Origin of the sequence: Microbacterium sp. NPDC089320 (assembly GCF_040684875.1) — a bacterium.
In the GTDB taxonomy this organism is placed as follows: domain Bacteria; phylum Actinomycetota; class Actinomycetes; order Actinomycetales; family Microbacteriaceae; genus Microbacterium.
Window position 1 is genome coordinate 111457 of record NZ_JBFBGY010000003.1, and the last position, 114573, is coordinate 226029.

The window sequence follows — 114573 nt, forward strand, 5'->3', positions numbered from 1 at the left end:
TCATCTTCGCCCGATATGGCGAACCGGCCATCGCGATGCGCCACATCGATCAGGTCGCGGCGGCGACGCTGCTCGCCTCCTCCCCCAGTGTGGAGAAGCGCACGAGCGATGCGGCCGCCCGGTTCGCCGACATCGCCGCCGTGATGGACGCCTCCTCTCGCGAGCGCTTCTTCTCGCTCGTGAAGGCCGAGGGCTTCGCGCCCTGGTTCGCGACGGTCACCCCGATGGAGGAGATCGGCCTGCTCGCGCTCGGCTCCCGCCCGGCGCGACGCGGCCTGTCGGTCGAGTCGCTGGAAGACCTCCGCGCGATCCCGTGGGTCTTCGCCTGGACGCAGGCCCGCATCAACCTCGCCGGCTGGTTCGGACTCGGCACCGCCCTGGCCGCGGTGGGCGACGAGGCGCGTCTCATCGAGGCCTACCGCGACTGGCCTCTGCTGCGCACCATGATCGACAACGTCGCGATGAGCCTCGCGAAGACCGATGAGCGCATCGCCCGTCAGTATCTGGCGCTCGGCGACCGCGACGACCTCGCCCAGCTCGTGCTCGACGAGATGGTGCTCACGCGCGAGTGGGTCATCCGGCTCACCGGCGGCGTCGGCCTGCTCGAGAACAAGCCGATCCTGCAGCGCGCCGTGCAGCTGCGCACCCCGTACGTCGACGCTCTGTCGCTGCTGCAGCTGCGCGCCCTCCGCGCGCTGCGCGCTCCCGCCGAGGCGACCGGGTCGGGTGCCGAAGACGAGCAGAAGCGGCTTCTGCTGCTCTCCGTGAGCGGCGTCGCGGCCGGGCTGCAGAACACCGGGTGAGTGCCCGCCGTCGCGGCTGAGCGAGTGCATACCGGTGTGAAGGATCTCTCTTCGGCGTGCCCGCTAGAGTGAAAACTTCGCCGCATCCGGCGCACCCTCACGCGACACGATCGCACGCAGCACCATCCCCCGATCAGAAAGCTCATTTCGCGTGACCTCTCCGTCTTCCGCCGACTTCCATCCGCTCGCCGATGCCGTGCAGCCCGTGTTCGACACGGTGCTGGCCCGCAGCCCGCACGAGCCCGAGTTCCAGCAGGCCGTGCACGAGGTGCTGAACTCGATCGCGCCGGTGCTCGCCCGGAACCCGCATTTCGTCGACGGCGGCATCCTCGAACGTCTGGTGGAGCCCGAGCGGCAGATCCTGTTCCGAGTGCCCTGGGTCGACGATGCCGGACGCCTGCAGGTCAATCGCGGCTACCGCATCCAGTTCTCCTCGGTGCTCGGCCCCTACAAGGGCGGGCTGCGCTTCCACCCCTCCGTCAACCTGTCGATCATCAAGTTCCTCGGCTTCGAGCAGATCTTCAAGAACGCGCTGACCGGTCAGGGCATCGGCGGCGGCAAGGGAGGCTCGGACTTCGACCCGCACGGCCGATCGGATGCCGAGATCATGCGCTTCTGCCAGTCGTTCATGAATGAGCTGTACCGTCACCTCGGCGAGCACACCGACGTCCCCGCGGGTGACATCGGCGTCGGCGGCCGAGAGATCGGCTACCTGTTCGGCCAGTACCGCAAGATCACCAACCGCCACGAGTCGGGCATGTTCACCGGCAAGGGCACCGGATGGGGCGGCGCCGAGGTGCGCACGGAGGCGACCGGCTACGGAGCGGTGTTCTTCGCTCAGGAGATGCTCGGCGTGCACAGCGACTCGCTCGACGGCAAGCGCGTGGGCGTCTCGGGTTCGGGCAACGTCGCGATCTACGCGATCCAGAAGGCCTCCCAGCTCGGAGCCACCGCGGTCACCGCATCCGACTCGTCCGGGTATGTCGTCGACGACGCCGGTATCGACGTCGACCTGCTGCGTCAGATCAAGGAGGTCGAGCGCGCCCGCATCGTCGAGTACGCGAACCGCCGTCCCGGTGCGCGCTTCGTCGAAGGCGGCAGCGTGTGGGAGGTCCCGGTCGACATCGCCGTGCCGTCGGCGACGCAGAACGAGCTCGATCTCGACGCCGCCGAGGCCCTGATCGCCAACGGCGTGCGGGCCGTCTCGGAGGGCGCGAACATGCCCTGCGTCCCGGCCGCCGTCGATGCGTTCCAGCGTGCCGGCGTGCTCTTCGCGCCGGGCAAGGCCGCGAACGCGGGAGGCGTCGCGACCTCGGCTCTCGAGATGAGCCAGAACGCCTCCCGCCAGCGGTGGAGCTTCGACGCGAGCGAGAACAAGCTGCGTGAGATCATGGCCGACATCCACCGCGCCGCGTTCGATGCCGCCGAGCGCTACGACGTCGCGGGCGACTACGTCGCCGGTGCGAACATCGCAGGGTTCGAGCGCGTCGCCGGAGCGATGCTCGCGCAGGGCGTGATCTGACCCTCCGACCTCGTTTCGAATCGCGCACTTCGCAGATTTCGATCATCGATTCCTGCACAGTGCGCGATTCGAAAGAGGGTGAGCCTCGTCAGCGCTCGTCGACCGGCGCCTTCACGACCTTGTTGAACCCGGTCACGGCCTGGTTCTCGTCGAACGCGACCACCTTCTTGCGGAAGCCCCTGGTGATCACGGCGAGGTAGATCACGCCGAGAGCGGTCCAGGTCAGCCCGCCCACCAGCGCGTCCTGATGCAGGTTGGCCCACAGCAGACCGGTGAGGAGCATGCCGATTCCGGGCATGACGATGTAGTTCACGATGTCACGGGGTGTCTTGCGGCGTCCCTTGCGCACGGCGAACCAGGCGATCACCGAGATGTTGACGAAGGTGAACGCGATCAGGGCCCCGTAGTTGATCCAGGCCGCGATCAGCTCGAGCGTGAACGGGATCGCGAGCAGGGAGATCGCGCCGACCAGCACGATGTTGAAGGTCGGCGTGTGGGTGCGCGGGTTGATGTAGCCGAAGGCCTTCTGCGGAAGGACGTTGTTGCGTCCCATCACGAGCAGCATGCGCGAGACCGATGCGTGCGAGGCGAGACCCGAGGCGAGCGTCGCGCAGAAGCCGGCGGCGGTGAGCACGGCCATGAGCACGTTGCCCCCGACGAGGTTTCCGATGATCGGCAGCGTCGAGTCCTCGACGTACTGCATGTCGCCACCCGGTGCGAACTCGTTCCAGTCCGGGAAGCGCAGCTGAGTGACGTATGCGGCGACGAGGAAGATCGCGCCGCCGAGCAGCACGGTCAGCAGGATCGCCTTCGGCATCGTCTTGGGGTCCTTCGCCTCTTCGGCGTACATGGTCACGGCGTCGAACCCGATGAACGAGAAGCAGACGATGGTCGCGCCCATGAGCACGGCGCCGATCGTCGCGCCGTCGTGGATGAACGGCGCAGCGGATGCGATGGTGCCGGCTCCTTCGCCGCGCATCAGCTGCGCGACGACCATGACGACGAACACGACCATCACGACGATCGAGAACACGAGCAGGATCATGTTCATGTTCGAGGTGCCGCGCATGGTCATGTAGATGATGCCCGTGACGAGGACGCAGTACAGCACGACCCAGATCCATCCGGGGATGTCGGGGAACAGCGCCTCGAGGTAGCTGCGGATGATGAGGCAGTTGACCATCGGGAGCAGCACGTAGTCGATGAGCGAGGTCCAGCCGACCATGAAGCCGAGGTTCGGGTGGATCGACTCACGCACGTAGGTGTACGCGGACCCGGCACTCGGGATGGCGCGGGAGATCTTGCCGTAGCTGATCGCGGTGAAGACCATCACGACGAGGGCGACGAGATAGGCCGCCGGGACGACGTTGTCGGTGTCGCGAGCCACCATGCCGAACGTGTCGAACACGACGGTCGGCGTCATGTAGCCGAGTCCGAGGCCGACGATCGCCCAGAGGCCGAGGTTGCGACGAAGCGTCCCTCCGCCCTGCGCGAGCGGCTTCGTCTTGAGGGGCGTGACCATGAGTACTCCTTCGGGAACAGCGCATGGGTCGGATTTCGGGCGATCCGACACTGACGCTCAGTATGTACCCGAGATATTCGTCAGCGGAAGAGCGGATCTGATTCGAAATACGCATTTAACATGACGAGAACCGACTCGATTCGAAGACCCGGTGGATCACCAGCCTTCTGTGAGCACGCGATCGAGCATCGCGACGACATGGTCGGCGCTCCCGACCGACAGGCAGAGCGGCGGTTTGATCTTCAGCACGTTCGAGCGCTCCGAGGTGGTGAGCACGATCACCCCGAGTTCACGCAGCCTCTCGCAGATCGCGGCCGCCTCGGCCGCCGCCGGTTCCAGCGTCTCCGAGTCGCGCACGAGCTCGACCCCGAGATACAGGCCCTGCCCGTGCACAGGGCCGACGATCGGATGCCGCCGCGCGAGCGCCCGGAGCGCCTCCGCGAGATGCCGACCGACGTCGAGCGCGTTGCGTTGCAGGTCGTCCTCGACCATCGCGTCGAGGACCGCGAGGCCGACGCTGCAGCTGAGCGAGCTGCCGCCGCCCGACGAGAAGAACTGACCCTGATCGCTCAGTGCGTCAGCGATCCTCTTCGAGGTGATCACGCCGCCGATGGGGAAGCCGTTGCCCATCGGCTTGGCGATCGTGACGATGTCGGGCATCACCCCGGACTGCTCGAACCCCCAGAACGTGGACCCCATGCGGCCGAAGCCCACCTGCACCTCGTCGGCGATGCAGAGTCCGCCGCGTGAGCGCACGAGTTCGTACGCACCGGCCAGATAGCCGTCGGGCAGGATCACCCCGCCCGCGTTGCCGAGCACGGACTCGCACACGAACCCGGCCGGATCCCTGCCCTCGGCCGCAAGGCGGTCGAGGTCGGCGGCGAGGTCGGCGAGGTACCGCTGCGCCGTGTCCTGGCCGCGATACGTGCCGCGGAACGCGTTGGGCACATCGGCGACGTGCACCCAGTCGGGACGCGTCGCGAGCGCATCCGGATTGTCGTAGGCGCTGGTCGTGACCGCATCGCTCGCCATGGTCCACCCGTGATAGGCCTCCCGGAGCGCGACCACGGTTCGTCGTCCGGTGGCCGCCTGCGCGAGACGGATGCCGAGGTCGACCGCCTCCGAGCCGCTGTTCACGAGCAGCACGGTGTCGAGGCCGCTCCCCTCGGGCATGAGCGCGAGCAGTCGCTCGCTGTACTGCGCGAGGCCACGGAACAGGAATCTCGAGTTGGTGGCGAGCGTCTTCAGCTGACGGTCGGTCGCGGCTGCCACTCCCGGGTGCCCATGACCGAGGCCTGCGACGTTGTTGACCATGTCGATGTAGCTGCGACCGGTCGTGTCGACGAGGTGGTGCCGCCACCCTCGCTCGATCTGCGGTGGATGCTCGTAGTACCGCTCCTGCGCGGCCGCGAAGATGCGTTCCCTGCGCTCAAGCTCCTGTCCGGCGTCATCGCGCTGCGCGAAGGATCCGAGGCCGAGCAGCGGCGCGGGGTCGGCGGTGAAGCGGCGCCAGGCCGCGACGCGTTCAGGGGTGACGAGACGAGCCGCGATCGGCTCGTGCGGGAGCGGGGACGGAAGAGGCGGGGCATCCGCTCGTGTCACCCCGATGACCATCGTCCGGTTCTCGAACGACGCGGCGAGCCTGCCGATGCTCTCGCCCCTCTCGACGCGGCCGCTGCGATTCGGCTCGATGTCCATGCCGCGCAGCTCGAGTCGCCACCCGCCGTCGAGCTCGATGCGCACGCCGTCGTCGGTGGGCTTCAGGTCCCCTCCGACCGGTGCGGTCAGCCGCGACGACGGACCGGGGGCGACATGCACCTCGGTCTCGACGGGCCAGGTAGATGCAGCGCTCGCGGCGTCGACGGTCGTCCGGGTGAGCCGGAAGGCGCCGTAGGGAACCACGGCCGCACGCGCACCCTGCGCGTGAGCGTCGGCGATGAGGGTCGCCTCGGCGTCCGGACGGGACCAGCGACCGGCATCGAGCCCTTCGGCTTCCACCCGGGGGTCGACCACGAGGACTCGACCGTCGAGGTCGGGAAGCAGCATCGACAGTTCCCGACGGGCGGGCTCGGAAGCCTCCGTGGCGACCGAGTCGGCGACCGCATCGGCATCCGGAGTCTCGGCGTCCGGAGTCTCGGCATCCGGAGTCTCGGCGTCCGAGATCTCGAGCTCCGCTGACGCGAACCCCAACCGGGCGAGCACGTGCTCCGACATCTCCGCAAGCGGCAGGGCGGTCGCCGCGTCGAAGATCGCCTGCTCCCCCTCGATCCGCTCGCGGGCGTAAACGTTGTCTCCGTCGATCGCGAGCTGCCGCCAGCCGCTCGCGACGAGCAGAGCCGCCCTCAGCACGACCAGCGGCCACACCGCTGTCGCCTCGTCGCGGGTGAGCGGGGCATCGGCGTGGAACGCGGCGACGGTGTCGAGCGCACGAAGCGGGCGATCGGGCTCATGGTGCAGCATCGACGAGACACAGACAGCCAGTTCGGCGACCCGCCAGCCGAGACCCAGGTCGCCGAGATCGAGCACCGTGTGCGGATGCAGCCGCGAGTCGGCGCCGCGCACCCCCGTGACGTTGTCGTCGGTGAGGTCGCCGTGGATCGGCTGAACGGGCAGCCCGGCTGCGACGATCGAGACGGCGGCGTGCGCCTCGTCTGCTGCCGTGCGCACGCGCACACGCAGTGCGGCCTCGGTCACTGCGGGAGCCGATGCGATGATCTGCTCGTATGCGACGCGCATGTCCCACATCTGCTCGCGGTCGAGCCCGGGATGCACGAGACCCGCGAGTGCGTTCGCGGATGCTGCCGCGAGTGTGCCGAACTCCGCCATGACGACAGGAGCGAGATAGCCCGCGTCGACGATCGGCTCGCCCTCGGCGAACTCGCTGCGTCGCACGGCGAATCCTCGCCAGCGCTGGGTGAGCTCGCCGTCGCGCCCGGGAAGCACGGCGGGAACCGGAACGCCCGCCGCGCGGTACGCGTCGAGCGCGGCATGCTGGGCGGCCCGCGCATCGTCGCCGAACACCGGGTTGTCGATCCGCAGGACGCTGCGCGATCCGTCGGGTTCGACCAGCACGAAGTTGCGGTCCTGGTTGCTCCCGAGCTCGCGCGCTTCCGTCTCGATGCCGTAGCACTCTCGAGCGATCGCCGTTGCGTCGGCCGCAGTCACCTCGGGTCGGACGAGCCCCTCCCCCGCACTCACCCTCGGCCCGCCGCGCGGCCACCTGCGTCGAGTCGCACATCGTCGGCATGGCGGGCCAGCGAGCTGCCGTATCGCTCGGTCAGCTGGACCATCAGGTCGGGGGTGTCGCGATCCACGCCGAAGACGTGTCCCGGGAAGTCGAGCTCGGGCTGGGCGGCCGAGATCTCCTCCTCGCGGTCGGGAGAGAGGAGCTGCACGGGATCGCCGACCGCGACCCAGCCGATCGGCACGACCGTTCCGGACGGCAGCACCGCGCGTCGATGCACGATGGCGTTCACACGGACTTCGCACCGATCGCCGACCAGCGCGCCGTTGAAGATCCGGGCGCCCGACGCGAGGAAGACCTCTTCGCCGACGGTCGCGCCCGCGACGCTGGCGAGGGTCCCGACGAGCGTGTGCGAGCCGATGTGCACGGCGTTCGCAGCGGTCGCCCTGATGAGGGCGTTCTCCATCACGATCACGTGCTCACCGAGCGTGATGGGCCCGCCTTCGGCGGTGATGACGGCGCCGTGCAGAATCTGGCAGTTCGGCCCGATGGTGACGTCTCCGGAGATCACGGCGGTCGGAGCGACGACGGCGGTGTCATGGATCCGGGGCCGAGCCCCGAGGTGCTCGTACAACATGACGCCAGCGTAGTGGTGCACCGCACGCGGCGAGAAGGCCGAGGGGGTCGTCCTGCTACGCTGACGCCCATGCAATGCCGGTGACTCGATCCCTCCTCCGCCTTCGGCTGCCTCTCCGCACGCCCCGGCATCCTCGATCGAAAGGCACCGCCTCATGCACTCCACCGACCTTCCTCTGCTCGGGCGCACCGCGCTGGTGACCGGCGTCTCTCGCAGACGCGGCATCGGATTCGCGACCGCCACGACGCTCGCCTCCCTCGGCGCGAACGTCTTCATCCACCACTTCCGCCCGCATGATCTCGATCACCCGTGGGGCGGCGACGATCTCGACGCCGTCCGCGCCGGCATCCGGGACTCTCTCGCGTCGGGTGCGGTGATGGGCGACGCCGAGGCGGACCTCCGTGACCCCGACGGCATCGAATCGCTGCTCGATGCGGCGTCCTCGTTGTCGGGGCGACTCGACATCCTCGTCTGCAACCAGGCGATGAGCGGGGGCGACGGGACGATCTTCGACATGACGGCCGCCCGGCTCGATGCGCACTGGCAGGCCAACGCGCGCGCATCGCTGCTGCTCACGGCCGGTCTGGCGGGTCGGGTGCGGCATGGACTCGGCGGAGCGGAGTCCCCCGTCGCCCGACCCGGCGACAGCATCCCCTCGCTCGGCCCCTTCGAGAAGCCGACGGCGCGCGTGATCTGGATGACCTCCGGTCAGGGCCATGGGGCGATGCGCGGAGAGATCTCCTATGCCACGAGCAAGGCTGCGTTGGCGGGCATCACCCGGTCGACGGCCGCGGAGCTTCTCGATGTCGGAATCGTGCTCAACACCGTCAACCCCGGTCCGGTGAACACGGGCTACCTCGACGCGGACACCACCGATCGCGACCTCTCCGGCGTCGACGAATGGATCGCCGGCACGCCGTTCGGTCGCGTCGGCCGTCCCGACGACCCGGCCCGCCTGATCGGCTGGCTGTGCACCGACGCCGGCACGTGGGTGGTGGGTCAGGTGCTGACCACCGACGGCGGGTTCTCACTGTGACGCACCCGAGGCCGCAGCTCCGCGTCTAGGCGTCGACGGTCTTCTCGGCGGAGACGGGCTCAGGGAAGATCGCCGTGAACAGCTGCCCGACCCATTCGAGCAGCTGGGCCGCCTGCAGCGGCTCGAGTCCGACTCCCACAGCGGCGGGGACGGTGGGCATCGGCACGACGAGCGCTTCGCCCCCGGCGACCAGCTTGGCCTTGGGGTACAGCCGTTGCAGCCGCACCTTGATCGAATCCTCGAGTCGCGCGGGTGCGATGCGCAGGTTCGACCCCATGACGACGACGTCGGAGAGTCCTGCTCGGGCTGCGCGGCGGCGCAGTCGGGAGACGGCGATCAGACCCTCGACCTCCTCGGGCGGAGTGCCGTAGCGGTCTGTGAGCTCGTCGATGACGAGGTCGATCGCGTCGTCCTTCGCCGTGGCCGCCGACGCGGCCGAGAGCTTCTGGTAGGCCTCGAGACGGAGTCGTTCGCTGTCGATGTAGTGCTCGGGGATGCGCGCGTCCAGAGGGAGTTCGAGTCGCAGCTCCTGCCCCGACTCCACGTCTTCACCGCGGAAGGTCGCGACGGCCTCGCCGATCATCCGCAGGTAGAGGTCGAACCCGACGCCGGCGATGTGCCCGGCCTGCTCCCCGCCGAGCAGGTTTCCCGCGCCGCGCAGTTCGAGGTCCTTGAGTGCGACCTGCATGCCGGATCCGAGGTCGTTGTTCACGGCGATCGTCTGGAGGCGGTCGGCCGCCGTCTCGCTCAGCGGCTTCATCTCGTCGTAGAGGAAGTAGGCGTATGCGCGCTCGCGACCTCGCCCGACACGTCCGCGCAGCTGATGCAGCTGGCTGAGTCCGTACTTGTCGGCGCGGTCGATGATGATCGTGTTGGCGTTCGAGATGTCGAGGCCGGTCTCGATGATGGTCGTCGAGACGAGCACGTCGAACTTGCGCTCCCAGAAGTCGTCGACGACCTGCTCGAGCGCGTGCTCGCCCATCTGACCGTGCGCGACCGCGATGCGCGCCTCGGGCACGAGCTCGGCGAGCTGCGCTGCGACCCGCTGGATCGACTGCACGCGGTTGTGCACGAAGAACACCTGCCCCTCGCGCAGGATCTCGCGCCGGATCGCCGCGGCGATCTGCTTGTCGCTGCGCGGGCCGACGAAGGAGAGGATCGGATGCCGGTCCTCCGGCGGTGTGGCGAGGGTCGACATCTCTCGGATGCCGGTGACCGCCATCTCGAGCGTGCGCGGGATCGGCGTCGCGCTCATCGCGAGGATGTCGACGTTGGTCTTCATCTTCTTGAGCGCGTCCTTGTGCTCGACGCCGAAGCGCTGCTCCTCGTCGATGATCATCAGCCCGAGGTCCTTGAACATGACCTGATCCGTGAGGATGCGGTGGGTGCCGATCACCATGTCGACCGTTCCGTCGAGCAGGCCGTCGAGGGTGAGACGCGCCTCCTTGTCGGTCTGGAAGCGCGACAGCGGCCGCACCTTCACCGGGAATCCGGCGAACCGCTCGGTGAAGGTCTCGAGGTGCTGCTTCACGAGCAGGGTGGTCGGCACCAGCATCGCGACCTGCTTGCCGTCCTGGATGGCCTTGAACGCCGCGCGCACGGCGACCTCGGTCTTGCCGAAGCCGACGTCGCCCGAGAGCAGGCGGTCCATCGGGATCGGGCGCTCCATGTCGGCTTTGATCTCGTCGATGGTCTGCAGCTGGTCGAGGGTCTCGGCGAACGGGAACGCCTCTTCGAGCTCGCGCTGCCAGGGCGTGTCCGGCCCGAACGCGTGCCCCTTGGCGCTCATCCGCGCCGAATACAGCTTCACGAGCTCGACGGCGATGTCGCGCACGGCCTTGCGCGCCTTGCCCTTCGCCTGCGACCAGTCGCTGCCGCCCATCTTCGAGAGGGTCGGGCCCTCGCCGCCGACGTACTTCGAGAGCAGATCGAGCTGGTCGGTGGGCACGTAGAGCTTGTCGCCGGGATAGCCGCGCTTCGACGGCGCGTATTCGAGAACGAGGTAGTCGCGCACCGACTTGGTCGCATTGCGGCCTCCCGTCGACACCTCGCGCTGGGTCATCTCGACGAAGCGGCCGATGCCGTGGGTGTTGTGCACGACGAAGTCGCCCTGCTTGAGCTGCAGCGGGTCGACGACGTTCTTGCGCCGCGACGCGAGCTTCTTGACGACGCGCTGGTCGCCGCCGATCGTGCGGCCGTAGAACTCGTTGTCGGTGAGGACCGCGAGCTTCGCCTCGGCGATCTGGAACCCCGCCTCGACCGAGCCCGCGACGAGGGTCGCGACGCCCGTGTCAGGAGCCTCGATGAGCGCGGGCACGATGCGCGCGGCGATGCCGCGGTCGGAGAGCACGTCGCGGGCGCGATCGACGAGGCCGCCGCCGGTCGCGATGACCACCACGCGCCACCCGTCGGAGACTTTGGCGTCGACGAACGAGATGGCACCGTCGACATTGCCGTGGAACGACGGGATGACCTGGGCGTCGATGGTCTCGGCATCCTCGCCGCCCATCGCGAACGGGCTCAGCCGCCACCAGACGCCGCCGCGGTCGCGGACGACCTCGCGCAGTCGGGCGATGGTGAGGAAGTCGCCGGCGCCGAGATCGATGGGAGCCGATGCGCCAGAGGTCGCCGCGCTCCAGGCCGCATCGAGGAACTCGCGGTTCGTCTCGCCCAGGGTGATGGCGCGAGCGCTGGACCGCTCGGGATCGACGACCGCGGTCGCGCTGCCCTCGGGGAGATACTCCGCAAGCGACTTGAGCGGACCGGACACCGCAGGGAGCAGCGACTCCATGCCCTCGACGGGGATGCCCTCGGCCATCTTCTCGAGCATGCCGGCGATGGCAGGGAACCCGCCGATCAGCGCTCGCGCGCGGTCGCGCACATCGGGGGTCAGCAGCAGTTCGCGGCTCGGGGGCAGATCGACGCCGTCGACCTCGCCCGGGAGCGAGCGCTGGTCGGCTACGGAGAACGCACGGATCTGGTCGACCTCGTCGCCGAAGAACTCGACGCGGAAGGGATGCTCCGAGATCGCGGGGAAGACGTCGAGGATGCCACCGCGCACAGCGAACTCGCCGCGGCGCGACACCATGTCGACGCGCGAGTAGGCGCGCTCGACGAGCTGCTCGACCACGCGGTCGAGCTCGTGGCCGCGTGTTCCGGCGCGCAGCTCGAGCGGGGCGATCTCGCCGAGGTTGCCGGCGATGGGCTGTAGGGCTGCGCGCACGGACGCGACCACGACCAGCGGATGGTCGCCCGACCACTCCGCGATGCGACGGAGGGTCTGCAGACGCAGGCCGACCGTGTCGGGGCTCGGGCTGAGCCGCTCGTGCGGCAGCGTCTCCCACGCGGGGAAGGTCAGGACCTCGGCGTCGGGGATGTATGCGGCGAGCGCCGCCGCGAGACTCTCGGCTCGGCGGCCGGTGGGGACCACGGCCAGCAGCGCTGCCGGATGCCCCGCGGCGCGGCGCTTCTCGAGCAGACCGGCGAGCGCCGGCGCGTCGAGGCCGTCGACCAGCCCGAGGTCGGCATCGGTGTGCGCCCAGCCGAGGGCGTCACGAAAAAGAGAGGCCTCTTCCAAGGCGCGCAGAATCCCCGGCACAGTCACCGGACAAGCCTAGCCGCGCCCGCCGACACCGGGACCAGGAGTGGCCCGCGCCCGGGTTTTCCGAGCCGTAGGATTCCGGGATGGAACCGGTCACCCTCACCACGGATCGCCTCACGCTGCACGTGCCGGACGCGTCCGACGTCGACGCGATCGTCGCAGCCTGCCAGGATCCGGAGATCCCCCGATGGACCACCGTGCCGAGTCCATACCTGCGCACGGATGCCGAGGACTACGTGCGCCTGATCGGCGAGTGGTGGGCCGATGGCAGCCAGACGATCTGGTGCGCCTATCGCGACCAGGAGCTGGTCGCCTCGATCGGACTGCACCGCATCACGCCGCACCATACCGGCGGAGAGGCGGAGCTCGGATACTGGGTGGCTCCGGCCGCGCGCGGCAACGGCTATCTCGTCGAGGCCGCGCGCGCCGTCGTCGACTGGGGCTTCGACGAGCTCGGTCTGGCACGGCTGGGCTGGCGAGCGGTCGCGGGCAACATTCCCTCGGCACGGGCGGCGCGATCACTTGGATTCCGCTACGAGGGATTCGCGCGCCAGGCGCTCGCGAGCGAGCGCGGGCGAGATGACGGCTGGTTCGGCGGACTCCTCGCATCCGACGACCGCACGCCGGTCGACTGGCCCGTGCTCTAGTCCCCTGTCGGATGTCGGTGGCAGGATGAACGCATGCCGGAGATGCCGGAAGTCCAGGGCCTGACCACGTTCCTCACCCAGCGGGCGGTGGGACGCACGATCGTGCGCACCAGCGTGGGCGCGATCGCCGCGCTCAAGACCTACGACCCGCCGAACACCGCGCTGCACGGTCAGCGCATCACCGAGGCCTCCCGGCGCGGCAAGTTCATCGTGCTCTCGTGCGGTGCCGACCTGCACCTCGTCTTCCACCTCGCCAAGGCCGGCTGGCTGCGCTGGTACGAGACGCTGCCCACGACGCCGATCAAACCCGGCAAGTCGCCGATCGCCGTCCGCGTCGGCCTCGACGACGAGAGCGGATTCGACCTCACCGAGGCCGGAACGAAGAAGTCACTCGCCGTCTACGTGGTGCGTGACCCGCAGGACGTCCCCGGCATCGCCCGCCTCGGTCCCGATCCGCTCGACGAGTCGTTCACCCGCGACGTGTTCGCCGCCCTGCTCTACGGCCGACGCACGCAGATCAAGGGGCTCCTGCGCGATCAGGGCGTGATCGCCGGGATCGGCAACGCGTACTCCGACGAGATCCTGCACGCCGCGCGGATGTCGCCGTATGCGATCGCCGACAAGCTCGTCGACGACGAGATCGATCGCCTGTACGCGGCGATGCAGTCCACGCTGACGGATGCCGTGGCAGCGGCGTCGGGCAAGCCGCCCGCCGACCTCAAAGACGCCAAGCGTCGCGGGATGCAGGTGCACGCGCGTCGCGGCGAGGCGTGCCCCGTCTGCGGCGACACGGTGCGCAGCGTCTTCTTCGCGGACCGCTCGATGGAGTACTGCCCCACCTGCCAGACCGGCGGCAAGGTGCTCGCCGACCGACGACTCTCGCGGCTGCTCAAATAATCTCGAGCGCTGTCACCGCTTCCGCGGCGGGGCGACCGAGGCTCGCTCGACGAACCGCGTTCCCAGGGTGTGGCGACCGGCGGGTGCGGCTTCTCCGTCGATCACGGCGAAGAGGGCCTCCGCCGCGCGCACGCCGAGGGCGAGTGTGGGCTGCTCGATCATGGTGAGCGGGGGCTCCATCACCGCCGCCCAGGAGCTGTCATCGAATCCGATGAGGGATACGTCGTCGGCGACCCTGAGCCCCGCCGAGCGCAGTGCGCGCAGCGCACCCGTGACGGCATCGTTCTCGGTGCAGAAGAGCGCCGTGGGCGGGTCGTCGGTCGCGAGCATCCGCGAGACCTCTCGCACCGCGTTCTCCTCGGTCTTCTCCCCCACCATCACGAGGTCTGCGTCGAAGACGATGCCCTCGTCGTCGAGCGCATCGAGGTAGCCCTGCAGTCGCTCTCCATCCGTCCAGAGGTTGCGAGACGCGAGATCGATCAGGTCGCGGCGCCGCCGCGGGCGGTCGGCCACGGGCGGCCCCCAGACGAATCCGATCCTCCGATGGCCCGCGTCGATCAGGTGCGCCACCGCCTCACGAGAAGCCGTTCGATTGTCGACCACCACCGCATCGAGATCGACCCCCGGCACGGCACGGTCGACGAGCACGAGGGGGATGCCGTGCGACCGGGCCTGCTCGATGTGCCCCGCGGAGGCGGCGTCGAGGGCCGCGGATGCGACGACGATGCCGTCCACGCGCTTGTCGATGAGCACGTTGATGGCGGCGATCTCCTCGTCGAGGTCCTCGTGCGTGCTGAGCACGAGCGTGTCGAAGCCGCGCGCCCTCGACGCGTCCGAGATGCCGCGCACGACGCCGCCGAAGAACGGGTTCGCGATGTCGGCCACGATGACGCCCAGCGTCTGGCTGACACCGGTGGACATGCTCCGCGCGAGCGCGTTCGCGCGGTAGCCGAGGCGCTCGGCCGCGGCGAGCACCCGCTCGCGCAGCTCGGGGCTCACGTAGCCGTAGCCTCCCAGCGTGCGGGCCGCGGTGGACCGCCCCACGCCCGCGGCCTCGGCGACCTCGGAGATCGTGGGGGGCACGGAGTGATCGGAAGCCATCGACCTCGTCCCTTTCCGTGTCACAGGTTCACCACATGTTAGCCGCGACGGGAGCGCCGCTCCGGCGACCACGCGAGAAGGCCCCCTCGACGAGACACTGATCGCGTGCGGCATCCGCCCCCGCCGCCAGCGCGGCATCCAGGTCGTCCACGGACGGCGCGCTCGTGCGACGCCAGCCGGCACCGTGGAGGGAGACCAGGAAACCCGCCAGGTAGGCGTCGCCGCAGCCCATCGTGTCGACCAGCACCTCGTCGGAGATCAGTCTCGCCGGCGCCGTGAGCCGCGCGGTGCCGTCTGTCACGAGGGCCCCGCGCGTGCCCCTCGTGCCGAGGGCCAACGGAGCGCCGTGCGCCAGCGCCGCATCGAGAACCGCGAAGGCCTCCTCGTCGTCGAGACCGGCGCACGAGAGCAGCACGACGTCGACGAACGGGGCGACCCGCTCGAGGTAGGACGGGTCCCGGAACTCCGCTTCGCTCGAGAGGTCGAAACTCACCAGCGCGCCCAGCGCGTGCAGGCGGGGCAGCTGCGACTCGGTCCGTGAGTAGACGCTCGAATGCACGAGGTCGAAGCCTGCGGCATACTGCGAGCGCCCGTCGTCGAGGTCGATCGGCGCGCTGACCGTGACCCCTCCCCCGTTCCAGCCGAGGAACGTGCGATCGCCGTCGACGACCCGGAGCGTCGACACTCCCGATGCTCCGGGTCGCACGAGACTGCGGGTGGTGGGCACCCCGGCGTCTTCGATCGCCGAGCGGAGGAAGGCCCCCAGGTCGTCGTCGCCGAACACGCCGAGGTACTCGGCCTCGGCACCGAGACGATGCGCGTAGACCGCGACGTTGACGGCATTGCCCCCCGGGTAGTCGATCCCGCGATCGACGAAGCGGTCGACGATGTTGTCGCCGAAGCCGAGTACGCGCATCGTCCCCGAGCCTCTCAGTAGTCCATGACGCGGTAGTAGCGGCGCAGGTCCAGCGAGTGATCGCGCACGCGCTCGAGGTGCTTGCTCACCCGGCCCATCACCGTGTCGAGGACGATGGGCGCGATGAGCGCGCGGCTCTCGGCGCTGAAGCCCTCGAGGGCGTACTCCCTGGTGTCGAACACCGTGACATCGTGGGAGATCCTCTTCGCGAACGCCTCGGCGCGATCGGTGAGGGGTCGGGTGGAGTCCTCGCCCTGGAAGATGAGCACGGAGGTGTCCTCCTCGAGCAGTTCGAGCGACCCGTGGAAGAACTCCGCGCTGTGCACCCGGGTGGTGCGCAGCCACTGCATCTCCTCGAGGATGCACATCGAGTAGAGGTAGGCGAACGACCACAGGGGTCCGCCTCCGATCAGGAAGTAGTAGTCGGTCTCCGCGTGCGCATCCGCGAAGGCCGCCGCCATCGGCTCGGCCTGCTCCGCCGCGGCGACGAGGGCATCGGGGAGATGCACGAGTTCATCGGCGAGCGTGGCATACCCGTCGAACTCGCCGCGACGCTCGAGCAGGCGCCCGACAAGCAGCAGCAGCTGCATGTCGAAGGGCCAGGTCTTCGGTTCGGAGACGAGCGAGTGGTCGACGGAGGTCGCGATCGGCGACTCCGCATGGCCGGTGAACGCGATGGTCGTCGCCCCCGCCGCGGCGACGTACTCGATGGCCCGCACGACGTCTTCGGTGGTGCCCGTGACGGAGGTGAACACCGCCGCCGTGCGCTCCCCGAGCAGGGCGTCGCCGGCCACCACGAGCTCGGCGGCGATCGCCGAGCGCACCGAGAGGGTCGACCGCTCCCGCGCGAGCAGCTCGTACGGCCACATCTGACTGTACGTGCCGCCGGCGCCGATCAGCAGGACATTGTCGACGCCGCTCTCGATGAGCTGGTCGACCAGCTGCTCGATCTGCGGCCGGAGCGCCACGGCGCTCGCGATCTGGGTGCGGAAGGCGGTCTCATCGAAGCCGAGCATCATTGATCCTTTCAGTCGGCCGGCGCATGCCGATCGAGCAATGTGGTACCGGTGTCAGGTGCGAGTCATGCTTGCACACTTGGTTCTTGAACGTCAAACATCCGCGTTTTTTCAACACCTAGGGGGAGAAAACGAAATGAATCTCGAATTGAAGCTGGTACCGGTGTCAGGTTTTGGGTACACTCGCTCGACAAGGCACCCACCGAAGTTCCAATGGCGGATCGGTACCGCGCTCAGCGGTCGCCCTCCGCCCGTTCAGAGAGGCAGACCATGCGCACGACACGCACCCTCCCGATCGCCGGCGTCGTCGCGGCATCCGCGATGATCCTGGCGAGCTGCTCCGGTGGCTCGGCCGAGCCCGCGGCCGACGTCACGGACGAACCCGTCTTCGAAGGGACACTCTCGATCCTGACCAAGTTCGGCGGCGACCCGCTGGAGTCCTACTTCGAGGAGATCGCCGACGCGTACGAAGCCGAGCACCCGGATGTGACGATCGAGCTCATCCAGGAGACGGATCAGTCCGTCAAGGACAAGACGAAGACGCTCACGGCGTCACAGGCGCTGCCCGACATCTACTTCACGTGGGCCGGCGACTGGGCGCAGAACTTCGTCGAGGGCGGACTCGCGGCAGATCTCAGCGAGGTGATCGCGCCGGGCACCGAATGGGGCGACCGGTTCGGGGAGGCCTCGCTGTCGGCCTTCGAGTACGACGGCGGCTACTACGGCGTTCCGCTCTACAACAACGGCAAGTTCATGGGATACAGCCGGGCGGCGTTCGCCGCCGCGGGCATCGAGGTGCCGACCTCGTTCGAGGAGCTCATCGAGTCGTGCGGCCCGCTGCGCGACGCCGGCTACGAGCCGATCGCCTTCGGCAACAAGGACGGCTGGCCCGCGCTGCACTACCTGCAGCAGCTGTTCGCCTACAACGTCCCCACGGACGTGCTGCACGCGGACTTCGATCCCGAGACCGCGACCTGGGACGACCCCGGCTACATCGCCTCCCTCGAGCAGTTCGACGCGCTGGTCACCGAGTGCACGGACAGCGGTCAGGGCACCAACGGCGTTCTGTACACGACGGCCCAGGAGGCGCTCGCCGGCGGACGGGCAGCGATGTACTACCAGGAGATCCTCGAGTTCGACACGGTGACGGCGGAAGGGTCATCGCTCAGCACCGACGACTTCGGGATCTTCCCCCTTCCGACGCCCGACGGTGCCGCCGGCGACCCGGCCGCGATCGAGGGCTCGCCCGAGGGGTACCTCATCAACGCCCGCTCGCCCCGAGCGGCGCTGGCCGTCGACTTCATGAAGTTCGCCACCGAGGCCGACAACGCCGCCACGCTCTCCTCCCCTCCGTACGGACAGCCCAGCACGGTCGTGGGCGCCGTCACCGAGGAGACCTCCAGCACCCCGGTCTTCGAGGGGATCACCGCCGTCAACGACGCCTCGCAGCTGGTCATCTGGCTCGACACTGTGACCGTGCCGGAGGTCGCGGATGCCTGGCTCGCCGGAGGTGAGGCGATCATCAGTGGCAGCGCCACTCCCGAGGAGGTGCTGCAGAGTGTCCGCGCCGCAAACGACGCAGCGAAGTGACCCGTCGCGGTCGGGGGCCGGCTTCCGCCTGCCACCGACCGTCACCGAGGCCATCACCTCACCCCGCCGCCCGCGTGGACCGCGAACGCCCCTGTCGCGGGGCGCGCTGACCAGGGTCGCCGGCTACGCGTGGCTGCTGCCTGCCCTGGTGGTGCTTGCGGTGTTCGTCTACCTGCCCCTGGTGCAGAACATCGCCTTCTCGACGCAGGAGTGGGATATCTACTCGGGCGCCTCGGAGTTCGTCGGGCTCGAGAACTACGAGAAGCTGTTCGGCGACCCCGTCTTCTGGACGGCCCTCGGCAACAACGTGCTGTACTCGGCCCTGTCGATCGTGTTCCAGGTCGGCGCCGCACTGGTCCTCGCCGCCATGATCGAGAGCCTGCGCAGCATCCGCTGGCGCAAGGTGCTCCGGGCCATCTACTTCGTGCCCTCGGCGATCTCGCTCACGGTCGCGGGGCTGTTGTTCTACTTCATCTACGAGCCCAATCTCGGCATGCTCAATGAGCTCCTCGACACCCTCGGACTCGGATTCCTCGCGCAGCCGTGGCTCGGTCAGGAGTCCACTGCCATGGTGTCGATCATCTCGATGAGCCAGTGGCAGGGCTTCGGCTACTCGACGCTGCTGTTCGCCGTCGCCATCCAGCGGATCCCGGCGGAGCTGTACGAGGCGGCGTCGCTCGACGGCATCGGCCCGATCAGGCGGTTCCTCCATGTCACGGTCCCCCTCGTGCGCGAGATGACCGGACTCATGGTCATCGTCACGATCTCGGGCGCCTTCCAGGTGTTCAACGAGGTCATGGTGATGACGAGCGGCGGCCCCAACAACTCCACACAGGTGCTCGCAACGTGGCTGTACCGCAGCGGCTTCGTGCGCAACGACTTCGGATACGCCGCCGCGATCGCCACCGTCATCTTCGTCGTGACGCTCCTCATCGCCCTCGCACAGCTCTGGTACACACGACGCAGAAGGGTGGAGTTCTGATGACCCGCACCGGATTCCTCGCCGCGGTCATGCGCGTCTTCGTCTGGGCGTTCCTGCTCGCCCTGGTCGTCGTGGTCGTCTACCCGCTGCTGTGGATGGTCATGAACGGCTTCAAGACGAACGCCGAGCTGTTCGGCAACCCGTTCGCGCTTCCGCTGCAGCTGGATTGGGAGAACTACGCGGATGCCTGGAACCGGGGCGTCAGCGACTACGTCGCCGCGAGCGTGCTCGTCACGGTGACCTCGACGATCGCCACAGTGTTCATCAGCGCCTGGGCCGCGTACGGCCTGACCCGTGTGACGCTGCCTTTCGGACGGCTCGCGTCGGGCTTCATCCTCGGCGGGCTCATGCTCGCCCCCGCCGTGGCGCTCGTGCCCCTCGTCCGCATGTTCCAGTCGATGGGGCTTTACAACACCTTCTGGGCGCTCCTCATCCTCTACACCGCCTTCCGGATCCCGTTCACGACGTTCCTCATCCGCGCATACATGATCGATCTGCCCCGCGAGGTCGACGAGGCGGCCGAGATGGACGGGGCGAGCAGGTGGACGGCGTTCTGGCGCATCACTCTGCCGATGTGCAAGCCGATCATCATCTCGACGGTGATCCTGCACGTCCTCTTCGCGTGGAACGAATACCTGTTCGCGATGGTCTTCACCAGCGGGTCCGGAGTGCAGACGCTCCCGGTCGGGCTCACCAGCCTGATGAGCAAGCACGGCACCGACTATCCGGTCGTGTTCGCGGGGATGGTGGTCGCGGCGCTTCCCGTGATCGTCCTGTTCTTCGCCAGCCAGCGGTACTTCATCAAGGGCCTCTCCGAGGGCATCGGCAAATGACACCCGGCGATCGCGCTCTCCATGACGGTGCGCGACGCGGAATGAAATCTTCCCGATGGCGTTGAGTACACTCAGAGCAACAACGTGCTCCGGGGTCGGTGAGAATCCGAACCGGCGGTGACAGTCCGCGAGCGTCTCGGTTCTCCGAGGTGCCGATCCGGTGGAATTCCGGGACCGACGGTGATGCGAGACGCAGTCTCGCTAGTCCGGAAGGGAGGCAGCACGGTGGGCCGCCGCATGTGCATCCCACCCTGGTCCCCCTGTATTCCCGGACGCCCAGGGAGGATCACGGATGGCAGTGAACGAGGCGGAGCGCCGCGCGATGTCGCGCGCACTCGAGCTCGCGGCCCTCGGCCCGCGCGGAGTGAATCCGCAGGTCGGCGCCGTCATCCTCTCCCCCGAGGGCGACATCCTCGCCGAAGGGTGGCACCACGGCGCCGGCAGCCCCCACGCCGAGGTCGACGCTCTGTCGAAGCTCGACCCCGGCGCGGCACGGGGAGCCACCGCCGTCGTGACCCTCGAGCCCTGCAATCACACGGGGCGTACCGGTCCCTGCGCGGTCGCACTCCTGGAGGCCGGCGTCTCGCGGGTCGTCTACGCGCTCGACGATCCGGGAGCCGTCTCGGGCGGCGGTGCCGATCGCCTGCGCGCCGCCGGTGTGAGCGTCGATGCGGGTGAGCAGGCGGACAGCGCCCACGCCCTGATCCACGGCTGGCTCACCGCGCAGCGCCTCGGCCGTCCCCACGTCACCGTCAAGTGGGCGCAGTCGCTCGATGGCCGCGCCGCGGCATCCGATGGCAGCAGCCAGTGGATCACCGGACCGGAGGCACGCGCAGACGTCCACCGGCGACGAGCTGCTGCGGATGCGATCGCCGTCGGGACGGGCACCCTGCTCGCCGATGATCCCTCGCTGACCGCCCGGGACGGCGACGCGCTCTACGAGCAGCAGCCGATCCCCGTGGTGATCGGCTCGCGCGCGACTCCCGACGATGCGGCGGTCCGCCGGCATCCGAAGACCGCGCTCTTCTACGACACTCATGACCTGCACGCGGTGCTCGCCGACCTCCACGCACGCGGCATCCAGAGCGTGTTCGTCGAGGGCGGACCGACCCTCGCGAGTGCGTTCGTCGCCGCGGGGCTGGTCGACCGTGTGCTCGCCTACATCGCACCGGTGCTGCTCGGCGGCGACCGGCTGGCGCTGACCGACATCGGCGTCGAATCCATCGACGCCGCACACCGACTGACGATCGACGAATGGCAGCCCCTCGGCGCCGACCTGCTTGCGATCGCTCACCCCGCGCTCACCACCGAAGAAGGAGCCGCCTGATGTTCACCGGAATCATCGAGGAGATCGGCGAGATCACCGCGATCGTGCCCGCCGGAGACGGGTGGCGACTGACGGTCCGCGCCCCCAAGGCGGTCTCCGACGCCGTGCACGGCGAGTCCATCGCGGTGTCGGGAGTCTGCCTCACGGTCGTCGACTCGACCACCGACACCTTCGACGCCGACGTCATGAGGCAGACGCTCGACGTGGCAGCTCTCGGCGGAGCATCCGTCGGCACCCGGGTGAACATCGAGAAGGCGATGCCGGTCGGCGCGCGCCTCGGTGGCCACATCGTGCAGGGACATGTCGACGGCGTCGGCGACGTCCTCGACGTGCGCCCCGGCGAGCAATGGAGCGTGCTGCGCATCTCGCTGCCCGACGACCTCGCGCCGCTCGTGGTCGACAAGGGCTCCATCTCGGTCGATGGCACCTCGCTCACCGTGAGCGCGGTGAGCCCCGTCGACGCGGACGCGCACTGGTTCGAGATCTCGCTCATCCCCGAGACCCTCGCCGCCACCACGCTCGGGTCACGCGCGGTCGGCGACCGCGTCAACCTCGAGACCGACATCCTCGCCCGTCACGTCGAACGCCTGCTGGCGTTCCGGGCAGCACCGGAAGGAGGCTCACGATGAGCCTTTCCAGCATCACCGAGGCCCTCGAGGCCCTGCGCGCGGGGCGCCCCGTGCTCGTCGCGGACGACGAGAACCGCGAGAACGAGGGCGACGTCATCATGTCGGCCGAGCTCGCCACACCCGAATGGGTCGCGTGGACGGTGCGCTGGTCGTCCGGGTTCATCTGCGCGCCGATGCCCGCCGATCTCGCGGACAGCCTGAACCTGCCACCGATGGTCGCGGCGTCCGAAGATGCCCGGTCGACCGCCTACACGGTGAGCGTCGACGCCGCCGAAGGCGTGACGACGGGGATCAGCGCGCACGACCGCGCGCACACGCTGAACGTCCTGGCGAATCCCGAGTCGACCGCGACGAGCATCATCCGCCCGGGTCACGTCCTGCCGCTGCGCGCCGTCGACGGCGGCGTGCGCGAGCGCAGCGGTCACACCGAGGCCGCGGTCGATCTGATGAAGCTCGCCGGGCTGCGCCCCGTCGGCGCGATCGCCGAGGTCGTCGCCGAGGACGGCAGCATGATGCGCCTCCCCGGACTCATCGAACTCGGGGCGCGCGACGGGGTGCCGGTCATCACGATCGAACAGCTCATCGCGCATCTCAACGAGGTCGATCCCACCGGGTGGTCGCCCGAACGCGCCAGTCGTCGCGTCAGCCTGCGCGCCGACGCGACGGTGCCGACGACGCACGGGACCTTCCGGTTCCTCGCCTATAAGGACCGGGTGACGGGCACCGACCACATCGCCGTCGTGTCGGGCGAGCCGAGCGAGACCGCCCTCGTGCGCGTGCACTCGGAGTGCCTGACCGGAGAGGCGTTCGGCTCGCTCAAGTGCGAATGCGGTCCGCAGCTCGATGCGGCCCTCGACGCGATCGAGCAGGACGGCGGCGTCGTCATCTACATGCGTGGCCACGAGGGCCGTGGAATCGGCCTGATCAACAAGCTGCGCGCCTACAGCCTGCAGGAGGAGGGGCTCGACACGGTCGACGCCAACCTCGCCCTGGGGCTGCCGGCCGACGCCCGGGACTACGCGGCCGCGGCCGGCATCCTCGCCGACCTCGGCGTGTCGAAGGTGCGGCTGCTGACGAACAACTCCGACAAGGTGAACCAGCTGCGCACCCTCGGGCTCGACGTCGTCGAGCAGGTGCCGCTCATCGTCGGAGTGGGACCGAACAACCACCAGTATCTCGAGACCAAGCGTGACCGTATGGGTCACATCATCGGTGAGGCGGAGCTCGCACAGGCTCTCGCCGACGGACGGAAGGACGACGCATGAGCGGCGCAGGAGCACCCAAGACCGAGAAGATCGACGGAAGCGGCCTCAAGGTCGTCATCGTCGCCGGAACCTGGCACGACGTCATCACGAACGGCCTGATCGCCGGCGCGCAGCGCGTGCTCGACGACGCAGACGCCGACTACCGCCTCGTCCGCGTGCCGGGATCGTTCGAGCTCGCGCTCGCCGCGCAGGCCGCCTTCGCCGGTGGAGCGGATGCCGTGGTCGCGCTGGGCGTGATCATCCGCGGCGGCACCCCGCACTTCGAGTACGTCTCGGCAGCCACGACCGACGGACTGACGCGCGTCTCACTCGACGCCGGCAAGCCGGTCGGATTCGGCGTGCTCACCCTCGACGACGAGAAGCAGGGCCTCGACCGTGCCGGTCTCGAGGGCTCGAAGGAGGACAAGGGCGCCGAGGCTGCGGATGCTGCGCTGCGCACCGCCCTCGTCGTTCGCGGCCTGCGAGGCTGAGGTCAGCCTGCCCTTGGTGGCGGGCCGGCCTCGGGTTCTCCTACCGTGAGGGCATGGAGACTCTGCGCCACGTCGTTCTGTTCGTCCATCTCATCGGCTTCGCCGTGCTCTTCGGCGCCTGGGCCGTTCAGGCCTTCGGCGGAAAGCACGAGTTCACCCGTCTGATGAGCATCGGCATGACGATCGCCGCGATCGCGGGGCTCGCGCTCGCTGCTCCGTGGGGACTGCCCGAGGGCGTGGAGATGAACTACGCCAAGATCGGCACCAAGCTCGTCGTGCTGCTCGCGATCGGCGCACTCCTCGGCATCGGCACCGCGCGGCAGAAGCGCGGCGCCGGCATCCCGCCCGTGATGTTCTGGCTCGTCGGCATCCTGACCGCGCTCAACGCCGGTATCGCGGCCATCTGGCGCTGACTCCGCCGCACCGACGCCTCGGATACGGAGCCACACCACGTCGTCGGCGCCGGCTTGCTCGATGAGCCGCGCCCCCGTCTGTACGAACTTCGCCGCGGGATGACCCCCGGATCTTCGTCGAGGGGGATCACCCGATGCGGATGACCCCCGATGGATGGCTCGCCTGCGCCCTGCGATACTGACGTCCGATCCGCCTGGGACGGTCGCTCGGAGAAGGAAAACGGCATGGACAGGAGCCATCGGACGACGGGGCCGAGAACGTTCGAAGAACGGTGGGATGCGGGCCGCTCCGCGCGCACGCGAATGCCGCGATCGCAGCTCGGCATCTGGTCGCCGCCGGACGACAGACCGGACCCGATCGATCTGCTGGAGGCGCAGGGGAGATCGCGCGTGCGTGAGCTCACGCCCGTGAGATATGCCCGGATGGCGACCTCTCCCCTGGCGTTCTATCGAGGCGGCGCGCTGCTGATGGCGTCGGATCTCGCCTCATCCGGGCACACCGGGATCATCACTCAGCTCTGCGGCGACGCTCATCTGTCGAACTTCGGCCTGTACAGCACGCCGGAGCGGAACCTCACTTTCGATATCAACGACTTCGACGAGACGCTCCCGGGGCCGTTCGAGTGGGACGTCAAGCGTCTCGCGGCGAGCTTCGCCGTGGCGTCCGCGCAGCGGGGATTCTCACCCGAAGAAGGGCGCGCCTGCGTGCTGGCCGCCGCACGCGGCTATCGCACGGGGATCAGGGAAGCGGCGAAGGCGACGGTGCTCGACGCGTGGTACGACCGGTTCGACGCCGAGCGAGCGCAGCGGTGGCTGCGTGCGGAACGTCGTGACGATCGTGCGGGAGACGACGAGGTCAGTCGCCTCGATGCCGTGATCGAGAAGGCCCCGAGACGGGGTCACCGGAAGGCCTTCCGCAAGTTGGTGCGCGCGGTCGACGGCGAGCTGCGGATCATCGCTGCCCCGCCGCTGATCGTGCCCGTGGAGGACATCCTCCGAGAGGCGGGCGACGCCTCCGACGACGAGGAGGTCATGCTCCGCATGATCGCGGCATATCGGACGACGCTGGTCGGCGAACGCCACCCTGTCGAGGAATACCGCTACCGGCACATGGCTCGCAAGGTCGTCGGCGTCGGAAGCGTGGGGACCCGCGTGTGGGTGCTGCTGTTCAGCGGCCGAGACGATGACGACCCGCTGCTGCTGCAGGCGAAGGAGGCGCAGGAATCGGTTCTCGAACGCTTCCTGGGTCCGAGCGAATTCGCCTCCCACGGAGAGCGTGTGGTGCGAGGTCAGCGCCTGATGCAGGCGTCGAGCGACATCTTTCTCGGATGGCAGTCGATCGTCGGGGTCGACGGTCAGCGCCGCGACTTCTATCTGCGTCAGCTGCAGGATGGGAAGGGCGGGAGCGATCCGGACACGATGACACCCCGAGGCGCGACCCTCTATGCCCGGATCTGCGGTGAGACGCTCGCCCGCGCACATGCACGCTCCGGCGATCGCGTCGTGATCGCGGGATATGTCGGTCGCGGCTCCGCGTTCGACGAGGCGGTCGCCGACTTCGCCGCCGCATACGCCGAGCAGAATGATCGGGACTTCGCCGCGCTCACCGCCGCACTCGCGTCCGGCCGCCTCCCGCGGGCGTCCGGGACGGGCGGGATCGATGACGCGATCGGACTCCGCGCTCCGGGCAGCTGATCCTGATCGCCACGGTCGCACCGGTCCCGTGATCACACGCACCGGGTGACGCGGCGCTCCGGCACCCGGGCCAGAATGAGCCGCATGGAGGATCGACTCTCGTTCGCTGAGGTTCTTCGGCACCCGCTCGCCAGCGCGGGTTCCCGTGAATCGACCGCGCTGCTCGTGGGCGCTGCCACGCTGGTGATCGGCGGCGTGGTCTCGCTGCTGGCGTTCTGGGGCCGCACGCTCCCCATCTCGGGTCCGGGGTCGATCGGTCAGTTCACCGCCATCGGGTGCGGGATCACCGCGGTCGTCGTCTTCGTCGCCGCGCGGTCACTCGCCTACGCCCAGCCCGACGAGCGGGCGCCGGGCGCGACGATGCGGTGGTTCGACGTCGCCGCCCTCGCGATCGCCCACGGCATCATCGCGCTGCTCGGGTGGATCGCGCTCACCGACATCCTGCAGCGTAGCTTCACCGGCGCGGAGGTCTTCTCGCTCGCCGGTGCCGCGCTGGCCGGAGCGGCCATGGCGAGCACGGCGTACATCGTCGTGCTCTCCGCGGCGAACATGAGCCCGAGCACCCTCTCGGTGGTGCTCATGCTCTTCCTGGTCGTGGGGACCCTGGCGAGCATGCTGAGCGCATCGGACGAGCAGTGGTGGAAGCTGCACCTCAGCAGTCTCGGTGTGACCGACGATGTGTCGGCTCTCACCTTCAACGTCACGCTCATCATCGGCGGCATCATCGTCACGACGGTCGCCCACTTCGGCACCGCGACCATTCCTGCGGCCGACGCGCGTGCCGCTCGCGGCCGCCGCATCGTGCGACTCGCGCTCACGGTCATGGGGCTTCTGCTGTGCGGAGTCGGGCTCTTCCCCGTGGACCGGTTCCTCGCCGTGCACAATCTGTGCGCCACCGGGATGGTCGTGGTGTTCGTCGCCATGGTGCTGAGTCTGCGTCGGACGGTTCCGGGTACACCGCAGGTCTTCCTGACCCTGGGATACGTGTTCGTCGGCTGCATCGTCGTGCTCGCCGTCTTCTTCGTCACGGGGTACTACAACCTCACCGCGGTCGAACTCGTGGCGTTCCTCCTGGTCTTCACCTGGCTGCTGCTGTTCCTGCGCAACACCCATGGCGCACCGGCTGCGACGAGAGACCCTTCGCCCGGAACGCCGGCGAGGCCGGCGGCACACCGGTCCGAGTGATCAGGTCGGATGGGAGGCGGGCGCGGCCGTCCGCGACCGCGGCGCTGCCGAGCTCTGCCGCACGACGAGCTCGGTGCTGACCAGCGGCGTCTGAGCGCGCTCGCCCCCGTCGAGTTCCGCGAGGAGAGCGTCGACCGCCAGGGCGCCGACCTTCTCGGGGTGCTGCTGCACGGTGGTCAGCGGCGGCCACAGCTGCGCGGCATCCGGCAGACCGTCGAAGCCGACCACGCTGACGTCGCCCGGGATGTCGCGCCCCGCCTCACGGAACGCCCGCACCACGCCGATCGCCATCTGGTCGTTCGCCGCGAAGACCGCGGTGACGCCGTCGTCCTTGCGCAGGCGGAGACCCGCCTGATATCCGGACTCGGCTGACCAATCGCCCTGCAGGGGCTCGGGGGCCACGACTCCGCGGGCTTCGAGCGTCTGCCGCCAGGACTCCCGGCGTCGCTCGGCGGAGTAGGACTTCGCGGGCCCTGCGACATGCCAGACCGTGTGATGTCCGAGGTCGAGCAGGTGCTCGGTGGCAAGGCGCGCACCCTGCGCCTGATCGGTGTCGACGAAGGGATGGGTCGCACCGCGATTCGAGTCGACGAGCACCACGGGCAGCCCGTCGGGGATCTCGACCTCGGCCTCATCGAGCTGATGCGCCTCGATCACGATGATGATCCCGTCGACCGCGTGCTCTTCCAGTCGGCGGAAGGCGCCCGCCACCGTGTCGCGGGCGCTCGACTCGACGGGGATGAGGGTGAGCGCATAGCCCATCTGCGAGGCGCGCACGGCGATCGCGTCGAGAGTGCGCTGGTTGCCATAGGAGCTGAACGAGAACATGATGACGCCGATCGCGCGGAAGCGACCGGAGCGCAGGGCACGGGCTGCGCTGTTCGGCCGGTAGCCGAGGCGCTGCATGGCGTCTTCGACGCGCTCTCGGGTGGCGGCACCGACGTAGCCGCGCGCGTTCACCACGCGCGACACGGTCTGCCCGGAGACACCGGCCTCGCGCGCCACGTCTTCCATGGAGGGGTCTCGCCGCCGTTGCGGCGGCTCTGCCGACTGTACCGAGGTCACGAGCACTCATCCATTCATGTGTTGACGTTGACACACTAGCAGCGGATCGCATATGTTGACGTTGACACACGGCGCAGTGAGCGCCCGATCTCTAAGAAGGTTCTCGTCAATGACGACTCAAGATTCCGCCGTTCTGGCGGACCACGGCATCCGCCGGCGCGACAAGCGCGACTGGAAGGGATGGGCCTTCGTCGGCCCGTTCATGGTCGTGTTCGCCCTGGTGTTCCTGACCCCGCTCGCCTACGCCCTCTACCTCAGCTTCTTCCAGGAGAAGCTGATCGGCGGCACCGCGTTCGTCGGATTCGACAACTACGTCCGCGCACTCACCGATCCGCAGTTCTGGGAGGCCTTCGGCCGAGTGGTGCTGTTCCTCGTCGTGCAGGTGCCGATCATGCTCGCTCTCGCACTCGCGGCGGCTCTCGCCCTCGACAGCGCGCGTCTGCGCGGCGCCTCGTTCTTCCGCATCCTCATCTTCCTGCCCTACGCGGTGCCCGCCGTCGTGGCGGTGCTCATGTGGGGCTACATCTACGGCGACCAGTTCGGCCTGACGTCGAACATCAACGACTTCCTCGGCAGCGACCTCATCACGCCGTTCGCCCGGGAATGGATCCTCGTCTCGATCGGCAACATCGTGACGTGGCAGTTCGTGGGCTACAACATGCTCATCTTCTATTCCTCGCTCAAGACGATCCCGACCGACATGTACGAGGCGGCGTCGCTCGACGGCGCCGGAGCGTGGCGCACGATCTTCTCCATCAAGATCCCGAATGTCCGCGGAGCCCTCGTGATCGCGACGATCTTCTCGATCATCGGCAGCTTCCAGCTCTTCAACGAGCCCAACATCCTGCGCCCCCTGGCCCCGAACGTGATCACGACGTACTTCACCCCCAACATGTACGCGTACAACCTCTCGTTCGCCGGACAGCAGTTCAACTACGCCGCGACGATCGCCATCATCATGGGCGTCATCACCGCAGTGATCGCCTACGTCGTGCAGCTGCGCGGCTCGAAGTCGGAGGTGCGCTGACATGGCACTCCCCCTCGCCCGCCCCTCGCAGAAGCGTCACGACCTGATGAATCCGCGCAAGTCGAAGATCCTGCTGATCGTGATGGTGATGTACGCCCTGTACACACTCATCCCGCTCGTGTGGCTGCTGTTCAGCTCGACCAAGACGCAGTCCGGCCTCTTCAGCTCGTTCGGGCTCTGGTTCTCCGACGACTTCGCCTTCTTCGACAACCTCGTCGCGACCTTCTCGTACCAGGACGGCATCTTCCTGCGCTGGCTCGGCAACACGCTGCTCTACGTGGTCGTCGGGGCGGGCGGTGCCACGCTGCTCGCGACCATGGCCGGCTACGGACTCGCGAAGTACCGCTTCCCCGGCCGTCGCGCGGTGTTCGCGGTCGTGCTCGGCGCGGTCGCCGTGCCCGGCACGGCCCTCGCCGTGCCCACCTTCCTGCTCTTCAGCGAGCTCGGGCTCACGAACACCCCCTGGGCCGTGATCATCCCCTCGCTGATCAGCCCGTTCGGCCTCTATCTGATCTGGGTCTTCGCCTCGGAGTCCGTGCCGACAGAGCTGCTGGAGGCAGCGCGCATCGACGGCGCCGGCGAGTTCCGCACCTTCTTCACGATCTCGATGCGGCTGCTCGCCCCCGGCATCGTCACCGTGACGCTGTTCACCGTGGTCGCGACCTGGAACAACTACTTCCTGCCGCTGATCATGCTCTCCGACCCCGCCTGGTACCCGCTCACCGTGGGTCTGAACCAGTGGAGCGCCCAGGCCATCGGCGCCGGATCGCAGCCGATCTACAACCTCGTGATCATGGGTTCGCTCCTCACCATCATCCCGATCGTCATCGCCTTCCTGCTGCTGCAGAGGTTCTGGCAGTCAGGTCTCACCGCCGGAAGCGTCAAGCAGTAGCCTCCGGCATCCCTCCGCACCGCCCCCGTCGGTCCGACGCTGGACCGCACCCCCGAAAGGACACAGCAATGAAGCACCTTCCCTCACCCGCCGCGCGGCGCACCCTCACGGTGCTCGCGGCCGGAACCGTGGCCGCGCTGGCGCTGGCCGGCTGCAGCACCGGCGACTCCGGCTCCGGCGGCAGCGCTGCCGGCGACGGCTCGTTCGACTCCGTCGAGGCCGCGCTCGAGAAGGGCGGCGAGATCACGTACTGGTCGTGGACCCCGTCTGCCGAGGCCCAGGTCGAGGCGTTCGAGAAGGAGTACCCGAACGTGAAGGTGAACGTGGTCAACGCGGGCACCAACAACGAGGAGTACACCAAGCTGCAGAACGCGATCAAGGCCGGCTCCGGCGCCCCCGACGTCGTGCAGATCGAGTACTACGCCTTCCCGCAGTTCGCTCTGACCGACGCCTTCGTCGACCTGTCGCAGTACGGCTTCGCCGACTTCGAAGACGACTACACCGCCTCGACGTGGAACTCCGTCACCGACGGCGACGCGATCTACGGCCTGCCGCAGGACTCGGGTCCCATGGCGCTCTTCTACAACAAGGCCGTCTTCGATGCCGCGGGCGTCGCCGTGCCGACCACGTGGGACGAGTACTACGAGGCCGCCAAGGCGATCCACGCGGCGAACCCCAACGCGTACATCACGAACGACACCGGCGACGCCGGCTTCGCGACCTCGATGATCTGGCAGGCGGGCGGCAAGCCGTTCGCGACCTCGGGCACGGATGTCACGATCGACCTGCAGGACGACGGATCGAAGAAGTGGACCGAGAACTGGAACCGCCTCGTCGAGGAGGACCTGCTCGCGCCCTACGGCAGCTGGAGCGACGAGTGGTTCCGTGCCCTGGGCGACGGCAGCCTCGCGACCCTCGTGATCGGCGCCTGGATGCCGGGCAACCTGATCACCGGCGCGCCCGACGGCGCGGGCGACTGGCGCGTCGCGCCGATGCCGACCTATGACGGCACCCCGGCGACCGCGGAGAACGGCGGCGGCGGACAGGCCGTGACGACGCAGAGCAAGAACCCGGCGCTCGCAGCCGGATTCCTCTGGTGGCTGAACAACTCGGAGGAGAGCATCTCGACCTTCCTCGAGTCCGGCGGATTCCCGTCGACGACCGCCGAGCTGTCGAGCGAGGAGTTCCTCGCCGACGCCCCCGAGTACTTCGGCGGCCAGAAGATCAACGAGGTCCTCGCCGCGGCGGCCGACGACGTGGTCGAGGGCTGGAGCTACCTGCCCTACCAGGTCTACGGCAACAGCATCTTCGGAGACACCGTGGGCCAGTCGTACCAGAACGGCACCGACCTGAACGAGGGCCTCATGACCTGGCAGGACGCGCTGGTCGAGTACGGCAACTCGCAGGGCTTCGCCGTCAACAAGTAATCGCACGTCCGGGCCGGGCGGGGACTCGCTCTCCGCCCGGCCCTCCCATCGAAAGCACCTCATCGTGACCTCCTTCTCCATCGGCGAGACAGACTTCCTCCGCGCCGGACTCCCCCACCAGGTGATCTCCGGCGCCATCCACTACTTCCGGGTGCACCCCGACCAGTGGCAGGACCGCATCCGCAAGGCCCGCCTGATGGGGCTCAACACGATCGAGACCTACGTCGCCTGGAACGCCCACGAGCCGCGGCGCGGCGAGTGGGATGCGACGGGCTGGAACGACCTCGGCCGCTTCCTCGACCTGATCCAGGCCGAGGGCATGGATGCCATCGTGCGACCCGGCCCCTACATCTGCGCCGAATGGCACAACGGGGGCCTGCCGAACTGGCTCACCGCCGGCGAGCGCGAGCTGCGCTCGTCAGAGCCGACGTTCCTCGCCGACATCAGCGATTACCTCCGTCGGGTGTACGAGATCGTCGGGCCCCGGCAGATCGACCGGGGCGGGTCGGTCGTGCTCGTGCAGATCGAGAACGAGTACGGCGCCTACGGCTCGGACAAGGACTACCTCGAGGCGCTCGTCGCCCTCACCCGTGAGGCCGGCATCACAGTGCCCCTCACCACGGTCGACCAGCCGACCGATCAGATGCTCGCCGACGGCAGCCTGCCCACCCTGCACAAGACCGGATCCTTCGGCTCCCGCAGCGCCGAACGCCTCGCCACCCTGCGCTCCCATCAGCCCACCGGCCCCCTGATGTGCTCGGAGTTCTGGGACGGCTGGTTCGACTGGTGGGGCGGGGTGCACCACACCACCGACGTCGCCACGGCGGCTGCGGATCTCGACGAGCTGCTGGCCGCCGGAGCATCGGTGAACATCTACATGTTCCACGGCGGCACGAACTTCGGCCTCACGAACGGCGCCAATCACAAGGGCCGCTACCTGCCGATCGTCACCTCCTACGACTACGACGCGCCTCTCGACGAGGCGGGCAACCCCACGGCGAAGTTCTTCGCCTTCCGCGACGTCATCGCGAAATACGCGCCGGTGCCGGACGAGCTGCCTCCCGCGCCCGCCGCTGCTCCGGTGTCGTCCGTGCCGTTGACCGCAGCGGGGGCCTGGACGGATGCCGCGGCGACGGCGCCCGCATCCGGGACGCCGATCACGTTCGACGAGCTGGAGCACCTGAGCGCACTCGTGCGGTACGACACCGAGCTCCCCGAGGGGCGCGGCGGTCAGCTCGTGCTCGACGAGGTGCGCGACCTCGCCTGGGTGAGCGTCGACGGTCAGCCCGTCGGCACCCTCTCCCGCACGCGTCACGACCGCTCGCTGGTGATCCCCGCCGGACGGACGCTCAGCATCCTCGTTGAGGAGGGTGGCCGGGTGAACTACGACCACAGGCTCGGCGAGCAGAAGGGCCTCATCGGCGCGCCTGTGCTCGACGGCACGCCGCTGACCGGCTGGCACTCGACCCCGCTCGACGTCGCAGCGATCGCCGCCCGACTCGACGCAGACGGCGCCGGGTCAGTCGCGGAATCGTCGCCTGATACGACGGCCGAGACGATGACGGGCCCGACGGCCTGGGTCGGGCGGTTCGACCTCGCCTCTGCCGCGGACCTGTTCCTCGACACGGCGGCCTGGAGCAAGGGCTACGCGTTCGTCAACGGGTTCTTCCTGGGACGGTACTGGCGCAACGGGCCGCAGCGCACCCTCTTCGTGCCCGCTCCGGCGACGCGGGCGGGGGCCAACAGTCTCGTCGTGCTCGAGCTGGAGCAGCTGCTCGCGCCGACGGCCGAGTTCGTGCCGGCGCTCGCCCTCGGCGACACGGAGGAGTGACGCGCGACGATAGGCGCGGTGATGCCGACGCCAGACGGCCGCGGTGGCGGCTTCGGCGTCGCCGCGGCTGATGCGCTGCCAGTTGCGACCACCGCGCGCGAAGGTCTCGTTCACGGCATCCGGCGCCTCCGACGGGTCCACCGGACGATCGAGCCAGTCGCAGGCGCGCACATGCACGAGGTCGGCAGCGCGGGCGTCGGGTGAGGGGTCGTAGCGCCATGGTCCGGTGATCCGCCCGAGCCACAGCATGCCCTCGGCATCCCGCGTCCACACGAACGTGCCCTCGGCGACCGACGCGAATCTCTCGAGCCTGCGGGCCATCCGCTCGCCGAAGGCCTCGTCGACCGCGGCGGGCGCCGCCGCCAGGGACTCGGGAGCATCGTCGAGCCTGCCGCCCACGCCGCACACGCCCTCCCCGAGCGCCCTCTCGACCGCGAGGCCCTCGGGCACCCGGTCATCGCGCGACCGCATCGGAGCGCGGTAGACGGAGGGAGCCTCGACGCCGGTCACGGGAGCGGCACCAGGGTCGCGTCGATCCCGCGACCGTCGATCTCGACCGTCATCATCGTGCAGACCGGCTGCCGGCGGCGGTCGGTCGGCGACCCCGGGTTCAGCAGACGCATGCCGGATGGCGCGACGGTGTCCCACGGGATGTGGGAGTGCCCGAACACGAGCAGGTCGATCCCCGGGAACGCGGCGTCCATGCGCTCCTCCCGCCGCTGCTTCTGACCGGTCTCGTGCACCACCGCCACCCGGACGTCCTCGACCGTCAGCCGCGCGATCTCGGGCAGCCTCTCTCGCAGCTCCGGGCCGTCGTTGTTCCCGTGGACGCCCACCAGCATCTGCGACCGGGCTTCGAGCAGATCGAGCGTCGCGACGTCGATCCAGTCCCCCGCGTGCACGACGATATCGACGTCGTCGACCGCTCGCAGCACCGCGTCGGGCAGTCGCTTCGCACGGGCGGGCAGGTGCGTGTCGGCGATCAGCAGCAGTCTCGTCGTCACGGTTCTCCATCTCGGGCGGGTACGAGCATCCGCTTCCGACTCTACGCACGCGGCTCGGCACGATGTCATACGCACCCAGCAAACGTTCAGGAAGGCGTAGGATCTCCCGGGTGCCTTGGTATACCGGGCACTCGGAGCTAAGGAGCAGTATGAGTACGACCACAGCGCCCGCGAATCCGCGCTCGCGCGTTATCACGGCGAGCCTCGTCGGCACCACGATCGAGTTCTACGACTTCTACGCCTACGCGACGGCGGCCGTTCTCGTCTTCCCCGTGCTGTTCTTTCCCACGGGCAACGACACCACGTCGCTGCTGTCGTCGTTCGCGGTGTTCGGCGCCGCGATGGTCGCCCGCCCGATCGGCGCTGTCGTGTTCGGCCACTTCGGCGACCGATTCGGACGCAAGGCGACTCTCGTCGCCTCCCTGCTGACGATGGGAATCGCGACGTTCGTCATCGGCCTCCTCCCCACGTTCCAGCAGATCGGCTGGTGGGCGGCGCTGCTGCTTCTCATCCTCCGACTCGCGCAGGGCTTCGCGCTCGGTGGCGAATGGTCGGGCGCCGCCCTGGTCGCCACCGAGAACGCACCGGCCGGCAAGCGCGCCTGGTACGGCACGTTCCCGCAGCTGGGCGCGCCGCTCGGCTTCATCATCGCCAACTTCCTCTTCCTCGCCATCAACTGGCTGCTGCCGCACGCCGAGAACCCGGCCCTGAAGTCCGAGGCCTTCCTGACGTGGGGCTGGCGCATCCCGTTCCTGTTCTCCGCCGTCATGGTCATCATCGGCCTGTGGGTGCGTCTGAAGCTCGTCGAGTCCGACACCTTCAAGACGGCCGAGAAGAAGGGCGCGATCCGCAAGCTGCCCCTCGCGACCGTGTTCCGTCACCACTGGAAGCAGCTCATCCTCGGCACGTTCATCATGCTGGCGACGTACGTGCTGTTCTACCTGATGACGAACTTCACCCTGGCGTACGGCACGAAGCCCGCCACGCTCGAGACGGCGTCCGCCGCCGCTCAGGCCGCCGCCGAGGCGACGGGCAAGGACTTCGACGCCTCGGCCTTCGCCGCGCAGTTCTACCCGGGTCTCGGCTTCGGCTACACCGACTTCGTGCTCATGCAGATCGTCGGCGTCGTGTTCTTCGGCATCTTCACCCTGCTCTCCGGCCCCATCGCGGACACGATCGGACGTCGCAAGCTGCTGCTGTGGGTCACCGGCCTCATCATCGTGTTCGGCTTCACGTTCAACGCCTTCCTGCTCCCCGCCATGGACCCGAAGTTCACCGGTGCACTGGCGCAGGCGTTCCTCGTGTTCGGGTTCATGCTCATGGGCGCGACGTTCGGCCCGATGGGAGCGCTGCTTCCCGAGCTCTTCCCGACGAACGTCCGCTACACGGGCTCGGCGATCTCGTACAACGTCTCGTCGATCCTCGGTGCGGCGGTGGCGCCGCTCATCGCCCTCTGGCTCTGGGAGCTCGGCGACGGCGCTCCCTGGCTGGTGGGGCTTTACCTGTCGGCGATGGGCGTGCTGACATTCGTCGCACTGCTGCTGTCGAAGGAGACGAAGGACAACGACTACGAGTCGGATCTCGGGGTCGCCGCAGCCGTCGAACTCTGACGCTCGCCTCACACGAAGGGCGGCACCTCCTCGGGAGGTGCCGCCCTTCGTCGTCTCTCGCTCAGTACGACGCCGTGACCGTGCGCGACGAGCCGTCGAGCACCATCGTCCCGCCATAAGGCACGATCCACTGCGGCCGCGTGTGCCCGAACGGCACGCCGACGCAGACGACGGCATCGGGGTTGTACCGCGAGACGGTCTCGATCACCGCATCCCGCTGCGCCGCCCGCAGCGCATCGGCCTCGGTCGGCGAAGGGAGGAACTCGAAATCGCTCACGGGCGGACGTGCGACGACCACCCCCGCGACGGCGTCGAGGATGCCGCGCTCCCCCAGCCCGCGCAGCCAGCGCCGCACCCAGCTCGCCGGCGGGCGCTCTTCGCTGGTCTCGAGCAGCAGGATGCCGCCGCGCAGGTCGTACGCCGTGGGCAGCCGGTCGGCGAGCGCCAGCTGGTCGATGACTTCGAGGCAGCCTCCCCAGGTGCGCCCTTCGACGCGGGCAGCCGGACCCGACCAGGCCCAGCCCGCGGTCGCGACGCGATCGCCGTACTCGGTGAGGGCGCGCGGGTCGGCCCAGCGCTTGCCGACGTCCTCCGATTCTCCGGGCTCGGTGACCTCGACCGTGCCGCCGTCGAGCAGCGCCGCGCGAAGCGAGCGGAGGTGCACGTCGTCGACCGCCGGTCCCGGCCCCAGATGCACGGCCGTGGATCCGCCGTAGTAGCCGCGGATGCCGAGGGCCCACAGCCAGCTGAGGATGTTCGTGTTGTCGCTGTAGCCGAGGAAGGGCTTCGGGTCGGCCTGGGCGAGCGCGGCGTCGAGGTGCGGAACCACCAGGATCTGGTCGTCCCCTCCGATGGTCGCGAGGATCGCTCGGATGCTGGGGTCGGCGAAGGCCGCGTTCACGTCGGCGGCGCGCGCTTCCGGGCTCGCCCCGAGCTGACGTGTGGTCGGATACTCGACCGGGATCAGTCCGGTCAGCTGCTCGAGACGACGCAGAGCCTGCTCATGCAGCTCGGGCGCGACCGCGGGAGCGGCGAAGGCGGGCGACAGGACGGCGACGCGGTCGCCGGGGACGGGTTTCGGTGCGGACAGCATCGGCCCAGTCTCGCATCCCCTGCCGTCACGACCTTCGAATCGCGCACTGTGCAGTTTTCGACGGTCGACATCTGCACAGTGCGCGATTCGAAAGTGCGGGGAGGTGCGTCAACATGGGTTGACATGGGATCGATCGTCAACAAGGATTGACGCCGAAGGAGGCTCACCATGACCATGAAGACCGCGATCGGCCAGGAAGACGCCGGCGAGCCGTTGTCGGAGCTCCACCGCCTCGCCGCACTGCGCAGCGAGCTGGCCAGAGAGGAGGAGACGCAGGTGCGACGCGCACGCAATCTCGGCTATTCGTGGCAGGCGATCGCGAGCTCGCTCGGGGTCTCGAAGCAGGCGGCGCACCGCCGCTTCGGCAGACACTGAGACTCATACAGCGCATCCACAGAATCCGACCGCGCACGAAGTACGGTCGAACTACCCCCTTTCAGAACGAGGTTCCGCATGTCCAGCACGGCGACATCACGCCGACGCGGACGCGGCGCGCAGCACGACGGCCCGCGCGCCACTTTCCGCCAGCTCCTCCCCTTCCTCTTCGAGCACAAGCGCACGCTCATCGTCGTCGCGGTGCTCAGCGTCTTCGGGGCGGCCACCTCGCTCGCCCAACCGCTGCTGGTCGGGCAGCTCATCGAGGCCGTGCAGTCCGATCAGGGCCTCGGAATCCTGGTGTGGATCCTCGTCGGTCTCGTGATCGTGTCGTCGATCATCTCGGGCTACCAGCACTACCTGCTGCAGCGCACCGGCACCGCGGTCGTGTACTCGAGCCGCCGCAAGCTGATCTCGCGCATCCTGCACCTGCCGATCAGCGAGTTCGACGCCCGCCGCACCGGCGACCTCGTCTCGCGCGTGGGCACCGACACGACCCTGCTCTATGCCGTGCTCACCCAGGGACTCGCGGATGCCGTCGGCAGCGCGATCCTCTTCCTCGGCGCCCTGATCGCCATGCTCGTGATCGACCCGGTGCTGCTGCTGCTCATCGTCGTCGTGATCGGCGCCTCGGTCGTCGTCGTGACGGCGCTCAGCGGCCGCATCCGCACCGCATCCACCGCCCAGCAGGAGAAGGTCGGCGAGCTCGCCTCCGGCGTCGAGCGCGCCGTCGGCTCGATCCGCACCGTGCGCGCCTCTGGTGCCACCGAGCGCGAGACCGAGACGGTGTCGGCGCTCGCCTCCGAGGCATACGGCATCGGCGTGCGCATCGCGAAGATCTCGTCGCTGGTGGTCCCCATCGCCGGCGTCGCACTGCAGGTCTCCCTTCTCGTCGTGCTCGGCGTCGGCGGCCTCCGGGTCGCGGCCGGCACCATCACGATCGCCTCGCTGATCACGTTCATCCTGTTCCTGTTCATGCTCGTGATGCCGCTGGCGACCACCTTCGGCGCGATCACCTCGGTCAACCAGGCGCTCGGCGCGCTCGGTCGCATCCAGGAAGTGCTGAACCTTCCGACGGAGACCCAGCACGACGCCGAGATCGCCGCGCGATTCCCCCGTGATGCCGCAGACCCTCTCGCTCCGGCGATCGAATTCCGCGACGTGCGCTTCCGCTATCCCGAGAACGTGGTCGCCGCACGCCTGGCCGCCGCGAAGGAGGCGCAGACGCTGCTCGCCGACGCGCACCTCGAACCGACCGACGACTCGGCCGACGCCGCGGAACGCGAGGTGCTGCGGGGCGTCTCGTTCGCCGTGCCGCGCGGGGCCCGCGTCGCGCTCGTCGGCCCCAGCGGCGCCGGAAAGAGCACGATCCTCTCGCTCGTCGAGCGCTTCTACGACCCGACCGGCGGGTCCATCCGCCTCTCCGGCCAGGACTCGCGCACCTACCCGCGAGACGAGCTGCGCGCGCAGTTCGGCTATGTCGAGCAGGACGCCCCGACCCTCGCCGGCACGCTCGGAGACAACCTCCGCCTCGCCTCCCCCGATGCCTCAGACGAGGCGTGCGAGCAGGTGCTGCGTGCGGTGAACCTCGGCGACGTGCTCGAGCGCGATCCGCTGGGGCTCGACGCCCCCGTCGGCGAGGACGGCGTGATGCTCTCGGGCGGAGAACGCCAGCGTCTCGCGATCGCCCGCGCACTGCTGACCGACGCCCCGATCCTGCTGCTCGACGAGTCGACGTCGTCTCTCGACGGTGTGAACGAGCAGCGCATGCGAGAGGCGATCGATGCGGTCTCGACCGATCGCACTCTCATCGTCATCGCCCACAGGCTGTCGACCGTCGTCGACAGCGACCTCATCGTCGTGCTGCAGGACGGCGTCGTGGTCGGTCAGGGCACCCACGCCGAGCTCATCGAGTCGACGCCGCTCTATCGCGATCTGGCACGGCACCAGCTGCTGGCCTGAGCGGCAAGGCCGAGCGCACGACACCGGCTCTGGGAAGTACGCGAAGGCGGGATGCCGGAGACCACTCAGCCATGGGTTCGTCTCCGGTGTCCCGCCTTCGCGGGTAGGAGGGCGCCGTATCCCCCGATATCGGCGCCCGGTCTGTGTCAGGCCCTGTCGAGCCGGTAGCGCAGTGAGGCGAGCTCGGCCCGCAGGGCGGCGGGGACCCTGTCACCGAAGGTGTCGTAGAACTCCTCGGTGAGATCGGCCTCGGTCTTCCATGCCTCGGCATCGACCGAGAAGAGCTCCTCGAGATCGGCCTCGGGTACGTCGATGCCGTCGAGGTTGAGATCCTCGATCAGCGGCAGACGCCCGATCGGGCTGTCGACCGTCGACACCTCGCCCGAGACGCGTCGGATGATCCAGTCGACGACGCGCGAGTTGTCGCCGAATCCGGGCCACAGGAAGCGTCCGTCCGAGCCGCGACGGAACCAGTTCACCTGGAAGATCCGCGGTGCACGGTCGAAGCGCAGCTCCCGGCCGACCTTCAGCCAGTGACCGAAGTAGTCGGCCATGTTGTATCCGCAGAACGGCAGCATCGCGAACGGGTCGCGACGCAGCTCGCCCACCGTACCCTCGGCCGCGGCGGTGCGCTCGGACGAGATGTTGGACCCGAGGAACACACCGTGCGTCCAATCGGTGGCCTCGACGACGAGCGGCACGTTGGTCGCCCGTCGCCCGCCGAAGAGGATGACGTCGAGTGGCACCGCCTCCTCCCAGTCCTCCGAGATCTGCGGGCACTGCGCGGCCGAGACCGTGAAGCGCGAGTTCGGGTGCGCGGCGGGGCGGCCGGAGTCCGGCGTCCAGTCGTTGCCCTCCCAGTCGATGAGGTGCGCCGGCGCCTGATCGGTCAGGCCCTCCCACCAGACGTCTCCGTCGGGGCGGAGGGCGACGTTCGTGAAGATCGTGTTGCCCCAGAGCGTCTCGACGGCGGTGACGTTCGTCGACTCGCCGGTGCCCGGCGCGACGCCGAAGAAGCCGGCCTCGGGGTTGATGGCCCAGAGGCGTCCGTCTTCGCCCGGGCGGATCCATGCGATGTCGTCGCCGAGGGTCTCGACGCGCCATCCGGGAATGGTCGGGCGCAGCATGGCCAGGTTCGTCTTTCCGCACGCCGAGGGGAACGCCGCGGCCACGTGGTATGCCTTGCCCGCGGGATCGATCACGCGGATGAGCAGCATGTGCTCGGCCAGCCAGCCCTCGTCACGGGCGATGACCGAGGCGATGCGCAGGGCGAAGCACTTCTTCGCGAGGATCGCGTTGCCGCCGTAGCCCGATCCGAACGAGTAGACCTCGAGCGTCTCGGGGAAGTGCACGATGTACTTGTCGTCGTTGCAGGGCCACTCGACGTCGGGCTCTCCGTCGGCGAGCGGCGCGCCTACCGAGTGCACCGTCTTGACCCACGGAGCGCCCTCGGCGATCTGGCGGGTGACGGCGTCGCCGACACGCGTCATGATGCCGATCGATGCCACGGCGTACGCACTGTCGGTGACCTGGACGCCGATGTGCGAGAGCGGTCCTCCGACAGGGCCCATCGAGAATGGCACGACGAACATCGTCCGGCCCCGCATCGATCCCTCGAAGATCTCGGTCATCTTCTCGCGCATCTCTGCGGGAGGTGCCCAGTTGTTGGTCGGGCCGGCATCCTCTTCGTTCTCCGAGGAGATGTAGGTGCGGCCCTCGGTGCGTGCGACGTCGCTGGGGTGCGAGCGGGCGAGGTACGAACCGGGGCGCCACTCGGGGTTGAGCTTGATCAGCTTGCCCTCGTCGACCAGTCCGCGCAGCAGCCAGTCGTTCTCGGCACGCGAGCCGTCGACCCAGTGGATCGATGCCGGCTGCGTGAGCGCGGCGATCTCCTCGACCCAGGCGGCGAGCTCTGCCATCGCAGGGGTGTCATACGTCGGAGCCGTCCCGAAGGTGCGCACAGGTGCGACAGATGATGCTCGGGGGGTGAAGACTTCGGCGATCGCCATGACTACTCCTTTGAAGTGAGGGGCGTTTGTTCCATCTTCTTCCGGTTCATCCCCGACTTTTCACCATTCGGGGCGATAAGAATTCGGGTTCTTTCGCTAGTATCAAGGAATGGCTCCTTCCGGCATCCACCTCGCGACTCTCGGCCACCGCATCAGGCACCACCGCCTCGAGAAGGGCTTCACACTCGATGAGCTGGGTGCTCTCGTCGGCGTCGCCGGCTCGCAGCTGAGCCTGATCGAGAACGGCAAGCGCGAGCCGAAGCTCTCGCTGCTGCAGGCGATCGCGTCGGCCACGGGCACCGAGGTCACCGACCTCATCTCCGGGGAGCCGCCGAACCGACGCGCGGCTCTCGAGATCGAACTCGAGCGCGCCCAGGACAGCCCGGTGTTCCGTCAGCTGGGCATCGCACCGGTGCGCGTGACGAAGGGAATGAGCGACGAGACGATCGAGTCGCTTCTGGGACTGCACCGCGAGCTCCAGCGGCGCGAGCGAGAAGCCATCGCCACTCCCGAAGAGGCACGGCGAGCGAACACCGAGCTGCGCCTGCGGATGCGCGAGCAGAACAACTACCTCGCCGACATCGAGAAGCTCGCTGAGAAGCAGCTGCGCTCGGCCGGACACGTGCAGGGCGCCCTGACGCACCGCACCGTGAGCATCATGGCCGACAAACTGGGCTTCGAGCTGATCTACGTCAACGACCTGCCGCACTCGACCCGCTCGGTGACCGACCTCGAGAACGGACGGATCTACCTGCCCCCGGCGTCGATCCCGGGCGGCCACGGCCTGCGATCGATGGCATTGCAGGCGATGGCCCACCGGCTGCTCGGCCACACGCCGCCGACGGATTACGCGGACTTCCTGCAGCAGCGGCTCGAGATCAACTACTTCGCCGCCGCGTGCCTGATGCCCGAGACGGCCTCGGTCGCCTTCCTGCAGCAGGCGAAGAAGGATCGCAACCTCGCGGTCGAGGACTTCCGCGACGCGTTCGGCGTCACGCACGAGGCCGCGGGCATGCGGATGACCAACCTGCTCACGCAGCACGTGGGGATGTCGCTGCACTTCCTCCGCGTCGACGCCACCGGGGCCATCACCCGGGTCTACGAGAACGACGACCTGCCCCTGCCGATGGACGTCACGGGTGCTGTCGAGGGCCAGCGGGTGTGCCGGAAGTTCCAGGCTCGCGCGGCGTTCACACAGCAGAACCGCACGAACGAGCATCACCAGTACACCGACACCCCCTCGGGCACGTTCTGGTGCTCGACGCAGACCGGCGCATCGACAGACGGGGAGTTCTCGATCACCGTGGGCGTGCCGTTCGACGACGCGCGCTGGTGGCGCGGACGGGAGACCGCCGACCGCGCCGTCTCGACCTGCCCCGACGAGGCATGCTGCCGACGACCCTCGGCCGACCTCACCGACCGGTGGAAGGGGAAGGCCTGGCCGAGCGCCCGCGTGCACACCCACATGTTCTCGCCGCTCCCCCGCGGCGCGTTCCCCGGTGTCGACGACAACGAGGTCTACAACTTCCTCGGGCGTCACGCGAGCGAGTGATCGACTCGGTTCGCCGCCTCACCCCTCGAGGAAGCGCGTGAACCGGGCGAGAGCGCTGCGCACCGCGCCGTCATCGACCGGCTGCGATCCGGGTGCGAGGTCGAAGAGCTCCGGCGGTGCGCCGAGCGACGCGGCCGCGTGCGTCCAGCATCCGACGACGCGGCCCTCCGCGACGAGGGTCGCCCGCACCATGCCGTTCTTGCCCGGTCCGACGAGCGGGAGATGCGCAGGGTCGCAGACGGCCGTGCGGTCGGCGTAGGAGATGTAGTACTCGTCGAAGGCGCCCAACGCCAGGACCGCCGGGGTGCGCGGAGATCGCCGGGGACGAGCGGCGCCGATGAACACACCCTCGTCGACCTCGACCACCCGAGCCGCCGCACGATCCCGAGCCTCGCGCGCCTGCCCGAGCGTGAGACCCGACCACCAGGCGAAGTCCGCGACCGCTGCCGGTCCGTGCCCGTCGATGTAGCGCACGAAGAGCTCGGCGAGCGGGTCGTCGGGCGCCGCGTGCTCGCGGATGTGCTGCTCGACGAGCACGAAGCGCTGCTCCCGAGTCACTCCGTCACGCGCGACGACCGGCCCCTGGCAGATCAGCCCGTCGAGCGTGAGCTCGCTCAGCAGGTGGATGCCGCGCTGGCCGGCGGGGTCGATGCCTATGCCCGTGAACACCTCGAACATCTCGGCGCGCGTGAGACCGCCGTCGCGCAGACGCGGCACCACGGCGGTCACGACCGCAGCGACCATCGGTGCGTCGATCCCGAGATCGCGGCGCCTGCCCGCAGCCTGCCTACGCTGCCGCTCGGCGGTCATCGACAGCACCCAGCGCAGGTCTCGCGCCGGGATGATGTGCAGCGTGCCGCGCATGGTCCACGCCCGGACCAGCTCGCCCCGGTCGAAGGCGCGATCGACGGTGCGGAGCGTGGGCTCGCCGCGGGTGCGCGAGGCGAGGACCCACCGCCCGGCGGTGAAGTCCTGGCTCTGCACCGCGAGCATGTGCGATGCGGCATCCGTCGCGGTGCGCGCCGGAGCGCTGAGACGATGCGAACGGAGCCGCTCGGCGCGCAGGGTCGCGGTCTTCATGCCCTCATCATGCCGGGCACCACCGACACCGCGCACTCACACCGAGTCAGCCGTGCAGTGTCACCTCGCGGCGCTCCGGCAGCACGATGGGGTGCGAGCCCGCCATGACCTCGAGCACGCGGATCACCTGGCAGGAGTATCCGTACTCGTTGTCGTACCAGACGTACAGCACCACGTCACGGTCGTTCGCGATGGTCGCGAGACCGTCGACGATGCCGGCCCGGTGTGAGCCGACGAAGTCGGTCGAGACGACCTCGGGGCTCTCGACGTAGTCAACCTGCTGGCGCAGCTTCGAGTGCAGGGAGACACGGCGCAGGTAGTCGTTCAACTCGTCCTTGACGGCGGGGCGCTCGAGAGTCAGGTGCAGCACGGCCAGAGAGACGTCCGGCGTCGGCACGCGGATCGCCGATCCGGTGAGTTTGCCCTCGAGTTCGGGCAGCGCTCGCGCGACGGCCTTCGCCGCACCCGTCTCGGTGATCACCATGTTGAGCACGGCCGAGCGCCCGCGACGATCGCCGCTGTGGAAGTTGTCGATCAGGTTCTGATCGTTGGTGAACGAGTGCACGGTCTCGACGTGGCCGCGAGAGATGCCGTAGGCCTCGTCGACCGCCTTGAGCACGGGAGTGATGGCGTTCGTCGTGCAGGACGCTGCGGTGATGATCCGATCGTCGGGCTCGATCGTGTCGTCGTTGATGCCGTGCACGATGTTCTTCAACGCGCCCTTGCCGGGTGCGGTGAGCAGCACGCGCGCGACGCCCTCCGAGTCCAGGTGCCGGCTGAGTCCGGCGTCGTCGCGCCAGCGCCCCGTGTTGTCGACGACGATCGCGTCGTGGATGTCGTAGGCGGTGTAGTCGATCGTGGAGGGGTCGTCGGAGTAGATCACCTGGATGCGGGTGCCGTTCGCGATGATCTGCTCGGCCTCTTCATCGACGGTGACCGAACCGGCGAAACGCCCGTGCACCGAGTCGCGCAGCAGCAGCGATGCGCGCTTGACGAGATCGTTCTCGGAGCCGCGGCGCACGACGATCGCCCGGAGACGCAGACCGCTGCCCCCGCCCGTGTGCGCGATGAGGATACGCGCCAGCAGTCGCCCGATGCGTCCGAAACCGTAGAGCACGACGTCGGTCGGGGCGGCGGCGAGCGCTCCGACCGCCGGCGCGAGCGCCTCGGCCAGATAGGCGTCGAGAGGCAGCTCGCTGTCGGCGTGACCGGAGGCGAGGCGCGCGAGGTCGAGCGAGGACGCACCGGGACCGAGGTCGTGGACGCCCTCGAGCACGGCCAGGGTCTCATCCAGCGCGAGGCGTTCGTGGCCGAGCTGTGCGACCCTGTCGTGCACCTCGACGATGCCCGTGGCCGAGAGGCCGAGAAGCCGGTGCCCGTGGAGGGACGTGACGACATCGCGTTCGCGCTTGAGTGCTCCGATGAGCGGGATCATCCGCTCGGCCAGCTCTTCCCTCGCCGTCCAGTCGTCGTGGGGTGCGGCGGTTACGTTCATCTGCGTCCTTGCATGTGTGAGCGCGCCGAGGTCGCCGGCGCGCGAGATTGCCGGGTGAGCTTCGGGGGATGTCTCCAGGGTACGCGCCGCGCGCGGGGGTTCTGAAATCGCCGCAGCGACGACGACGTCAGAACCCCAGGCACATGACGCAGACCCCGGCCGCCATCGCCCACGACTCGGTCGTGAGCAGGCGCGCGGTGCGCCCCTGGTGCACGGGAGCGAGCACCCACTCGGCGACCACCGTCCAGAGCACGACCCCGATGACCCCCGCGACGACGAGCACCGAGAGCAGCCCGTCGAGCCCGTGCCCGCCGTGACCGCCCGTCTCGACCGGAGCCTGGCCTGTCGACAGGCTCTCGAACGAGCAGATCGCCATGACGAGGGAGACCAGGGCGCGGTGGCAGCAGGTGGCTGCCGCGGGTGTGCCGCGTACGCCTGCGGTGCCGAGCATCGCTGAGACGAGCAGCACGAGTGCGACCGTCAGCCCGACCACCGGTTCGCCGTCACTCACCGCGACGACGATCATCGCGCCGGCCATGATCAAGGCGGTCTGCCTCCCCTGCCACGGCACGGCACGCCAGGCGGCGATGCATGCCGCAGCCGAGACGACCGCGGCGAGCGCCATCAGCCACGGTGCTGCGGGGAGGAGGTGATCCACACCCGCATCATATTGATCATCCGCTCAAAATAGCGAGACCCGAGACGGATGCACCAGGATGGGCATGTGCCCCGTGTCGTGGATCACGATGAACGCCGCCGGCAGATCGCCGAGGCGCTGCTCGCCGTGGCCGCCCGCGACGGACACGAGGCGGTGTCGTCGCGCGCGGTGGCGAAGGAGCTGGGCGTCGCGACCGGCTCGCTCTGGCATTACTTCGACGGATTCGACGACGTCGTCCGCGCGGCGGCTGCGGAGATCACCCGACGCACGGACGACCGCATCCGGTCGGTGACCTCCGGGCTCCGCGGGCTGGCCAGACTGGACGCGTTGATGCGCGAGGTCCTTCCGGTCGACTCGGAGACCCGCACCGAGGCATACGTCGTCGTCGGATTCTGGGGCCGCCTCACCGCCCTCGCCTCCACCCCGGATGCCGGGTCGCCCACTCGTGCGACGTGGCAGGACGGCATCAGCGAGTCCCTCGACGAGGCGGTCGCCGACGGCGAGCTGTCCCCCGCGACGCCGAAGGAGGCGGTGATGTCACTGCTCCGTTCCATCACCTACGGGCAGCAGGTGCTGGAAGTCACCGAACCGCGCGGCGCGGACGCCCACCTCGCGGTGCTCGACAGCATCCTCGCGCCCTGGCGCTCCTGACCCGCCCGGTCTTCTCTCCCCGCACGACAGGACTCTTGTGCGCCTCGCCGCGCCGTCGTACCATCGACGCAATCCGTTTATTGAGCGATCGCTCGAAATAGTGAGGTACGCCGATGTCCCACCCCCAGCCCGTCTCCCTCGACAGGATCGCCGCGCCGCACCCGCTCGACCCTCTCACCGGCGCCGAGATCGCAGCGGCGCGTGCCGTGCTCGAATCGGCGGGACTTCTCGGTGAGACGGTCCGCGTGCCGATGCTGCTGCCCGACGAGCCCACCAAGCAGGAGCTCGCCGCATGGGCGCCGGGCCTGCCCATCGACCGTCGCATCGACGCCACGCTGCTCGACACGGCGACGGGCGTCGCCAGCGAGGTCGTCGTCTCGATCACCCGCGGCGAGGTGCTGCGCGCCGAGCGAGTGCCCAACGATGCACCGCCCTACGGCCAGCCCCAGTACCTCTTCGAGGAGTACGAACGCGCCGAGGCGGTCGCGAAGGCGTCCCCGGAGTGGCAGGCGGCGATGACGCGTCGAGGACTCGCCGAGCACATGGCCCTCGCCTTCTGCGGACCGCTCGCGCCCGGCTACACCGGCCGCGCGGATGAAGTGGGCCGCCGCGTCATCCGCTCTCTCACATTCCTCAAGTACGACGAGGACGACTCCCCCTGGGCGCACCCGGTCGAGGGATTGGTGGTGCACATCGACCTCACGACGAACAGCGTGATCCGCATCGACGATGAGGGCGACGTGCCGGTGCCGGCGGGCCACGGCAACTACTACCCCGAGGTGCAGGGCGACGCGCGCACCTCGCTCAAGCCGATCGAGATCACGCAGCCGGAAGGCCCCAGCTTCGCGGTGAGCGGTTCACTCGTCGAGTGGGAGAACTGGTCGATGCGGGTCGGCTTCAACGCCCGCGAGGGGCTCGTGTTGCATGATGTCACGTTCGACGGACGCTCGGTGCTCAGTCGAGCGAGCGTGCCCGAGATGGTGGTGCCCTACGGTGACACCGCACCCGGGCGCTTCTGGATCAGCTACTTCGACGCCGGCGAGTACCTGCTCGGCAAGAACGCGAACCACCTCGAGCTCGGCTGCGACTGCCTGGGCGTGATCCGCTACCTCGACGGCTATGTCGCCGACGACCACGGCCACCCCGTGCGCATCCCGAACGTGGTGTGCATGCACGAGGAGGACTACGGCATCCTCTGGAAGCACACCGACCTCGCCGGCCGCTCGGACGTGCGCCGCTCCCGCCGCTTCGTGGTGTCGTACTTCTCGACCATCGGCAACTACGACTACGGGTTCTACTGGCACTTCTACCTCGACGGCTCGATCGAGGTCGTGGCCAAGGCGACAGGGATCGTGTTCGCGGGCGCCGGAGAACCGGGGGTGCGACAGCAGCACGCCACCGAGCTGGCGCCGGGCGTCTTCGCTCCGGTGCATCAGCACCTGTTCTGCGCGCGGCTCGACGTCGCCATCGACGGCGAGTCGAACCGCCTGGTCGAGATCGACGCGCAGCGCATCCCGATGGGCCCGGACAACCCGTTCGGCAATGCCTTCACCTGGTCGGAGACGCCGCTGCTCTCCGAGAGCGAGGCGCAGCGTGAGGCGGACACGTCGGTCGCGCGCGCCTGGGAGGTGCAGAGCACCACTCGGATGAACCACGTCGGCCGCCCGACCGCGTATCACCTGATCCCGGAGCCCACCGCTCTGCTGATGGCCGACCCGGCCTCCTCCGTGGCCGCTCGTGCGGCGTTCGCGACCAAGCATCTCTGGGCCACCCGCCATGAGCAGCATCAGATCTGGCCCGCCGGCCGGTATCCGAATGCGCACCAGGGAGGCGCCGGCCTGCCGGAGTACTCGGCCGGCGACCGCTCACTCGACGGCGAGGACATCGTGCTGTGGCACACGTTCGGCCTCACGCACTTCCCGCGCCCCGAGGACTGGCCGATCATGCCCGTCGACTATGCCGGATTCTGGTTCAAGCCGAACGGCTTCCTCGATCAGAACCCGGCGCTGGATGTTCCCGAGTCGTCTCAGGCACACGTCACGGCGGACGCCGGCTGCTGCGGAGGCGGCGAGGGCTGCAGCTGCTCCCACTGAGCCTCGGCGGCGGCCTCGGCGGCCAGCGCCGCGTCGTCGTCGGGAAGACCCTGGCGGAAGCAGGCCGCGAAGGTTCCCCTCATGACAGTGCGGCGATCGCGACGCGGAGAACGCCGTCGGCCTCGTCGAGGGCACGGGCCGAGGCTTCCGGCGACGCGCCCGTGGCGATCATCAGGATGGCGAGCTTGACCGATCCGCCGGCGGCATCGAGCGCGGCAGCGGAGTCCTCCACGCCCGCGCCGGTCAGCTCGGTGACGGTGCGGATCGAGCGCGCACGCAGCTTCTCGTTGGTCGCCTGCAGGTCGACCATGACACCGTGATAGGTCTTGCCGAGCTTGATCATCGACAACGTCGTGAGCATGTTGACGACGAGCTTCTGGGCCGTTCCCGACTTCAGGCGCGTGGACCCCGAGATGAACTCCGGCCCCGTGACCACCTCGATCGCGATCTCGGCGACCGCTCCGATCTCGGATGCCGGGTTCGAGGCGATCGCCACGGTGAGGGCGCCCAATCCCCGAGCGAACTCCAGACCGCCGACGACATAGGGGGTGCGACCCGACGCCGAGATCCCGACGACGGCATCGCGATCGGTGAGCCCGAGCTCGCGCAGCGAGTCCGCTGCCGCCGCGTCATCGTCTTCGGCGTTCTCGACCGCAGACCGGATCGCCGTCTCACCGCCGGCGATCAGCCCCACGACCATGGCCGGGTCGGTGCCGAAGGTGGGTGGGCACTCACTGGCGTCGAGAACACCGACGCGGCCTGCGGTGCCCGCCCCGAGGTAGATCAGGCGCCCGCCGGCTCGGAACCGCTCGGTGATCGCGTCGACGGCCGCCGCGATCTCCGCACTCCGCTCGCCGACGGCTGCGGGAACGCCGTGGTCCTCGGCGTTCATGCGCCGCACGAGCTCGGCCGTCTCGAGCAGATCGAGGTCGCCGCGCTCGGTGCTCGACGCCTCGGTCCCGAGCGACGAGAGGACGTCGAGGAGTGCGGTCAGTCTGGCGTGTTCATTCGGCACGATGCACGAACCTTTCGTGGGGAAGATCAGCGCGCTCTGCGAGCAGGAGCGCTCCGTCGAGGGCGTCGCCGGAGGAGACGACGACCGTGCGGCCAGCGGCGCCGAGGGACTGAGCGAGCGACGAGCGGAACCAGGCGTGGTCGGTCAGCCCGCCGTGCAGCGCGACCTCGCGGCTGTTCGACGATGCCGTGACGGCAGACGTGACGGATGCCGCGACGGCCGACGCGACGAGCAGGCGGACGCCCTCCGCGGCGATGCCCTCTGCCACGGCGTCGCCCGCCTCGGCGGCGTCAAGGACGAGCGGTGCCAGAGTCGCGAGGCGGCGCGGCACGGGGCCGTCCATCGAGATCCAGGCGGGAACCGCCGCGGGCTCGCCGACCGTCGTCTCGACCGCATCGGTGAGTGTCGTGCCGGGGCCGAGGCCCGCAGAGGCGCGCAGGACGGCGCGCAGCGCCTCTCGACCGAACCAGGATCCGCTGCCGAAGTCACCCAGCTCCGGCCCCCACCCGTCGACGAGCCTGGCCGTCTCGCCGTCGACGCCGAGCGCTGCGGCACCGGTTCCCGCGATCAGCAGCACCCCCGCCCCGCCCCCGAGTGCACCGGCATGAGCGGATACGACATCAGAGGTCACCGCGGCGGGCACGCGGAACGCATCGGCCAGCTCGCGGGCGAGCTCGTCTGCGGCCTCGGGGGCGGCCCACGCGCCCGCGGCGCCCACCGAGACGGCCGAGATCGGAGCGTCGAGATGGTGCCTCAACGGCAGGATCGCGGCGAGCGCCGCGGCGACACCGCCCTCGGCCGCGAGACCGGGCGCACCGACCCCGTCGTACACGGGCCGTCGGGGCTCTCGTCGCTCGCCCGCGACGTCGGAGACCACGACCCTGCAGCGCGACTTGCCGAGGTCGACGGCGACGAGGGCGCGCGGAGAAGACATGGAAATAGTCTACGCATCAGCGGCACTGCATGAAAGAATTGTTCACAAGCCCGATACCCGCCTCTGCTGCAGGAGAGCCATGAGCATCCAGACGACGATCGCCTCGGCCGCCGAGAAGCTGCCGCCGTCGCTCGCGCGCATCGCTCGGACGATCGCCGACGACCCCACCATCGTGGTCGACAGCACGATCACCGAGATCGCGGCGAGGTGCGACACCTCCGTCGCCTCGGTCGTCCGCTTCTGCCGCGCGATCGGCGTGAACGGGTATGCCGCGCTGCGGATGGCTTTGGCCACCGAACTGGGTCGCGAGTCGGTGCAGTTCCCGGCAGCAGCGGGTTTCGGCTCCGAGATCTCCGCTGCCGACACCCTGCGGGAGGCGACGGCGAAGGTCGCCGCCCTCGAACTGTTGGCCATCGAGGAGACAGTCGCGAACCTCGACTACGACGACCTCGCTGCCGCAGTCGAGGCGATCGACGACGCCGACCGCATCCTGCTGTTCGGAATCGGTGCGAGCGGACAGGCCGCAGCGGATCTCGGCCGCAAGCTCCTCCGCATCGGGCACGCGGCGATCGTGCTCACCGACGCCCACGAGGCGAGCGCTGCGGCAGCACTCGGAGCGCGGAAGACCGTGGCCATCGGATTCTCGCACTCAGGAACGACCCGCGAGACCGTGTACTTCCTGCAGACGGCGCGGGCTGCATCCGCCGTCACGATCGGCGTCACGGGCGCACCCGCATCCCCGCTCGCCGAGCACTGCGACCACGCCCTGCTCGCGCGGGCTCGCGAGCCCCGCCTCCGCGCCGGCGCCATGGTCAGCCGGATCGCGCAGCTCGCACTCGTCGACTGCGTCTTCGTCGGCGTCGCCCAGCGCCGGCACGCGCACACCGTCCACGCGCTGCAGCGCACAGCGGATGCCACGCAGCCGCTGCGCTGAGGCCAGATGATCAGGCCGGCGCCGAACCGGGCCGGCGCCCCTCGTGCGCGGATCCCGCAGGCTGCGCCGCTCCCCCGGGCTGCGCCGGTCCCGCCGGGTGCACCGATCCCGCGGTCCGCAGGAAGACGATGATCCAGCTGAAGATCAGCACGGCCGCGATCAGCTCGACCGCCGTGAGGTTGTAGTAGCCGACCGCGAAGAAGACAGCGAGCAGCACGATCACGAGCACGTAGGTCCACCCGAGCGCGACGAACACCCGCGGGACCGTGCGCACGAACCAGGGCAGTCCCACGACGATCACCGCGAACGCGACGGTCATCCCGGTCGCGACCGTGTTGTGCAGGAGGAAGAACTCGTCGACCGGGAAGATCCCGACGCACGCGAGGAAGATCCCGATCAGGATCAGCCCGCCTCGCACCACGCGCCGTCCGCGACGATCGACGTGGTCGTCGACCGGCAGGCCGGCGGTGGCGTAGCGAGCGATCGTCGTCACCAGGACCCCCGCGATGATCAAGGTGGCGTTGAAGGCTACCGACGCGCTGTTGCTGCTCATCCCGAGTGCCGACAGGTTGTCCTGCCACCAGTGCACATCGCTGGAGGCGAGCATCGCCGCGAACGCTCCGATCACGAGGAAGACCGCCAGCACGAGGGAGAGCACCATCGGGGTGAGCGCCACCGCGCTGAGGAACGTCACGTACGCGGTGAGGGCGAACGCCACGGCGACCAGGATCGCTCCCGGGAACGCGAAGACCGGGGCATCCGTGAAGCTGCGGTCGAGCAGTTCGGCGATTCCGAGCCATCCGAGGTAGGCGATCGCCGCATGGGCGAAGGCGATGGCAGCGAGGTCGTACCAGCGCAGTCGATCCCCCGGCACGCTGAATCCGTCGCGGGTGCCGTCGGGGGCCGGTGTCACGGGTCGCACGACGAGGCGCCCGAGCGCGAACGCGAGAACGGCCGTGATCGCGCCGCCGTAGGCCGCGAAGGCGCCGATCGAACCGCTGCCGCTGATCGCCATCTCGTGGCCCCAGAAGACGGGCCAGCCGATCGCGAAGCCGAGCGCGAAGAACGCCGCCCCGACGATGAGCGCGGTCGCCTCGAAGACCGCATCCGCTGTGTCGGGTCCGCGCAGCTGACGCAGGACCTGCATGACCTTCTCACCGAGATATCGCATCGCTGGCCTCCGCCCCACATCATAGAAGCCTCGCTCTTCGGACCGCCCCGGTGATACCATCTCGGCACGGATCGTATACAACGTCGTCGTTCCACCACCCGAGGTGATCAGTCATGAACGGTGCACTCGCCGCCCCCGCCGAATCGGTGTCGACGCTCGTCGCGCGCAACATCAGTGAGTTCCGGGCCGCCGTCTCGGAGTCCTTCGTGCCGCTCCAGGTGTCGACGGCCGGGCCCGACCACTTCCGCGGAATCATCCGCGGCGCCTCGGTCGACGAGGTGCACGTCAACGAGGTGCGGGCCACCTCGCACATCGTCGAGCGCACGCCCGAGCTCATCGCACGCGGCGACCGGTCGTACTTCAAGCTCAGCCTCATGCTCGCGGGCACCGGGATGCTGATCCAGGACGATCGGGAGGCCGTGCTCCAGGCCGGGGACCTCGCCGTCTACGACACCGACCGCCCATACTCCCTGGTCTTCGACGACGACTTCCGCACGATGGTCGTGATGTTCCCGAAGCACCTGATCAGCCTGCCCTCGGACATGATCGGCCAGCTCACCGCTGTGCGCATCTCGGGCCAGGGCGGCCTGGGCGGAATGGTGGTCCCGTATCTGACGCAGCTCGCCGGCAATCTCGATCAGCTCGCCGGCACGACCGGCGCGCGGCTGGCGCACAGTGCACTCGACCTCGTCACCACGGTGTTCACGCGCGAGCTCGGTCTCGACGAGGTGTCGGCCGACCCCCATCGCGCGCTCGTGCAGCGCATCCGCTCGTACATCGATCGCAACCTCGCCTCGACGGACCTCGGACCCGCAACCATCGCGTCGGCGCATTTCATCTCGACCCGTCATCTGCACGGCCTGTTCCAGGAGCAGGGCGTGACCGTCTCGACCTGGATCCGCACGCGTCGCCTCGAACAGTGCCGTCGCGATCTGCTCGACCCGATGCTCGCCGACCGCCCCGTCGCCGCGATCGCCGCGCGGTGGGGATTCGTGGACGCGGCGCACTTCAGCCGCGCATTCAAGTCGGCCTTCGGCATCTCCCCCAGCGAGTACCGCGCGGCCCACTGAGCGTCGTCGCGCCGCATCCCGACGCCGACTGTGCGCCGCGTCCTGACGTCGGCCGTGCGCCACGACCCGGGAGGCCGGCCGGGCCGTTCTTGCTCTGCAGGGCACGCCGGTTGACTGTCGGCGCGCGATGGCAGCGCATCTCTTGAGCGGATGCCGCGGCGAGCCGGAGCATGAGGCAAGCACACCGCGAGGATGCGGTGCCCGGAGCGAGGATGCTCCGCCGCATGCGACGTCAGGACTCCCATGACCGCCCCTGTCACGACCGATCCCGCACTCGATGAATGGCGCACCTACGACGAGTTCGCCGCCGGGATCGACACCTTCCGTCTGCCGAACACCTCGCTGTCGGGCACTGAGCTCACGCTCACGCTCGACGACGGTTCGACGCTGTCACTCGCGTTCGATTCGGTCGCTGTCACGTGGACGGGAATCGGAGGATCGGGCACCGACCCGTACGACGCCGTCGCGGTGCGCGACGATGTCGTCTTCGTGAACATCCCGCTCGAGAGCCGCGAACGAGAGGCGATCACCGTCGTCTACTCCACATCGACCCACCGCGCCACCGTCGTGCAGTCACGGATCGCGGCCGAGGCCGTGGAGGGCACACCGCAGGTGGGTCAGGACTTCTGGGCCGCGACGACCGATGGCGGCACCGCGACGGGCGAGGTCCCTGGGCCGAGCCGCGACCTCATCGGCAAGCGCAACGTCTACCGCTACAGCCCGCACCACCTCTACGAGCACGTCTACATCTCGAGTCAGCGCTATGCGTGGCAATGCCTCGAGGGCGTGCAGCGGGGCCACGGCGACATGGACCTGTCGACCGTGTGGAAGTTCGCCGACGGCCTGTACCTCTTCTGCTTCCGCGAATTCCGGATCGCCGTCGCGAGCGTCTGGCTGCACGACCTCGGATATCAGCTGATGACGACGGGGATCTTCGTCGGCCTCAACGGCGACGGCGACGCCGAGCACTCCCGCGGCGGCGGTCACATCTATCCGCTCGGTTCGGTCGACTATCCCGACGCCCAGCCCGTCTGAGCCCACCACGAGATCCCGGAGAGGACTCCCCATGAGCAACGCCGACATCATCGCAGAGCACTACGCGGCCAGCGACGCGGCGACCTCGACGGCATGCTGGCGCCGCTGGCCGACGATGTGAGCTGGACCGAGGCCGCCGGCTTCCCGTACGCCGGCACGTACATCGGGCCGGATGCGGTCGCCGCCGGCGTCTTCCAGCGGATCCAGGACGAGTGGGACGACTACACGGTCGCGATCGACGAGGTCGTCGACGGCGGAGACGTGGTCGTCGGCATCGGCACCTACTCGGGCACATACCGGGCGACCGGCCGCTTCTTCGCCGCGCGCGTCGCGCACGTCTGGCGCCTGGTCGATCACCGCGTCGTCGCCTTCGAGCAGTTCACCGACACCGAACTCGTCAACCGCGCGCTGCGCGACTGACCACAGCACGACAAGCACACGAGAGGCAGGAATCACATGAACAAGCGAGTATCCGGCGCTGCGGCACTCATCGCCGTGGTGACCCTCACCCTGGCCGGCTGCGCCGGCGGGGACGGCAGCGGTGGCGGTGACGGCGCCCCGATCGTCGTCGGCTCCGTGAACACGATCAGTGGACCGGCGACCTTCCCCGAGGCGTCGCAGGCGGCGGCTGCCGTGTTCGATGCCTTCAACGAGGCCGGTGGCCTCGACGGACGCACCATCGAGTACAAGACCCTCGACGACAAGGGCGATCCCGCCACCGCGACCGCCTCGGCACGCGAACTCGTCGGGAGCGACGAAGCGGTCGCTCTGGTCGGATCAGCGAGCCTGATCGAGTGCGAGATCAACGCGAAGTACTACGAGCAGGAAGACATCCTGTCTCTGCCGGGGATCGGAGTCGACACCGGCTGCTTCGCCAGCGACAACATCTCCCCCGCGAACGTCGGTCCGTTCAACGACATGACCCTCACACTGCAGTACGGCTCTGAAGTGCTGGGACTCGACGACATCTGCATCCTGTTGGAGATCGCGGGATCGACCCGCCCGACCTACCAGGCCGCGATCGACAAGTGGACCGAGATCACCGGCAAGGAGCCGAAGTACGTCGACGACACCGTGCCGTACGGCGCGTCCGACTACACGCCCTACATCGTCAAGGCCCGCGAGCAGGGGTGCAAGGCCCTCGCCATCAACCCCGTCGAACCCGATGCGATCGGTCAGGTCAAGGCCGCGAACGCGCAGGGCTGGGACGACGTGACGTGGCTCTACCTGACGAGCGTCTACAGCGAGAACTTCGCCGACGCGATCGATGACGCCGGCGCCGGGATCTACGTCCCCGCCGAGTTCTACCCGTTCACGGACGACAACGAGATCAACTCCGACTGGCGGGAGCTGATGGAGGCCAACGACATCCCTCTCACCTCGTTCAGCCAGGGTGGTTACCTCGCGGCGACCTACTTCATCGAGGTGCTCGAGGGCATCGACGGCGACATCACCCGCGAGACCGTCACCGAGGCGCTGCGGGGAATGGACCCCATCGAGAACCCCATGGTCGGAACGCCGTACGCCTTCGGGACGCAGAACACCGCAGGGTGGCCGATCATCCTCAAGTCCGGCACGAACGCCTGGGAGAAGGTCGCCGACGACTGGCTCCGTATCGGCGAGTAGCCGCCCCTCGCCTGCCGCCGAGCGCATTCTCGGCGGCAGGTTCTCCCCCTCACCAGAAAGGACGCCTCATGCTGCAAGGCGCCATCGCCGGTCTCGCCGCCGGCGGACTCTATGCGGTCCTCGGAGTGTGCCTGACCCTGATGTCCCGCCTCGTGCGGGTCGTCAACTTCGCCCAGGCGGCCACCGGGATGTTCGGCGCATTCAGCGCCGTGTGGTTCGTCAGCGAACTGGGACTGCCGATCTGGCTCGGCTCCGTGCTCGGCGTTCTCGTCGGCGGGGTGCTCTCAGCCGCCATCGGCTGGATCGCCGCGACCTGGCTCTCGGAGGCGTCCACCACCACCCGCTCGGCGATGACCGTGGGCCCTCTGCTCCTGCTCATCTCGATGTCGTTCATCCTCTTCGGCAACAAGCCGCAGCCGTTCACCCCGATCATCGCGGGCCCCGCCTTCTCGTTCGGGGGCGTCGTGATCAGTCAGGTGACCGTCGCCACGGTCGCCATGGCCGTCATCACGGCGATCGTGGTGCGGATCGTGCTGCGTCGGACACGGGTGGGCACGCAGCTGCGTGCGCTCTCCGAGCGCCCCACCACCGCCGAGCTGCTCGGCATTCGATCTCGACCGCTCTCGATCGCCGTGTGGTTCGTCACCGGAGTGATCAGCGCGATCGCGATCATGATCGTGGCGCCGTCGCAGTCGAACGACGCGACCAGTCTCGCGATGCTCATCGTGCCCGCCGCAGCCGCCGCGCTGCTCGGCGGCTTCCGCCGACTCGACCTCGCCGTCGTCGGCGGCGTCGTGCTGGGCGTTCTGGGCGGGCTCGTCGCCCAGATCGACGAGGTCGCCCTCGTGCGCAACTTCCTCCCGTTCCTGTTCATCGTCGTCCTGCTCCTTTGGACGCAGCGCAAGGAGGTGTGGGATGCCGCTCGCTGACCGTCCCTGGTTCCGTCTGTCCTGGCCCGTCGCCGTGGCCGCCGCCGCGGTCGGAGTGGGCGCTCTTCTGAGCGCGGCGCTCCCGGGGTACTTCGTGTTCCTCGCGATCAGCGCGGTCGTCGCGGCCATCGCGATCCTCGGTCTCGGGATCGTCACCGGCTCCGCCGGCATGATCGCGCTGTGCCAGCTCACGTTCGCCGCGGTCGGCGCGTGGATCGTGTCGCTGCTCAACGTCATGCAGGCGCCGGGCGGCTTCATCGTCTGGCTCATCCTCGGAGGCATCGCGGCCGGTCTCGTCGGCGTCCTCGTCGGGCTTCCGGCGCTGCGGCTGCGCGGGGTGAACCTCGCCGTCGTCACGCTCGGCTTCGCTGCCGCAGCGGATGTCACCCTCGTGCAGATCCAGTTCCCCGGTTCGGCAGACGGCACCGCTGTGGAGCGCCCGACCCTGTTCTCGAACGATCGGGAGTTCTTCTTCCTCTCGGTCGTGGTGCTCGCCGTCTGCGCCCTGGGGGTCTTCTTCCTGCAGCGCGGTCGGTGGGGGTCGAGCTGGAAGGCGGTCGCCTTCTCGGAACGCGGCACCGCGGCGGCAGGACAGAGCGTGCAGAGCGCCAAGCTCACCGCGTTCGCCGTCTCGGCCGCACTCGGAGGCATCGCGGGAGGACTGCTCGCCGGCCAGGTGCAGCTCCCCTTCGCATCGAGCTTCACTCCGCTGCAGTCGCTCGCCCTCTACGTCCTCGCCGTCATGTCGGGGGCGCATCTGATCGACATGGCGATCCTCGGCGGCATCCTGTGGGTGCTCGTGCCCGAGCTGCTGAAGCGCTGGGGCGTGCCCCAGGACTGGGCCTTCGTGGTCTTCGGCGTGCTCGGCGTGCAGGCGCTGACCAGCGGCACAAATCTCGGCCAGGGGATCCGCGATCTGATCTGGAAGCGCGCCGATCGCAAGACCGCATCCGCATCGCTGACGGCGCTGCCTCCCGATGCCGACGCAGAGGATACGGCGATCACGACCACGACCACCGCGACCGTCGACGAGCGCGCGCTCGACGGCGCACCCGTGCTGAGGGTCGACGGGCTCACCGTGCAGTTCGGTGCGCTCAAGGCCCTGGACGACGTGTCGCTCGAGGTCCCGGCTGCATCGATCATGGGCCTCATCGGGCCGAACGGAGCAGGCAAGTCGACCTTCGTCGACGCCATCAGCGGCTTCCTGCCGAAGCACGGCGGACGCGTGCTGCTCGGTGATCGCGATCTCGCCGGGCTCTCTCCGACGCGACGCGCTCGGCTCGGCCTGCGCAGGACCTTCCAGCAGGACAGAGTGCCGCCGTCGCTCACGGTCGGCTCGTACGTGAGGTTCGTGGCGCGGCGTCGACTCGCGGCGTCCGACATTGACGAGGTTCTGCAGTTCTTCGGCTGCCCGCCTGCGCGTGCACGCCTGTCGAGCGTCGACGTCGGCACCCGGCGGCTCGTCGAGGTGGCGGCGAACGTGATCTCGCGCCCGCGGCTGCTGATCCTCGACGAGCCCGCGGCTGGCCTGTCGCACGACGAGCACCTCGCTCTCGCCGCGCGACTGCGCGAGCTGCCCGCACGCTACGGCGTGGCGCTCATCATCATCGAGCACGACCTCGACCTCGTGCGCTCGGTGTGCCCGACGCTCACCGTGCTCGACTTCGGCCGGGTGCTCGCGAGCGGACCGCAGGCCGAGGTGCTCGCGAACCCGGAGGTCGTGAAGGCGTACATGGGAGAGACGGAGCTGTTGAAGTGAGCGAACTGGTGCTGGACGGGGTGACGGTCAGCCGGGGCGCGGGCCCCGTGATCTCGGATGTGTCGCTGACGGTGCGCGGTGGCGAGGTGCTCGCGCTCGTCGGCCCGAACGGTGCGGGCAAGACGAGCCTGATCGAATCGGTGTCGGGAGTGACCCCGCACTCTGCGGGATCGCTGCTGCTCGACGGCGAGCCGCTCGACAAGCTGTCCCGGGTGTCGAGGGCACGTCGAGGCATCGTGCACATCGAGCAGGGGCGAGCCGTGTTCCCGTCGCTCACCGTGCGCGAGAACATCTCGCTGACCGCGCGGACGCCGGCGGAGCAGGATGCCGCACTGGCGCAGTTCCCCGAGCTCGAGAAGCGCATCGACTCGCCCACAGCGCTGCTGTCGGGTGGCGAGCAGCAGATGGTCGTGCTGGCTCGTGCCTTCGCCGCGAAGCCGCGCATCCTGCTGATCGACGAGATGTCGCTCGGACTCGCGCCGGTGGTGTTCATGCGCCTGATGCCGATCGTGCAGTCGATCGCCGAGTCCGGCGTCGGGGTGCTGCTCGTGGAGCAGTTCACGCAGCTCGCTCTCGGACTGGCGCGCGAGGCCGTGGTGGTCGCCGGAGGCCGCGTCTCGTTCCAGGGCACCGCTGAGGCGTTGAAGGAGGACTCGCAGCTGCTGCACCGTGCATACCTCGGCGGGTGATGGATGCTGCCGCAGTAGCCTGAGGGGATGACCGAGACGATCACCGCCCGCGCCGCCCTGCTCGACATGGACGGCACTCTCGTCGACTCGACAGCCGTCGTGGAGCGGCTGTGGCTGGCCTGGGCCGAGCCCCACGGCATCGCCCCCGAAGCCGTCTTGAGCGTCGTGCACGGTCGGCAGGGGCATCAGAGCATGGCGATCATGCTGCCGGAGCGCGACCACGAGATCAACATCCGCGAGAACGCCGTGATGCTCGCGAACGAGAGCGAGGACGTCGAGGGTGTCATCCCGATCGAAGGCGCGGATGCGCTGCTCGCATCCCTCCTCCCCTACCCGCATGCGATCGTGACCTCCGCTGACGTCACGCTGATGAACGCGCGCATGGCACAGGCGGGTTTGACCGTGCCTGCGTTGACAGTGACTGCTGAGAGCGTTTCGGCGTCGAAGCCCGATCCCGAGGGGTTCCTGTTGGGCGCGCAGCTGCTCGGCGTGGACCCTGCCGACTGTGTGGTGTTCGAGGACTCGGGGGCCGGCATCCAGGCAGCGCACTCTGCGGGGATGCGCGTGATCGGAGTGGGTCCGCACGCCATCGCCCATGAGCCGACCTTCCACGTCGACGACCTGACTCAGATCACGGTCGTACCGGGTGACGCCGGGTTCGAGCTCGTCATCCGGTGACGCGGCGGTGCCTGTGACCCGGTGATCCGGTGAGCCGGTGAGCCGGTGAGCCGGTGAGCCGGTGAGCCGGTGCTCGGGCGGTGCCTTGCTTCTGCACCGCCGCTGTCCGGCGATTCCTTGCTTCGATGATGCCGGACCTTCGGTGGCTCGCCGGTTAGCGCCCTTCGTGCTCTGAAGGCTCGCGAGAACGATTGCGACCAGCCGGACGGTCCGACCCGTGTCATCCCGGGCGAACTAGTCGTCTCTGCCTGCCCAGCGCGGGGAGGCTGAGTCGTGGTGTGCGCCAGCGTTGGGCGGGGTCCCACCAGCTCGGCCCGCGGACTTCGGGTAGCCCCGCGTTCATGCGGATCTCCCACCCGGAGGTGCCGAGGGAGCGGTGATGCCACCAGCACAACGGAACACCGTTGTCGGTATGCGTCGGCCCACCCCGCACATGCTCGGTCACATGGTGGATCTCGCACCAGGCTGCGGGAACGTGGCATCCGGGTATGAGGCATTCCTTGTCGCGGGCGATGATCGCGCGCCGCTGGTGCACGGTGAACACCCGGTCGGTGGTGCTGATCCCGATGATGCGCCCCTCATCCATCAGCACCCGCTGGATCACTCCCGCGCACGCAGTCTGCGCAGCGACCGAGACCGGCACGTGCGCGCCGGATCCGGGGATCGTCGCCCACCCACCGTTACCCGCCCACCCGCCGTTGCCCGCGCCCGCACCGACAGCAGCACCGAACGCAGAACCGCCCGCGCTCGCACCGAAATCAGCACCGCCCGCGCTCGCACCGACCGCAGCACCGCCCGCGTTCGTGCCGAACGCAGAGCCGCCCGCGTGATGGGCGAGGTCTTTCGCGTCGACGGTCACGACGAGCACCGGTGATGCGCCACCGAGCGTGGGCATGTCCTTGTGGCGGGCGGCGATCGCGAGAGCGGCGGCGAGAGCGTCGTGGCGTTTCTGCGCCGCGGTGCGGTCATCGAGCACGCACCGCGGATCGGAGTTGAACGGATCCGCGTCTGGACTTCCGTCCTCGGAGGCGGCTGCATCGGCGCCGTCGCCGGCGTCCTCGCCTGCATCGGTCGGGGTGAAGTGCACCCCGGGCAGGGGCGGGCCGTCGCCTTTGGGGTTGAGGAGTGCGTCGATGATGAGCTGCAACTGCGCGGCAGCCTCCGGGGTCAGATACCCACGGATCGCATGCACCCCGTCCCGGAGCCGACCGATCGTGATGCCACGCTTACGCCGCGCCTCCTCGTCCTTGGGTTCTTCCCCATCGGGGTCGAGCATCGACGCGAGATCTTCCCCGAGCGCCTTCAGGTCCTGCGTCGTCGGCGACGGCCCCGCATCCGCATCCGCGCCCGCATCCGGGTCCGGGTCGTCCGTGTCGAGGCCGTGCCCGCGCGCGAACCCCGCCAAGGCGACATCGGCCGCCAACCGCTGATCCACCCCCAACCGGTCCCACACCCGCTCGATCGGACCCGTCGCCGCCAGAAACCCCGCCACACCGATCACCCCGTCCAGCAACGCCAGACGCATCTCCGACCACCGTGCCGGCATCCGCTCCCCCGCCAGACTCACCGGCCTGCGCACCAGATCCACCACCCGGTCCACCCGGAACGCACCCCGCACATCCACCCCGACCGTCCGCCGCACCAGCTCGTTCATGCCCCGACACCCCGCCGAGTGCGGAAAGTCACCGGGATCCCCGGTCGCGATCGTCTCCACGATCACCGCCTCCGCCCGCCGAAACGCCGCCCCCGCGCCCTGCAGCACCATGATCCGGTCCGCGTCGCTCAACCCGGCCAAAGCATCATCGGACAGCACCGCATCGAGGTCGGCGATGACCCGATCCAAACGCTCCGCAGTGCTGTTCATACCCCACAGTCAACCCGGCACCACCGACATTCGACCCCCGAAACCAGCCCGATTTACCCCAGATCAGACCACGTATTCCAATCTCCCAGAATGCCGCGGCGAGGGAGGCATCTCAGGAGTCGACGAGGCGACAAGGCGGCGAGGCGGCGAGGCGACGAGGCGGCGAGGCGGCGAGGCGATGGAGCTGCGGAGCGACGACGGAGCGACCGACCTGCGGAGCTGCGGAGCTGTGGAGCTGTGGAGCGACGGAGCTGCGAAACGGCGAGGCGACAAAGCGACGGAACGGCCGAACTGCGGAACTGCGGAACGGCGAGGCGACGGAGCTCAGAGCGACGGAACTGCCGAACTGCGGGGCGGCCGAGCGACGGAGCTGCGAAACGGGGAGGCGAAAGAGCGACGGAACTGCCGAACTGCGGAACTGCGGAACCGCGGAACCGCCGAACTGCGGAACTGCGGAGCGGCGGGGCGACGGGGCGACGGGGCGACGGAGCAAAGAACCGCGGAACTCTTGAAACGGAAGAACAGCCGCTACATCCCCGCCCGGTCGAATGCGATGGTCGGCACATCCACGACGTGCGAGCCGCCGTCCGCCACGATCACGGCACCCGTCACATACGACGACTCCCCCGATCCGAGGAACCGCACGACAGAGGCGATCTCCGCCGGCCGCGCCGGGCGTTGCAACGGCACGTCCGCCGTGACGGTCGCATACGCCTCTTCCCGAGAGCCCAGCCCGGCATGAGTGGCGAACTCGTCCATCTCGTCATCGGCCATCGGCGTCTGCACCCAGCCGGGGCACACCGCATTGACCCGCACGCCCTTGCGTCCGTAGTCGCGCGCGAGAGTCCGTGTCAGGCCGATCAGCGCGTGCTTGCCCACCGTGTAGCCGGCCACGGAAGGTCCCGCGAACAGACCAGCCAGAGACGACACGACCACGATCTGTCCCTTCGCCTCGATCAGAGCCGGCAACGCCTCCCTCGCCATGACGAACGCCGTGGTGAGGTTCGCTCGGATCGCCGCTTCCCAGCTCTCGTCGTCGGTGTCGGCGACCGGCGAGAAACCGTGTCCGCCGGCATTCGCGACGAGCACATCGAGGCGACCGAATGTGGCGAGAACCTCCGCCACCGCGGCCTGAGCGGATGCGGTGTCAGCGGCATCCGCGATGATCGGGTGAGCGCCGACTGCGTCGGCCACCGCGCGCAGCGGCTCGGGCCGGCGTCCGACGACCACGACGTGCGCCCCTTCAGCGGCATACCGTTCGGCGATCGCGGCGCCGATGCCGGTCCCTCCGCCGGTGATCACGATGACGCGCCCCGAGACCGTCGATCCGACTGCAATTCCCATGTCTGCTCCTGCTCTCGCTGCGCTCACGCGCACTCCCTGCGCTCACGCGCACTCCACGCGCTCACGCGCACTCCACGCGCTCACGCGCACGCCACGCGCTCACGCGCACGCCACGCGCTCACGCGCACTCCACGCGCTCACGCGCTCTTGCCGCGCTCGCGCGCAGATCCGTCGCCCCGAGATCATCACGCGGGGAATCCTGACCGGGCCGAGTACCCGAAGTCGCTGAGGATGGTGGTGCCGTTGATCCCTCTGCTGCGCGGAGACACGAGATACAACACATGCGCGGCGACCTCCACGGGCGACTGCACGTTGAACGGCGGAGAGTCGAACGCCTGCGCGCCGAGGTCGCCGCGACTCATCGGGGTGTCGACGATCGACGGCGCCACGGTGTTCACCCTGATGCCGGTCGTCGCGAGATCGACCGACAACGATCGGCCCAGTTGCACGAGCGCCGCCTTCGATGCGCAGTACGGCACCATGCCGGGCGAGGCGACGAACGCGGAGTCGCTCGCGAGCAGCACGACGGATGCCGACGCCGACGCGCGCAGTGCGGGAAGCGCGTGCGCCAGCACCAGGAAGGCCCCGGTGACGTTGACCGCGAACACGGCGTTCCAGTCGCGGAGGGATATCTCCTCGATCGACGACCCGACGGGACCGGAGATCCCTGCGCAGCACACGACCGCATCCAGCCCGCCGAGCTCTTCGACGGACGTCGAGACCGCTTCGACCACCTGTGCCTCGTCGGTGACATCCACCACCCGGATCACCGCGCCGGTGCATCCGCGTGCCGTCTCTGCGAGCGCCTGCGCATCGCGGTCGAGGAGCGCCACGCGCACTCCCTCCGCGGCGAGCGCGCGGGCGGTCGCTCGGCCGATGCCGCTCGCGGCGCCGGTGATCAGCGCTGTGGTGCCGGTCAGCTGCAGGTCCATGATCTCCTCGAGACGTCGCCGCTGCGCCGGCGGCGCTCCGGGAGGACGGCGGTGTCATCACGGTCATCCTGCTCCGCCGCGTGGGGGGCCGGAACACGACCGGCACGGCTGTGCGCGCTGGCACCATCGTCCTTCGCTCAGCGTCAACCGCCGCGCTCCCGGCGCGAGCAGACTCGCTGTATCGACGAACCCCTCGCCGTCGATGCCGTGCCGACACGGCCGTCACCGAGCAAAGGAGCTGCCGTGGCAGACCCGATCTCCGCGTCCACGACGCGACAGGACCACACCTCTCTTCGACCGGGCGCCCTGGGCGTCGCGGGAATCGTCTTCCTCGTCCTCGCCGCCGTCGCGCCCCTGACCGGCATCGTGGTCGTCGCGTCGCTTGCGATCGCCCTCGGGAACGGCGGCGGCACGCCGATGGCCTTCTTCCTCGTGGCCGCGATCCTGCTGCTGTTCGCGGTGGGATACGCGCAGATGTCGAAGCAGCTGGTGAACGCCGGAGGGTTCTATGCGTTCGTCGTGAAGGGTCTCGGCCGCACGGGCGGTCTGATCGCCGGACTGATCGCCACGCTGGGGTACAACTTCTTCGTGGTCGGCACGATCGGGACCAGCGGATTCTTCATGCAGAACATCATCCGCGACCTCACCGGGCTCAACGTGCACTGGCTGATCTGGGGTCTGCTCTCCATCGCGGTGTGCTTCGTCCTCGCCCGCATCGGCGTCGACTTCTCGTCGAAGATCCTCGGCGTGTGCCTCGTGCTCGAGGTGCTGATGCTCGTGATCTTCGACATCTCGGTGCTCGTGCAGACCGGATATGACGTGGCCGCCTTCAGTCCCGAGGCCGTGTTCTCCGGGTCGCTGCCGATCGGCCTGCTCCTGGCCGCGACGGGCTTCCTCGGCTTCGAGGCGACCGCCTTGTTCAGCGAGGAGGCGAAGCAGCCACTGCGCACGATCCCGCGGGCGACGTACACCTCGATCATCGCGATCGGCGTGATCCTCGGCGTCACCACGTGGGCCGTGGTGAGCGCGACAGGGGTCGCACAGGCGCAGGCCACGGCTCTCGAGCACCTGCCCACGGGCGACCTGATCTTCAGCCTGTCTCAGCAGTACCTCGGCGGCCCACTGACCACCGTGATGATGATCCTCCTGCTGGTGAGCCTGTTCGCCGCGATGCTCGCGTTCCACAACTCGGCCACGCGCTATCTGTACTCCCTCGGACGCTCGCGGATCCTGCCGCACGGCCTGGCCCGCACGCGTCGCAACGGGGCGCCGCAGCTCGCCGGGATCGTGCAGGCGTCGTTCGCCGCGATCGTCGCGATCATCTTCGCGATCGCCGGAGCCGACCCCATCCTCACCCTGGTGCCGGCGATGCTCGGCTTCGGCACCCTGAGCGTGCTGATCCTGCAGGGACTCGCCGCGATCTCGATCGTCGTGTACTTCCGCAGAGCCGGCCACCCGCGATGGTGGAGCACCTTCATCGCCCCGGGAATCGGATTCCTGGGCATCGCCGCGATCTCGGTGCTCGCGATCGTGAACTTCAACATCGTCGCCGGCTCCGAAGAGCTGGCCATCCGGCTCATGCCGCTGCTGCTGGTCGTGGCGCTCATCGGCGGCATCGTCTACGGCGCCTACCTCAAGCGCTCCCGGCCCGCCGTGTACGAGGGCCTCGCATCCGACCTCGAGCGATTCAGCGATCGCTGACGGTCGCCCGTTCCCACCCACCCAAGGAGAATCATGACGACCCTGAACCCCGCAGACACCTCCACCTGGCTTCCGCTCGAGGGGCTCGCACCGGGCTTCGACGCGAACAAGGCCCCGCACACGATCGCATTGAGCGGTCGAGAGATCACGGTCGTGGACGCGCGGGGAACCCGCATCTCGCACCGGTTCGCCGACACAACGGTCACCTGGGACTACCGCCCCGGTGGCGACGACTCCACGGCGCCAGCATCCGACACCGACGACTACGAGGCGTTCGAGGTCGACGACGACCTGTTCTTCGTGCAGTTCCACCACAACTACCTGCCGAACGAGGCCGTGTCTCTGATCGTCGACCTGCGCCACGGTCGCGCCCTCGCCGTCATCTCGGTGATCCTGCCCGCTCCCGAGCAGGGGCGCACCCGCGTGCAGCACGTCTTCGCACCGAGCACCATCGAGGGCGCGTCGGTGACGGGCACGGAGCCCGCGCCGACGACGACGCTCATCGGCCGCCGGGTCGAGTGGGTCTACAGCGAGGAGCACGCCTACGAGCACGTCTACCTCTCCGAGCGCTGGTACTCGTGGCAGTGTCTCGCGGGCCCCGAGCGCGGGCTCGCAGACACCGACGAGAACAGCGTGTGGGAGGTGCGCCCCGGGATCTACGTCTTCGCCTGGCGCGAGAAGGTCATCCCGTGCGCGTCGGTCACGATCGCCGACCACCGCGACGTGAACGCGATCCGCTCGCACGGAGTGCTGTTCGGCCTCGACGAGTCCGGTGAGGTGCCCACGCACTTCACGTTCGGCGCTCACGGGCGTCTGCTCTCGACGACACACCACGCCGACGGGCTCGAGCCGGCGCAGTTCGGAGCCCTCTGACATGGCGGCGGCCGAGCTCATCGTCACGGGCTCGGTGATCCGCACGTCGGATCGCCGGGCACCGGTCGTCGAGGCGTTCGCGGTACGCGACGGGCGCATCCTCGACGTCGGCACGAGGGCCGAGATGCGCGCGCACCAGGGCCCGGACACGCGGATGCTGGACGTCGGGGATGCCGCGGTCTACCCGGGCTTCGTCGACGTGCACAACCATCACGCCCTCGCGGGACGCACCGAGCTGTTCGAGCTCTCACTGCCGCCGTCGCTCCCCCTCGACGACGTCCTCGACCTCGTGCGCGACAAGGCCGCCTCCCTGCCACCGGACGCGTGGATCGTGGGCGGCCCGGTGTCGACGACTCTGCTGCCGACGCTGGCGAACACCGCGACCAGGACGCGTCTCGATGAGGCAGCCGGCGGACGCCCCGTCGTGCTCGTCGAGGACTCGCGGCACAACAGGTGGGCGAGCACTCGGGCTCTCCAACTCGCGGGCATCACCGCCGACAGCATCCCCTCCGGCGGGGTCACCGTGCTCGATCCCGACGACGGGACGCCGACCGGGGTGCTGCTCGAGGCGGCGGGGATCCCGGTGCAGGAGGCGTACGACCGCAGCGGCGGGCTGACCCACGAACAGCACATCGCGGCGTCCCGCCGTGGCGTCGAGATCCTCAACTCCTTCGGCATCACGACGTTTCAGGATGCCGGGGTGTCGACCGACATCCTCGCCGCGCTCGCGGCGCTCGACCGGTCGCAGGAGCTGAGCGCCTGGGTCGTGTCGTCGCTGCTGATCAACGACGAGATCTTCGGATTCGATCCGATCGGCGCCGCTCTCATCGACAGCGGCGAGCAGTTCCGCACCCCGCACCATCGCCCGGACTTCGTGAAGATCTTCCTCGACGGCGTCCCGCCCGCGCGGACGGCGTCGTTCCTCGAGCCGTACGTGGCGGATGCCGTGCACGGCGCCCACTTCCACGGCGAGACGACGATGGACTTCGACGAGCTGCACACCTGGCTGCGGTCGGTGGCCGAGCGGGGACTCGGCGCCAAGGTGCACTGCACCGGCGATGGGTCGGCACGTCTCGTGCTCGACGTCGCCGAGCACATCCGGGCTGAGGGGTTCACCACCCCGATCCAGATCGCGCACGGGCAGTTCCTCGCCCCCGACGACATCCCGCGGTTGCGATCCCTCGATGTCTCGGCCGACATCTCGCCGTTCATCTGGTTCCCCGGAGTGATCCCGCAGGCGCTGGCCGAGGTGCTCGGCGACCGCGCCGAGCACTCCCAGCCCAACCGCGCCCTGCTCGACGCGGGCGCACTCGTCGCCGGCGGCTCGGACTGGCCGGTGAGCGAATCGCCCAACACGCTCGAGGGGCTGCAGGGGCTCGTCACGCGCGCCGACCCGCTCGGCCGCGCATCCGGCGTCCTCTGGCCCGAACAGGCGATCACGCCCGAGGAGGCCCTGGAGGTCTTCACGATCAACGCCGCGACCGCGATGGGCCTCGGTGCGGAGACCGGATCGCTCACGCCGGGCAAGTCCGCGGACTTCGTCGTGCTGGCGCGGGATGCGATCGCGGGCCCGGCCGACGAGATCGTGCACACCGCGGTGCGCTCCACCTGGTTCGCGGGTCGCGAGGTCTACACCGCGAGCTGAACCGGCGCGCCGACCCCCTCCTGCGCCAAACCCCCTCCTGCACCGAGCAGGAGGGGGCTTCGCGTGCGGGTCCGATGTCAGCGGGCGAGCAGGAATCTCGCGCCCAGTTCGCCGATCATCGCCGCGGGAGCGTTGGTGTTGCCCGTCGGCACGGTGGGGATCACGGAGGCGTCGATCACGCTCAGCCCCTCGATACCGCGCACGCGGAGCAGCGCGTCGACGACCGCCTCGGCATCCGATCCCATGCGGCAGGTGCCGACCTGGTGGTGATACGTGATGGCGGTGCGCCGCACCCAGTCCTCGATCCCGTCGTCCGGCACCTCGGGTCCCGGGTATACCTCGGTGGCCCCCCACTCCTCGGCGAGCGCGGGCTGTGCACCGATCCGGCGGCACTGACGCACGGATGCCGCGAGAGCCGCGACATCCCTGTCGTCTTCGAGCGCGGCGAGGTCGATCCGCGGCGCATCGTCGAGATCCGGACCCGACAGGGTGAGCGCGCCCCGGCTGTGCGGCGTCACGAGGCCGGCCATGAGCGTGAATCCGTCGTCGCCGCGGGGCTCGAGCTCACCCCACATCGGCACCGAGAAGTGGATCGGCTGCGTGTCGGGCTCGGCCAGGTCGTCGCGGCTGCGCCAGAACAGGTGCGACTGTGTGACCGAGACGCCGGGCTGCGGCGGCCCCACCGGTCGCTCGGTCGTGAAGATGACCGGCGAGAGCAGGTGGTCGTGCAGGTTCTTGCCGACGCCCGGAGCATCGAGCACGACGGGGATGCCGAGTGCGGCGAGCTCTTGAGCGGGGCCGATGCCCGAGCGCAGCAGGATCACCGGCGATCCGATCGCACCTGCCGACAGCACGACCTCATCGGCGAAGAGCTCTTCGGAGTCGGCGCCGGAGCCGAGTCGCACTCCGACGGCACGGCCCTCCTCGACGATCACCGAGTGCACCTCGCGCTCGGTCAGGATCGTGAGCCGGTCGACGACGGGCTGCGCGTACGCCATCCACGTGTTGACCCGCTTGCCGTCGCGCATCGTCACCTGCTGCTGCGAGACGCCGTCGAGGGTGCCGCCGTTGTAGTTCGGATTGGGAGGAAGGCCCTCTTCGACGGCCGCGTCGATGATCGACGCCTGGATCGGCGAGAGCTCGTAGTCGTCGGTGACGGGCAGCACATCGTGCTCGAGCGCGTCGAAGACGGGTTCGACCGTGCTCCACCCCCAGCCGGTGGCGCCGGCGCGCTCCCAGGCGTCGTAGTCGGAGGCAGCGCCGCGCACCCAGATCATCGCGTTGAGCGCATGAGATCCTCCGGTGACCTTGCCTCGCGGCAGGTGCAGCCGGCGCCCGCCCGCGTGCGCCTGCGGCACGGTGAAGAAGTCCCAGTCATCGGCGGAGTGCCAGAGCTCCCCCGCCCTCGACGGGTCGTGGATCGCCGGGTTCGAGTCGTATCCTCCGGCCTCGATGAGCGTGACCTCGACGCCCGCATCCACCAGTCGTCGCGCGATGATCGCACCCGAGGTCCCCGCCCCGACGACGATCGCCGACCTCATGCCTGCGCCTTGCGTCCCGGGCCGGACACGACCTGCGTCACGGCGACGGACTTGAGTCCCTCGACACCGAACTCCAGACCGTAGCCCGAGCTCTTGACGCCGCCGAACGGCACCATCGGATGCAGCCCGCCGTGCGAGTTGATCCACACCGTGCCCGACTCCATGCGCGTCGCGGCCTCGCGCGCGACATCCGGATCGCTCGACCACACCGATGCACCGAGACCGACGTCGACCGCGTTGGCGAGGGCGAACGCCTCGTCGACGTCGCTGTAGCGGATCACGGGAAGCGCCGGACCGAACTGCTCCTCCTGCACGAGGGCGGCCTCGTTGTCGATGTCGGCGATGATCGTGGGGCGATAGAAGAGCTCGCCGAGCTCGGGCGCCGCCTCGCCGCCGGTGACGACTCGGGCTCCTCGCCCCTTCGCCTCCTCGACGAGCCGCGACACGATGTCGAACTGGGCACGGTTCTGCAGGGGGCCCAGCACGTTGTTCTCGTCGAGCCCGTTGCCCATCGGCACCGCCGCCGCGATCTCGGCGAGCGCGTCGACGACCTCGTCGTAGACGGACTCGTGCACGTACAGACGCTTCATGGCCGCGCAGGTCTGACCGGTGTTGATGAACGCCCCCCAGAAGAGGTCCTGGGCGATCGCCGACACCTCGGTGCCCGGCAGCACGATGCCGGCGTCGTTGCCGCCGAGCTCGAGCGTGAGGCGGGCGAGGTTGCCGGCCGAGCTCTCGATGATGCGGCGTCCGGTGGCGGTCGATCCGGTGAACATGATCTTGTCGATGTCGGGGTGCGATGCGAGGCGCGCCCCCACCTCGCGGTCGCCCGAGACGCCGATCAGCACGTCGGCCGGAAGCACGTCGTTCATCACCGCCAGCATCGCCAGGACGCTCAGGGGCGTGTACTCGCTCGGCTTCGCGACCACTGTGTTGCCCATCCGCAGCGACGGACCGATCTGCCAGATCGTGATCATGAGGGGCCAGTTCCACGGGCCGATCGCCCCCACGACCCCTGCCGCCTTGTAGACCAGCTCGGCGTGCAGCGTCTCGTCGTCGACGAGCACCTGCGACTCGAGCGGGATCGCCGCGTTGGTGCGCAGCCAGGCCGAGCATGCGCCCAGCTCGAAACGCGCGTTGGGGCCGTTGAGGGGCTTGCCCTGCTCGCGCGACAGCAGGTGTGCGAGCGCCTCGGCATTCGCGTCGATCGCGTCGGCAGCCGCGACCAGCAGCTCGCTGCGCCTCTCGTGGCCGAGGGCCTCCCAGGCGGGCTGGGCGGCGCGCGCCCGCGCGATCGCATCGTCGAGGTCGCCGACCGAGTGCTCCGGCGCACGACCGATGACCTCCCGCGTGGCGGCATCCGGGATGTCTCGCCCTGCGCCCTCCGGCGCCTGGATGCGGTCGAGCAGCGCGGCGGCTGCGGATGCGGCGGATTCGGACATCGGGACTCTCCTTCGAGCGGGACGCGTGCCACGGAACTGGCGGGTCGTCTCATTGTCGAACGCGGTGCCGGAGCGCACTTGTCGAGGAGTGCGCCGCAGATGTCCGAGTGCGAAGGGATGGCCTGCGCACCTGCTCAGATCGGCACCTGCTCAGATCAGAGTGGAGTCCTCGAAGATGAGGGTCGTGCGAGTGGAGCGGATCGAGGGGATCGCCTGGATGTCCTCCAGCACGATGCGGCGCAGGTCACGGGCGTCGCTCGCGCGCACGAGCAGGATGACGTCGAAGTCACCGCCGACCAGCGCCATGTGCTCGATCTCGGGGATCGTCCGCAGCCGGGCGCTGACCTCCTGCCAGGTCGCCTGCTCGATCGCGAGGGTCACGTACGCACTCGCGTGATGGCCCAGCAGCACCGGGTCGGTGCGCACCGAGTAGCCGGTGATGATGCCGGCATCCGTCAGCCGCTTGATCCGCGCGTGGGCGCCCGCTCGCGAGATGTGCACGGCCTCGGCGATGGCTGTCATCGATGCTCGCGCGTCGATGCGCAGCTGCTCGAGAATCGCGTGATCGGTGTCGTCCAGCGTGATCATGGAACCCCTTCGTCCTCCGCCTGAATTCTGACATTTCGTCACGAGGATCGGCAACCTGCCCGCATTCGTCCACGATGCACCGATTGTTCTTGGACGACTGTCGCCCGCAGAGCATGCTGGCCTCATCGGGTTCGGCAAGGAGGGCGAACGGATGGAACACGCAGATCTGCTCCCGCGCGATGCAGCGGTGCAGCTCATCGACGCAGAGGGCGGGATCGTCGACGACCCGCGCTTCTCGCTGCCGGATGCCGACACCCTGCTCGACGCCTATCGGGGTCTCGTCGAGGGGCGCCGCATCAACGATCAGGCCAGCGCTCTCGTGCGGCAGGGGCGCCTCGCCGTGTACCCGTCGTCGCACGGTCAAGAGGCCTGCCAGATCGGCGCCGCGCTCTCGCTCGGCGCTGACGACTGGCTCTTCCCGACCTACCGCGACTCGGTCGCGGTGATCGCCAGGGGCGTCGCACCGGCCGAGGCGATGGTGCTGCTGAAGGGCGACTGGCACTCGGGCTACGACGTGCGACAGCATCACGTCGCCCCTCAGGCGACTCCGCTCGCCACGCAGCTGCTGCACGCGGTCGGCTTCGCCTACGCCGCGAAGAAGCGCGGAGAGAAGACGGTCGTCCTGGCGCTGTGCGGCGACGGTGCGACCAGCGAAGGCGACTTCCATGAGGCCCTGAACTTCGCCGCCGTCTTCCACGTCCCCGTCGTGTTCTTCGTGCAGAACAACGAGTTCGCCATCTCGGTGCCGCTCAGTCGCCAGACCGCCGCGCCGTCGCTGGCCCACAAGGCGATCGGATACGGGATGCCGGGGCAGCGCGTCGACGGCAACGATGTCGCCGCCGTGCTGGCCGTGCTCGGCGAGGCTGTCGCGCGTGCTCGTTCGGGTGGCGGACCGACTCTCGTCGAGGCCCACACCTACCGGATGCAGGCGCACACGAACGCCGACGACGACACCCGCTATCGCGAGCGCGCCGAGGTCCAGGCGTGGGTCGCCCGCGATCCTCTCACCCGACTGCGAGCGCATCTGACGACCACCGGCGCCCTCACGAGCGACCGCGAGGCCGAGCACGCGGCCCACGCCGAGGAGACCGCTGCCGCGATGCGAGAGGCGCTCAACCTCGATGGCGAGATCGACCCGGAAGACCTGTTCCGCTTCGTCACCGAGGCCCGCTCGCCGCAGCGCGAGGAGCAGTGGCAGATGCTGAGGGGCGAGATCGAACGCACTCACGAACCGACCGGAGGAGCACGATGACCATCGCCCACGATGACGCCCGCGTCGACACCGGGGCCGTGTCGGTCTCGACCATGAGCATGGCCGCGGCGCTGAACCTCGCCCTCGCGGATGCGATCGAGGGCGACCCCGATGTCGTCGTGTTCGGCGAGGACGTGGGCGCGCTCGGCGGGGTCTTCCGCATCACCGACGGGCTCACGGCGCGATACGGCGAGGACCGCTGCTTCGACACACCGCTCGCGGAGTCCGGCATCGTCGGCACAGCGGTCGGCATGGCGATGAACGGGATGCGCCCCGTCGTCGAGCTGCAGTTCGACGCCTTCGCGCTGCCGGCATTCGAGCAGATCGTCAGTCATGTCGCGAAGCTCGGAAACCGCACGCGTGGTGCGGTGCGGATGCCGCTAGTGATCCGCATCCCCTTCGGCGGCGGCATCGGGGGTGTCGAGCATCACTGCGACTCGTCGGAGGCGTACTACGCGCATACCCCCGGACTCACCGTGGTGAGCCCCTCGACGCCGCAGGACGCGTACTCGCTGCTGCGCGCGGCGATCGCCTCGCCCGATCCGGTGATCTTCCTCGAGCCGAAGAAGCTGTACTGGACGAAGGGCGAGGTCGACACCTCGGTGACGGCCGAGATCGGCTCCGCTCGCATCGCCCGCCAGGGCACCGACGTCACGCTGCTCGCGTACGGCGCCTCGGTGCCCCTCGCTCTCGAAGCCGCCGATGTCGCAGCCTCCGAGGGTCGCAGCGTGCAGGTCGTCGACATCCGATCGCTGTCGCCGTTCGACGATGCCACGGTGACCGCCGCCGTGCGCGCGACCGGGCGCGCGGTCGTCATCGCCGAGGCGCCCGGCTACGCCAGCGTGGCCTCGGAGATCCAGGCACGGGTCTTCGAGCGGTGCTTCGAGTATCTGGAGGCACCGGTGCGCCGCGTCACCGGATTCGACACCCCCTATGCCCCGCCCAAGCTCGAGCACTGGTACCTGCCCGACGTCGACCGCGTTCTGGATGCCATCGACACGCTGCACTGGGAGGACGAGTCATGACCGCGCTGACCGGCCGGGTCTTCCGGCTGCCGGACCTCGGCGAAGGACTGACCGAGGCCGGACTCGTGCAATGGCTCGTCTCCGTGGGCGACACGATCGTCACGGATCAGGCGATCGCCGAGGTCGAGACCGCGAAGAGCGTCGTCGAGCTGCCCTCGCCCTTCGCCGGCGTGGTGACGGCGCTGCACGGAGAACCCGGCGAGACGATCGACGTCGGCGCACCGGTGCTCGAAGTCGCCGATGAGTCCGCTCCCCTGACGGCTGAGGCTTCGGAGGGGAATGCGCACGCTGCTGAGCACGCGGCATACCGAGAGGAGGAGCGGGCAGGATCGGGCAACGTCCTGATCGGCTACGGCACCTCGGAGCGCGCAGGAGCGACCGGTCGGCGGCGCGCGAAGGCGACGGTCACGGCGACAGCCGCGGCCACAGCGACGGCCGCGGCCGCACCGGCATCCGGAACACCGCGCCAGGAACAGGACACGACGACGCCGACCCGACGCCCCGTCGCGGTCCGCTCCCCGCTCGTCCGGCGTCTGGCCCGCGACCTCGGGCTCGATGTGCACGCCATCACACCCACCGGCCCGGACGGCGCCGTCACGCGCGCCGACGTCCTGGCGGCAGCCGTCGACGATGCCGTCGACGGAGCCGCAGCGCAGCACCGCCGCGACGGTCAGGAGCCTCAGGGCTCGGACGCCGAGCATCTCGACGGGCTCGCCGTGGTGTCTCGTGAGCGGATGTCCCCACTGCGCAAGGCGGTCAGCGCGCGACTGACCCGCAGCCGTTCCGAGATCCCCGAGGCCACGGTCTGGGTCGACGTCGATGCGACCGAGCTCTGGAGTCTGCGCGCCGAGATGGCGCCGGTCGGCGGCACGGCACCATCGATCACCGCGCTGGTCGCACGCTTCGTCGTGCTCGCGCTCCAGGAGCATCCGGTACTCGCGTCGCGCCTGAGCGACGATGCGTCCGAGATCATCTCCTTCGACGGTGTCAACCTGGGCGTGGCCGCCGACACCGAGCGCGGCCTGCTGGTCCCCGTCATCCCGCGGGCGCACGAACTCACCGTCGAGCAGCTCGACGCGGCGCTGCGCGAGCTGTCGACGACGGCTCGCGCGGGAGCGATGCCGCCGGAGCGCCTGCGCGGGTCGACGTTCACCCTCAACAACTACGGCGGGCTCGGCGTCGACGGCTCGGCCGCGATCATCAACCACCCCGACGTCGCGATCCTCGGCATCGGCCGCATCGTCGAGCGCCCCTGGGTGGTCGACGGTCAGATCGTCCCGCGCCGCATCGCTCAGCTGTCGCTGGTGTTCGATCACCGCGTGTGCGACGGCGGGTATGCAGCGAGCTTCCTCCGTCGCGTCGCCGAGCTCATCGAGCATCCGCTGCGCGCGTTCGGGCGGGTGTGACGGCGGGTGTGACGACGGTCGAACCGCGATGGTGCGGACCGGGGCTTGGGCACCCGACGGCGGTGCGCTACGCTCGACGATTACTGACCGATCATTCGGTAAGTAATCGGGGCGACGCAGCGCCGCTCCCTCCCCACCGCAGAACAATGGAGTTCTTCATGACGTCAGCAGTATCCGCGCGCGACTCGACGGCGCGAATGCCCGCCGAGGAGCGGCGCGTCCTCGCCAGCACCCTGGTCGGCACCTCGATCGAGTGGTACGACTTCTTCATCTACGCGCAGGCCGCGGGTCTCGTCCTCGCCCCGCTGTTCCTCGCCCCGATCGCCGAGGAGAGCCCCGGGTTCGCCCAGATCCTCTCGTTCGCCACGATCGGGATCTCCTTCCTCTTCCGCCCCCTGGGAGCCATCGTCGCCGGGCACCTGGGCGACAAGCTGGGCCGCAAGAAGATGCTGGTCTTCACGCTCGTGATGATGGGTCTCTCCACCTCCCTGATCGGTCTGCTGCCGACCTATGCCGCGATCGGCGTCGCCGCACCGATCCTGCTCATCGTGCTCCGCATCCTGCAGGGATTCTCGGCCGGTGGCGAGTGGGGCGGAGCGGCACTGATGGCCGTGGAGCACGCACCCACCACCCGTCGAGGGCTCTTCGGGGCCTTCCCGCAGATCGGCGTCCCCATCGGCATGATCCTCGCGACCGCCACGCTCTGGGTCCTGACGAGCTCGATGTCCCCCGAGGCGTTCCTCGAGTGGGGATGGCGGATCCCGTTCCTGATGTCGATCGTGCTGATCGCCGTCGGCTACGTGATCAGACGCGCCGTCGACGAGAGCCCCGTCTTCGAGGATCTCCGTCGTCGCCGCCAGGAGGCCTCCGCGCCGCTGGGTCTTCTGTTCCGCAAGAACTCCAAGCAGGTCGTGCTGACCGCCCTCATCTTCATCGGCAACAACGCCGCCGGATACCTGCTCATCGCGTTCTTCGCCACCTACGCCGTCACCGCCCTCGGAATGGAGCGTCCTCCCGTGCTGCTGGCGACGACGCTGGCGTCGTTCGGGTGGCTCATCTTCACGCTGTGGGGCGGGCATCTCTCCGATCGTCTGGGGCGGGTCCGCACGTTCCAGATCGGATACATCGCGCTCGCGGTGTGGGCGGTGCCGATGTGGTTCCTGATCGACACGGCGAACATCCTCTGGTATTTCGTGGCGCTGTTCGTGATGACCTTCGCGCTGGGATTGTCCTACGGTCCGCAGGCCGCTCTCTATGCCGAGATGTTCCCCGCCTCAGTCCGCTACTCGGGCGTCTCGATCGGGTACGCGCTGGGCGCGATCCTCGGCGGTGCGTTCGCCCCGATGATCGCGGAGGCTCTGATGAACCAGTTCCAGGCCGCCTGGACCATCGGGGTCTACATCGCGGTGGCGGCCCTGATCTCTCTCATCGCCGTATCGATCGTGAAAGAGCCCAAGGGCGTCGACCTGCACGCCTGACCCGCGTCTCCGCGAGTACGGGCGGGCCGGTCGGTCACCCGACCGGCCCGCCTCGTCATCCGAAGACCGGGACCTGTCGTGCGGTCGCATCTTCGACCGTGATGCCGACGATCGTCGCGCCGTCCTCGCGCACGTCCCGGTCGCCGTGGAACGCGAAGACCTGCCCGTCGCGCGTCGTCACCGCGTAATAGTGCTCCCCCGACGACACGACCTCGAACACCGTGCCTCCGGGGTAGGCCGCCATCGCATCCGCCACAGGGGCTCCGAGACGGATGTCACCCCGCGAGGGCAGAGCAGCTCCATCAGCGACGTCCTCGCCGAGGCCGCGATCATCTCCGACCGTGATCGACCAGACCGCGTCGCCGGCCTCGACGGGACGCACCAGGATCGTCCCGGCTTCCCCGGGGGCGACGAGCCTCCACGGACCGCCGTCGTACTCGGGCTCGACGACCTGCACGTCGTCACCGGCGGCGGCGATCGCGGAATCGACCGAGTCGCCGAGGCGAAGAGGGCCCACGCCACCGACACCGATCTGCCAGTCGCTCCAGACGGTTCCCGGATCGCCGGACGGATCCGTCTCGGCGACGGGCGGGTTCGCCGTGAGCTCCTCGATCAGCCCGGACCGCGCCTCCTCGGCGCGCTCGCGGAGCAGGAGCGCCGCCGCCTCGGCATCGAACGTGCGATCGCCGGTGAAGGGCTGCCACAGCTGCACGATCACGTTCCCGGTCGACGCGAACGCGCTGAACGACCGCCAATCGGGCGTCTCATCGACCAGCGAGCCCGCGAAGGCCCGGGCGTTCTCGGAGCCATCGGGGATCACGGCGTCGAAGGAGGCGGTCCCCTCCTTCGTGAACTCCGCGCACTGCTCGGCCGCCTGGAGCAACTGGTCCATGCGCCCCGCGGCCTGGGCCTCGTCGGCGAACTGCATGATCGTCATGCGCCCGAAACCGTAGGTCGGGTCGGTCGGCACATTCCATTCGACCGTTCGCGCTCCGACGCTGCCGAGTGACTGCTCGGCGTAGAGAGCGTCGCAGATCGGCGGAGCCGCAGGCGCGCCCCCGCCATCCGACACCTGTTCGAGCACGGGCGACAGATCGCCGACGTCGGCGGCCTCCGGCACGATCCCCACGATCTCCTCGGGAGAGAGCGCGAAGGCGTCGAGCTCGTCGCCGACGAACACGACCGGTCCGGCGTAGGGCTCGGGAGCCGCGGTCGTCTGAGCTGGCGAGGGTGACGGCGAAGACGATGCCTGCGGGCTCGGGGCGCACGCGCTCAGGATGACCACCGCGCCGATGCCGATCGCTGCGACCATCCCTCGTGCCGGTCGCGTGGTGATGAGATGCATGTGAACCCTCCGACTCATTCGTGCGCCGCGGCAGACGCTCGCTCCTCGGAGCTTAGGCCCGGGCGCCTCACTCGCCGCCGAGCACGGCCGCTGCCGCCGCACGCGCGTCGGCCGCGGTGGCCGCCGAGAGCACCGCTTGGGCGGCTGCATCGCACTGCTCACTCGTCACCGCGGCGAGCGCCGCCGCCACGCGGCCGAGCGCGCGCGGCGTCATCGACAGCGACGTGACCCCGAGCCCCACGAGCACAGCGGCCAGCGTCGGATCGGCCCCGGCCTCGCCGCATACTCCCACGGGCAGCGCCCACCGTCGCCCGGCCGCGCCCACTGCGCCGATCAGTCGGAGCACGGCAGGCTGCCACGCGTCGTTCAAGTCACCCAGCTCTCCGAGCAGCCGATCCGCAGCGAGCGTGTACTGAGCGAGATCGTTGGTTCCGATGCTCACGAAGTCGACGACCTCGAGCATCTCCGAGGCGAGAAGCGCCGCGGAGGGCGTCTCGATCATCACCCCCACCGTGTCGAGTCCTGCCTCTCGCGCGCGCTCCGCGAACGAGCGGGCCTCGTCGACCGTCGCCACCATCGGAGCCATCACCTCGACGAGTGCCGACTCCGCCTTCGCGGCGAGCGCCAGAGCCCGCAGCTGATCGTCGAGCAGCGCTGGAGATCGGCGTGCGATCCGCAGTCCGCGCACGCCGAGAGCCGGGTTCTCTTCGGCATCCGAGTTCGCGAACGGCAGCGGCTTGTCGCTGCCCGCGTCCAGCGTGCGCACCACGACCCTGCGCTCAGAGAACGCGGCGAGCACCCCTCGATACGCCGCGACCTGCTCGTCCACGGTGGGCGCGTCCGTGCGGTCGAGGAAGCAGAACTCGGTGCGAAAGAGCCCCACCCCCTCGGCATTCGACGCCGCGGCGAGGACGGCCTCGGCCGCTCCCCCGACGTTGGCGAGAAGCGGGATGCGACGGCCGTCGGCGAGCACCCCCTCGCCGGCGAAAGGCACCGGGATCGCCGCGGCCTTCGCCTCTGCGACCACCGTGCTGCTCGGATCGACCTCGACCGTGCCCCGATCGCCGTCGACCAGCACCACCGCACCCCGCGGGATGCCGGTCGCGCCGGCCACTCCGACCACGGCGGGGATGCCGAGCGAGCGGGCGATGATCGCGGTGTGAGAGGTGGGCCCGCCCTGTTCGGTCACGAGCCCGACGCAGCTTCCGCCTTCCAGCGCCGCCGTATCCGCGGGCGCGAGGTCGGGCGCGACCAGCACGAAAGGCTCGACACGGTCGGGAACGCCCGGCATCTGGACCCCGAGGATCTCCGCGATCATCCGATCACGGACGTCGCGGATGTCGGCCGCTCGCTCAGCCATCCGCCCGCCGAGAGCCACGAGTGCCTTCTCGTGCGCCGCCGACGCCTCCCAGATCGCTCGCGCTGCCGTGAGCCCCCGTGACCGCACCAGCTCCGTCGCCTCGGCCACGAGTTCCGGGTCGGAGGCCAGCAGACGCGAGGCATCGAGGATCTCCCGCGCCTCGCCGGTGGCCGCGGAGGCACGCGCGCGCAGCTCCTCCGCCACAGCTACCGCGGCCCACTCGATCACGGACACCTCTTCCTCCCGCTCGCTGTCGGCGACGACCGCGCTGCGATCCGGCTCCTGCATCGGCGCCGCGGGGAAGACGACCTCGGCGGCGACCCGGCCTGAGCTCACACCCCGACCGCGCAGCACGTCCCCCGACCGGACAGGCGGGGAGTCCGGGGCGGCGTCGGCAACGCGCGTCTCGGCCGAGCCCGATGCAGCCGCCACCTCATCCACACCTTCGCCGAATCCGTCGTCGAACAGGGCGACGAGTCGTTCGAGGGCCCCCTCGGCGTCGGGGCCGAGGGCCGACAGCTCTATCTGATCGCCCTGTCTGGCGCCGAGGGTCAGCAGTCGAGTCAGGCTCGCACCCGACGCCTCCGGCCCGCTCGGGACTCGTCGAAGCTGCACGTCTGCACCTGCCGACGCTTCAGCGATCAGCGCCGCCGGTCGCGCGTGGATGCCGAGGGGATTCCGCACGATGACCGTCCGCGTCACGGCTCCCGCTCGGTCTGCCGGTGCGGCCTCGACCGTGGCGGACCCCGCCGACGGGTCGTCGAGCTGGCCGGTCTTCGCAGCGAGCGCGCCCGTGGCCTCCGCAGCCACGTCGTCCAGCGCGCCTCCGGCCGCCGCTGACACCACCGCCGCCAGCAACCCCTCCACGAACGGGGCGGGAGCGAGTCGCACGGGCACAACGCTCGCCCGCAGCTCCAGCGCCAGCTCGGCGCTGAGCACCGCGGACCCGAGATCCATGAGCACCAGAACCCCGTCGCAGTCATCCGAGAGCTCGTCGATCGCCGCCGCGACCGCGACCGCATCCGTGCCGAGGACGGGAGCGCCGTCGGCATCCGTGCCGGCCCCTGCAGCGACCCTCACCTGCGCTCCCCCGCCGTGGACCATCTGCAGGGCAAGCTCGAGTGCCGCCTCCCCGAGTCGAGCGCTGTGGGAGACGGCGACGATGCCGATCATCAGGACGAGTCCCTCGAGGCCTCAGCGAGCGACTCGAACAGCAGCGTCGTGGATGCGGCGCCGGGGTCGAGGTGACCGGCGCTGCGTTCGCCGAGGTAGCTCGCGCGCCCCTTCCGGGCGACGAGCGGTTCGGTGGCATCCCGGCCCGCTGCGGCAGCCTCCGCGGCCGCCGTGGCCGCCGCCGCCAGATCTCCCCCGCCGGAGATCGCGGAGTCGAAGGCGTCGACCGCCGGTGCCATCGCGTCGAACATCGTCTTGTCGCCGGCCTCGGCCTTGCCGCGCGCGACGATGCCGTCGAGGCCGGCTCGCAGGGAGCCGGCGAGTGCGGCGGCGTCGAGCTCGGTCACCGGCCCCGCGGCCATGCCCATCCGCAGGAACAGCGTGCCGTAGAGGGGGCCGCTGGCCCCTCCGACCGAGCTCACCAGAGTCATGCCGACGGTCTTCAACAGCTCGTCGACCGTCGCGGGCACCCCCGCGTCCAGCTTCGCCACCACCGCATCCATGCCGCGCGCCATGTTCGCACCGTGGTCTGCGTCGCCGATCGCCGAGTCGAGCTCGGTCAGCCAGTCCCGCTTCTCGGCGGTCACATCGCGGAAGCGCCGTATCCAGTCGACCAGGGCCGAGGTGTCCATCGACGCCATCATGCTCCCCATCGCAGTCCGGGCGTGTTCACCGGGGCGTCCCACATCCGCAGCAGCTCGTCGTCGGCCTTCAGAACCGTGAGCGAGCACCCGGCCATGTCGAGCGACGTGATGTAGTCGCCGACGAGGTTGCGGGCGATCTGCACCCCCGCCTGCTCGAGCAGCGCGGCCACCTCGCCGTACATGAGGTACAGCTCGATCAGGGGCGATCCGCCCATGCCGTTGAGCATCACGATCGCGGGCCCTGCGGCGTCGAGATCGGCGAGGATCGGCTCGACGAGCTGACGGGCGATCTCGGATGCCGGGGCCAGCGGCTCGCGGTGCCGACCAGGCTCGCCGTGGATGCCGATGCCGATCTCCATCTGATCCTCGGGCAGGTCGAAGGTCGGCTTGCCGGCCGCGGGAACCGTGCAGCTGGTGAGGGCCATGCCCATCGAACGCCCCTGCCCGTTGATGCGCGTCGCGAGGGCGACGACGGCGTCGAGGTCCTGCCCCTCCTCGGCCGCGGCGCCCACGAGCTTCTCGAGCAGCACCGTGAGACCGACGCCTCGGCGCCCTGCGGTGTAGAGGGAGTCCTGCACCGCCACGTCGTCGTCGACGATCACGGTGCCGACATCGATGCCCTCCATCGAGGCGAGCTCGGCCGCCATCTCGAAGTTGAGCACGTCGCCGGTGTAGTTCTTGACGATGTGCAGCACGCCGGCGCCCCGGTCAACGGCCTTCGTGGCGGCCTGGACCCGATCCGGTGTGGGCGAGGTGAAGACCTCACCGGCCACGGCGGCGTCGAGCATCCCGACGCCCACGTATCCCCCATGCAGCGGCTCGTGCCCCGACCCTCCGCCCGAGACGATCGCGACCTTGCCCTCCGCCTTCGGCGTGGAGCGGGTGATCACGTGCGTCTCCAGGTCGACCGAGAGCTCCGGATGCGCGAGTGCGACGCCGCGCAGCGATTCGACCAGCACATCGGCGGGGTTGTTGATGAGCTTCTTCATCGTTCGATCTCCTTTGATCTCCACGGCGACGATCTTCCGCAATATTGGAAAGTTATTCGTCAATGTCGAATATGCTCGGGCCCAGTCGAGTTGTCAAGATCGACCTGACGACCGACGCGACCGCCCGGCTCGACGACGATCCGGAGGGAGGAGCCGCGATGATCCAGGCCATCGATCGCGCCGCCAAGGTGCTCGAACTGCTGCAGGGCGCGCGCCACCTCGGCATCACCGATCTCGCTCTCGCTCTGGGCCTGCCCCCGTCGACCGTGCACGGGATCGTCAAGTCCCTGCGCGAGCACGGACTGGTCGCGAAGGAGCGCGGCGGGCAGCGCTACATGCTCGGCCCCACCCTGCTGCGACTGAGCAACGTCTATCTCGACACGCTCGACGTCAGAGCCAGAGCCATGCGGTGGACGCGGGAGCTCGCGCGCCGCACGAACCTGCCCGTGCGTCTCGGCGCGCCGCACTTCCACGAGGTGCTCGTGATCCACCACGACCTGCGCCCGGATGACAGCCAGCAGATGCTCGAGACCGGCGTGGCCATTCCCGCTCATGCGTCCGCGATGGGGAAGGTGCTGCTGGCGCACGATCTGGGCTTCCAGCGCACCGCCTTCGAACGGCCGCTGCACAGCCTCACCGGCGACACGATCACCGACGTCGCCCGACTGCTGCTCGACCTGCCTGCCATCGCCGAGCGGGGCAGCGCCTCGGAGACCGATGAGGCGGTGCTCGGAGAGTCGTCCGTCGCCGCACCCGTCGCCGACGCGTCGAACGACATCGTCGCCGCGGTCGCGGTCGTGATGCCCACGTCGCACGGCCCCGCCTCGGATGCCCTGCTCAACGCGCTGCGCGAGACGGCGCGCAACATCTCCCGCGAGCTCGGCGCGACCAGCTGGCCCCCTCGCGTGGCGCCGGCCGACGACTGAGCCCGTTCAGCGCGACTGCAGTCCGTCGAGGCTGACCCGCAGGATGTCCTCCCCCAGCTCTTCGGGGTCGACGGGGCCGCCGGGTCGATACCACTCGACGACCGAGTTGATCATGCCGAAGATCAGCCTGGTGGCGACCGCCGCGTCGACGTCGTCGCGGATCAGTCCCTCGGTCTGCGCCTCCGAGACGATGGCCGTCACGCGCTGGTCGAACGCACGTCGGCGCACGAGCGCAGAGGTCTCGACATCGCCGTTCCCTCGCACGCGCAGCAGCAGCGTGACCGAGGGCAGCTTCTCGGTCAGCACACGCACCGCGCCGCGGATGATCGCCCGCAGCCGATCGGAGGCCCGCGGATGCCGCGCTGTCGCGTCATCCACCACGGCCTCGAGCGCATCGAGGGCATCGTTCAGCGCGAGCTCGAGGATCGCCGACTTCGATTCGAAGTGGTGGTACAGAGCCGACTTGGTCAGCCCCAGAGTCGCGCTGAGGTCGGCGACGCTCGTCGCGTCGTACCCGTGCTCGTTGAAGACCTTGACGGCGACCGCGAGCACCTGCTCGCGGTCGTAACCTGGCCGGCCGCGCTTGGGGGCCGGCGCCTCGATTCCGGGCTGTGCCATGGGCCCAGTCTGTCAGTCTCCGGATGAGTTGCCATTCGCGGGCGGATCTGAGATCGTATTCCTGACCGATCGGTCTGAAATTACCGCCAGCGTGGGCGTTCGAGAGGATGACGATGTCCGAGGCCTATCTCGTCGACGGGGTCCGCACCCCTGTCGGGCGCTACGGGGGCACACTCGCCGGCATCCGTCCCGACGATCTGGCAGCCCTCGTCGTCGGCGCCACGGTGTCGCGAGCCTCCCTCCCCGCCGACGGCATCGACGAGGTCATCCTCGGCGCTGCGAATCAGGCGGGCGAGGACAACCGCAACGTCGCCCGGATGGCCGTGCTCCTCGCGGGGCTTCCCGACTCGGTGCCCGGCCTCACCGTGAACCGGCTCTGCGCGTCGGGGATGTCGGCCATCGCGATCGCCGCGAATGCGGTGCGCGCGGGGGACGCGGACGTCATCGTCGCGGGCGGTGTCGAGTCCATGACCCGCGCGCCGTGGGTGCAGGCGAAACCCGAGCGGGCGTGGGCGAAGCCCGGTGCCGCCTTCGACACGTCGATCGGGTGGCGCTTCACGAACCCGCGGCTGAGCGCCCGCGACAAGGCCACCTTCTCGATGCCCGAGACGGCGGAAGAGGTGGCCCGCGTCGACGGCATCACCCGAGCGGATGCCGACGCCTTCGCGCTCCTGAGTCATCAGCGCGCCGTCGCCGCGATCGACGCCGGGCGCTTCGCGCCGGAGATCGTGGGCGTCGAGACGCGTCAGGGGCTCGTCGACACCGACGAAGGACCCCGGCGCGGCACCACGCTCGACGCCCTGGCCGCGCTTCGTCCCGTCGTCGCCGGTGGCGAGGTCGTCACCGCCGGAAACGCCAGCTCGCTGAACGACGGAGCCTCCGCGATCGTCGTGGCGAGCGCCGACGCGGTCGAGCGACACGGCCTGCGTCCTCGCGCGCGCATCGTCGCGTCGGCGACAGCCGCACTCGCCCCCGAGATCATGGGGCTGGGTCCCGTGCCCGCCACGCAGAAGGCGCTCGCGAAGGCCGGTCTGCAGGTCGGAGATCTCGGGGCCGTCGAGCTGAACGAGGCGTTCGCCTCGCAATCCCTCGCCTGCATCCGTCGACTCGGACTCGACCCGTCGATCGTCAACGCCGACGGCGGAGCCATCGCACTCGGCCACCCCCTCGGCTCCAGCGGATCGCGCCTGATCGTGACCCTGCTCGGCCGACTCGAACGCGAGGACGCGCGCTACGGCCTGGCGACCATGTGCGTCGGCGTCGGCCAGGGCACCGCGATGATCGTGGAGCGTCTCACATGACCCTGCGCATCGACGAGCACCGAGACCGGGTGATAGCCACGCTCGACCGACCCGACAAGCGCAATGCGATCGACCAGGCGACGGTCGACGCGCTGCACGGCCTGTGCGCGATGCTCGAGGAGACGCCTCGCTCGCTGATCCTCGCCGGCGCCGACGGCGTCTTCGCAGCGGGCGCCGATATCGCCCAGCTGCGCGACCGCACCGCGGAAGACGCGCGGCGCGCCATCAATGCGACCGCGTTCATCCGCATCCATGAGCTCCCGATGCCGGTGATCGCCGCGATCGACGGATATGCGTTGGGAGGCGGAGCGGAGCTCGCCTACGCCGCGGACATCCGCATCGCGACGCCGTCGCTGCGCATCGGCAACCCCGAGACGGGACTCGGGATCATCGCGGCGGCCGGCGCCACCTGGCGGCTGCCCGAGATCGTCGGTGGCGCCAGAGCGAGCGAGCTGCTGCTGACCGGGCGGGCACTCGACGCCGAGGAGGCGCTGCGGTGGGGTCTCGTCTCGTCGCTGCATCCGGCCGACGAGCTGCTCGGCGCGGCGCACCGGATCGTGGATCGCATCGCGGCGAACGATCCCCTCGCGACGCAGTACACGAAGCGCGCTCTGCGCACCCCGCGAGCGGGCCACCCGGCGATCGAGGTCGAGCTGCAGGCCGAGCTGTTCGAGTCGCCCGAGAAGGTCCGCCGCATGACCGAGTTCCTGGAGAAGAGACGATGAGCGACACCGTGAGCGCCCCCCGTCGGGTCGGCGTGCTGGGCGGCGGCCGGATGGGGGCGGGCATCGCCCACGCGTTCCTGCTCGCAGGCTCGGAGGTGAGCGTTGTCGAGCGCGATGCGGCGAGCGCCGCCAGCGCCCGGAGCCGGGTCACCGACAGCATCCGTCGATCCGTCCAGCGCGACCCCGCCCTCGACGAAGACGCGCTCGCCGGCCGCCTCACGACCGATGTCGACCCCGCCGCCTTCGCGACCGCCGGTCTCGTCATCGAGGCGGTGCCCGAGGACCGCGACCTCAAGGAGGCCGCCCTCGCCCGGGCCGAGGCGGCGATGCCCGCGCACGCCGTGCTGGCGAGCAACACGTCGTCGATCTCGATCGATGACCTCGCCGCTGCGCGACGACGCCCCGAGCGGTTCGTGGGTCTGCACTTCTTCAACCCCGTGCCCGCCTCGACTCTCGTCGAGATCGTGCGCGGCGCGCAGACCGACGGCTCGGTCGTCGACAGTGCGGCGGAATGGGTGACCGCCCTGGGCAAGACGCCGATCGTGGTGAGCGACTCCCCGGGCTTCGCGTCGTCGCGGCTCGGCGTCATGCTGGGGCTCGAAGCGATCCGGATGCTCGAGGAGGGTGTCGCATCGGCCGCCGACATCGACGCGGCGATGACTCTCGGATACCGGCATCCGATGGGTCCGCTGCGCACCACCGATGTCGTCGGGCTCGACGTGCGCCTCGGCATCGCCGACGAGCTCGAGCGCACGCTCGGCGAGCGTTTCGCCGCGCCGGAGCTGCTGCGGCGGATGGTCGCCGAGGGGAAGCTGGGCCGCAAGAGCGGCGAGGGGTTCTACGAATGGAACGAGGAGAGATGACCGAGTATCTGCCGAGCTACGTCCAGGGCGAGTGGTGGACGCCGTCCTCCCCCGCGCGATCCGTCGAGGTGCGCGATGCGTCGACGGGTGAGGTCGTCACACTCGTCTCGACCGAGGGCCTCAACCTCGCGGGGGCGCTGGAGTACGCCCGCTCCACGGGACAGCGGAGTCTCGGAGCGCTCACGTTCCACCAGCGGGCCGTGCTGCTCAAGCAGTTCGCCCTGGCCCTCACCGAGCGCAAGGACGAGCTGTATGCGCTGTCCGCACGCACCGGTGCCACGAAGGCCGACTCGTGGGTCGACATCGACGGGGGAATCGGCGTGCTGTTCTCGTACTCGGGCAAGGGCCGCCGTGAGCTGCCGAACAGCCACGTGCACGTCGACGGCCCGGTGGAGCCGCTGTCGAAGGACGGGTCCTTCCTCGGGCGGCACGTGTACACGACGCTGCCCGGCGTGGCGGTGCAGATCAACGCCTTCAACTTCCCGGTGTGGGGGTCGCTCGAGAAGTTCGCCCCCGCGTTCCTCGCGGGCATGCCGACCCTCGTGAAGCCCGCGACGCCCACGGGATATGTCGCGGAGGCGATGGTGCGCATCCTCGTCGAATCGGGGCTGCTGCCCGATGGATCGCTGCAGCTCGTGAGCGGATCGGTGCCGGACCTGTTCGAGAACCTGCGCCTCGGCGACATCGTCGGGTTCACGGGCAGCGCGTCGACCGCGGAGAGCCTCAAAGCCCACCCGGTGGTGCAGACCGGCGGCGTGCGGTTCACGGCCGAGACCGACTCGATCAACGCCTCCGTGCTCGGCACCGACGCGGTCGAGGGCACCCCCGAGTTCGACGCCTACGTGCGCCAGCTCGTCACCGAGATGACGAGCAAGGCCGGCCAGAAGTGCACGGCCATCCGTCGGGCGATCGTGCCGGCATCCTCCGCCGACGCGGTCATCAGCGCCGTGCAGGCGCGCATCGCCGAGAAGACCGTGCTGGGCGACCCTCGCGCCGAGGGCGTCACCATGGGCCCCCTGGCCTCGACGGCGCAGCGCGATGAGGTGCTGCGCCAGGTGGATCGCCTGCGGACGGCGGGCGGGCAGGTCGTCGTCGGGACGACGGATGCGCCCGAGGTCCGTCTCGCCGACGGCAGCACGGGGACGTCCCCCGACGGTGCCTTCGTGGCGCCGCTGCTGCTGCGGTTCGAGGATGCGGAGTCCGACGCAGCGCACTCGATCGAGGCCTTCGGCCCGGTGTCGTCACTGCTCACCTATGACACGATCGCCGAAGCCGCGGCGCTCGTCGCCCGAGGGGGTGGCTCGCTGGTCACCAGCATCGCGACGCACGACCCCGAGCTGGCGGTGCAGCTCGCCGCGCGGATCGCGCCGTTCAACGGGCGGATGCTGCTGCTCGACCGTGAGGATGCCCGATCGTCGACCGGTCACGGGTCCCCGCTGCCGAACCTCCTGCACGGCGGCCCGGGTCGAGCCGGCGGCGGCGAGGAGCTCGGCGGCATCCGCGCGGTGCTGCATCACATGCAGCGCACGGCGGTGCAGGGGTCCCCCGAGATGCTCACGGCCCTCACGGGCGTGTGGCACGCCGGCGCCGCCGCACGCAGTGACGGACGGCATCCGTTCCGCAAGTCGCTCTCGGAACTGCGCATCGGCGACCAGATCGTCTCCGCGTCGCGCGAGGTCACGCTCGACGACATCGAGACGTTCGCGCACTTCACCGGCGACACCTTCTACGCCCACATGGACGAAGCATCCGCCGCCGCCAACCCCTTCTTCCCGGGGCGGGTCGCGCACGGCTATCTCCTCGTCTCGTGGGCCGCCGGCCTCTTCGTCGATCCCGAGCCGGGACCCGTGCTCGCGAACTACGGCCTGGAGAACCTGCGATTCATCACGCCGGTCTCCCCCGGCGACACGATCCGCGTCGAGCTGACCGCGAAGCAGATCACGCCCCGCGAGACCGACGAGTACGGAGAGGTGCGCTGGGACGCCGTGATCCGCAACCAGAACGACGAGCTCGTCGCCACCTACGACGTGCTCACTCTGGTGAACAAGCAGCCGACGCCCGAGGTCGTCGCCGCATGAGGGCGATGATGCAGCGTGATGCCGCATCGACGATGCTCGGCATGACCGTCGAGCACGACGCTCCCGGAGAGGCCGTCGTCTCGATGACCGTGCGCGAGGACATGCTGAACGGCTTCGCGATCACGCACGGAGGTCTGGTGTTCACGCTCGCCGATACGGCGTTCGCGATCGCCTGCAACGAAGACGATCGGGTCACCGTCGCGGGAGGCGCCGACATCACGTTCCTGAAGTCAACGACCGCCGGGCAGCGGCTGACCGCTCGCGCACGGCGCCGGGTCGTGAGCGGCCGCAACGGACTGTACGACGTCACGGTGACCGACGAATCCGGCGACGTCGTCGCCGAGGTCCGGGGCCGCTCGCTCACGACGAACCGGTCACACCCCGCCTGAGCCCACGCACGCTCCCTGCTTGTTTCCGACGAAGGAGTCGACGATGACCATCACCACACATGCCGAGATCGGTGCCGAGGCCGAGCTGCATTCGCCCGACCGACTGGCGCGGCTGCAGCTGCAGCGACTGCAGTGGACGGTGCGGCACGCCTACGAGAACGTGCCGACGTATCGGCGCAAGTTCGACGAGCACGGCGTGCATCCCGACGATGTGCGCGCCCTCGACGATGTGCGGCGTCTGCCGTTCACCACCAAGGCCGACCTGCGCGAGAGCTACCCCTTCGGCATGTTCGCGGTGCCGATGGCCGATGTGCGACGCGTGCATGCGTCATCGGGCACGACGGGGCGCCCGACCGTGGTCGGCTACACCGAGGGCGACCTCGACCGGTGGAGCGACCTGGTGGCGCGGTCTTTGCACGCCGCGGGGATCCGCGCGGGGATGAAGGTGCACAATGCCTACGGCTACGGGCTCTTCACCGGTGGACTCGGCGCGCACGCCGGGATCGAGCGGCTCGGAGCGACCGTCATCCCGGTGTCGGGAGGACAGACCGCCCGGCAGGTGCAGTTGATCACGGACTTCGCGCCGGATGCGATCCTCTGCACACCGAGCTATCTGCTCACGATCGCCGACGCCATGGAGGCATCGGGGGTCGACCCGACGACGACGTCACTCCGTGTCGCGGTGCTCGGCGCAGAGCCGTGGACGAACGAGATGCGTCGCGAGATCGAGCGACGGCTGAACATCGACGCCGTCGACATCTACGGTCTCAGTGAGGTGATGGGTCCGGGGGTCGCGAGCGAGAGCGTGCTCACGAAAGACGGCCCGCACATCTGGGAGGACCACTTCCTGCCCGAGATCATCGACGGAGAGACCGGCGACAGCCTGCCGGACGACTCCCTCGGCGAGCTCGTCTTCACATCGCTGACCAAAGAGGCCTTTCCCGTGATCCGCTATCGCACGCGCGACCTGACGCGTCTGCTGCCGGGAACGACCTACCCGGCCCTTCGGCGCATGGAGAAGATCACCGGCCGCAATGACGACATGATCATCCTGCGCGGCGTGAATCTCTTCCCCACCCAGATCGAGGAGCTGGTGATGGGCATCGAGACGCTCACTCCGCACTTCGTGCTCGAGCTGCACCACGTCGGGCAGCTCGACACGATGACCGTGCGCATCGAGCGGCATCCGTCGCTGAGCGCCGAGGAGTGCGATGCCGCTGCCGCGGTGCTCACCCACCGCATCAAGATGCACATCGGCACCACCGTCGACGTGACGGTCGAGGAGCCGGGCACGCTGCCCCGAAGCGAGGGCAAGTACAAGCGGGTCTACGACCTTCGCTGAGATGCTCTGGAGGTCGACGGATCGCCGCCCTCAGCCGCGCAGCGCGAGCACGAACGGGAGCACGTCGCTCGCCCCTGCCTGGCGGAGCGTGCGGGCGGCGACCGTGAGCGTCCAGCGACTGTCGGCCATGTCGTCGACGAGCAGCACGGGACCGGCCGGCACGTCGAGGTTCTGGGCGCTGAACCTGTCCCACAGGCCGGCCAGCCGGAACACGCTGTTGCCGCCGGGCTGACCCGTCGGCCCGCCACTCACCGGATCGAGCGCTCCCAGGTACGGCAGGCGCCCGATCTCGGCGATCCCGCGGGCGAGCGAGTCGACGAGCAGCGGATGGGACCGCGACGGCATGGCGACGACCGCGACAGGGCGCTCGGTCCAGCCCCAGTCGGCGAGCACTCGCACACAGCCGCCGAGCACCTGCGGCGTCACGACGGCATCCGGTGCGCCCGCGGCGAAGAGCTCGCGCAGCGTGCCTCCCCAGCCGAGGTCGGTCAGTCGGGCGAGTGCGCGCCCCTCACCCGCCTGCTCGCCCGCGGGGATGCGTCCCTTCACCGGCACGTCGAGCTTGTCGGCCCCGGTCGGCCAGGCGCGACGGGGCTCGACCGGGACGCCCACGCGATCGAGCGACTCCGCGGCTTGGGTCGTGGCCGATTCGCCGATCTCACTCGGGAACCAGATGCCCGCGCAGTTGTCGCATCTCCCGCAGGGCGCGGCCGTGTCGTCGTCGAGCGAGCGCTGCAGGAACTCCATGCGGCATCCGTCGGTCTGCTCATAGTCGATCATGTGCTGCTGCTCGGCCCGGCGCTCGGCGGCGATGCGCTCGTAGCGGTCGGCGTCGTAGGTCCACGGCTGCCCGGTCGCGACCCACCCGCCCTGCACGCGACGCACGGCGCCGTCGACGTCGAGCACCTTGAGAAGCAGCTCGAGGGGCGTGCGCCGGATGTCGACCATCGCCTCGAGCGCCGGCGTCGAGATGGGCTGATCGCCGAGCGCCGCGATCACCCGCTCGGCGCGTTCACGATCCGGCATCGACGCGGTCGCGAAGTAGTGCCAGATGTCGCGGTCTTCGACGCCCGGCAGCAGCAGGACGTCGGCGCTCTCGCTCGCACGGCCGGCACGGCCGACCTGCTGGTAGTACGCGACCGGTGACGAGGGCGCGCCCAGGTGCAGCACGAAGCCGAGGTCGGGCTTGTCGAAGCCCATCCCGAGCGCGCTCGTGGCGACGAGCGCCTTGACCTCGTTGCGCTTCAGCATCCCTTCGGACTCGGCGCGCTCGTCGGTGTCGGTCTGCCCCGTGTACGCACGCACGTCGTGGCCGTGCTCGCGCAGCAGCCGCGCGGTGTCGACCGCGGCCGCGACCGTCAGGGTGTAGATGATGCCGGAGCCGGGCAGGTCGTCGATGTGACTGAGCAGCCACGCGAGTCGACTGGCGGAGTCGCGCAGACGCAGCACACCGAGACGCAACGACGTGCGCGCGAGCGGGCCGCGGATCGTGAGCACCTCGCCCCCAGCGGCATCCGGGACGCCTCCCGTGCCGAGCTGCTCGGCGACGTCGGCGACGACTCTGCTGTTCGCGGTCGCGGTGGTCGCGAGCACCGGCACCTCGGGCGGCATCTGCTCGATGAGGTCGCGCAGCCGCCGATAGTCGGGACGGAAGTCGTGCCCCCAGTCGCTGATGCAGTGCGCCTCGTCGACCACCAGCATGCCGATCCTGCGCACGAGCGCCGGGAGCTGCTGCTCGCGGAACGCCGGGTTGTTGAGGCGCTCGGGTGAGACGAGCAGCACGTCGACCTCGTCGCGGTCGAGCTGTTCCATCACCTCCGACCACTCGTGCGCGTTGGTCGAATTGATCGCCACGGCACGGACGCCTGCCCGCTCGGCCGCGGCGATCTGATCGCGCATCAGCGCCAGGAGCGGCGACACGAGGACCGTCGGGCCCGCGCCCTGCCGGCGCAGCAGCAGCGTCGCCACGAAGTACACGGCCGACTTGCCCCACCCGGTGCGCTGCACGACGAGCGCCCGGCGGCGGCCCTCGACCAGCGCCTCGATGGCCTCGTACTGGCCGTCGTGGAAGTCGGCGTCCGGGCGGCCGACCAGCTCGCGCAGAGCGGAGAGCGCGGCGGTGCGGGTGTCGACAGAGGCGGGGGACGTCATGTCTCCACTCTGCCCGAAGCCTCCGACACCGGGCGCACCGCAGTCCACAGCCGCATCCGAGCCGACCCCCGGGTCACGTCGTCTAGCGTGGGACGATGATCACCCGTGAACTGGCCGTATCCCTGCGCGACGCCGGACTCGTGTGGCACCCGGCCGAGGGCGACCGCTTCCAGCTCGATCTCCCCGGCGATGTCGAACTCGAGGCCGAGGCCGACGTCTTCACGGTCAGCGAGATGACCATCGAGGCGCGCCAGACCCCGAGCGGCACGGACCTCGCCTTCAACGGCACGACCGAATGGGCGCTCGACGCCGTCACTCTCGCCGACGCCGTCTGGCTCCCCCGCGAGGATCAGCTGCGCGACCTGCTGCGCGACACCTTCCGCGCGCTCACGCGCATCCCTGACGCGTTCGTCGTCGAGGTCGAGATCGCCGGCGCGACGCTGCGTTTCGAGCATCCGGACCCCTCCGAGGCCTACGGCCGGGCCCTTCTCGACCTCGTCTCCCGCTCCCGCTGAGCGGCTCCCCACGGGCAGTTCCTTGCGCCCGGCGGGCCGCCGTGTCAGAATTACCTAACGACCGGTCAGTAAAGCGGATCGGAAACCGAGGAGTCGATGATGACCAGCCCCGCAGATCTCTCCCTCATTGGCGACGAGCTCTCCGACGACGAGCGCCTGTTCGACGAGCTCATCGCGAACGAGCAGCGCATCGAGCCGCGTGACTGGATGCCCGAGGCCTACCGCAAGACGCTGATCCGTCAGATCTCGCAGCACGCGCACTCCGAGATCATCGGCATGCAGCCGGAGGGCAACTGGATCACCCGGGCGCCGAGCCTCAAGCGCAAGGCGATCCTGATGGCCAAGGTCCAGGACGAAGCAGGGCACGGCCTCTATCTCTACTCCGCGGCGCAGACCCTCGGGATCACCCGCGACGAGATGATGGACCAGCTCATCAGCGGCAAGGCGAAGTACTCGTCGATCTTCAACTACCCCACCCCGACGTGGGCCGACATGGGCGCGATCGGGTGGCTCGTCGACGGAGCCGCGATCTGCAACCAGGTGCCGCTGTGCCGGGCCTCCTACGGACCCTACGGTCGGGCGATGGTGCGCGTGTGCAAAGAGGAGTCGTTCCACCAGCGCCAGGGATTCGAGATCCTGCTGTCGCTCATGCAGGGCACCGACGAGCAGAAGCAGATGGCCCAGGATGCCGTGAACCGGTGGTACTGGCCGAGTCTGGCGATGTTCGGCCCGCCCGACGACCAGTCCCCCAACTCCGCCCAGTCGATGAAGTGGAAGATCAAGCGCTTCACGAACGACGAGCTGCGCCAGCGTTTCGTCAGCATGCTCGTGCCGCAGGCCGAGATCCTGGGGGTCACCCTCCCCGACCCCGAGCTGCGCTTCGACGATGAGACCGGCCAGTACGTGATCGGCGAGATCGACTGGGACGAGTTCTTCGAGGTGCTGCGCGGCAACGGCCCCTGCAACGCCGAGCGGCTCGAGCGCCGCCGCACGGCGCACGAGGAGGGCGCGTGGGTGCGCGAGGCCGCAGCCGAATACGCCCGCAAGCAGGCGCTGAAGTCCAGGGCGGTGGCGTGATGGCGACGCCCGGCGCCGATGACCGCGAGCCCTGGCCCCTCTGGGAGGTCTTCGTGCGCGCGAATCGCGGTCTGAGCCATGTGCATGTGGGATCCCTGCACGCACCGGATGCCGACATGGCGATCCGCAACGCTCGCGATCTGTACACCCGCCGCGGCGAGGGCGTGTCGATCTGGGCTGTGCCCGCCGAGGCGATCACGACCAGCGATCCCGACGCCAAGGGCGCCTACTTCGAGAGCCCCGCCGGCAAGAACTACCGCCACGCCGTGTACTACGCGGCGTCCGAGGGGGTGCCGCACCTGTGACCGACATCCACGCCGACATCCACGCCGACATCCACGGCGACGTCTCGGTCGACGAGGTGCGACTGAGCGACGAGCTCACGGGCACCGGCTCCTCTGCGGCATCCGCCGACGTCGCCGAATACGCACTGTGGCTGGGCGACGACGCGCTGATCCTCTCGCAGCGGCTGGGCGAATGGATCTCCCGCGCGCCCGAGCTCGAAGAGGACGTCGCACTCGGCAACATCGCGCTCGATCTGCTCGGGCATGCCCGCTCGTTCCTGCACTTCGCGGGGTCATTCGACGGACGCTCGGAAGACGATCTCGCGTACTTCCGCGACGAGCCCGAGTTCCGCAGCGCGTGGATCGTCGAGCAGCCGGGCGGCGACTTCGCGCAGACCATCGCACGCCAGTTCGTCGTGTCGACGTACATGTTCGAGCTCTACTCCTCCCTGCGGGCGAGCACCGATCCGACCCTCGCGGCGATCGCCGAGAAATCCCTCAAAGAGGTCGACTACCACCGCGACCACGCGGTGCAGTGGGTGCTGCGTCTCGCCGGCGGCACTGACGAGTCCCGGCGTCGGATGATCCGCGCGCTGACCGATGCCTGGCCGTATGTCGACGAGCTCTTCCGCGATGAGCCCCTGATCGACCGCCTCGGCGACGCCGCGGTGCGGCCGTCGACGCTGCGGCCGGGATTCGACACCGTGGTCGCCGCCGTCCTCGCGGAGGCAGAGCTGACGGTTCCCGCCGTCGCCGCATCCTCCGCCGGTGGACGGCGCGGAGCGCACTCGACCCCGTTCGGCCACCTCCTCGCCGAGATGCAGGTGCTCGCACGACGGCATCCGGGAGCATCATGGTGACCGGCGCTCTGCAGACCGAGGCCCAGGCGGATGCCTGGCGGATCGCCGCAGCCGTGGCCGATCCCGAGGTGCCCGTGCTGACGATCGAGGACCTCGGGGTGCTGCGCGCCGTCGCCGTGCAGGGCGACACGGTCAGCGTCGACATCACCCCGACCTACAGCGGATGCCCGGCGATGGACACGATCCGCGACGACGTCATCCTCGCCCTCACCGCCGCAGGCTACGCGGCGGTCGAGGTCCGACTCGTGCTCTCCCCCGCGTGGACGACGGACTGGATGTCGGATGCCGGAAAGCAGAAGCTCGCCGAGTACGGCATCGCGCCGCCGACCGGGCGGTCGGCGGTGTCGTCGGGTCCGATCCGCCTGGCTATCAGCGTGCGGTGCCCCCGGTGCGGATCGCTGGACACCCGCGAGGTCTCGCGCTTCGGATCGACCTCCTGCAAGGCGCTGTTCGAGTGCCGCGCGTGTCTCGAGCCCTTCGACCACTTCAAGGTGCACTGATGTCGCTGTTCGCCGTATCCACTCCCGCGCCGTCGGCATCGGCTCGTCGAGACGCCCCGCCGACGAAGAAGCGTGCACGGTTCCACACCCTCGCCGTCGAGGAGGTGCGACCACTCACCGACGACTCGGTCGAGGTGACCTTCACGGTTCCCGCCGAACTGGCCGACGACTACGACCACCTGCCCGGCCAGTACGTCGCCCTGCGCACGACGCTCGAGGGGGCCGAGGTGCGCCGGTCGTACTCGCTGTGCCGCGCCCCCGAGCACCGCACGGCCGAGCAGATCGCCGCCGGTGTCCCCACCCGGCTCAGCGTCGCCGTGAAGCGCGACGAGGGCGGGCTCTTCTCGACCTGGGCTCAGACGGGCCTGCACCCCGGTTTCGAGATCGACGTGATGAGCCCGCAGGGCACCTTCACCTCGGGACTCGACGATCTCGATCAGCGTCATGTCGTCGGCATCGCGGCCGGTTCCGGCATCACGCCGCTGATGGCTCTCGCCCACACCGTGCTGACGCGCTCCACCACCTCTCGCTTCACCCTGCTGTACACGAACCGCTCGACGCTCGACGTCATGTTCCTCGAGGATCTCGCCGACCTCAAGGACCGCTACCCGACGCGCCTCACGCTGCACCACGTGCTGTCTCGCGAGCAGCGCACGGCCCCCGTCCTCTCGGGACGCATCGACGAGCAGAAGCTGCGCACCATCCTGCAGGCGCTCATCGACCCGGCCGACGTCGATGAGTGGTTCCTGTGCGGACCGCTCTCCCTCGTCGACCTGTGCCGCGAGGTGCTCGCCGATGTGGGTGTGCCTCGGGAGCACATCCGTTTCGAGCTCTTCACGACGGGCGACGAGCCGGTGCGTGCGGCGCGTCCCGTCGAGGTGCGCGTCGGCGAGAAGACCATCCGCATCGAGGTGAATCTCGACGGCGTCTCCTCGACCGTCGAGAGCCCTGTCGATGCGCACGAGTCCGTGCTCAACGCCGCACTGCGGGTGCGGCCCGATGCGCCGTTCGCGTGCGCGGGCGGCGTCTGCGGAACCTGCCGTGCGCGGGTCATCGAGGGCAGCGTGACGATGACCGAGAACTACGCGCTCGAACCCGACGAGCTGGAGCGCGGCTACGTCCTCACCTGCCAGTCCCACCCGACGAGCGACCGCATCGTGGTCGACTACGACGTCTGAGGAGCATCCGATGATCGATCTCACCATCGCCGACGATGTGGCGACCGTCGTCCTGAACGCTCCGTCTCGGTTGAATGCACTCGACGAGCAGGCACTGCGTGACCTCGGCCACGCCTATGACGAGGCGGATGCCGCGGGAGTGCGTGCCCTGGTGCTGCGCGGCGAGGGCCGGGCCTTCTGCGCCGGCCGCGACATCTCGGGCGTCGACCCCCGCGACGACGACGTGATGGGATACCTCGGCGGGCTCGTGACCCCGCTGCTGCAGAGGATGGCGCGCTTCCCGGCCCCGACATTCGCGGTGGCGCACGGGGCGTGTCTCGGCGTGGGGCTCGGACTGCTGATCGCCACCGACGTCGTCTACGTCGCGGAGTCGGCCAAGATCGGCTCACCGTTCGCCGCTCTCGGCGCCACCCTCGACTCGGGCGGCCATGCCCTCCTCGTCGAACGCCTCGGGGCTCACAAGACCCTCGACCTCGTCTACACCGGTCGGCTGATGAGCGGCACCGAGGCCGTGGCATCGGGGCTCTTCTCGCGGGTGCTGCCCGACGCCGAGGTGCGGCAGACGGCGACGGATGCCGCGGCGGCAGCCGCGCGAGGCGCCACCGCGGCCTTCCTGGCGAGCAAGCAGCTGGTCGCCAGGATCCGCGACGAGCGCCTGGCGCTGTGGGAGTCGATCGATCTCGAGAACGCCGCCCAGGCTGCCCTGTGCGACACAGAGGACTACCGCGAGGGTTTCGCCGCGTTCCAGCAGAAGCGCACGCCGGAGTTCCTCGGACGCTGATCCCCGCTCGCCTAGCGGGGCACGACGGCGGGACGCAAGGCCATCGCCGATGTCGGATGCCGGTGCGAGACTGCGTGCATGTTGCTCTCGGAGCTCGTCTCCACCGCCGAAGAGGTCACCGCCACCGCATCGCGTCTCGCGAAGATCGATGCCCTGGCCCGATTGCTCGTGCGTGCAGATCCGGCCGACGTCCCCGCGCTCGTCGGGCTGCTGCTCGCGACGCCACGACAGGGGCGGCTGGGTGTCGGCTGGCGTGGGGTGGCGGCGCTCGATGTGCGGCACGCCGATGAACCCTCCCTGTCGATCGGCGATGTCGATGACGCGTTCGACGAGCTGACGGGCTCGTCCGGGTCGGGTTCGGCCGCGGCGCGTTCCGCGATCCTGTCGACGCTGGCATCACGGGCCACGGCGTCCGAGTGGGACTTCCTGTCGCGCGCGATGCTCGGCGAGCTGCGCACCGGGGCTCTCGGCGGCGTGCTGCTCGACGCCGTCGCTCGCGCCGCCGATCGCCCGGCGGCCTCCGTGCGGCGAGCAGCCATGCTCTCGGGCGACCTGGGCGAGACCGCGGTGCTCGCGCTCACCGGGACGGAAGAGGAGCTCGATGCGGTCGGCCTGGTGGTCGGCCGCCCCGTGCTGCCGATGCTCGCGTCGACCGCGGCCACCCCGTCAGCTGCGCTCGACATCACCGGCACCGCATCGGTCGAGTACAAACTCGACGGCGCGCGCATCCAGGTGCATCGCAGGGGCGACGACGTGAGCGTCTACACCCGCAGCCTCGCCGACATCACCCACCGCGTTCCCGAGCTCGTCGAGATCGTGCGCGCGCTGCCCGCTCACGATCTCATTCTCGACGGCGAGACGCTGTCGCTCGATGAAGACGGCGGCCCCCGGCCGTTCCAGCAGACGATGTCGCGGTTCGGGGCCGACGTCTCGCGCGAGCTGGTGCTGCGCCCCTGGTTCTTCGACATCCTGCACGTCGACGGGCGCGATCTGCTCGACGAACCGCTCTCGACACGTTTGGCCGAGCTCGACAGGGTCGTCGGCGAGTGGCGCATGCCCGGCATCGTCACCGACGACACCGAGGCGGCCGAGCAGCTGTCGCGCGAGGCGCTCGCAGCGGGCCACGAGGGTGTGCTCGTCAAGGGGATCGATGCGCCGTACTCCGCCGGGCGCCGCGGCAAGTCCTGGGTCAAGGTCAAGCCGGTGCTCACCTACGACTTGGTCGTGCTCGCCGCCGAATGGGGCTCGGGCCGACGTCAGGGCCTCCTGTCGAACCTCCATCTCGGCGCGCTCGATCCGAGCGGCGAGTTCGGCGAACCCGGCGGCTTCGTCATGGTCGGCAAGACGTTCAAAGGACTCACCGACGAGCTGCTGCGCTGGCAGACCGAGAACTTCCCGCCGCTCGAGACGAGGCGCACCCAGGGCACGGTGTTCCTGCGCCCCGAATTCGTCGTCGAGATCGCGATCGACGGCGTGCAGCGGTCCCCTCGATACCCCGGCGGCATCGCTCTGAGGTTCGCGAGAGTCAAGGGCTATCGGCCCGACAAGACCCCCGCCGACGCCGACACGATCCAGACTCTGCGAGCGCTGCTGCGGGGCTGACCCTCGTCACGCCGACGGAGCGAGACCGAGGTCCTCTTCGCGCACGGTGCCCTGGAACGACCACGGGAAGTCGATCCACAGGTCGGTGTCCTTCCACGCGTAGTCGGGCTGGATGATCGTCGACGGCTTGGTGTAGATCGTGACGGAGCGCACGTCGGCGCCCTTCTCCTCCAGCAGCTGCACGGCGAGGGCGAGCGTGCGCCCCGAGTCGGCCACATCGTCGACCAGCAGCACGCGCCGACCGTCGAGATACGCCATGTCGAGTTCGGGCGGCAGCACTTCGGGCGCGTCGAGCACCGTGCCGATGCCGGTGTAGAACTCGACGTTGATCGCGCCGCAGTTCTTCGCACCGAGACCGTAGGCGATGGCGCCGGCCGGCAGAAGACCGCCCCGCGCGATGGCCACCACGACCTCGGGCATGAAGCCGCTGTCGAGGATCCTGCGCGCGAGGTCGCGCGTCGCCGATCCGAAGCCGTCCCAGGTGAGCGTCTCGCGCTCGATCGATGCATCCGTCATCGTCTCATTCTCCTGCACTGCAGCCCCTGTCCCTGCCGCTGGGCGTCGCCCCGGCATCTGCGCGATAAGATCGACGCGTCCGGCGCTCTCTGACGCCGGTGCCTGAAAAAGAGGCACGAAGCTCCCCGCGATGACGCGGGGGCGAGACACATACGGAATACGCACGTTCTCCGTCCCTGTCTCGAAAGGCTTTCGCATGCCCTCCGTCTCCGCGCACGTCGCCCTCACCCTCGCCCAGCACATCGACGCCGTCTTCGGCGTGATGGGCAATGGCAACGCCTACTTCCTCGACGCGATCGAGACGCAGACGGATGCCGTCTTCACGGCCGTCCGTCACGAGCAGGGGGCCGTGGTCGCCGCCGATGCGCACTTCCGCGCGTCGGGCAGGATCGCCGCGGGCACCTCGACGTACGGCGCCGGCTTCACGAACACTCTCACGGCTCTCGCCGAGGCCGTGCAGGCGCATGTGCCGCTCGTCCTCGTCGTGGGCGACGAGCCGACGTCCGGCCCGCGCCCGTGGGACGTCGACCAGATCGCCCTCGCCTCCGCCGTCGGGGCCCGCACCTATACGGTCGGGCATGCGGATGCCGCAGCCACCACCGTCATCGCGATCGAGCACGCTCTCACCTACCGCGTGCCGGTCGTGCTGGCCATCCCCTACGACGTCGCCTCGCGCGAGGCGGGTCCCGTGCCCGCGGCGCCGGCGCCCCGCATCCCCGCACCGCTCGCTCCGCGCGGCGAGTTCGCCGAGGGCACTCTCGATGAGATCGCCGAGGCGCTGCGCGAGGCGTCGCGGCCCTTCCTGCTGGCGGGCCGCGGCGCCTGGCTCGCGGGAGCAGGTACGGCGCTGGGCGAGCTCGCGGCGCTGACCGGCGCCCTGACGGCCTCCTCAGCGCTCGGCCGTGGAGTCTTCCCCGAGGCGCAGTTCGACCTGGGCGTCACGGGAGGGTTCGGAGCCGACGGCGCCATGGAGCTCGTGCGCACCGCCGACGTCGCCGTCGTCTTCGGGGCGTCGCTGAACCAGTTCACGATGCGATTCGGCGAGCTCTTCGCACCGGGCACCCGGGTCTTCCAGATCGACATCGCACCGGCGGCCACTCACCCGCATGTCGGCGGCTTCGTCCGTGCGGATGCCCGGGTCGCGGCGGAGGCTCTGGTCGCCCGGATCGGGTCCGCCTCATCGTCGTCGCCGTGGCGAGAGACGGTCGACGTCACCGCCGCCCGCGCCTACGACAAGGGCGACGACCTCACCCCCGATGGACGCCTCGACCCCCGCTCGGCCGCGCGCCGCATCGCCGAGCTGCTGCCGAGCGATCGTGTGGTCGTGTCCGACGGCGGCCACTTCATCGGCTGGGCGAACATGTACTGGCCGGTCGAAGCCCCCGACCGCATGATGATGGTCGGCACCGCCTTCCAATCGATCGGCCAGGGCTGGCCGAGCGTCGTGGGCGCGGCCCTCGCCCGACGCGAGTCGACCGTCGTCCTCACCTCCGGCGACGGCGGCGGGCTGATGGCCATCGCCGACCTCGAGTCGGCCGTGCGCGCGGCAGCGGGTCGTGGTATCGCGGTGATCTGGAACGACGCCGCGTACGGCGCCGAGGTCAACCTCTACGGACTCAAGGGGCTGGCCGAAGGCCCGATGCGCATCCCCGAGGTCGACTTCGCCGCATTCGGTGCCGCGGTGGGGGCGGAAGGCGTCGTGGTGAAGACGCTCGCAGACCTCGATCGCCTGGCCACGTGGACGCAGGAGGATGCCGCCACGCGTCGCTTCCTGCTGCTCGATCTGCGCATCTCGGGTGACGTCATCGCGCCGTACCAGCAGGAGATCATCCGCGTGAACTCCTGATCTCGCGAAGTCGCTAGGCTCCTCGTCATGGCAGGTGAGACCGACGTCCTCAGATACAGCGCATTCGCCGCAACGCCCGAAGGGGGCAATCCCGCCGGAGTCGTGCTCGATGCCCAGGGCCTGAGCGACGAGCAGATGCAGCGGATCGCCGCGGACGTCGGGTTCTCCGAGACCGCGTTCCTCGTCGCGCGCACCGACGACGACGGTGTGCCGCGCTACCGGGCCAGGTACTGGTCGCCGGCCGCGGAGGTGCCGTTCTGCGGACACGCGACCGTCGCGACGGCGGTCGCTCTCGCCGAGCGGGACGGAGCGGGCGATGTCGTGTTCGACACGAACGCGGGTGCCGTGAGACTGCGCTCGACGGTGGACCCGGAGGGCGGGGTGACCGTGTCGTTCACGAGCGTCGAGCCGCGGGTGCGTGAGCTGGATCCCGCGGTGCTCGATCGGCTGCTCGCGCTGCTCGGACTCACGACGGCGGATCTCGACGAGCGCTTCCCCGCCAGGGAGTCGTTCGCCGGCAACTGGCATCCGATCGTGGTCGTTCGCGATCGGGAGCTGTTCGATCAGTTCCGATTCTCCCCTGCCGAGGTCGCGGCGTTGATGCGCGAGCAGGGGTGGTTCGGCACCTCGACCGTGCTCCACATCGCGAGGCCCGCCGACATCGACGCGCGCAATCTCTTCCCCGTGGGGCGCATCACGGAGGACCCCGCCACGGGTTCTGCCGCCGCATCGGTCGGGGCATACCTGCGCGACCTGGGCCACCCGGCGACGACCGTCCGCATCCACCAGGGTGCGCACGTGCGGCGGCCGAGCCTCCTCACCGTCACGATCCCGCCGACCGGCGGCATCGAGGTCTCCGGCGGAGCGTCTCTGTTGACCTGAGCCGGTCGTCACCCTGCTGCGTTAGCCTTCCGACATGCCTGCCATCCGCAACATCGCCGTCGGTCTGCCTGTGAAAGACGGACACCTGCTCGCGCTCGAAGGGCGCGACGACTCTCGTGGACTCGACTTCCTCCGTGCGATCGGCGGCGGCATCGAATTCGGCGAGACGGCGGTGGTGGCGCTCCGACGAGAGTTCATGGAAGAGCTCGGCGTCACGCTCGACGGCGCGGAGCCGCTCGGCGTCTTCGAGAACATCTTCACGTACGAAGGTGAACCCGGGCACGAGATCGCCCATGTCTTCGCGGTCACCTCTGCGGAGCTCGACGCCGTGCCGTTGGACGCCGAGCTCCGGATCCTCGATGAGGGCAGCCCGGTTCGCTGGGTGCCGATCGCCGACATCGCGTCCGGCGCCCGCGTGCTGTTCCCGGAGGGCGCGACGGAGGCTCTGCGCACGATCTCCGCGCGCTGATCCCCTCAGGCTCGCCGACTCAGGCCTGCGCGCTGTAGTCGGGCAGCTCCTGCAGCGTCCAGGTGTTGCCGTCGGGGTCGTCGAACCAGACGAAACGACCCCAGCCCAGCTCCTCGACGCCCTTCGTCGCCACTCCGGCAGCCTCGAGCTGCGCCTTCGCCTCGTCGGCGTTCGGCACCACCACCTGGATGGTCTTCTGCTGCCCCGGCTCGAGCGGGATGTCGAGCCCCGTACCGAAGGCGATCGAGCAGGCCGACCCCGGCGGTGTCATCTGTACGAACCTCAGGCCCTCATACGGCACCTGATCGTGGTCGGGGTTGAATCCGATCTTCGTGTAGAACTCCTTCGCGCGGTCGACGTCGGTCACCGGCATGAAGATGAGCTCGATCTTCCAGGTCATCACGCACTCCTCGTGTGGGCATCGGCGCCCATCGGCCCTCAGAGTACGCGGGGCCTCCGACACCCGCCAGAGCGGTGACGGATACTGGTCCGGTGACGCGACGTCGAGAGAATGGTCGGATGCAGGTGATCATCGAGGCACTCCGCAGACCCCAGCGCGACGTCGCGGTGCAGGATCTGATCGCGGCCTTCGGCAGTGAACCTGCGGAGAACGATGCATACCGGATCGGTGCACCCGCCGTGCTGTCGCGGCACCTGCGGTTCCGCTCCGGTGGTGAGATCGTGCTGCACGACGACGCTGTCACGGCCGTGATCCTGCACCTCACCCCCACACCCTTCGCCCCGCGGGGTCTCGACCTGGCCGAGTGGATTCCCGGAATCGACAACAGCGCCACGTTCTCCGAGTTCACCGCGCTCTTCGATGTCCCGTGGAGGTTCGCAGAGGGCGACCGCTACTTCGTGCTCGATGCGGCGTATCTGCGCCCGGAGTTCGTGAAGCACGGAGGCCGCCGAGCCGGCGATCTGCGGAGGGTGGCCTTCACCGCAGACGACCCGAAGGACACGTGCCGTCCGGCTCACGACGGCTGCCCGACGTGCCTCGAGCTGGTCGCACGCGCCGAGGACGGCTCCTTCGATGTGGACGCCACGGTCCAGCGTCTCACCGACGGACTCGAGGCGGGAGCGCTCACGAGCAGGGACGAACCGGTGCCTCTCGCCGATCTCCGGCTCCTGCATGCCTCCGCACTGATGGAGCGAGTGGAGAGCCAGGTCACGTGCTCCGCATGCGGTCGGGTCGCGTGTCTGACCCTGTATCGCGACTCCTCACCGACATTCGGCCATCACCCTCTGGATGCCGCGATGCGGCGCCCCCACGAAGCGATCCCCCCGGTCGAGGACTGGGGAGACGCCGCTCGCATCGCCGCGGCACGAGGGGCGATGCGCTACCTCGACCATGAGCCCGGCTCGTGGTTCCTGGTCGAACAGCACGGCGAGCTGTACCTCGACGCCCGCTACACGGTCAGCTCGATGATCGACGACTCGTGTCTGATCCGCCTGGACGACGCCGAGCGCCGCCAGTACCGCGAAGTCGGCCGGGACGCTCTCGCCGACCTCGCTCGCCGTATCGACCGCAGCGGCCCCCACCGCGAAGAGTCGCCTTTCCATCTGCGGAACCTCCGCCGGTATCCCGACGATGGAAGGGACTACTCCGCCGAGCTCCGAGCCGCGATCGCCAACCACACATGGCTCGCACGGCAGAAGCAGGCCGCGGCGGCGCGGGCCCGGAACGTCTCCGCTGGCGAGGAATGATCGGAGGAGCAGCTCAGGATGCCGGCAGCAGAGCCCCCGCGAAGAACGACTCCAGCTCGTCCGTCGCGTCGAGCGGCAGGATCGCGGCGACGTACTGATCGGGCCGCACCACGACCACGACACCGTCGCGCGACAGCTCTCGAGCCTCGAAGATGTCGGTCTCTGTCCACTTCGACGGACCCGCCGCATAGACCTTCTCCCAGTCCGTGAGCCCGAGCGGACCGGTCTTCGGCTGGAACAGCGCGGGCGCCGAGGTGACCTCGACGTCTTCATACGGCTGCTGATAGATCGCCTTGACGTCGAAGACGGCATCCTGGTCGGCGTCCGCAGGCGTGAACCGCGCGAAGACCGGACCCGCCGATGCGGCCCACGCGTCGAGCGTCGCCGCATCGCGACCCGCGAACGCGTAGACGCGCCACCGTCCGTCCGCCTTGGCGTGGTGCCCCAGGTGGATCGCGTTGCCGTCGCCGACCCGCACGACCTCGGCCGACTTGAACCTCTTGCCGAGCGGGAACCCGCCCGCGAGCCCCTGGTGCGCGTCCGAGCCCGTGATCATCGACGAGGTGTACTGCGTCATGAACCCCGAAGGGAACTCCGCTGTCGCGAGGTAGTACGTCGCGAGGTCGGACGGGTCGGTGATCTCGGAGGGCTTGCGGGCCATCAGGGTCGACCACTCCCGGTCGAAGTCGATGAGCTGCTGCGCGACCGGTCGGCGCTCGGCGCCATAGGTGGCGAGCAGCGCTTCGGGTGCCCGACCGGTGAGCACCGATCCGAGCTTCCACCCGAGGTTGAATCCGTCCTGCATCGAGACGTTCATGCCCTGGCCCGCCTTCGCACTGTGCGTGTGGCAGGCATCTCCCGTGAGGAACACATGCGGCGTGCGACCCGAGCCGTCGATCACGTCGTCGAATCCGTCCGTGACCCTGTGCCCGACCTCGTAGACGCTGTGCCACGCGACCTGCTTCACGTCGAGCGTGTAGGGGCTGAGGATCGCGTTCGCCTTGGCGATGATGTCCTCGATGGGCGTCTGGCGCACGCGATGGTCGTCGTCTTCGGCGACCTCGCCGAGGTCGATGTACATCCGGCTGAGATAGCCGCCCTCCCGCGGGATGTGCAGGATGTTGCCCGCTTCCGAGTTGATCGCGCACTTGGTGCGCCAGTCGGGGAAGTCCGTGTTGACGAGAACGTCCATGACACCCCAGGCATGCGCCGCGCTGCCGCCGACGTGCGTGCGCCCGATCGCCTGACGCACACCGCTGCGCGCGCCGTCGCAGCCGACGACGTACTTGGCGCGGATGGTGCGCTCCTCGCCCGCCCGCTCCCCCGCGAGATGGCGCACCACGACTTCGACCGGGTACTCGCCCTCGTCATGCACGGTGAGTCCGACGAAGTCGATTCCGTAGTCGGGGGTGATGCGGCCCGGGCCGTCGGCCGCCGCCTCGGCGAAGTAGTCGAGCACGCGGGCCTGGTTGACGATCAGGTGCGGGAACTCGCAGATGTCGTAGGCGTAGTCCGCGGTCCTCGAGGTGCGGATGATCTCGTCGGGCTTCTCGGGGTTCGGGCCCCAGAAGTTCATCCAGCCGATGTTGTACGCCTCGGCGATGATGCGCTCGGCGAATCCGAAGGCCTGGAACGTCTCGACGCTGCGCGGCTGGATGCCGTCGGCCTGGCCGAGCACCAGACGCCCTTCGCGCTTCTCGATGATGCGCGTGGAGACATCGGGATACTGCGACATCTGCGCGGCGAGCAGCATGCCGGCAGGGCCCGAGCCGACGATCAGCACGTCGATCTCGTCGGGAAGGTCTGCGGGCCGGTCGGCGCCGATCCCCGCGGCGTCCTTCACGCGGGGGTCTCCGGAGACATAGCCGTGGTGGTGGAACTGCATCGTCGTCGATTCCTTCCGGACTTCTCTGTCAGGTGTTGCCTTCGAACCGCGCGTGTTCTATATTCGAACACACCGTTCTACTATTGAACACAGCTTAGGGACGCCTGTCTCGAAACGCAAGGGAGCGCACGCATGCCCGAAGGCACTCCGGCCTCGCAGACCCTGAGCCGCGGCATCCGGATCCTGGAGGTCCTCGCGGACGCGCGGACACCCCTCACGATCGACGAGATCGCCGGGAGACTCGACGTGCATCGCTCCGTCGCGTACCGCCTGCTGCGCACGCTGGAAGACCATCGACTCGTCGGACGCGACGCCTCCGGCGCCGTGACCCTGGGCCCCCGCATGGCGGCGCTGGCCGCTGGGGTGGCTCATGACCTGCAGGCCGAGGCGATCCCCGAGCTGACGGCGATCGCCAACGAGCTCGGCATGACATGCTTCCTCGGCGTGCTCGACGGAGACGACTGCATCACGCTCGCGAGCATCGAGCCACGCCACGCGATCGCCAGCGTCGCCCAGCGACCCGGCGCCAGGCACTCCGTCACCGTCGGAGCACCGGGCAAGGCGATCCTCACACAGCTCCCCGCGTCGCAGTGGCCCGGAGAGCCTGCAGCCGCCCTGCGCGCTGAGGTCGACCAGGCGCGCATCCGCGGATATGCGACGAGCCACGATGAGGTCATCCCCACCGTGCAGTCGGTCGCCGTGCCCCTCGTGCTGCGCGGCCAGCGCCCCGCGGCGATCGCGGTCGTGCACGTCGCGACCGCCCTCGACGACGTCGAGATCGCCGACCGCCTGCAGCGTTCGGCATCCGCGATCCGGGACGCGCTCGACGGCTGAGAGCATTCGGCAGTCGAGAGCCGGGCAGCCCGTTCCGCGCATACGCCGAACGCACGCCCGCGAGGCGGACGTGCGTTCTGCGTATGGATGCGGGTCAGGCCCTGGCGAGACCGCGGATCGGGCTCACAGCCTGCTCGTCCTCATGGTCCGGCCCCAGCGGGATGCCGGAGCGGTCGCGCAGCAGCAGCGTCGCCACCAGACCGAGCAGCGTCATGCCGGCGAGGTACCACGTGACGGCCTGCGTCGAGCCGGTGGCCTGCACGATGGCGGTCGCGATGGTCGGGGCGAAGGCGCCACCGGCGATCGCACCGATCGCATACGAGATCGAGACCCCCGAGAAGCGGATGCTGGCGGGGAAGAGCTCTGCGTAGAGCGCCGCCTGAGGCCCGTACGTGAAGCCCAGACCGATCGTGAGGATCGCGAGGCCCGAGAACAGCAGACCGACCTGGCCGGTGTTCACGAGCGGGAACAGCGTGAACACGCCGACGAGCTGCAGCACCCAGCCGATGATGTAGGTGGTGCGCCGACCGATGCGGTCAGACAGCCACCCGGCGATGAGCGTCGTGATCAGCCAGGTGACGGCGGATCCCGTGACGGCCCACAGCACGGGTCCGCGCTCGAGTCCGATCGGGCCGTCGGGGTTGGTGGCGTAGCCCTGGATGTATCCGCCGGTCGTCATGTATCCGACCGCATTGTTGCCCGCGAAGACGAGCGCGGCGACGATGACGAGCAGGAGGTGCTTGCGGAACAGCTGCACGATCGGCATGCTCGCCTTCTCCTTGCGCTCGGCGAGCTCGACGAAGACCGGGCTCTCCTCGACCTTGCGGCGCACGTAGTAGCCGACCAGGATCAGGACGACGCTGAGCAGGAACGGGATGCGCCAGCCCCACTGGACGAACTGGTCTCCGGGGGCGATCGCCGTCATCAGCGCCATCACTCCCGACGCGAGCAGCAGACCGAGCGGCACACCGATCTGCGGCGAGGCGCCGAAGATCCCGCGCTTCTTCTTCGGGGCGTGCTCGACGGCCATCAGGACCGCACCGCCCCACTCGCCTCCGGCCGAGATGCCCTGCAGGATGCGCAGCAGCACCAGCAGGATCGGCGCCGCGATGCCGATCGCGTCATAGGTCGGCAGCACACCGATGAGCGCGGTGGCCGCACCCATCAGGATCAGCGTCCACATCAGCACGGTCTTGCGGCCGAGCTTGTCGCCGAAGTGGCCGGCGAGGAAGGCTCCGAGCGGACGGAAGAGGAAGCTGACGCCGACGGTGGCGAAGGCGATCAGCGCGCTGTTCGCCCCGAGCGGCTCGAAGAAGAGCTGCCCGAAGACCAGCCCGACTGCCGTGGCGTAGATGAAGAAGTCGTACCACTCGACCGTGGTTCCGACGACGGTGGCGAACACGACCCGGCGCCGATCGGCCGGTGTCGCGATGGTTCCGGTGGGCGTGAACCCAGCCTGTGACTGCCCGCTCATTGGGGTGTCTCCTTTGATTGTGACCGCATTGTCACGGCTCGCACACGAGGGGTGTCGAGGTGCTTGCCGAGGGGTGACACGATGATATATGATTTCGAATACGACGCACAAGGCGTCGACGAGAAGCGCGAGGAGGCGCCCCGTGACGGCATCCATGACCCGCCCCGGCAAGATCATCGCGATCCATCTGAGCTACACCTCTCGCGCCGACCAGCGCGGCCGGCGCCCCGCAGCCCCCTCCTATTTCTTCAAGCCGACGAGCTCCGTCGGTATCACCGGCGGCACGGTCGAACGCCCGGCCGGCACCGAGCTGCTCGCCTTCGAGGGAGAGATCGCCCTCGTCATCGGCACCGCGGCGCGCCACGTCTCACTCGAGGACGCCTGGAGCCACGTCGGCTGGGTCACGGCATCGAACGATCTTGGCCTCTACGATCTGCGCGCCAACGACAAGGGCTCCAACGTCCGTTCCAAGGGCGGCGACGGCTACACCCCGCTCGGCCCCGAGCTGATCGACGCCCGCGCCGTCGACCCCGCGGCCCTGCGGGTGCGGGCCTGGGTCAACGGCGAGCTGCGCCAGGACGACACCACGGCGGGTCTGATCTTCCCCCTCGCGCAGCTGGTCGCCGATCTGTCGCAGCACTTCACCCTCGAGCCCGGCGACGTCATCCTCACCGGCACCCCGGCCGGATCCTCGGTCATCGTGCCGGGCGACGTGGTCGAGATCGAGGTCGACGCTCCGGATGCCGAGGGCTCCCCCTCGTCGGGCCGCCTCATCACCACCGTCACTCAGGGCGATGTCCCCTTCGACGAGACGATCGGCTCCCTTCCCGCCGTCGACGACCTGCAGCGCACGGAGGCCTGGGGTTCCCGCGAGGAGGCCGGTCTTCCCGCCGAGACGAGCACCTCCGGGCTCTCCCCCGAGCTCCGCGCCAAGCTGATGGAGGCTCCGTCCGCGGGCCTCTCCTCGCAGCTGCGCAAGCGCGGACACCACTCGTGCTTCGTCGACGGCGTCTCGGCGAACATCCCGGGCAGCAAGATCGTCGGCACCGCCAAGACACTGCGCTTCGTGCCCTTCCGAGAAGATCTCTTCGCGAGCCACGGAGGCGGCTACAACGCCCAGAAGCGCGCCTTCGACGCCGTCGATGAGGGCGAGGTCATCGTGATCGAGGCGCGCGGCGACGCGACCACCGGCACGCTCGGCGACATCCTGGCGCTCCGCGCCCGCGCCCGAGGCGCCGCCGCCGTCGTGACCGACGGCGGCGTGCGCGACTTCGACGCCGTCGCCGAGATCGGCCTTCCGGTCTTCTCGCAGGGCCCGCATCCCTCGGTGCTCGGACGCAAGCACGTGCCGTGGGACGTCGATGTCACCATCTCGTGCGGCGGTGCGACTGTGCAGCCGGGCGACATCATCGTGGGCGATGGCGACGGCGTCATCGTGATCCCTCCCTCTCTCGCCGAGCAGATCGCCGACGACGCGCTCGCGCAGGAGGTCGAAGACGCCTGGATCGCCGAACAGGTCGCCGCCGGCCACCCGGTCGACGGGCTCTTCCCGCTCAACGCCGCGTGGCGTGAGAAGTACGAGGCCGCCACCGGCGCCGGTGCAGGCTCATGACGACGGTGACGAACTCCAGCAAGTCCGAGCAGGCCTACGCCTGGATCCGCTCGCGCATCTCGGCTCACACCTTCGGCCCCGGCTACCGCCTGGTCCTCGGCTCGCTCGCGGAGGAGCTCGGGATGAGCGTCGTGCCCGTGCGCGAAGCGATCCGCCGGCTCGAGGCCGAGGGTCTCGTGACGTTCGAGCGCAATGTCGGGGCCCGCGTCACTCTCGTCGACGAGAGCGAGTACGCGCACACCATGGAGACGCTCGGGCTGGTCGAGGGCGCGGCCACAGCCCTCTCCGCACCGCTTCTCGGCGCCGAGGCGCTCGACGCCGCCGAGGCCGTCAACGAGCGGATGATCCAGATGCTCGATCATCTCGACGCCCACGCGTTCACGGAGCTCAATCGGCAGTTCCACTCCCTGCTGTTCGAGCCCTGCCCGAACCCGCACCTGCTCGACCTCGTGCACCGCGGCTGGGCGCGTCTCTCCGGCATCCGCGATTCCACCTTCGCCTACGTGCCCGGCCGGGCCCAGCACTCGGTCGAGGAGCACACGCAGATCCTCGACCTCATCCGCGCGGGCGCCGACCCGCTCGAGATAGAGCTCGCCGCCCGCAACCACCGCCTGCGCACGAGGGACGCCTTCCTCGACGCGCTGCACACCCGTTCTCACCACAACTCAGGAGACGAGTCATGACCGATTCCCGCATCCCCGCCGATCTGCCCGACCACATCCAGCACTACATCGACGGTGCGTTCGTCGACTCCGTCGACGGCGACACGTTCGACGTCCTCGACCCGGTGACGAACAAGACCTACACGACCGCAGCCGCCGGCAAGAAGGCCGACATCGAGCTCGCCGTCGCCGCGGCGAAGCGCGCCTTCGACGCAGGCCCGTGGCCGCGCATGCTCCCCCGCGAGCGCTCGCGGGTGCTGCACCGGATCGCCGACATCGTGGAATCGCGCGACGCCCGCCTCGCCGAGCTCGAGTCGTACGACTCGGGGCTGCCGATCACCCAGGCGCTGGGCCAGGCCCGTCGTGCGGCCGAGAACTTCCGCTTCTTCGCCGACCTGATCGTCGCCCAGTCCGACGACGCCTTCAAGGTCCCCGGCAAGCAGATGAACTACGTCAACCGCAAGCCGATCGGCGTCGCGGGCCTCATCACACCGTGGAACACGCCGTTCATGCTCGAGTCGTGGAAGCTCGGCCCCGCGCTCGCGACCGGCAACACCGTCGTGCTCAAGCCCGCCGAGTTCACGCCCCTCTCCGCGTCTCTCTGGGCGGGCATCTTCGAGGAGGCCGGACTGCCGAAGGGCGTCTTCAACCTCGTGAACGGCCTGGGCGAAGACGCCGGAGACGCCCTCGTGAAGCACCCCGACGTGCCGCTCATCTCGTTCACCGGCGAGAGCTCCACCGGACAGCTGATCTTCGGCAACGCGGCACCGTTCCTCAAGGGGCTCTCGATGGAGCTCGGCGGCAAGTCCCCCGCCGTCGTGTTCGCCGACGCCGACCTCGAGGCTGCGGTCGACGCGACGATCTTCGGGGTCTTTTCCCTCAACGGCGAGCGCTGCACCGCGGGATCGCGCATCCTCGTCGAGCGCTCCATCTACAAGGAGTTCGTCGAGCGCTACGCCGCCCAGGCGAAGCGCGTGAAGGTCGGCTACCCGCACGACCCCGCGACCGAGGTGGGCGCCCTGGTGCACCCCGAGCACTACGACAAGGTGATGAGCTACGTCGAGATCGGCAAGACCGAGGGCCGTCTGGTCGCCGGCGGCGGCCGCCCCGAGGGCTTCGACGAGGGCAACTTCGTCGCGCCCACGGTGTTCGCCGACGTCTCCCCGGATGCCCGGATCTTCCAAGAGGAGATCTTCGGACCGGTCGTCGCGATCACCCCGTTCGACTCCGACGACGAGGCGCTCTCGCTCGCGAACAACACGAAGTACGGCCTCGCCGCCTACATCTGGACGAACGATCTGAAGCGCGCCCACAACTTCGCGCAGTCCGTCGAGGCGGGCATGGTGTGGCTCAACAGCAACAATGTGCGCGACCTCCGCACCCCGTTCGGCGGCGTCAAGGCCTCTGGTCTCGGCCACGAGGGCGGCTACCGCTCGATCGACTTCTACACCGACCAGCAGAGCGTGCACATCACGCTCGGCGGCGCGCACAACCCGACCTTCGGCAAGAACTGAGCAAGGACCCGACATGACCGACAAGACTGCGAAGACGCTGACCTCCTCGGGCTACTACGTGAGCCAGGAGGCTCCGATCCAGACCGACAACCCCATCGCGACGCCCGAGAGCACGCCGCCCGACGTGCTGCGCTGCGCCTATATGGAGCTCGTCGTCACCGACCTCGCCGCCTCGCGGGTGTTCTACGTCGACGTCCTGGGGCTGTACGTCACGGAAGAGGACGACGAGGCGATCTACCTCCGCTCGACCGAGGAGTTCATCCACCACAACCTCGTGCTGCGCAAGGGACCGGTCGCCGCGGTGGCCGCGTTCTCCTACCGAGTGCGCACCCCGGAAGACCTCGACCTCGCCGAGGCGTTCTACTCCGAGCTGGGCTGCGACGTGCGGCGCAATCCCGAGGGCTTCGTGAAGGGCGTGGGCGACTCGGTGCGGGTCGTCGATCCG

At 69.4% G+C, this 114573-nt stretch carries 99 protein-coding genes (2 of these 99 cut by a window edge); 66 read left to right on the forward strand and 33 right to left on the reverse strand.

Going from position 1 to position 114573, the window contains the following annotated elements:
• Together AB0N61_RS09155 and gdhA are read left to right on the forward strand one after the other, a co-directional pair.
• A protein-coding gene (locus tag AB0N61_RS09155; protein WP_167946449.1) for a phosphoenolpyruvate carboxylase crosses the window boundary here: on the forward strand, nucleotides 1–803 show its end. It extends 1885 nt beyond the left edge of the window; 803 of the gene's 2688 nt are visible here — the last part of the coding sequence; its start codon lies off the left edge, out of view; the stop codon is at nucleotides 801–803.
• Nucleotides 804–954: 151 nt separating this feature from the next.
• Nucleotides 955–2325, forward strand: a complete 1371-nt coding sequence (gdhA, locus tag AB0N61_RS09160) for an NADP-specific glutamate dehydrogenase (RefSeq protein WP_363363351.1) — start codon at nucleotides 955–957, stop codon at nucleotides 2323–2325.
• An 88-nt stretch (nucleotides 2326–2413) separates the two neighbouring features.
• Here the strand turns inward: gdhA and AB0N61_RS09165 are convergent, their stop codons facing one another.
• From AB0N61_RS09165 to AB0N61_RS09175, 3 genes are all read right to left on the reverse strand, one after another.
• Nucleotides 2414–3847 (reverse strand): APC family permease, encoded by a 1434-nt coding sequence (locus tag AB0N61_RS09165; RefSeq protein WP_363363352.1) that lies wholly within the window; start codon nucleotides 3845–3847, stop codon nucleotides 2414–2416.
• 156 nt (nucleotides 3848–4003) lie between these two features.
• Complete coding sequence (locus tag AB0N61_RS09170) at nucleotides 4004–7045, reverse strand: aminotransferase (protein WP_363363353.1); 3042 nt, start codon at nucleotides 7043–7045, stop codon at nucleotides 4004–4006.
• Entirely contained in the window at nucleotides 7042–7668 is a 627-nt protein-coding gene (locus AB0N61_RS09175; RefSeq protein WP_363363355.1) for a gamma carbonic anhydrase family protein, read from the reverse strand. The genes AB0N61_RS09170 and AB0N61_RS09175 overlap by 4 nt, the downstream gene beginning before the upstream one ends.
• A 154-nt stretch (nucleotides 7669–7822) precedes the next feature.
• Here AB0N61_RS09175 and AB0N61_RS09180 point away from each other — a divergent pair, with 154 nt between their 5' ends.
• Nucleotides 7823–8704 (forward strand): SDR family oxidoreductase, encoded by an 882-nt coding sequence (locus tag AB0N61_RS09180; protein ID WP_363363357.1) that lies wholly within the window; start codon nucleotides 7823–7825, stop codon nucleotides 8702–8704.
• Between the two features lie 25 nt (nucleotides 8705–8729).
• Here the strand turns inward: AB0N61_RS09180 and mfd are convergent, their stop codons facing one another.
• Entirely contained in the window at nucleotides 8730–12308 is a 3579-nt protein-coding gene (gene mfd / locus AB0N61_RS09185) for a transcription-repair coupling factor (protein ID WP_363363358.1), read from the reverse strand.
• An 80-nt stretch (nucleotides 12309–12388) separates the two neighbouring features.
• Here mfd and AB0N61_RS09190 point away from each other — a divergent pair, with 80 nt between their 5' ends.
• Together AB0N61_RS09190 and AB0N61_RS09195 are read left to right on the forward strand one after the other, a co-directional pair.
• The gene (locus AB0N61_RS09190; RefSeq protein WP_363363360.1) at nucleotides 12389–12952 is read left to right on the forward strand and encodes a GNAT family protein; all 564 of its coding nucleotides are present in this window, start codon (nucleotides 12389–12391) and stop codon (nucleotides 12950–12952) included.
• 33 nt (nucleotides 12953–12985) lie between these two features.
• Nucleotides 12986–13849, forward strand: coding sequence for a DNA-formamidopyrimidine glycosylase family protein (locus AB0N61_RS09195; RefSeq protein WP_363363362.1), 864 nt, complete (start codon nucleotides 12986–12988; stop codon nucleotides 13847–13849).
• A gap of 12 nt (nucleotides 13850–13861) precedes the next feature.
• Here the strand turns inward: AB0N61_RS09195 and AB0N61_RS09200 are convergent, their stop codons facing one another.
• The 3 genes from AB0N61_RS09200 to AB0N61_RS09210 are packed head-to-tail and all read right to left on the reverse strand — an operon-like array spanning nucleotide 13862 to nucleotide 16882.
• Entirely contained in the window at nucleotides 13862–14932 is a 1071-nt protein-coding gene (locus AB0N61_RS09200) for a LacI family DNA-binding transcriptional regulator (RefSeq protein ID WP_363363364.1), read from the reverse strand.
• Between the two features lie 46 nt (nucleotides 14933–14978).
• Nucleotides 14979–15866 (reverse strand): PfkB family carbohydrate kinase, encoded by an 888-nt coding sequence (locus AB0N61_RS09205; RefSeq protein ID WP_363363367.1) that lies wholly within the window; start codon nucleotides 15864–15866, stop codon nucleotides 14979–14981.
• 14 nt (nucleotides 15867–15880) lie between these two features.
• Nucleotides 15881–16882, reverse strand: a complete 1002-nt coding sequence (locus tag AB0N61_RS09210) for an SIS domain-containing protein (RefSeq protein WP_363363369.1) — start codon at nucleotides 16880–16882, stop codon at nucleotides 15881–15883.
• 270 nt (nucleotides 16883–17152) lie between these two features.
• Between AB0N61_RS09210 and AB0N61_RS09215 the strand changes: the two genes are divergently transcribed.
• The 10 genes from AB0N61_RS09215 (at nucleotide 17153) to AB0N61_RS09260 (ending at nucleotide 27271) form a co-directional block, all read left to right on the forward strand.
• Nucleotides 17153–18472, forward strand: coding sequence for an extracellular solute-binding protein (locus AB0N61_RS09215; RefSeq protein ID WP_363363371.1), 1320 nt, complete (start codon nucleotides 17153–17155; stop codon nucleotides 18470–18472).
• On the forward strand, nucleotides 18441–19454 hold the full coding sequence (locus tag AB0N61_RS09220) for a sugar ABC transporter permease (RefSeq protein WP_363363373.1): 1014 nt from the start codon (nucleotides 18441–18443) through the stop codon (nucleotides 19452–19454). Before AB0N61_RS09215 ends, AB0N61_RS09220 begins: the two co-directional genes overlap by 32 nt.
• The gene (locus AB0N61_RS09225) at nucleotides 19454–20287 is read left to right on the forward strand and encodes an ABC transporter permease subunit (RefSeq protein ID WP_185274873.1); all 834 of its coding nucleotides are present in this window, start codon (nucleotides 19454–19456) and stop codon (nucleotides 20285–20287) included. The genes AB0N61_RS09220 and AB0N61_RS09225 overlap by 1 nt, the downstream gene beginning before the upstream one ends.
• A 292-nt stretch (nucleotides 20288–20579) precedes the next feature.
• On the forward strand, nucleotides 20580–21614 hold the full coding sequence (ribD, locus tag AB0N61_RS09230; protein WP_363363375.1) for a bifunctional diaminohydroxyphosphoribosylaminopyrimidine deaminase/5-amino-6-(5-phosphoribosylamino)uracil reductase RibD: 1035 nt from the start codon (nucleotides 20580–20582) through the stop codon (nucleotides 21612–21614).
• Nucleotides 21614–22243, forward strand: coding sequence for a riboflavin synthase (locus AB0N61_RS09235; protein ID WP_363363378.1), 630 nt, complete (start codon nucleotides 21614–21616; stop codon nucleotides 22241–22243). The genes ribD and AB0N61_RS09235 overlap by 1 nt, the downstream gene beginning before the upstream one ends.
• Nucleotides 22240–23508, forward strand: a complete 1269-nt coding sequence (gene ribA / locus AB0N61_RS09240; RefSeq protein WP_363363379.1) for a GTP cyclohydrolase II — start codon at nucleotides 22240–22242, stop codon at nucleotides 23506–23508. Before AB0N61_RS09235 ends, ribA begins: the two co-directional genes overlap by 4 nt.
• Nucleotides 23505–23978, forward strand: coding sequence for a 6,7-dimethyl-8-ribityllumazine synthase (gene ribH, locus AB0N61_RS09245; protein ID WP_363363381.1), 474 nt, complete (start codon nucleotides 23505–23507; stop codon nucleotides 23976–23978). Before ribA ends, ribH begins: the two co-directional genes overlap by 4 nt.
• Nucleotides 23979–24031: 53 nt before the next feature.
• Nucleotides 24032–24391 (forward strand): Fe-S protein, encoded by a 360-nt coding sequence (locus tag AB0N61_RS09250; RefSeq protein WP_167946413.1) that lies wholly within the window; start codon nucleotides 24032–24034, stop codon nucleotides 24389–24391.
• A 225-nt stretch (nucleotides 24392–24616) separates the two neighbouring features.
• Complete coding sequence (locus tag AB0N61_RS09255; RefSeq protein WP_363363382.1) at nucleotides 24617–26086, forward strand: DUF2252 domain-containing protein; 1470 nt, start codon at nucleotides 24617–24619, stop codon at nucleotides 26084–26086.
• 84 nt (nucleotides 26087–26170) lie between these two features.
• The gene (locus AB0N61_RS09260) at nucleotides 26171–27271 is read left to right on the forward strand and encodes a DUF998 domain-containing protein (RefSeq protein WP_363363383.1); all 1101 of its coding nucleotides are present in this window, start codon (nucleotides 26171–26173) and stop codon (nucleotides 27269–27271) included.
• Here the strand turns inward: AB0N61_RS09260 and AB0N61_RS09265 are convergent, their stop codons facing one another.
• On the reverse strand, nucleotides 27272–28285 hold the full coding sequence (locus AB0N61_RS09265; protein WP_363364226.1) for a LacI family DNA-binding transcriptional regulator: 1014 nt from the start codon (nucleotides 28283–28285) through the stop codon (nucleotides 27272–27274).
• Between the two features lie 160 nt (nucleotides 28286–28445).
• On the opposite strand from AB0N61_RS09265, the gene AB0N61_RS09270 reads away from it, so the two are divergent.
• The 5 genes from AB0N61_RS09270 (at nucleotide 28446) to AB0N61_RS09290 (ending at nucleotide 33997) form a co-directional block, all read left to right on the forward strand.
• Nucleotides 28446–29363 carry a sugar ABC transporter permease gene (locus AB0N61_RS09270; RefSeq protein ID WP_363363386.1) on the forward strand — a complete coding sequence of 306 codons (918 nt, stop codon included), beginning with the start codon at nucleotides 28446–28448 and terminating at the stop codon, nucleotides 29361–29363.
• A 46-nt stretch (nucleotides 29364–29409) separates the two neighbouring features.
• Nucleotides 29410–30255 (forward strand): carbohydrate ABC transporter permease, encoded by an 846-nt coding sequence (locus AB0N61_RS09275; protein WP_167946733.1) that lies wholly within the window; start codon nucleotides 29410–29412, stop codon nucleotides 30253–30255.
• Nucleotides 30256–30323: 68 nt separating this feature from the next.
• Nucleotides 30324–31682, forward strand: a complete 1359-nt coding sequence (locus AB0N61_RS09280; RefSeq protein ID WP_363363388.1) for a sugar ABC transporter substrate-binding protein — start codon at nucleotides 30324–30326, stop codon at nucleotides 31680–31682.
• Nucleotides 31683–31746: 64 nt separating this feature from the next.
• Complete coding sequence (locus AB0N61_RS09285; RefSeq protein ID WP_363363391.1) at nucleotides 31747–33513, forward strand: beta-galactosidase family protein; 1767 nt, start codon at nucleotides 31747–31749, stop codon at nucleotides 33511–33513.
• 247 nt (nucleotides 33514–33760) lie between these two features.
• Nucleotides 33761–33997, forward strand: a complete 237-nt coding sequence (locus AB0N61_RS09290) for a hypothetical protein (RefSeq protein ID WP_363363392.1) — start codon at nucleotides 33761–33763, stop codon at nucleotides 33995–33997.
• Between the two features lie 22 nt (nucleotides 33998–34019).
• On the opposite strand, the gene AB0N61_RS09295 is transcribed toward AB0N61_RS09290, so the two are convergent.
• Nucleotides 34020–34517: a metallophosphoesterase gene (locus AB0N61_RS09295; protein WP_363363393.1), complete on the reverse strand. Its 498-nt coding sequence runs from the start codon at nucleotides 34515–34517 to the stop codon at nucleotides 34020–34022.
• Nucleotides 34518–34666: 149 nt separating this feature from the next.
• Between AB0N61_RS09295 and AB0N61_RS09300 the strand changes: the two genes are divergently transcribed.
• The gene (locus AB0N61_RS09300; protein WP_363363395.1) at nucleotides 34667–36127 is read left to right on the forward strand and encodes an MFS transporter; all 1461 of its coding nucleotides are present in this window, start codon (nucleotides 34667–34669) and stop codon (nucleotides 36125–36127) included.
• Between the two features lie 61 nt (nucleotides 36128–36188).
• Here AB0N61_RS09300 and AB0N61_RS09305 read toward each other — a convergent pair whose 3' ends face one another.
• Nucleotides 36189–37220 (reverse strand): S66 peptidase family protein, encoded by a 1032-nt coding sequence (locus AB0N61_RS09305; protein ID WP_363363397.1) that lies wholly within the window; start codon nucleotides 37218–37220, stop codon nucleotides 36189–36191.
• 168 nt (nucleotides 37221–37388) lie between these two features.
• On the opposite strand from AB0N61_RS09305, the gene AB0N61_RS09310 reads away from it, so the two are divergent.
• On the forward strand, nucleotides 37389–37595 hold the full coding sequence (locus AB0N61_RS09310) for an AsnC family protein (RefSeq protein WP_363363399.1): 207 nt from the start codon (nucleotides 37389–37391) through the stop codon (nucleotides 37593–37595).
• Between the two features lie 78 nt (nucleotides 37596–37673).
• Complete coding sequence (locus tag AB0N61_RS09315; RefSeq protein ID WP_363363401.1) at nucleotides 37674–39557, forward strand: ABC transporter ATP-binding protein; 1884 nt, start codon at nucleotides 37674–37676, stop codon at nucleotides 39555–39557.
• Between the two features lie 146 nt (nucleotides 39558–39703).
• Here AB0N61_RS09315 and AB0N61_RS09320 read toward each other — a convergent pair whose 3' ends face one another.
• Nucleotides 39704–41566 carry a phosphoenolpyruvate carboxykinase (GTP) gene (locus AB0N61_RS09320; RefSeq protein ID WP_363363403.1) on the reverse strand — a complete coding sequence of 621 codons (1863 nt, stop codon included), beginning with the start codon at nucleotides 41564–41566 and terminating at the stop codon, nucleotides 39704–39706.
• A gap of 109 nt (nucleotides 41567–41675) precedes the next feature.
• Here AB0N61_RS09320 and AB0N61_RS09325 point away from each other — a divergent pair, with 109 nt between their 5' ends.
• Nucleotides 41676–43118 (forward strand): XRE family transcriptional regulator, encoded by a 1443-nt coding sequence (locus AB0N61_RS09325; protein ID WP_167946389.1) that lies wholly within the window; start codon nucleotides 41676–41678, stop codon nucleotides 43116–43118.
• Between the two features lie 18 nt (nucleotides 43119–43136).
• Here the strand turns inward: AB0N61_RS09325 and AB0N61_RS09330 are convergent, their stop codons facing one another.
• From AB0N61_RS09330 to AB0N61_RS09340, 3 genes are all read right to left on the reverse strand, one after another.
• Nucleotides 43137–44198 (reverse strand): winged helix DNA-binding domain-containing protein, encoded by a 1062-nt coding sequence (locus AB0N61_RS09330; protein ID WP_363363405.1) that lies wholly within the window; start codon nucleotides 44196–44198, stop codon nucleotides 43137–43139.
• A 46-nt stretch (nucleotides 44199–44244) separates the two neighbouring features.
• Complete coding sequence (locus tag AB0N61_RS09335) at nucleotides 44245–45693, reverse strand: glyceraldehyde-3-phosphate dehydrogenase (protein ID WP_363363406.1); 1449 nt, start codon at nucleotides 45691–45693, stop codon at nucleotides 44245–44247.
• 127 nt (nucleotides 45694–45820) lie between these two features.
• Entirely contained in the window at nucleotides 45821–46351 is a 531-nt protein-coding gene (locus AB0N61_RS09340; protein ID WP_363363408.1) for a hypothetical protein, read from the reverse strand.
• A gap of 66 nt (nucleotides 46352–46417) precedes the next feature.
• On the opposite strand from AB0N61_RS09340, the gene AB0N61_RS09345 reads away from it, so the two are divergent.
• Together AB0N61_RS09345 and AB0N61_RS09350 are read left to right on the forward strand one after the other, a co-directional pair.
• Nucleotides 46418–47002 (forward strand): TetR/AcrR family transcriptional regulator, encoded by a 585-nt coding sequence (locus AB0N61_RS09345; protein ID WP_167946381.1) that lies wholly within the window; start codon nucleotides 46418–46420, stop codon nucleotides 47000–47002.
• A gap of 113 nt (nucleotides 47003–47115) precedes the next feature.
• Nucleotides 47116–49095, forward strand: a complete 1980-nt coding sequence (locus AB0N61_RS09350; RefSeq protein WP_363363410.1) for a primary-amine oxidase — start codon at nucleotides 47116–47118, stop codon at nucleotides 49093–49095.
• A gap of 79 nt (nucleotides 49096–49174) precedes the next feature.
• Here the strand turns inward: AB0N61_RS09350 and murQ are convergent, their stop codons facing one another.
• Both murQ and AB0N61_RS09360 read right to left on the reverse strand, forming a co-directional pair.
• Nucleotides 49175–50110: an N-acetylmuramic acid 6-phosphate etherase gene (gene murQ, locus AB0N61_RS09355; protein ID WP_363363412.1), complete on the reverse strand. Its 936-nt coding sequence runs from the start codon at nucleotides 50108–50110 to the stop codon at nucleotides 49175–49177.
• Complete coding sequence (locus AB0N61_RS09360) at nucleotides 50100–51044, reverse strand: BadF/BadG/BcrA/BcrD ATPase family protein (protein ID WP_363363413.1); 945 nt, start codon at nucleotides 51042–51044, stop codon at nucleotides 50100–50102. Before AB0N61_RS09360 ends, murQ begins: the two co-directional genes overlap by 11 nt.
• A 79-nt stretch (nucleotides 51045–51123) precedes the next feature.
• Between AB0N61_RS09360 and AB0N61_RS09365 the strand changes: the two genes are divergently transcribed.
• A complete protein-coding gene (locus AB0N61_RS09365) occupies nucleotides 51124–51978 on the forward strand; it encodes a MurR/RpiR family transcriptional regulator (protein WP_363363415.1) in 855 nt (284 codons plus the stop codon).
• Nucleotides 51979–51988: 10 nt separating this feature from the next.
• On the opposite strand, the gene AB0N61_RS09370 is transcribed toward AB0N61_RS09365, so the two are convergent.
• On the reverse strand, nucleotides 51989–53149 hold the full coding sequence (locus AB0N61_RS09370) for a DUF998 domain-containing protein (protein WP_363363416.1): 1161 nt from the start codon (nucleotides 53147–53149) through the stop codon (nucleotides 51989–51991).
• Between the two features lie 113 nt (nucleotides 53150–53262).
• Here AB0N61_RS09370 and AB0N61_RS09375 point away from each other — a divergent pair, with 113 nt between their 5' ends.
• The 8 genes from AB0N61_RS09375 to AB0N61_RS09410 all read left to right on the forward strand — a co-directional run bounded on the left by AB0N61_RS09375 (nucleotide 53263) and on the right by AB0N61_RS09410 (nucleotide 60935).
• Complete coding sequence (locus tag AB0N61_RS09375; protein WP_363363418.1) at nucleotides 53263–54219, forward strand: helix-turn-helix domain-containing protein; 957 nt, start codon at nucleotides 53263–53265, stop codon at nucleotides 54217–54219.
• A 243-nt stretch (nucleotides 54220–54462) separates the two neighbouring features.
• The gene (locus AB0N61_RS09380) at nucleotides 54463–55254 is read left to right on the forward strand and encodes a MoaF C-terminal domain-containing protein (protein WP_363363420.1); all 792 of its coding nucleotides are present in this window, start codon (nucleotides 54463–54465) and stop codon (nucleotides 55252–55254) included.
• 93 nt (nucleotides 55255–55347) lie between these two features.
• Nucleotides 55348–55674 carry a nuclear transport factor 2 family protein gene (locus AB0N61_RS09385; protein ID WP_363363422.1) on the forward strand — a complete coding sequence of 109 codons (327 nt, stop codon included), beginning with the start codon at nucleotides 55348–55350 and terminating at the stop codon, nucleotides 55672–55674.
• Nucleotides 55675–55710: 36 nt separating this feature from the next.
• On the forward strand, nucleotides 55711–56880 hold the full coding sequence (locus AB0N61_RS09390) for an ABC transporter substrate-binding protein (RefSeq protein WP_363363423.1): 1170 nt from the start codon (nucleotides 55711–55713) through the stop codon (nucleotides 56878–56880).
• 68 nt (nucleotides 56881–56948) lie between these two features.
• Nucleotides 56949–57809 carry a branched-chain amino acid ABC transporter permease gene (locus AB0N61_RS09395; protein WP_363363424.1) on the forward strand — a complete coding sequence of 287 codons (861 nt, stop codon included), beginning with the start codon at nucleotides 56949–56951 and terminating at the stop codon, nucleotides 57807–57809.
• Entirely contained in the window at nucleotides 57796–59568 is a 1773-nt protein-coding gene (locus tag AB0N61_RS09400; protein ID WP_363363426.1) for an ATP-binding cassette domain-containing protein, read from the forward strand. The genes AB0N61_RS09395 and AB0N61_RS09400 overlap by 14 nt, the downstream gene beginning before the upstream one ends.
• The gene (locus AB0N61_RS09405; protein ID WP_363363427.1) at nucleotides 59565–60257 is read left to right on the forward strand and encodes an ATP-binding cassette domain-containing protein; all 693 of its coding nucleotides are present in this window, start codon (nucleotides 59565–59567) and stop codon (nucleotides 60255–60257) included. The genes AB0N61_RS09400 and AB0N61_RS09405 overlap by 4 nt, the downstream gene beginning before the upstream one ends.
• Before the next feature lie 27 nt (nucleotides 60258–60284).
• Nucleotides 60285–60935 (forward strand): HAD-IA family hydrolase, encoded by a 651-nt coding sequence (locus AB0N61_RS09410; RefSeq protein ID WP_363363429.1) that lies wholly within the window; start codon nucleotides 60285–60287, stop codon nucleotides 60933–60935.
• Between the two features lie 220 nt (nucleotides 60936–61155).
• Here the strand turns inward: AB0N61_RS09410 and AB0N61_RS09415 are convergent, their stop codons facing one another.
• The 3 genes from AB0N61_RS09415 to AB0N61_RS09425 all read right to left on the reverse strand — a co-directional run bounded on the left by AB0N61_RS09415 (nucleotide 61156) and on the right by AB0N61_RS09425 (nucleotide 65075).
• Nucleotides 61156–62799, reverse strand: a complete 1644-nt coding sequence (locus AB0N61_RS09415) for a DUF222 domain-containing protein (protein WP_363363431.1) — start codon at nucleotides 62797–62799, stop codon at nucleotides 61156–61158.
• 528 nt (nucleotides 62800–63327) lie between these two features.
• Complete coding sequence (locus AB0N61_RS09420; protein WP_363363433.1) at nucleotides 63328–64143, reverse strand: SDR family oxidoreductase; 816 nt, start codon at nucleotides 64141–64143, stop codon at nucleotides 63328–63330.
• Nucleotides 64144–64328: 185 nt separating this feature from the next.
• Entirely contained in the window at nucleotides 64329–65075 is a 747-nt protein-coding gene (locus AB0N61_RS09425) for an SDR family oxidoreductase (protein ID WP_363363435.1), read from the reverse strand.
• Between the two features lie 243 nt (nucleotides 65076–65318).
• Between AB0N61_RS09425 and AB0N61_RS09430 the strand changes: the two genes are divergently transcribed.
• The 3 genes from AB0N61_RS09430 to AB0N61_RS09440 are packed head-to-tail and all read left to right on the forward strand — an operon-like array spanning nucleotide 65319 to nucleotide 69294.
• The gene (locus AB0N61_RS09430) at nucleotides 65319–66776 is read left to right on the forward strand and encodes an APC family permease (protein ID WP_363363437.1); all 1458 of its coding nucleotides are present in this window, start codon (nucleotides 65319–65321) and stop codon (nucleotides 66774–66776) included.
• Nucleotides 66777–66809: 33 nt separating this feature from the next.
• Complete coding sequence (locus AB0N61_RS09435) at nucleotides 66810–67649, forward strand: molybdenum cofactor biosynthesis F family protein (protein ID WP_363363439.1); 840 nt, start codon at nucleotides 66810–66812, stop codon at nucleotides 67647–67649.
• A 1-nt stretch (nucleotide 67650) separates the two neighbouring features.
• Nucleotides 67651–69294 (forward strand): amidohydrolase, encoded by a 1644-nt coding sequence (locus tag AB0N61_RS09440; RefSeq protein ID WP_363363442.1) that lies wholly within the window; start codon nucleotides 67651–67653, stop codon nucleotides 69292–69294.
• A 77-nt stretch (nucleotides 69295–69371) separates the two neighbouring features.
• Here the strand turns inward: AB0N61_RS09440 and AB0N61_RS09445 are convergent, their stop codons facing one another.
• From AB0N61_RS09445 to AB0N61_RS09455, 3 genes are all read right to left on the reverse strand, one after another.
• On the reverse strand, nucleotides 69372–70835 hold the full coding sequence (locus AB0N61_RS09445) for a GMC family oxidoreductase (protein WP_363363444.1): 1464 nt from the start codon (nucleotides 70833–70835) through the stop codon (nucleotides 69372–69374).
• A complete protein-coding gene (locus AB0N61_RS09450; protein ID WP_363363446.1) occupies nucleotides 70832–72277 on the reverse strand; it encodes an aldehyde dehydrogenase family protein in 1446 nt (481 codons plus the stop codon). Before AB0N61_RS09450 ends, AB0N61_RS09445 begins: the two co-directional genes overlap by 4 nt.
• 150 nt (nucleotides 72278–72427) lie before the next feature.
• Entirely contained in the window at nucleotides 72428–72865 is a 438-nt protein-coding gene (locus tag AB0N61_RS09455) for an Lrp/AsnC family transcriptional regulator (RefSeq protein WP_363363448.1), read from the reverse strand.
• A 151-nt stretch (nucleotides 72866–73016) separates the two neighbouring features.
• Here AB0N61_RS09455 and AB0N61_RS09460 point away from each other — a divergent pair, with 151 nt between their 5' ends.
• The 4 genes from AB0N61_RS09460 (at nucleotide 73017) to AB0N61_RS09475 (ending at nucleotide 78026) form a co-directional block, all read left to right on the forward strand.
• Nucleotides 73017–74117 (forward strand): thiamine pyrophosphate-dependent enzyme, encoded by a 1101-nt coding sequence (locus tag AB0N61_RS09460; protein ID WP_363363450.1) that lies wholly within the window; start codon nucleotides 73017–73019, stop codon nucleotides 74115–74117.
• The gene (locus AB0N61_RS09465) at nucleotides 74114–75142 is read left to right on the forward strand and encodes an alpha-ketoacid dehydrogenase subunit beta (protein WP_363363451.1); all 1029 of its coding nucleotides are present in this window, start codon (nucleotides 74114–74116) and stop codon (nucleotides 75140–75142) included. Before AB0N61_RS09460 ends, AB0N61_RS09465 begins: the two co-directional genes overlap by 4 nt.
• Nucleotides 75139–76548: a dihydrolipoamide acetyltransferase family protein gene (locus AB0N61_RS09470; protein ID WP_363363453.1), complete on the forward strand. Its 1410-nt coding sequence runs from the start codon at nucleotides 75139–75141 to the stop codon at nucleotides 76546–76548. The genes AB0N61_RS09465 and AB0N61_RS09470 overlap by 4 nt, the downstream gene beginning before the upstream one ends.
• A gap of 158 nt (nucleotides 76549–76706) precedes the next feature.
• Nucleotides 76707–78026: an MFS transporter gene (locus AB0N61_RS09475; protein ID WP_363363455.1), complete on the forward strand. Its 1320-nt coding sequence runs from the start codon at nucleotides 76707–76709 to the stop codon at nucleotides 78024–78026.
• A gap of 55 nt (nucleotides 78027–78081) precedes the next feature.
• On the opposite strand, the gene AB0N61_RS09480 is transcribed toward AB0N61_RS09475, so the two are convergent.
• From AB0N61_RS09480 to dhaK, 4 genes are all read right to left on the reverse strand, one after another.
• Complete coding sequence (locus AB0N61_RS09480; protein ID WP_363363457.1) at nucleotides 78082–79371, reverse strand: hypothetical protein; 1290 nt, start codon at nucleotides 79369–79371, stop codon at nucleotides 78082–78084.
• Nucleotides 79372–79438: 67 nt separating this feature from the next.
• The gene (gene ptsP, locus AB0N61_RS09485) at nucleotides 79439–81904 is read right to left on the reverse strand and encodes a phosphoenolpyruvate--protein phosphotransferase (protein ID WP_363363459.1); all 2466 of its coding nucleotides are present in this window, start codon (nucleotides 81902–81904) and stop codon (nucleotides 79439–79441) included.
• Nucleotides 81904–82536, reverse strand: a complete 633-nt coding sequence (dhaL, locus tag AB0N61_RS09490; RefSeq protein ID WP_363363461.1) for a dihydroxyacetone kinase subunit DhaL — start codon at nucleotides 82534–82536, stop codon at nucleotides 81904–81906. Before dhaL ends, ptsP begins: the two co-directional genes overlap by 1 nt.
• Nucleotides 82537–82544: 8 nt before the next feature.
• The gene (gene dhaK, locus AB0N61_RS09495) at nucleotides 82545–83537 is read right to left on the reverse strand and encodes a dihydroxyacetone kinase subunit DhaK (protein WP_363363463.1); all 993 of its coding nucleotides are present in this window, start codon (nucleotides 83535–83537) and stop codon (nucleotides 82545–82547) included.
• A 62-nt stretch (nucleotides 83538–83599) separates the two neighbouring features.
• Here dhaK and AB0N61_RS09500 point away from each other — a divergent pair, with 62 nt between their 5' ends.
• A complete protein-coding gene (locus AB0N61_RS09500; protein ID WP_363363464.1) occupies nucleotides 83600–84463 on the forward strand; it encodes an IclR family transcriptional regulator in 864 nt (287 codons plus the stop codon).
• A gap of 6 nt (nucleotides 84464–84469) precedes the next feature.
• On the opposite strand, the gene AB0N61_RS09505 is transcribed toward AB0N61_RS09500, so the two are convergent.
• A complete protein-coding gene (locus AB0N61_RS09505; protein ID WP_363363466.1) occupies nucleotides 84470–85081 on the reverse strand; it encodes a TetR/AcrR family transcriptional regulator in 612 nt (203 codons plus the stop codon).
• A gap of 113 nt (nucleotides 85082–85194) precedes the next feature.
• On the opposite strand from AB0N61_RS09505, the gene AB0N61_RS09510 reads away from it, so the two are divergent.
• The 6 genes from AB0N61_RS09510 to paaK are packed head-to-tail and all read left to right on the forward strand — an operon-like array spanning nucleotide 85195 to nucleotide 91779.
• Nucleotides 85195–86382 carry an acetyl-CoA C-acyltransferase gene (locus tag AB0N61_RS09510; protein WP_363363469.1) on the forward strand — a complete coding sequence of 396 codons (1188 nt, stop codon included), beginning with the start codon at nucleotides 85195–85197 and terminating at the stop codon, nucleotides 86380–86382.
• Nucleotides 86379–87107 carry an enoyl-CoA hydratase/isomerase family protein gene (locus AB0N61_RS09515; protein ID WP_363363471.1) on the forward strand — a complete coding sequence of 243 codons (729 nt, stop codon included), beginning with the start codon at nucleotides 86379–86381 and terminating at the stop codon, nucleotides 87105–87107. The genes AB0N61_RS09510 and AB0N61_RS09515 overlap by 4 nt, the downstream gene beginning before the upstream one ends.
• Nucleotides 87104–87970 (forward strand): 3-hydroxyacyl-CoA dehydrogenase family protein, encoded by an 867-nt coding sequence (locus AB0N61_RS09520; protein ID WP_363363472.1) that lies wholly within the window; start codon nucleotides 87104–87106, stop codon nucleotides 87968–87970. The genes AB0N61_RS09515 and AB0N61_RS09520 overlap by 4 nt, the downstream gene beginning before the upstream one ends.
• Nucleotides 87967–90048, forward strand: coding sequence for a phenylacetic acid degradation bifunctional protein PaaZ (gene paaZ, locus AB0N61_RS09525; RefSeq protein ID WP_363363474.1), 2082 nt, complete (start codon nucleotides 87967–87969; stop codon nucleotides 90046–90048). The genes AB0N61_RS09520 and paaZ overlap by 4 nt, the downstream gene beginning before the upstream one ends.
• Before the next feature lie 5 nt (nucleotides 90049–90053).
• The gene (paaI, locus tag AB0N61_RS09530) at nucleotides 90054–90437 is read left to right on the forward strand and encodes a hydroxyphenylacetyl-CoA thioesterase PaaI (protein ID WP_363363476.1); all 384 of its coding nucleotides are present in this window, start codon (nucleotides 90054–90056) and stop codon (nucleotides 90435–90437) included.
• Between the two features lie 43 nt (nucleotides 90438–90480).
• Nucleotides 90481–91779 (forward strand): phenylacetate--CoA ligase PaaK, encoded by a 1299-nt coding sequence (gene paaK, locus AB0N61_RS09535; RefSeq protein ID WP_363363478.1) that lies wholly within the window; start codon nucleotides 90481–90483, stop codon nucleotides 91777–91779.
• 30 nt (nucleotides 91780–91809) lie between these two features.
• Here the strand turns inward: paaK and AB0N61_RS09540 are convergent, their stop codons facing one another.
• Nucleotides 91810–93930 (reverse strand): RecQ family ATP-dependent DNA helicase, encoded by a 2121-nt coding sequence (locus AB0N61_RS09540; protein ID WP_363363479.1) that lies wholly within the window; start codon nucleotides 93928–93930, stop codon nucleotides 91810–91812.
• 95 nt (nucleotides 93931–94025) lie between these two features.
• Here AB0N61_RS09540 and AB0N61_RS09545 point away from each other — a divergent pair, with 95 nt between their 5' ends.
• The 8 genes from AB0N61_RS09545 (at nucleotide 94026) to AB0N61_RS09580 (ending at nucleotide 100727) form a co-directional block, all read left to right on the forward strand.
• On the forward strand, nucleotides 94026–94445 hold the full coding sequence (locus AB0N61_RS09545; RefSeq protein ID WP_363363480.1) for a pilus assembly protein CpaE: 420 nt from the start codon (nucleotides 94026–94028) through the stop codon (nucleotides 94443–94445).
• 99 nt (nucleotides 94446–94544) lie between these two features.
• Nucleotides 94545–95522, forward strand: coding sequence for a 1,2-phenylacetyl-CoA epoxidase subunit PaaA (gene paaA, locus AB0N61_RS09550; RefSeq protein WP_167946321.1), 978 nt, complete (start codon nucleotides 94545–94547; stop codon nucleotides 95520–95522).
• Nucleotides 95522–95827, forward strand: coding sequence for a 1,2-phenylacetyl-CoA epoxidase subunit PaaB (gene paaB / locus AB0N61_RS09555; RefSeq protein WP_363363483.1), 306 nt, complete (start codon nucleotides 95522–95524; stop codon nucleotides 95825–95827). Before paaA ends, paaB begins: the two co-directional genes overlap by 1 nt.
• A 56-nt stretch (nucleotides 95828–95883) precedes the next feature.
• Nucleotides 95884–96666 (forward strand): 1,2-phenylacetyl-CoA epoxidase subunit PaaC, encoded by a 783-nt coding sequence (gene paaC / locus AB0N61_RS09560; RefSeq protein WP_363364228.1) that lies wholly within the window; start codon nucleotides 95884–95886, stop codon nucleotides 96664–96666.
• Entirely contained in the window at nucleotides 96660–97166 is a 507-nt protein-coding gene (gene paaD / locus AB0N61_RS09565) for a 1,2-phenylacetyl-CoA epoxidase subunit PaaD (RefSeq protein ID WP_363363484.1), read from the forward strand. Before paaC ends, paaD begins: the two co-directional genes overlap by 7 nt.
• A complete protein-coding gene (gene paaE, locus AB0N61_RS09570) occupies nucleotides 97166–98344 on the forward strand; it encodes a 1,2-phenylacetyl-CoA epoxidase subunit PaaE (RefSeq protein WP_363363486.1) in 1179 nt (392 codons plus the stop codon). The genes paaD and paaE overlap by 1 nt, the downstream gene beginning before the upstream one ends.
• A gap of 10 nt (nucleotides 98345–98354) precedes the next feature.
• Nucleotides 98355–99125 (forward strand): enoyl-CoA hydratase/isomerase family protein, encoded by a 771-nt coding sequence (locus tag AB0N61_RS09575; RefSeq protein ID WP_363363487.1) that lies wholly within the window; start codon nucleotides 98355–98357, stop codon nucleotides 99123–99125.
• A gap of 78 nt (nucleotides 99126–99203) precedes the next feature.
• Entirely contained in the window at nucleotides 99204–100727 is a 1524-nt protein-coding gene (locus tag AB0N61_RS09580) for an ATP-dependent DNA ligase (RefSeq protein WP_363363489.1), read from the forward strand.
• Nucleotides 100728–100733: 6 nt separating this feature from the next.
• Here AB0N61_RS09580 and AB0N61_RS09585 read toward each other — a convergent pair whose 3' ends face one another.
• Nucleotides 100734–101243 (reverse strand): phosphoribosyltransferase, encoded by a 510-nt coding sequence (locus AB0N61_RS09585; protein WP_363363490.1) that lies wholly within the window; start codon nucleotides 101241–101243, stop codon nucleotides 100734–100736.
• A gap of 196 nt (nucleotides 101244–101439) precedes the next feature.
• Between AB0N61_RS09585 and AB0N61_RS09590 the strand changes: the two genes are divergently transcribed.
• Genes AB0N61_RS09590 through AB0N61_RS09600 form a run of 3 tightly spaced genes read left to right on the forward strand, consistent with a single transcriptional unit; the run spans nucleotide 101440 to nucleotide 104440 of the window.
• Nucleotides 101440–103089 (forward strand): thiamine pyrophosphate-binding protein, encoded by a 1650-nt coding sequence (locus AB0N61_RS09590; protein WP_363363491.1) that lies wholly within the window; start codon nucleotides 101440–101442, stop codon nucleotides 103087–103089.
• A gap of 27 nt (nucleotides 103090–103116) precedes the next feature.
• A complete protein-coding gene (locus AB0N61_RS09595; protein ID WP_363363493.1) occupies nucleotides 103117–103971 on the forward strand; it encodes a PhzF family phenazine biosynthesis protein in 855 nt (284 codons plus the stop codon).
• A gap of 34 nt (nucleotides 103972–104005) precedes the next feature.
• Nucleotides 104006–104440, forward strand: a complete 435-nt coding sequence (locus AB0N61_RS09600) for an NUDIX domain-containing protein (protein WP_363363494.1) — start codon at nucleotides 104006–104008, stop codon at nucleotides 104438–104440.
• 19 nt (nucleotides 104441–104459) lie between these two features.
• On the opposite strand, the gene AB0N61_RS09605 is transcribed toward AB0N61_RS09600, so the two are convergent.
• Nucleotides 104460–104840 carry a VOC family protein gene (locus AB0N61_RS09605; protein ID WP_363363496.1) on the reverse strand — a complete coding sequence of 127 codons (381 nt, stop codon included), beginning with the start codon at nucleotides 104838–104840 and terminating at the stop codon, nucleotides 104460–104462.
• 119 nt (nucleotides 104841–104959) lie between these two features.
• Between AB0N61_RS09605 and AB0N61_RS09610 the strand changes: the two genes are divergently transcribed.
• Nucleotides 104960–106147, forward strand: coding sequence for a hypothetical protein (locus AB0N61_RS09610; protein ID WP_363363498.1), 1188 nt, complete (start codon nucleotides 104960–104962; stop codon nucleotides 106145–106147).
• 13 nt (nucleotides 106148–106160) lie between these two features.
• Here the strand turns inward: AB0N61_RS09610 and AB0N61_RS09615 are convergent, their stop codons facing one another.
• Complete coding sequence (locus AB0N61_RS09615) at nucleotides 106161–108032, reverse strand: FAD-dependent monooxygenase (protein ID WP_363363499.1); 1872 nt, start codon at nucleotides 108030–108032, stop codon at nucleotides 106161–106163.
• Between the two features lie 132 nt (nucleotides 108033–108164).
• On the opposite strand from AB0N61_RS09615, the gene AB0N61_RS09620 reads away from it, so the two are divergent.
• Nucleotides 108165–108866 carry a helix-turn-helix domain-containing protein gene (locus AB0N61_RS09620; protein WP_167946297.1) on the forward strand — a complete coding sequence of 234 codons (702 nt, stop codon included), beginning with the start codon at nucleotides 108165–108167 and terminating at the stop codon, nucleotides 108864–108866.
• Between the two features lie 94 nt (nucleotides 108867–108960).
• Here AB0N61_RS09620 and AB0N61_RS09625 read toward each other — a convergent pair whose 3' ends face one another.
• Nucleotides 108961–110340, reverse strand: a complete 1380-nt coding sequence (locus AB0N61_RS09625; RefSeq protein WP_167946295.1) for an MFS transporter — start codon at nucleotides 110338–110340, stop codon at nucleotides 108961–108963.
• Nucleotides 110341–110428: 88 nt separating this feature from the next.
• On the opposite strand from AB0N61_RS09625, the gene AB0N61_RS09630 reads away from it, so the two are divergent.
• The 4 genes in view from AB0N61_RS09630 to hpaD are tightly spaced (at most 13 nt apart) and all read left to right on the forward strand, a layout consistent with a single transcriptional unit that may run on beyond the window.
• Nucleotides 110429–111952, forward strand: coding sequence for a fumarylacetoacetate hydrolase family protein (locus AB0N61_RS09630; protein ID WP_363363502.1), 1524 nt, complete (start codon nucleotides 110429–110431; stop codon nucleotides 111950–111952).
• Complete coding sequence (locus tag AB0N61_RS09635; protein ID WP_167946293.1) at nucleotides 111949–112635, forward strand: GntR family transcriptional regulator; 687 nt, start codon at nucleotides 111949–111951, stop codon at nucleotides 112633–112635. Before AB0N61_RS09630 ends, AB0N61_RS09635 begins: the two co-directional genes overlap by 4 nt.
• Complete coding sequence (gene hpaE, locus AB0N61_RS09640) at nucleotides 112632–114128, forward strand: 5-carboxymethyl-2-hydroxymuconate semialdehyde dehydrogenase (protein WP_363363504.1); 1497 nt, start codon at nucleotides 112632–112634, stop codon at nucleotides 114126–114128. Before AB0N61_RS09635 ends, hpaE begins: the two co-directional genes overlap by 4 nt.
• 13 nt (nucleotides 114129–114141) lie before the next feature.
• Nucleotides 114142–114573: the start of a 3,4-dihydroxyphenylacetate 2,3-dioxygenase gene (hpaD, locus tag AB0N61_RS09645; protein ID WP_167946289.1), read on the forward strand. The gene runs 732 nt beyond the window's last position; the window shows 432 of its 1164 coding nt (coding positions 1–432); it begins with the start codon at nucleotides 114142–114144; its stop codon lies beyond the right edge, outside the window.

Coding starts and splice junctions, on each gene's coding strand:
- AB0N61_RS09165 (WP_363363352.1), bottom strand. CDS start 3,847: ATGGTCACGCCCCTCAAGACGAAGCCGCTCGCGCAGGGCGGAGGGACG.
- AB0N61_RS09175 (WP_363363355.1), bottom strand. CDS start 7,668: ATGTTGTACGAGCACCTCGGGGCTCGGCCCCGGATCCATGACACCGCC.
- AB0N61_RS09180 (WP_363363357.1), top strand. CDS start 7,823: ATGCACTCCACCGACCTTCCTCTGCTCGGGCGCACCGCGCTGGTGACC.
- AB0N61_RS09190 (WP_363363360.1), top strand. CDS start 12,389: ATGGAACCGGTCACCCTCACCACGGATCGCCTCACGCTGCACGTGCCG.
- AB0N61_RS09195 (WP_363363362.1), top strand. CDS start 12,986: ATGCCGGAGATGCCGGAAGTCCAGGGCCTGACCACGTTCCTCACCCAG.
- AB0N61_RS09205 (WP_363363367.1), bottom strand. CDS start 15,866: ATGCGCGTACTCGGCTTCGGCGACAACATCGTCGACCGCTTCGTCGAT.
- AB0N61_RS09210 (WP_363363369.1), bottom strand. CDS start 16,882: ATGCTCGGCTTCGATGAGACCGCCTTCCGCACCCAGATCGCGAGCGCC.
- AB0N61_RS09215 (WP_363363371.1), top strand. CDS start 17,153: ATGCGCACGACACGCACCCTCCCGATCGCCGGCGTCGTCGCGGCATCC.
- AB0N61_RS09225 (WP_185274873.1), top strand. CDS start 19,454: ATGACCCGCACCGGATTCCTCGCCGCGGTCATGCGCGTCTTCGTCTGG.
- ribD (WP_363363375.1), top strand. CDS start 20,580: ATGGCAGTGAACGAGGCGGAGCGCCGCGCGATGTCGCGCGCACTCGAG.
- AB0N61_RS09235 (WP_363363378.1), top strand. CDS start 21,614: ATGTTCACCGGAATCATCGAGGAGATCGGCGAGATCACCGCGATCGTG.
- ribA (WP_363363379.1), top strand. CDS start 22,240: ATGAGCCTTTCCAGCATCACCGAGGCCCTCGAGGCCCTGCGCGCGGGG.
- ribH (WP_363363381.1), top strand. CDS start 23,505: ATGAGCGGCGCAGGAGCACCCAAGACCGAGAAGATCGACGGAAGCGGC.
- AB0N61_RS09250 (WP_167946413.1), top strand. CDS start 24,032: ATGGAGACTCTGCGCCACGTCGTTCTGTTCGTCCATCTCATCGGCTTC.
- AB0N61_RS09255 (WP_363363382.1), top strand. CDS start 24,617: ATGGACAGGAGCCATCGGACGACGGGGCCGAGAACGTTCGAAGAACGG.
- AB0N61_RS09260 (WP_363363383.1), top strand. CDS start 26,171: ATGGAGGATCGACTCTCGTTCGCTGAGGTTCTTCGGCACCCGCTCGCC.
- AB0N61_RS09265 (WP_363364226.1), bottom strand. CDS start 28,285: ATGGAAGACGTGGCGCGCGAGGCCGGTGTCTCCGGGCAGACCGTGTCG.
- AB0N61_RS09270 (WP_363363386.1), top strand. CDS start 28,446: ATGACGACTCAAGATTCCGCCGTTCTGGCGGACCACGGCATCCGCCGG.
- AB0N61_RS09275 (WP_167946733.1), top strand. CDS start 29,410: ATGAATCCGCGCAAGTCGAAGATCCTGCTGATCGTGATGGTGATGTAC.
- AB0N61_RS09280 (WP_363363388.1), top strand. CDS start 30,324: ATGAAGCACCTTCCCTCACCCGCCGCGCGGCGCACCCTCACGGTGCTC.
- AB0N61_RS09290 (WP_363363392.1), top strand. CDS start 33,761: ATGCCCTCGGCATCCCGCGTCCACACGAACGTGCCCTCGGCGACCGAC.
- AB0N61_RS09300 (WP_363363395.1), top strand. CDS start 34,667: ATGAGTACGACCACAGCGCCCGCGAATCCGCGCTCGCGCGTTATCACG.
- AB0N61_RS09305 (WP_363363397.1), bottom strand. CDS start 37,220: ATGCTGTCCGCACCGAAACCCGTCCCCGGCGACCGCGTCGCCGTCCTG.
- AB0N61_RS09310 (WP_363363399.1), top strand. CDS start 37,389: ATGACCATGAAGACCGCGATCGGCCAGGAAGACGCCGGCGAGCCGTTG.
- AB0N61_RS09315 (WP_363363401.1), top strand. CDS start 37,674: ATGTCCAGCACGGCGACATCACGCCGACGCGGACGCGGCGCGCAGCAC.
- AB0N61_RS09320 (WP_363363403.1), bottom strand. CDS start 41,566: ATGGCGATCGCCGAAGTCTTCACCCCCCGAGCATCATCTGTCGCACCT.
- AB0N61_RS09325 (WP_167946389.1), top strand. CDS start 41,676: ATGGCTCCTTCCGGCATCCACCTCGCGACTCTCGGCCACCGCATCAGG.
- AB0N61_RS09330 (WP_363363405.1), bottom strand. CDS start 44,198: ATGAAGACCGCGACCCTGCGCGCCGAGCGGCTCCGTTCGCATCGTCTC.
- AB0N61_RS09335 (WP_363363406.1), bottom strand. CDS start 45,693: ATGAACGTAACCGCCGCACCCCACGACGACTGGACGGCGAGGGAAGAG.
- AB0N61_RS09350 (WP_363363410.1), top strand. CDS start 47,116: ATGTCCCACCCCCAGCCCGTCTCCCTCGACAGGATCGCCGCGCCGCAC.
- AB0N61_RS09360 (WP_363363413.1), bottom strand. CDS start 51,044: ATGTCTTCTCCGCGCGCCCTCGTCGCCGTCGACCTCGGCAAGTCGCGC.
- AB0N61_RS09365 (WP_363363415.1), top strand. CDS start 51,124: ATGAGCATCCAGACGACGATCGCCTCGGCCGCCGAGAAGCTGCCGCCG.
- AB0N61_RS09370 (WP_363363416.1), bottom strand. CDS start 53,149: ATGCGATATCTCGGTGAGAAGGTCATGCAGGTCCTGCGTCAGCTGCGC.
- AB0N61_RS09375 (WP_363363418.1), top strand. CDS start 53,263: ATGAACGGTGCACTCGCCGCCCCCGCCGAATCGGTGTCGACGCTCGTC.
- AB0N61_RS09380 (WP_363363420.1), top strand. CDS start 54,463: ATGACCGCCCCTGTCACGACCGATCCCGCACTCGATGAATGGCGCACC.
- AB0N61_RS09385 (WP_363363422.1), top strand. CDS start 55,348: ATGCTGGCGCCGCTGGCCGACGATGTGAGCTGGACCGAGGCCGCCGGC.
- AB0N61_RS09390 (WP_363363423.1), top strand. CDS start 55,711: ATGAACAAGCGAGTATCCGGCGCTGCGGCACTCATCGCCGTGGTGACC.
- AB0N61_RS09395 (WP_363363424.1), top strand. CDS start 56,949: ATGCTGCAAGGCGCCATCGCCGGTCTCGCCGCCGGCGGACTCTATGCG.
- AB0N61_RS09400 (WP_363363426.1), top strand. CDS start 57,796: ATGCCGCTCGCTGACCGTCCCTGGTTCCGTCTGTCCTGGCCCGTCGCC.
- AB0N61_RS09410 (WP_363363429.1), top strand. CDS start 60,285: ATGACCGAGACGATCACCGCCCGCGCCGCCCTGCTCGACATGGACGGC.
- AB0N61_RS09415 (WP_363363431.1), bottom strand. CDS start 62,799: ATGAACAGCACTGCGGAGCGTTTGGATCGGGTCATCGCCGACCTCGAT.
- AB0N61_RS09420 (WP_363363433.1), bottom strand. CDS start 64,143: ATGGGAATTGCAGTCGGATCGACGGTCTCGGGGCGCGTCATCGTGATC.
- AB0N61_RS09425 (WP_363363435.1), bottom strand. CDS start 65,075: ATGGACCTGCAGCTGACCGGCACCACAGCGCTGATCACCGGCGCCGCG.
- AB0N61_RS09435 (WP_363363439.1), top strand. CDS start 66,810: ATGACGACCCTGAACCCCGCAGACACCTCCACCTGGCTTCCGCTCGAG.
- AB0N61_RS09440 (WP_363363442.1), top strand. CDS start 67,651: ATGGCGGCGGCCGAGCTCATCGTCACGGGCTCGGTGATCCGCACGTCG.
- AB0N61_RS09445 (WP_363363444.1), bottom strand. CDS start 70,835: ATGAGGTCGGCGATCGTCGTCGGGGCGGGGACCTCGGGTGCGATCATC.
- AB0N61_RS09450 (WP_363363446.1), bottom strand. CDS start 72,277: ATGTCCGAATCCGCCGCATCCGCAGCCGCCGCGCTGCTCGACCGCATC.
- AB0N61_RS09455 (WP_363363448.1), bottom strand. CDS start 72,865: ATGATCACGCTGGACGACACCGATCACGCGATTCTCGAGCAGCTGCGC.
- AB0N61_RS09460 (WP_363363450.1), top strand. CDS start 73,017: ATGGAACACGCAGATCTGCTCCCGCGCGATGCAGCGGTGCAGCTCATC.
- AB0N61_RS09465 (WP_363363451.1), top strand. CDS start 74,114: ATGACCATCGCCCACGATGACGCCCGCGTCGACACCGGGGCCGTGTCG.
- AB0N61_RS09470 (WP_363363453.1), top strand. CDS start 75,139: ATGACCGCGCTGACCGGCCGGGTCTTCCGGCTGCCGGACCTCGGCGAA.
- AB0N61_RS09475 (WP_363363455.1), top strand. CDS start 76,707: ATGACGTCAGCAGTATCCGCGCGCGACTCGACGGCGCGAATGCCCGCC.
- AB0N61_RS09480 (WP_363363457.1), bottom strand. CDS start 79,371: ATGCATCTCATCACCACGCGACCGGCACGAGGGATGGTCGCAGCGATC.
- ptsP (WP_363363459.1), bottom strand. CDS start 81,904: ATGATCGGCATCGTCGCCGTCTCCCACAGCGCTCGACTCGGGGAGGCG.
- dhaL (WP_363363461.1), bottom strand. CDS start 82,536: ATGGACACCTCGGCCCTGGTCGACTGGATACGGCGCTTCCGCGATGTG.
- dhaK (WP_363363463.1), bottom strand. CDS start 83,537: ATGAAGAAGCTCATCAACAACCCCGCCGATGTGCTGGTCGAATCGCTG.
- AB0N61_RS09500 (WP_363363464.1), top strand. CDS start 83,600: ATGTCGAATATGCTCGGGCCCAGTCGAGTTGTCAAGATCGACCTGACG.
- AB0N61_RS09505 (WP_363363466.1), bottom strand. CDS start 85,081: ATGGCACAGCCCGGAATCGAGGCGCCGGCCCCCAAGCGCGGCCGGCCA.
- AB0N61_RS09510 (WP_363363469.1), top strand. CDS start 85,195: ATGTCCGAGGCCTATCTCGTCGACGGGGTCCGCACCCCTGTCGGGCGC.
- AB0N61_RS09515 (WP_363363471.1), top strand. CDS start 86,379: ATGACCCTGCGCATCGACGAGCACCGAGACCGGGTGATAGCCACGCTC.
- AB0N61_RS09520 (WP_363363472.1), top strand. CDS start 87,104: ATGAGCGACACCGTGAGCGCCCCCCGTCGGGTCGGCGTGCTGGGCGGC.
- paaZ (WP_363363474.1), top strand. CDS start 87,967: ATGACCGAGTATCTGCCGAGCTACGTCCAGGGCGAGTGGTGGACGCCG.
- paaI (WP_363363476.1), top strand. CDS start 90,054: ATGATGCAGCGTGATGCCGCATCGACGATGCTCGGCATGACCGTCGAG.
- paaK (WP_363363478.1), top strand. CDS start 90,481: ATGACCATCACCACACATGCCGAGATCGGTGCCGAGGCCGAGCTGCAT.
- AB0N61_RS09540 (WP_363363479.1), bottom strand. CDS start 93,930: ATGACGTCCCCCGCCTCTGTCGACACCCGCACCGCCGCGCTCTCCGCT.
- AB0N61_RS09545 (WP_363363480.1), top strand. CDS start 94,026: ATGATCACCCGTGAACTGGCCGTATCCCTGCGCGACGCCGGACTCGTG.
- paaA (WP_167946321.1), top strand. CDS start 94,545: ATGACCAGCCCCGCAGATCTCTCCCTCATTGGCGACGAGCTCTCCGAC.
- paaB (WP_363363483.1), top strand. CDS start 95,522: ATGGCGACGCCCGGCGCCGATGACCGCGAGCCCTGGCCCCTCTGGGAG.
- paaD (WP_363363484.1), top strand. CDS start 96,660: ATGGTGACCGGCGCTCTGCAGACCGAGGCCCAGGCGGATGCCTGGCGG.
- paaE (WP_363363486.1), top strand. CDS start 97,166: ATGTCGCTGTTCGCCGTATCCACTCCCGCGCCGTCGGCATCGGCTCGT.
- AB0N61_RS09575 (WP_363363487.1), top strand. CDS start 98,355: ATGATCGATCTCACCATCGCCGACGATGTGGCGACCGTCGTCCTGAAC.
- AB0N61_RS09580 (WP_363363489.1), top strand. CDS start 99,204: ATGTTGCTCTCGGAGCTCGTCTCCACCGCCGAAGAGGTCACCGCCACC.
- AB0N61_RS09585 (WP_363363490.1), bottom strand. CDS start 101,243: ATGACGGATGCATCGATCGAGCGCGAGACGCTCACCTGGGACGGCTTC.
- AB0N61_RS09590 (WP_363363491.1), top strand. CDS start 101,440: ATGCCCTCCGTCTCCGCGCACGTCGCCCTCACCCTCGCCCAGCACATC.
- AB0N61_RS09595 (WP_363363493.1), top strand. CDS start 103,117: ATGGCAGGTGAGACCGACGTCCTCAGATACAGCGCATTCGCCGCAACG.
- AB0N61_RS09600 (WP_363363494.1), top strand. CDS start 104,006: ATGCCTGCCATCCGCAACATCGCCGTCGGTCTGCCTGTGAAAGACGGA.
- AB0N61_RS09605 (WP_363363496.1), bottom strand. CDS start 104,840: ATGACCTGGAAGATCGAGCTCATCTTCATGCCGGTGACCGACGTCGAC.
- AB0N61_RS09610 (WP_363363498.1), top strand. CDS start 104,960: ATGCAGGTGATCATCGAGGCACTCCGCAGACCCCAGCGCGACGTCGCG.
- AB0N61_RS09615 (WP_363363499.1), bottom strand. CDS start 108,032: ATGCAGTTCCACCACCACGGCTATGTCTCCGGAGACCCCCGCGTGAAG.
- AB0N61_RS09620 (WP_167946297.1), top strand. CDS start 108,165: ATGCCCGAAGGCACTCCGGCCTCGCAGACCCTGAGCCGCGGCATCCGG.
- AB0N61_RS09625 (WP_167946295.1), bottom strand. CDS start 110,340: ATGAGCGGGCAGTCACAGGCTGGGTTCACGCCCACCGGAACCATCGCG.
- AB0N61_RS09630 (WP_363363502.1), top strand. CDS start 110,429: ATGATTTCGAATACGACGCACAAGGCGTCGACGAGAAGCGCGAGGAGG.
- AB0N61_RS09635 (WP_167946293.1), top strand. CDS start 111,949: ATGACGACGGTGACGAACTCCAGCAAGTCCGAGCAGGCCTACGCCTGG.
- hpaE (WP_363363504.1), top strand. CDS start 112,632: ATGACCGATTCCCGCATCCCCGCCGATCTGCCCGACCACATCCAGCAC.